General features: G+C 72.5%; 90 protein-coding genes, 3 pseudogenes and 1 riboswitch (1 of these 94 running past the window's edge). Of the genes and pseudogenes, 55 read left to right on the top strand and 38 right to left on the bottom strand.

Going from position 1 to position 115343, the window contains the following annotated elements:
• A protein-coding gene (gene pta / locus ACIPRD_RS01510) for a phosphate acetyltransferase (RefSeq protein ID WP_356411705.1) crosses the window boundary here: on the bottom strand, positions 1–1227 show its 5' portion. 882 nt of this gene lie to the left of the window's left edge; the window shows 1227 of its 2109 coding nt (coding positions 1–1227); it begins with the start codon at positions 1225–1227; its stop codon lies off the left edge, out of view.
• Positions 1228–1509: 282 nt separating this feature from the next.
• On the opposite strand from pta, the gene ACIPRD_RS01505 reads away from it, so the two are divergent.
• A complete protein-coding gene (locus ACIPRD_RS01505) occupies positions 1510–2535 on the top strand; it encodes an ATP-dependent 6-phosphofructokinase (protein WP_356411708.1) in 1026 nt (341 codons plus the stop codon).
• Between the two features lie 378 nt (positions 2536–2913).
• On the top strand, positions 2914–5037 hold the full coding sequence (locus ACIPRD_RS01500) for an ATP-binding protein (protein WP_401559003.1): 2124 nt from the start codon (positions 2914–2916) through the stop codon (positions 5035–5037).
• Between the two features lie 87 nt (positions 5038–5124).
• Here the strand turns inward: ACIPRD_RS01500 and ACIPRD_RS01495 are convergent, their stop codons facing one another.
• Entirely contained in the window at positions 5125–5994 is an 870-nt protein-coding gene (locus tag ACIPRD_RS01495; protein ID WP_401559000.1) for a 5'-methylthioadenosine/S-adenosylhomocysteine nucleosidase, read from the bottom strand.
• A gap of 64 nt (positions 5995–6058) precedes the next feature.
• Here ACIPRD_RS01495 and ACIPRD_RS01490 point away from each other — a divergent pair, with 64 nt between their 5' ends.
• Positions 6059–6619, top strand: a complete 561-nt coding sequence (locus ACIPRD_RS01490; RefSeq protein ID WP_401558997.1) for a hypothetical protein — start codon at positions 6059–6061, stop codon at positions 6617–6619.
• A 60-nt stretch (positions 6620–6679) separates the two neighbouring features.
• Here the strand turns inward: ACIPRD_RS01490 and ACIPRD_RS01485 are convergent, their stop codons facing one another.
• The 5 genes from ACIPRD_RS01485 to ACIPRD_RS01465 all read right to left on the bottom strand — a co-directional run bounded on the left by ACIPRD_RS01485 (position 6680) and on the right by ACIPRD_RS01465 (position 12356).
• Complete coding sequence (locus tag ACIPRD_RS01485; RefSeq protein ID WP_356411742.1) at positions 6680–7507, bottom strand: carbohydrate ABC transporter permease; 828 nt, start codon at positions 7505–7507, stop codon at positions 6680–6682.
• A 5-nt stretch (positions 7508–7512) separates the two neighbouring features.
• Positions 7513–8409, bottom strand: a complete 897-nt coding sequence (locus ACIPRD_RS01480; protein ID WP_356411745.1) for a sugar ABC transporter permease — start codon at positions 8407–8409, stop codon at positions 7513–7515.
• A 38-nt stretch (positions 8410–8447) separates the two neighbouring features.
• Entirely contained in the window at positions 8448–9821 is a 1374-nt protein-coding gene (locus ACIPRD_RS01475; protein WP_401558994.1) for an extracellular solute-binding protein, read from the bottom strand.
• A gap of 211 nt (positions 9822–10032) precedes the next feature.
• Complete coding sequence (locus ACIPRD_RS01470; protein WP_356411717.1) at positions 10033–10722, bottom strand: response regulator; 690 nt, start codon at positions 10720–10722, stop codon at positions 10033–10035.
• Positions 10719–12356, bottom strand: a complete 1638-nt coding sequence (locus ACIPRD_RS01465) for an ATP-binding protein (protein ID WP_401558990.1) — start codon at positions 12354–12356, stop codon at positions 10719–10721. The genes ACIPRD_RS01470 and ACIPRD_RS01465 overlap by 4 nt, the downstream gene beginning before the upstream one ends.
• Before the next feature lie 261 nt (positions 12357–12617).
• Here ACIPRD_RS01465 and ACIPRD_RS01460 point away from each other — a divergent pair, with 261 nt between their 5' ends.
• Positions 12618–14009 carry a cation:dicarboxylate symporter family transporter gene (locus tag ACIPRD_RS01460; protein ID WP_401560000.1) on the top strand — a complete coding sequence of 464 codons (1392 nt, stop codon included), beginning with the start codon at positions 12618–12620 and terminating at the stop codon, positions 14007–14009.
• A gap of 115 nt (positions 14010–14124) precedes the next feature.
• Here ACIPRD_RS01460 and ACIPRD_RS01455 read toward each other — a convergent pair whose 3' ends face one another.
• A complete protein-coding gene (locus ACIPRD_RS01455; RefSeq protein WP_401558988.1) occupies positions 14125–14748 on the bottom strand; it encodes a TetR/AcrR family transcriptional regulator in 624 nt (207 codons plus the stop codon).
• A gap of 128 nt (positions 14749–14876) precedes the next feature.
• Between ACIPRD_RS01455 and ACIPRD_RS01450 the strand changes: the two are divergent.
• The 6 genes and pseudogenes from ACIPRD_RS01450 to ACIPRD_RS01425 all read left to right on the top strand — a co-directional run.
• Positions 14877–16541, top strand: a pseudogene (locus ACIPRD_RS01450) (MFS transporter); the annotation flags it as partial.
• Between the two features lie 462 nt (positions 16542–17003).
• Positions 17004–17768, top strand: coding sequence for a DUF2127 domain-containing protein (locus tag ACIPRD_RS01445; RefSeq protein ID WP_356411727.1), 765 nt, complete (start codon positions 17004–17006; stop codon positions 17766–17768).
• A 37-nt stretch (positions 17769–17805) separates the two neighbouring features.
• On the top strand, positions 17806–18267 hold the full coding sequence (locus tag ACIPRD_RS01440; protein ID WP_401558986.1) for a MerR family transcriptional regulator: 462 nt from the start codon (positions 17806–17808) through the stop codon (positions 18265–18267).
• A complete protein-coding gene (locus ACIPRD_RS01435; protein ID WP_401558983.1) occupies positions 18264–18599 on the top strand; it encodes a thioredoxin family protein in 336 nt (111 codons plus the stop codon). The genes ACIPRD_RS01440 and ACIPRD_RS01435 overlap by 4 nt, the downstream gene beginning before the upstream one ends.
• Before the next feature lie 199 nt (positions 18600–18798).
• Entirely contained in the window at positions 18799–21054 is a 2256-nt protein-coding gene (locus ACIPRD_RS01430; RefSeq protein ID WP_401559997.1) for a HelD family protein, read from the top strand.
• A gap of 327 nt (positions 21055–21381) precedes the next feature.
• Positions 21382–21861 carry a CAP domain-containing protein gene (locus tag ACIPRD_RS01425; protein ID WP_356411733.1) on the top strand — a complete coding sequence of 160 codons (480 nt, stop codon included), beginning with the start codon at positions 21382–21384 and terminating at the stop codon, positions 21859–21861.
• Positions 21862–21964: 103 nt separating this feature from the next.
• Here the strand turns inward: ACIPRD_RS01425 and glgB are convergent, their stop codons facing one another.
• From glgB to ACIPRD_RS01405, 4 genes are all read right to left on the bottom strand, one after another.
• The gene (gene glgB / locus ACIPRD_RS01420; protein WP_401558980.1) at positions 21965–24475 is read right to left on the bottom strand and encodes a 1,4-alpha-glucan branching enzyme; all 2511 of its coding nucleotides are present in this window, start codon (positions 24473–24475) and stop codon (positions 21965–21967) included.
• Entirely contained in the window at positions 24472–25938 is a 1467-nt protein-coding gene (locus tag ACIPRD_RS01415) for a maltokinase (RefSeq protein ID WP_401558977.1), read from the bottom strand. Before ACIPRD_RS01415 ends, glgB begins: the two co-directional genes overlap by 4 nt.
• An 87-nt stretch (positions 25939–26025) precedes the next feature.
• The gene (treS, locus tag ACIPRD_RS01410) at positions 26026–27744 is read right to left on the bottom strand and encodes a maltose alpha-D-glucosyltransferase (RefSeq protein WP_401558974.1); all 1719 of its coding nucleotides are present in this window, start codon (positions 27742–27744) and stop codon (positions 26026–26028) included.
• The gene (locus ACIPRD_RS01405) at positions 27741–29897 is read right to left on the bottom strand and encodes a maltotransferase domain-containing protein (protein ID WP_401559995.1); all 2157 of its coding nucleotides are present in this window, start codon (positions 29895–29897) and stop codon (positions 27741–27743) included. Before ACIPRD_RS01405 ends, treS begins: the two co-directional genes overlap by 4 nt.
• 662 nt (positions 29898–30559) lie before the next feature.
• Between ACIPRD_RS01405 and ACIPRD_RS01400 the strand changes: the two genes are divergently transcribed.
• A complete protein-coding gene (locus tag ACIPRD_RS01400) occupies positions 30560–33178 on the top strand; it encodes a glycosyltransferase family 1 protein (protein WP_356403862.1) in 2619 nt (872 codons plus the stop codon).
• Between the two features lie 116 nt (positions 33179–33294).
• Here ACIPRD_RS01400 and ACIPRD_RS01395 read toward each other — a convergent pair whose 3' ends face one another.
• The 8 genes from ACIPRD_RS01395 to glgX all read right to left on the bottom strand — a co-directional run bounded on the left by ACIPRD_RS01395 (position 33295) and on the right by glgX (position 48377).
• On the bottom strand, positions 33295–33816 hold the full coding sequence (locus ACIPRD_RS01395; protein WP_356403865.1) for a DUF1990 domain-containing protein: 522 nt from the start codon (positions 33814–33816) through the stop codon (positions 33295–33297).
• 115 nt (positions 33817–33931) lie between these two features.
• A complete protein-coding gene (locus ACIPRD_RS01390; protein ID WP_401558971.1) occupies positions 33932–35581 on the bottom strand; it encodes a M4 family metallopeptidase in 1650 nt (549 codons plus the stop codon).
• 249 nt (positions 35582–35830) lie between these two features.
• A complete protein-coding gene (locus tag ACIPRD_RS01385) occupies positions 35831–37864 on the bottom strand; it encodes a M4 family metallopeptidase (RefSeq protein WP_356404348.1) in 2034 nt (677 codons plus the stop codon).
• 429 nt (positions 37865–38293) lie between these two features.
• The gene (locus tag ACIPRD_RS01380) at positions 38294–40099 is read right to left on the bottom strand and encodes an ABC transporter ATP-binding protein (RefSeq protein ID WP_401558968.1); all 1806 of its coding nucleotides are present in this window, start codon (positions 40097–40099) and stop codon (positions 38294–38296) included.
• A complete protein-coding gene (locus ACIPRD_RS01375; protein WP_401558965.1) occupies positions 40096–42042 on the bottom strand; it encodes an ABC transporter ATP-binding protein in 1947 nt (648 codons plus the stop codon). The genes ACIPRD_RS01380 and ACIPRD_RS01375 overlap by 4 nt, the downstream gene beginning before the upstream one ends.
• A gap of 115 nt (positions 42043–42157) precedes the next feature.
• Complete coding sequence (locus tag ACIPRD_RS01370; RefSeq protein WP_401558962.1) at positions 42158–44029, bottom strand: ABC transporter ATP-binding protein; 1872 nt, start codon at positions 44027–44029, stop codon at positions 42158–42160.
• Complete coding sequence (locus tag ACIPRD_RS01365; RefSeq protein ID WP_401558960.1) at positions 44026–45897, bottom strand: ABC transporter ATP-binding protein; 1872 nt, start codon at positions 45895–45897, stop codon at positions 44026–44028. The genes ACIPRD_RS01370 and ACIPRD_RS01365 overlap by 4 nt, the downstream gene beginning before the upstream one ends.
• A 233-nt stretch (positions 45898–46130) precedes the next feature.
• Positions 46131–48377, bottom strand: a complete 2247-nt coding sequence (gene glgX, locus ACIPRD_RS01360) for a glycogen debranching protein GlgX (protein ID WP_401558958.1) — start codon at positions 48375–48377, stop codon at positions 46131–46133.
• Between the two features lie 247 nt (positions 48378–48624).
• Between glgX and ACIPRD_RS01355 the strand changes: the two genes are divergently transcribed.
• Positions 48625–49857, top strand: a complete 1233-nt coding sequence (locus ACIPRD_RS01355) for an Ig-like domain-containing protein (RefSeq protein WP_401558955.1) — start codon at positions 48625–48627, stop codon at positions 49855–49857.
• Positions 49858–50026: 169 nt separating this feature from the next.
• Positions 50027–51271, top strand: coding sequence for an Ig-like domain-containing protein (locus tag ACIPRD_RS01350; protein ID WP_401558952.1), 1245 nt, complete (start codon positions 50027–50029; stop codon positions 51269–51271).
• Between the two features lie 70 nt (positions 51272–51341).
• On the opposite strand, the gene ACIPRD_RS01345 is transcribed toward ACIPRD_RS01350, so the two are convergent.
• From ACIPRD_RS01345 to ACIPRD_RS01335, 3 genes are read right to left on the bottom strand one after another with little or no spacing between them, the layout of a single operon-like run.
• A complete protein-coding gene (locus ACIPRD_RS01345; protein WP_401558949.1) occupies positions 51342–52238 on the bottom strand; it encodes a MauE/DoxX family redox-associated membrane protein in 897 nt (298 codons plus the stop codon).
• 16 nt (positions 52239–52254) lie between these two features.
• Positions 52255–52863, bottom strand: a complete 609-nt coding sequence (locus ACIPRD_RS01340; protein ID WP_356403889.1) for a cell wall protein — start codon at positions 52861–52863, stop codon at positions 52255–52257.
• An 11-nt stretch (positions 52864–52874) separates the two neighbouring features.
• On the bottom strand, positions 52875–53174 hold the full coding sequence (locus tag ACIPRD_RS01335; RefSeq protein WP_356403892.1) for an RlpA-like double-psi beta-barrel domain-containing protein: 300 nt from the start codon (positions 53172–53174) through the stop codon (positions 52875–52877).
• Positions 53175–53485: 311 nt separating this feature from the next.
• Between ACIPRD_RS01335 and ACIPRD_RS01330 the strand changes: the two genes are divergently transcribed.
• From ACIPRD_RS01330 to ACIPRD_RS01315, 4 genes are all read left to right on the top strand, one after another.
• The gene (locus ACIPRD_RS01330) at positions 53486–54253 is read left to right on the top strand and encodes an enoyl-CoA hydratase/isomerase family protein (RefSeq protein ID WP_401558945.1); all 768 of its coding nucleotides are present in this window, start codon (positions 53486–53488) and stop codon (positions 54251–54253) included.
• A gap of 267 nt (positions 54254–54520) precedes the next feature.
• Complete coding sequence (locus ACIPRD_RS01325) at positions 54521–55129, top strand: ATP-binding protein (RefSeq protein ID WP_356403898.1); 609 nt, start codon at positions 54521–54523, stop codon at positions 55127–55129.
• Between the two features lie 237 nt (positions 55130–55366).
• Positions 55367–56203 (top strand): polysaccharide deacetylase family protein, encoded by an 837-nt coding sequence (locus ACIPRD_RS01320; RefSeq protein WP_356403901.1) that lies wholly within the window; start codon positions 55367–55369, stop codon positions 56201–56203.
• Positions 56203–57405 carry a hypothetical protein gene (locus ACIPRD_RS01315; protein ID WP_401558941.1) on the top strand — a complete coding sequence of 401 codons (1203 nt, stop codon included), beginning with the start codon at positions 56203–56205 and terminating at the stop codon, positions 57403–57405. The genes ACIPRD_RS01320 and ACIPRD_RS01315 overlap by 1 nt, the downstream gene beginning before the upstream one ends.
• 4 nt (positions 57406–57409) lie before the next feature.
• Here the strand turns inward: ACIPRD_RS01315 and ACIPRD_RS01310 are convergent, their stop codons facing one another.
• Positions 57410–58153, bottom strand: a complete 744-nt coding sequence (locus ACIPRD_RS01310) for a GNAT family N-acetyltransferase (protein WP_401558938.1) — start codon at positions 58151–58153, stop codon at positions 57410–57412.
• A gap of 233 nt (positions 58154–58386) precedes the next feature.
• Here ACIPRD_RS01310 and ACIPRD_RS01305 point away from each other — a divergent pair, with 233 nt between their 5' ends.
• The gene (locus ACIPRD_RS01305; protein WP_356403910.1) at positions 58387–58599 is read left to right on the top strand and encodes an EF-hand domain-containing protein; all 213 of its coding nucleotides are present in this window, start codon (positions 58387–58389) and stop codon (positions 58597–58599) included.
• Positions 58600–58753: 154 nt separating this feature from the next.
• Positions 58754–59440: pseudogene (locus ACIPRD_RS01300) on the top strand (NADPH-dependent F420 reductase); the annotation flags it as partial.
• Between the two features lie 49 nt (positions 59441–59489).
• On the opposite strand, the gene ACIPRD_RS01295 reads toward ACIPRD_RS01300, so the two are convergent.
• Positions 59490–60047, bottom strand: coding sequence for a glycoside hydrolase family 25 protein (locus tag ACIPRD_RS01295; protein ID WP_401558934.1), 558 nt, complete (start codon positions 60045–60047; stop codon positions 59490–59492).
• A 267-nt stretch (positions 60048–60314) separates the two neighbouring features.
• Here ACIPRD_RS01295 and ACIPRD_RS01290 point away from each other — a divergent pair, with 267 nt between their 5' ends.
• Positions 60315–60542 carry a hypothetical protein gene (locus ACIPRD_RS01290; protein ID WP_356403916.1) on the top strand — a complete coding sequence of 76 codons (228 nt, stop codon included), beginning with the start codon at positions 60315–60317 and terminating at the stop codon, positions 60540–60542.
• A gap of 46 nt (positions 60543–60588) precedes the next feature.
• Here the strand turns inward: ACIPRD_RS01290 and ACIPRD_RS01285 are convergent, their stop codons facing one another.
• The 4 genes from ACIPRD_RS01285 to gcvT all read right to left on the bottom strand — a co-directional run bounded on the left by ACIPRD_RS01285 (position 60589) and on the right by gcvT (position 65074).
• Entirely contained in the window at positions 60589–61956 is a 1368-nt protein-coding gene (locus tag ACIPRD_RS01285) for an L-serine ammonia-lyase (protein ID WP_356403919.1), read from the bottom strand.
• A 127-nt stretch (positions 61957–62083) separates the two neighbouring features.
• Positions 62084–63352, bottom strand: coding sequence for a serine hydroxymethyltransferase (glyA, locus tag ACIPRD_RS01280; protein ID WP_356403922.1), 1269 nt, complete (start codon positions 63350–63352; stop codon positions 62084–62086).
• Between the two features lie 13 nt (positions 63353–63365).
• A complete protein-coding gene (gcvH, locus tag ACIPRD_RS01275) occupies positions 63366–63743 on the bottom strand; it encodes a glycine cleavage system protein GcvH (protein ID WP_356403925.1) in 378 nt (125 codons plus the stop codon).
• A 203-nt stretch (positions 63744–63946) separates the two neighbouring features.
• Positions 63947–65074, bottom strand: a complete 1128-nt coding sequence (gene gcvT, locus ACIPRD_RS01270; RefSeq protein ID WP_401558929.1) for a glycine cleavage system aminomethyltransferase GcvT — start codon at positions 65072–65074, stop codon at positions 63947–63949.
• Positions 65075–65239: 165 nt separating this feature from the next.
• Positions 65240–65340: riboswitch (glycine riboswitch) on the bottom strand.
• Between the two features lie 180 nt (positions 65341–65520).
• Between gcvT and ACIPRD_RS01265 the strand changes: the two genes are divergently transcribed.
• The 10 genes and pseudogenes from ACIPRD_RS01265 to ACIPRD_RS01220 all read left to right on the top strand — a co-directional run bounded on the left by ACIPRD_RS01265 (position 65521) and on the right by ACIPRD_RS01220 (position 77388).
• A complete protein-coding gene (locus ACIPRD_RS01265; protein ID WP_401558926.1) occupies positions 65521–66213 on the top strand; it encodes an AAA family ATPase in 693 nt (230 codons plus the stop codon).
• A 41-nt stretch (positions 66214–66254) separates the two neighbouring features.
• Positions 66255–67046: an enhanced serine sensitivity protein SseB gene (locus tag ACIPRD_RS01260; protein ID WP_401558924.1), complete on the top strand. Its 792-nt coding sequence runs from the start codon at positions 66255–66257 to the stop codon at positions 67044–67046.
• 227 nt (positions 67047–67273) lie between these two features.
• The gene (locus ACIPRD_RS01255; protein WP_401559992.1) at positions 67274–68044 is read left to right on the top strand and encodes an enhanced serine sensitivity protein SseB C-terminal domain-containing protein; all 771 of its coding nucleotides are present in this window, start codon (positions 67274–67276) and stop codon (positions 68042–68044) included.
• Between the two features lie 372 nt (positions 68045–68416).
• Complete coding sequence (locus tag ACIPRD_RS01250; RefSeq protein ID WP_356403940.1) at positions 68417–69415, top strand: ABC transporter permease; 999 nt, start codon at positions 68417–68419, stop codon at positions 69413–69415.
• A 58-nt stretch (positions 69416–69473) separates the two neighbouring features.
• Positions 69474–71225, top strand: coding sequence for an ABC transporter substrate-binding protein (locus tag ACIPRD_RS01245; protein WP_356403943.1), 1752 nt, complete (start codon positions 69474–69476; stop codon positions 71223–71225).
• Positions 71226–71297: 72 nt separating this feature from the next.
• Positions 71298–72305 carry an ABC transporter permease gene (locus ACIPRD_RS01240; protein WP_356403946.1) on the top strand — a complete coding sequence of 336 codons (1008 nt, stop codon included), beginning with the start codon at positions 71298–71300 and terminating at the stop codon, positions 72303–72305.
• The gene (locus ACIPRD_RS01235; protein ID WP_401559989.1) at positions 72302–73396 is read left to right on the top strand and encodes an ABC transporter ATP-binding protein; all 1095 of its coding nucleotides are present in this window, start codon (positions 72302–72304) and stop codon (positions 73394–73396) included. Before ACIPRD_RS01240 ends, ACIPRD_RS01235 begins: the two co-directional genes overlap by 4 nt.
• Positions 73393–74575: pseudogene (locus tag ACIPRD_RS01230) on the top strand (ABC transporter ATP-binding protein); the annotation flags it as partial. The gene ACIPRD_RS01235 and the pseudogene ACIPRD_RS01230, both read left to right, overlap by 4 nt.
• Before the next feature lie 614 nt (positions 74576–75189).
• On the top strand, positions 75190–76671 hold the full coding sequence (locus ACIPRD_RS01225) for a M1 family metallopeptidase (RefSeq protein ID WP_401558919.1): 1482 nt from the start codon (positions 75190–75192) through the stop codon (positions 76669–76671).
• Between the two features lie 57 nt (positions 76672–76728).
• Positions 76729–77388 (top strand): trimeric intracellular cation channel family protein, encoded by a 660-nt coding sequence (locus ACIPRD_RS01220; RefSeq protein WP_356403959.1) that lies wholly within the window; start codon positions 76729–76731, stop codon positions 77386–77388.
• Here the strand turns inward: ACIPRD_RS01220 and ACIPRD_RS01215 are convergent.
• The gene (locus ACIPRD_RS01215) at positions 77297–78580 is read right to left on the bottom strand and encodes an alpha/beta hydrolase (protein ID WP_401558917.1); all 1284 of its coding nucleotides are present in this window, start codon (positions 78578–78580) and stop codon (positions 77297–77299) included. The two genes, ACIPRD_RS01220 and ACIPRD_RS01215, sit on opposite strands and share 92 nt — an antisense overlap.
• Positions 78581–78729: 149 nt before the next feature.
• Between ACIPRD_RS01215 and ACIPRD_RS01210 the strand changes: the two genes are divergently transcribed.
• Positions 78730–79626: a thioesterase family protein gene (locus tag ACIPRD_RS01210; RefSeq protein WP_356403965.1), complete on the top strand. Its 897-nt coding sequence runs from the start codon at positions 78730–78732 to the stop codon at positions 79624–79626.
• 12 nt (positions 79627–79638) lie between these two features.
• Here the strand turns inward: ACIPRD_RS01210 and ACIPRD_RS01205 are convergent, their stop codons facing one another.
• On the bottom strand, positions 79639–80265 hold the full coding sequence (locus ACIPRD_RS01205) for a TetR family transcriptional regulator (RefSeq protein WP_401558914.1): 627 nt from the start codon (positions 80263–80265) through the stop codon (positions 79639–79641).
• 159 nt (positions 80266–80424) lie between these two features.
• Here ACIPRD_RS01205 and ACIPRD_RS01200 point away from each other — a divergent pair, with 159 nt between their 5' ends.
• From ACIPRD_RS01200 to ACIPRD_RS01190, 3 genes are all read left to right on the top strand, one after another.
• The gene (locus ACIPRD_RS01200) at positions 80425–80622 is read left to right on the top strand and encodes a hypothetical protein (RefSeq protein ID WP_356403971.1); all 198 of its coding nucleotides are present in this window, start codon (positions 80425–80427) and stop codon (positions 80620–80622) included.
• Between the two features lie 5 nt (positions 80623–80627).
• Positions 80628–80906 (top strand): DUF4190 domain-containing protein, encoded by a 279-nt coding sequence (locus ACIPRD_RS01195; protein ID WP_401558911.1) that lies wholly within the window; start codon positions 80628–80630, stop codon positions 80904–80906.
• Positions 80907–81264: 358 nt separating this feature from the next.
• On the top strand, positions 81265–82434 hold the full coding sequence (locus ACIPRD_RS01190; protein ID WP_401558909.1) for a cysteine desulfurase family protein: 1170 nt from the start codon (positions 81265–81267) through the stop codon (positions 82432–82434).
• A gap of 273 nt (positions 82435–82707) precedes the next feature.
• Here ACIPRD_RS01190 and ACIPRD_RS01185 read toward each other — a convergent pair whose 3' ends face one another.
• Positions 82708–83385, bottom strand: a complete 678-nt coding sequence (locus tag ACIPRD_RS01185) for an N-acetylmuramoyl-L-alanine amidase (protein ID WP_356403980.1) — start codon at positions 83383–83385, stop codon at positions 82708–82710.
• 109 nt (positions 83386–83494) lie between these two features.
• On the opposite strand from ACIPRD_RS01185, the gene mnmA reads away from it, so the two are divergent.
• Positions 83495–84619, top strand: a complete 1125-nt coding sequence (gene mnmA / locus ACIPRD_RS01180; RefSeq protein WP_356403983.1) for a tRNA 2-thiouridine(34) synthase MnmA — start codon at positions 83495–83497, stop codon at positions 84617–84619.
• Between the two features lie 22 nt (positions 84620–84641).
• On the opposite strand, the gene ACIPRD_RS01175 is transcribed toward mnmA, so the two are convergent.
• Together ACIPRD_RS01175 and ACIPRD_RS01170 are read right to left on the bottom strand one after the other, a co-directional pair.
• Positions 84642–85436: an alpha/beta hydrolase gene (locus ACIPRD_RS01175; RefSeq protein ID WP_356403986.1), complete on the bottom strand. Its 795-nt coding sequence runs from the start codon at positions 85434–85436 to the stop codon at positions 84642–84644.
• A 63-nt stretch (positions 85437–85499) separates the two neighbouring features.
• Positions 85500–85823, bottom strand: coding sequence for a DUF427 domain-containing protein (locus ACIPRD_RS01170; protein WP_401558904.1), 324 nt, complete (start codon positions 85821–85823; stop codon positions 85500–85502).
• Between the two features lie 51 nt (positions 85824–85874).
• Here ACIPRD_RS01170 and ACIPRD_RS01165 point away from each other — a divergent pair, with 51 nt between their 5' ends.
• From ACIPRD_RS01165 to ACIPRD_RS01145, 5 genes are all read left to right on the top strand, one after another.
• Positions 85875–86420 (top strand): TIGR00730 family Rossman fold protein, encoded by a 546-nt coding sequence (locus ACIPRD_RS01165; RefSeq protein WP_356403992.1) that lies wholly within the window; start codon positions 85875–85877, stop codon positions 86418–86420.
• Positions 86421–86445: 25 nt separating this feature from the next.
• Complete coding sequence (locus ACIPRD_RS01160; protein ID WP_356403995.1) at positions 86446–87144, top strand: SDR family oxidoreductase; 699 nt, start codon at positions 86446–86448, stop codon at positions 87142–87144.
• Positions 87145–87226: 82 nt separating this feature from the next.
• A complete protein-coding gene (locus tag ACIPRD_RS01155) occupies positions 87227–88234 on the top strand; it encodes a methionine synthase (protein WP_401558900.1) in 1008 nt (335 codons plus the stop codon).
• Positions 88235–88249: 15 nt separating this feature from the next.
• On the top strand, positions 88250–90451 hold the full coding sequence (gene ligA, locus ACIPRD_RS01150) for an NAD-dependent DNA ligase LigA (protein ID WP_356404001.1): 2202 nt from the start codon (positions 88250–88252) through the stop codon (positions 90449–90451).
• A gap of 259 nt (positions 90452–90710) precedes the next feature.
• On the top strand, positions 90711–92963 hold the full coding sequence (locus ACIPRD_RS01145; protein ID WP_401558897.1) for a putative bifunctional diguanylate cyclase/phosphodiesterase: 2253 nt from the start codon (positions 90711–90713) through the stop codon (positions 92961–92963).
• A 404-nt stretch (positions 92964–93367) separates the two neighbouring features.
• Here ACIPRD_RS01145 and ACIPRD_RS01140 read toward each other — a convergent pair whose 3' ends face one another.
• Positions 93368–93952, bottom strand: coding sequence for a TetR/AcrR family transcriptional regulator (locus tag ACIPRD_RS01140; protein WP_356404007.1), 585 nt, complete (start codon positions 93950–93952; stop codon positions 93368–93370).
• Between the two features lie 92 nt (positions 93953–94044).
• On the opposite strand from ACIPRD_RS01140, the gene ACIPRD_RS01135 reads away from it, so the two are divergent.
• The 6 genes from ACIPRD_RS01135 to gatB all read left to right on the top strand — a co-directional run bounded on the left by ACIPRD_RS01135 (position 94045) and on the right by gatB (position 98696).
• Positions 94045–94416 carry a DUF4267 domain-containing protein gene (locus ACIPRD_RS01135; RefSeq protein ID WP_401559986.1) on the top strand — a complete coding sequence of 124 codons (372 nt, stop codon included), beginning with the start codon at positions 94045–94047 and terminating at the stop codon, positions 94414–94416.
• Between the two features lie 67 nt (positions 94417–94483).
• On the top strand, positions 94484–94978 hold the full coding sequence (locus tag ACIPRD_RS01130) for a cupin domain-containing protein (RefSeq protein ID WP_356404009.1): 495 nt from the start codon (positions 94484–94486) through the stop codon (positions 94976–94978).
• Positions 94979–95130: 152 nt separating this feature from the next.
• Entirely contained in the window at positions 95131–95427 is a 297-nt protein-coding gene (gene gatC, locus ACIPRD_RS01125) for an Asp-tRNA(Asn)/Glu-tRNA(Gln) amidotransferase subunit GatC (RefSeq protein ID WP_018544665.1), read from the top strand.
• A gap of 6 nt (positions 95428–95433) precedes the next feature.
• On the top strand, positions 95434–96927 hold the full coding sequence (gene gatA / locus ACIPRD_RS01120) for an Asp-tRNA(Asn)/Glu-tRNA(Gln) amidotransferase subunit GatA (RefSeq protein WP_356404012.1): 1494 nt from the start codon (positions 95434–95436) through the stop codon (positions 96925–96927).
• Positions 96924–97166 (top strand): hypothetical protein, encoded by a 243-nt coding sequence (locus ACIPRD_RS01115; protein ID WP_356404014.1) that lies wholly within the window; start codon positions 96924–96926, stop codon positions 97164–97166. Before gatA ends, ACIPRD_RS01115 begins: the two co-directional genes overlap by 4 nt.
• Positions 97167–97181: 15 nt before the next feature.
• Positions 97182–98696 (top strand): Asp-tRNA(Asn)/Glu-tRNA(Gln) amidotransferase subunit GatB, encoded by a 1515-nt coding sequence (gene gatB, locus ACIPRD_RS01110; protein ID WP_356404016.1) that lies wholly within the window; start codon positions 97182–97184, stop codon positions 98694–98696.
• A gap of 36 nt (positions 98697–98732) precedes the next feature.
• Here gatB and ACIPRD_RS01105 read toward each other — a convergent pair whose 3' ends face one another.
• Complete coding sequence (locus ACIPRD_RS01105; protein WP_401558891.1) at positions 98733–99224, bottom strand: DUF3592 domain-containing protein; 492 nt, start codon at positions 99222–99224, stop codon at positions 98733–98735.
• Between the two features lie 148 nt (positions 99225–99372).
• On the opposite strand from ACIPRD_RS01105, the gene ACIPRD_RS01100 reads away from it, so the two are divergent.
• The 4 genes from ACIPRD_RS01100 (at position 99373) to ACIPRD_RS01085 (ending at position 104389) form a co-directional block, all read left to right on the top strand.
• Positions 99373–99945, top strand: a complete 573-nt coding sequence (locus ACIPRD_RS01100; protein WP_356404020.1) for a GNAT family protein — start codon at positions 99373–99375, stop codon at positions 99943–99945.
• Between the two features lie 45 nt (positions 99946–99990).
• On the top strand, positions 99991–100626 hold the full coding sequence (locus tag ACIPRD_RS01095; protein WP_401558888.1) for a hypothetical protein: 636 nt from the start codon (positions 99991–99993) through the stop codon (positions 100624–100626).
• 198 nt (positions 100627–100824) lie between these two features.
• Positions 100825–101043 (top strand): hypothetical protein, encoded by a 219-nt coding sequence (locus ACIPRD_RS01090; protein ID WP_356404024.1) that lies wholly within the window; start codon positions 100825–100827, stop codon positions 101041–101043.
• A 274-nt stretch (positions 101044–101317) separates the two neighbouring features.
• A complete protein-coding gene (locus ACIPRD_RS01085) occupies positions 101318–104389 on the top strand; it encodes an AAA family ATPase (RefSeq protein ID WP_401558885.1) in 3072 nt (1023 codons plus the stop codon).
• 100 nt (positions 104390–104489) lie between these two features.
• Here ACIPRD_RS01085 and ACIPRD_RS01080 read toward each other — a convergent pair whose 3' ends face one another.
• Both ACIPRD_RS01080 and ACIPRD_RS01075 read right to left on the bottom strand, forming a co-directional pair.
• Entirely contained in the window at positions 104490–105671 is a 1182-nt protein-coding gene (locus tag ACIPRD_RS01080) for a PQQ-dependent sugar dehydrogenase (protein ID WP_401558882.1), read from the bottom strand.
• A 101-nt stretch (positions 105672–105772) separates the two neighbouring features.
• Positions 105773–106771, bottom strand: a complete 999-nt coding sequence (locus ACIPRD_RS01075) for an aldo/keto reductase (RefSeq protein ID WP_356404028.1) — start codon at positions 106769–106771, stop codon at positions 105773–105775.
• Positions 106772–106846: 75 nt separating this feature from the next.
• Between ACIPRD_RS01075 and ACIPRD_RS01070 the strand changes: the two genes are divergently transcribed.
• The 5 genes from ACIPRD_RS01070 (at position 106847) to ilvC (ending at position 115204) form a co-directional block, all read left to right on the top strand.
• Positions 106847–107788, top strand: a complete 942-nt coding sequence (locus ACIPRD_RS01070) for a 2-hydroxyacid dehydrogenase (protein ID WP_401558879.1) — start codon at positions 106847–106849, stop codon at positions 107786–107788.
• Positions 107789–108204: 416 nt separating this feature from the next.
• On the top strand, positions 108205–111306 hold the full coding sequence (locus ACIPRD_RS01065) for an EAL domain-containing protein (protein ID WP_356404032.1): 3102 nt from the start codon (positions 108205–108207) through the stop codon (positions 111304–111306).
• A gap of 374 nt (positions 111307–111680) precedes the next feature.
• Positions 111681–113531, top strand: coding sequence for an acetolactate synthase large subunit (locus ACIPRD_RS01060; protein ID WP_356404034.1), 1851 nt, complete (start codon positions 111681–111683; stop codon positions 113529–113531).
• 30 nt (positions 113532–113561) lie between these two features.
• Positions 113562–114086: an acetolactate synthase small subunit gene (ilvN, locus tag ACIPRD_RS01055; protein ID WP_330459972.1), complete on the top strand. Its 525-nt coding sequence runs from the start codon at positions 113562–113564 to the stop codon at positions 114084–114086.
• 119 nt (positions 114087–114205) lie between these two features.
• Positions 114206–115204 (top strand): ketol-acid reductoisomerase, encoded by a 999-nt coding sequence (gene ilvC / locus ACIPRD_RS01050; protein WP_356404037.1) that lies wholly within the window; start codon positions 114206–114208, stop codon positions 115202–115204.
• Positions 115205–115343 lie beyond the last annotated feature (139 nt).

Below are 115343 nucleotides of genomic sequence, written 5' to 3'. Positions count from 1 at the left end.
CAGCGTCAGGTCGCACACGCCGCGGCGCAGCAGCACCTCGGCGGCGCGCAGCACCCGCTCCTCGGTGCCCTCCGGCAGCACGACCCGGCGCTTGTCGGCGCGGGCCCGTTCCAGCAGCTTGTGCTCGAACATCATCGGGGTGACCCGGTCGCCGCTGGAGGCGCTCACGCGGTCGGCCAGCCCGGCGGTGTCGACGTAGGTCTCGAACAGGCCGAGCGCGGTCTCCGCCTTGCGGGGCGTGGCCGCCGTCATCTTCCCCTCCAGGGAGAAGAGCTGCTCGGCGGTGGGGAAGCTGTTGCCGGAGACCGACAGCACGGGGGTGCCGGGGGCGAGGCGGGCGGCCAGCGTGAGGATCTCCTCGCGCGGGACCTCGTTCAGGGTCAGCAGCACGCCGGCGATCGGCGGGGTGCCCGCACTGTGCGCGGCCAGCGAGCCGACGACCAGGTCGGCCCGGTCGCCCGGCGTCACGACCAGGCAGCCCGGGGTCAGGGCGGCCAGGAAGTTCGGCAGCATCGCACCGCCGAAGACGAAGTCCAGCGCGTCCCGGGCGAGCCCGGACTCGTCGCCGAGCAGCACCCGGGCGTCGAGGTGCCGGGCGATCTGCGCGACCGTCGGCGCGGACAGCGCGGGCTCGTCCGGCAGCACGTAGCAGGGCTCCGGCAGCCGGCCGGCCAGCCGTACGGCGATCTCCTCGCGGTCCTCGCGGGCCACCCGGTTGGCCACCATCGCCAGCACGTCGCAGCCCAGCGCCTCGTACGCGCGGTAGGCGTTGCGGGTCTCGGCGAGCACGGACTCGGCCGACTGCCCCCGGCCGCCGACGACCGGGACGACGGACGCGCCGAACTCGTTGGCCAGCCGCGCGTTCAGCGCCAGCTCGTCCGGCAGCTGGGTGTCGGCGAAGTCGGTGCCGAGGACCAGGACGACGTCGTAGTCGCGGGCGACCCGGTGGAAGCGGTCCACCAGCGTGGAGACCAGTTCGTCGGTGCCCCGCTCGGCCTGGAGCGCGGACGCCTCGTGGTAGTCCATGCCGTAGACCGTGTCGGGGTTCTGGGACAGCCGGTAGCGCGCCCTCAGCAGTTCGAACATGCGGTCGGGCCGGTCGTGGAACAGGGGACGGAAGACGCCGACCCGGTCGACCTGCCGGGTCAGCAGTTCCATGATCCCCAGCTCGACGACCTGGCGGCCGTCGCCGCGGTCGATGCCGGTCACGTACACGCTGCGCGTCACGCGTGCTCTCCGATCGTTGTCATCGCTGTCGGTCGTCGCCGGTGCGTCACCGCACAAAAATCGCCCACCGGGGTGAGCGGACCTTCTTGACAATACCTCCGGCGGCAGATAAGGCGCCCGTCAAGCCCGGCACGGCCCCACCAGCGGGTGAACACCCCTGGCCACCGCCCTCCGGACCCGCTCGCGGGGTCGCGCGCGGGTGACCGTTCGTCGTGCCTCGGGGGAGCGTGATTGAATCGAAAGGGCTCACCGGTACCGACAGCGAGCAGGAGACACAGCACGATGCGCATCGGAGTTCTCACCGCAGGCGGCGACTGCCCCGGCCTGAACGCAGTGATCCGGTCGGTCGTGCACCGCGCGGTGGCCCAGTACGGCGACGAGGTCATCGGCTTCGAGGACGGCTACCGGGGTCTGCTCGACCGCCACTACCGCACCCTCGACCTGGACGACGTCAGCGGCATCCTGGCCAGCGGCGGCACCATCCTCGGCTCCTCCCGGCTGGAGCGCGACCGGCTGCGCGAGGCCTGCGAGCGGGCCACCGACATGGCCGAGGAGTTCGGCATCGACGCCCTCATCCCGATCGGCGGCGAGGGCACGCTCACGGCGGCCCGCATGCTCGCCGACGCGGGCCTGCCGGTCGTCGGCGTCCCCAAGACCATCGACAACGACATCTCCGGCACCGACCGCACCTTCGGCTTCGACACCGCCGTCGGCGTGGCCACCGAGGCCATGGACCGCCTGAAGACCACGGCCGAGTCCCACCAGCGGGTGATGGTCGTCGAGGTCATGGGCCGGCACGCCGGCTGGATCGCCCTGGAGTCCGGCATGGCCGCCGGTGCCCACGGCATCTGCCTGCCCGAGCGCGCCTTCGACCCCGCCGACCTGGTCAAGATGGTCGAGGAGCGGTTCGCGCGCGGCAAGAAGTTCGCCGTCATCTGCGTCGCCGAGGGCGCCCACCCCGCCGAGGGCACGATGGACTACAGCAAGGGCGCCATCGACCAGTACGGCCACGAGCGCTTCCAGGGCATCGGCACCGCGCTGGCCTACGACCTCGAGCGCCGCCTCGGCAAGGAGGCCAAGCCGGTCATCCTCGGCCACGTCCAGCGCGGTGGCGTGCCCACCGCCTACGACCGCGTCCTCGCCACCCGCTTCGGCTGGCACGCGGTGGAGGCGGCGCACCGGGGCGAGTTCGGCAAGATGACGGCTCTGCGCGGCACCGAGATCGAGATGGTGCCGCTGGCCGAGGCCGTCACCGAGCTGAAGACCGTCCCGGCGTACCGCATGGAGGAGGCGGAGTCGGTCTTCTGACCGTCCCGCCCGCACGTACGCCCGCCCCGACCGGGGGCCTGCTCCCTGGTGCGGGGCGGTCGCGCGTGCGGGTCGCTTCAGAGCAGGTGGTCGGCCTTTCCGGCGGCGGGCGGAGCTGCGAGTGCCGGCCTGCGTGGTGCGGGTGTGCGCGGGGGAGTGGGGGTTCGGGGACGCGCGGGAACCGGGGGGAGGGACGCGCATGTGGGCGGTGCTGCCGCAGGCGGGCGCCCAGGGGTACGCGGGGGCGCGGACACAGGAGGTGCGCTTCTCGGGGTGACGGCAGGTGGTGCTGTGCGTCACGGCGAACCGCGTGCCGGATGCCGGTGGGCGGCGTACGGTTGACGTCCGGGAGCGGGGACGGCGTACGGGGGCGGCGCGATGACCACGGGGTACGGCGGCGATCACATCGACTTCCGGGGCGGGACCTTCCACGCCCCCGTCACCGGCAAGGTCGTGCACCAGCACGGTCCCGCACCCACCGCCCTGAACTCCCTCCCGCCGCGCCCCGTCGAATTCACCGGCCGGACCGGGGAACTGGCCGCGCTGCTCGACGCGTTGAGGTCGGCCGCGCCCGGCGGCGCACCCCGCCCCGAGGCGGTCCTCGTCGCCGCCGTCTCCGGGCTCGGCGGGATCGGCAAGACGGCGCTCGCGGTGCGGGCCGCGTGCGAGGCGTGCGAGAAGGGCTGGTTCCCCGGCGGCACCCTCTTCATCGACCTGCACGGCTACAACGACGACCCAGTCACCGCCGGCCAGGCCCTGGACGCCTTCCTGCGCGCGCTCGGTGTGGCCCCGGAGCACATCCCGTCCGGCACGGACCAGCGCGCCGCGCTGTACCGGTCCTGTCTCGACGCCCGGGCCGAGGCCCGGGGGCCGGTTCTCGTGGTCGCCGACAACGCCTCCTCGCCCGCCCAGGTCCGGCCCCTCCTCCCCGGGGGGACCGGACACCGTCTGCTGGTCACCTCGCGCGACCGTCTCCCCCAACTGGGTGCCCGCCTGATCCCGTTGGGTGAGCTGCCACCGCAGGACGCGTACGACCTCCTCGACCGCGCGCTGACGGTCGCCGACCCCGGCGACACCCGCGCGGCCGGTGAACCGGAGGCGGCCAAGCGGCTCGCGGCCCTGTGCGGACACCTCCCGCTGGCCCTCCAGATCGTGGCGGCGCTCCTGGTCATGGACCGTGGCAAGCCCCTTGAGGAACTCGCCGCCGAACTCACGCGCTCCCATTCCCTCCTCGACGAGCTGGACGACGGTGAGCGCAGCGTCCGGGCTGCCTTCGACCTCTCCTACCGCCGTCTGGCGCCCGAACAGGCCCGCCTGCTGCGCCTGGTCGCCCTCGCCCCGGGACCCGGCATCGGCGGCGAAGCCGTCGCCGCGGTCGCCGGCACGAGCACCCCGCCCCTGCGCATGCTGGACGCGCTGGCCAGGGCGCATCTCGTGGAGCGGGGGAGCGGGCGCGACCGGTGGCGGATGCACGACCTGGTGCGGGCGTTCGGGGCGAGCGTGGTGGACGGGGATGCCGGGCTGCGGGAGGAAGGGGACGACGCACGGGAACGGCTGCTTGCGTACTACCTGCGCTTCACCACGGACGCGCATGCCCGGCTGAGCTGGCTGCCGGGGGCGCCGGAGCCGGAGTGTTTCGCGGACCGGGCAGGCGCCTTGGCGTGGCTCGACGGTGAACGGCCCGGTCTGGTGGCCGCGGTCGGGTGGGGGGAGCGGGACCGGTTCGCGAGCGCCGCGGTGTCGCTGGCCGAGCGTCTGGCGGCGTATCTGGACTGGCGGCGGTTCTTCGACGACTGGCTGGTGGTGGGGTGGGCCGCGTGCAGGGCCGCGGACCGTCTCGGGTCCCCGGTCGTCGAGGGCGCCGCGTGGGGCAATTTCGGCGTCGCCCTGCGGCAGACGGGAATGGTTCAGGAGGCGATCGACGCCCATCACCTTTCCCGTGAACTCTTCGTGGAGGCGGGGGACCGGGAGCGGGAGAGCATGGCGTGGGGCGGCCTGGGCCTCGCCCTGCAGGCCGCGGGCCGGGTCGAGGAGGCCATCGAGGCCCACACCCGAGCCTGCGACCTGCACCGGCAGGCCGGCGACCGCCGCCAGGAAGCCATGGCGTGGAACAACCTGGGCGTCACCCTGCAGGACGCGGGCCGGGTGGAGGAGGCCATCGAGGCCCACACCCGGGCCTGCGACCTGTACCGGCAGGTGGGGGACCGCCACCTGGAGGCCACGGCGTGGGGCAATCTCGGCACTGCTCTGCAGTCGACCGGACGGCTGGAGGAGCAGATCCAGGCATTCGCCCGGGCGCTCGAGGTCTTCCGGGAGTTCGAGGACTGGTACCGGTCGGGCGCCGCCCTGTACAACATGGGCGGGGCCTACGAGGCGGCCGGGCGCCCGGCCCAGGCCCACACCTGCTGGCTCCTGGCCGGCGACCTCTTCGCCCGGGCCGGCGCCACCGCCGAAGCCGCCAACGCCCGCGGCCTGGCAGCCGCCATCGGCCCGGACGACTGACCGGCTGCACCCCTACCGGCCGCCATCGGGACCGGACGACCGGCCTGCCGTGCCCCTACGGCCCCTATCGGCCCGGACGCCTGACCCCTAGGGCCGCTCCCCTTCCGACTTCCCGGTCACCGGGCCGAGGAAGACGCCGTCCCGGAAGTCGACGTGGTCCCCCGCGTACGCGGAGCCCGTCCCCGCGCCCCGCCGGCCGTCCGCCCCGGTGTCGCCCGGGGTGCCGCTCGCGCCGCGCACCTGGTGTCTGCGCAGGACCCCCATCGCCACGGCCGCCGCCCGCCGGGCCGCGCGTTCCTGGGAGCCCGAGGCGTCGGCCGCGCTCTTGGCCGTGTCGGCGAGATCGCTGATCCCCCGGATCACGAGCGCGTCGACCTGCCCGCCGAGATGCGCCGCGTGAGCCGCGCCCGACCCCTCCGTCTCGATGGCCGCCGCGTCGTTGTAGTGCGCGCGCAGATGCCGGGCGATCCCGGACCTGGCGTCGGCGAGGACGACGTCCCCCGCGGCGATCGGCTTGAAGTGGGCGCGGATCTCCGGCATGTCCCGTACCGCGGACCGTGCCGCCTGCACCAGCGCGTGCGAGCCCGGCCAGGCCTCGGGGCGCACCAGGAAGCCGTCGGGTGTCCGCTTGCCGCCCTGGACGGCGTACACCCGCGTGCCGATGACGACGTCCCCGATCCCGATGTCCTGCTTCAGGCTGCCCGCGACGCCGACGAAGAGCACCGCCCCGGGCCGCAGCCAGGACACGATCTGTGTGGTCAGCGCGGCGGCGTGCACCGCGCCCTCGCCCAGTTCGGCGAGCGCGACCGACCAGTCCGTCCCGTCGAGCCGGCCGCGCTCGACGCGGGTTCCGCCGGGGTGGACCAGTTCCTCCCGGTCCGTGATGTGCGCGCGTACGGCCGCGTACTCCAGCGCGAGGGCGGTGAGGATCACGACGGTGGATTTCGTCTCTCGCACACCTTTAAGGTACTGCCAAGTCGTCGGTTCGCGACCGGTGTTGACGTGGGGGAGAGGAGCCGCGATGGACGGGCGGGACGAGGCCGGGCTCGGGAAGCTGCTGCTGGCCGAGTACCAGAGCGTCAAGGACGAGCAGAAGGCCAGGATCGGCTTCCGGGACAACCTGCTCTATGTGACGCTCGGTGTCGTCGCGGCCGTCGTCGCCGCGGCCGCGCAGGCGAAGCAGACGTCGATGCTGCTCGCGCTGCCTCCCGTCTGTGTCGTGCTCGGATGGACCTATCTGGTCAACGACGTGAAGATCTCCACCGTCGGCCGTTATGTGCGCGAGGAGCTGACGCCCCGGCTCGCCGGGATAAGCGGCGTGGACGAGGCGGAGGTGTTCCGGTGGGAGCACTTCCACCGCACCGATCCCCGGCGTTGGTCCCGCAAGGCCGTGCAGTGCGTGATCGATCTGCTGGCCTTCTGCGTCGTACCGCTGGCGGCGCTGACCGTGTACTGGGCCGGTGGCCAGGTCTCCGCCGGGCTGCTGGTCCTCTCGGTGGCCGAGGCCGTCGTGGTGGCGGCGCTCGGGTGGTTCGTCGTCGCGTACGCGGTGCCGTTCGGACCCGGGACCACCGCGCCGTGAGGGGACTTTCGGGCCCGCCGGGGGCGAGAACCCCGGACCTCGCCCGGCGGCCGGGTCCGCTCACCCCTTGACCGCGCCGCCCAGCGCGAACCCGCCCCCCAGTTTCCGCGCGACCAGCACGTACAGCAGGATCACCGGCGTCGAGTAGATGACGGAGAACGCGGCGAGCTGCCCGTACGCCACCATGCCCCGGTTGCCGAAGAAGTCGTTGATGCTGACCGAGGCGGGCATCTGGTCCGGGGAGAGCAGCAGCATGAAGGGGACGAAGAAGTTGCCCCACATCAGCACGAACGAGAAGACGGTGACGACGGCGACCCCCGGACCCATCAGGGGCAGCACGATCCGGACGAGGGACTGCAGCGAGGAGGCCCCGTCCGTCCAGGCCGCCTCCTCCAGTTCTCTGGGCACGCCGTCCATGAAGTTCTTCATCAGCCAGATGGCGAAGGGCAGTTGCGAGGCCGCGAAGAACAGGATCGTGCCCTGGAGCGTGTCGATCAGGTCCACCCGCACGAACAGCGCGTACACCGGCACCATGATCGCGGTGATCGGCAGGCTCGTCGCGAACAGGATCGCCAGCAGGAACGGCCGGTTGAACCGGGAGCGGAACCGCGAGAGCGGATACGCGGCGAGGGCCGCGCAGACCACGGTCAGCGCGGTGGCGCCCCCGCACAGGATCAGGCTGTTGAGCAGCGGCGTGTAGGTGATGTCCGGGGTCAGGATGGCGTCGAAGTTGCCGAGCGTGAGTCCGTCGGGGACCTTCACCCGCAGATTCGCCCGCGGGTCCACCGCGGACAGCAGCACCCAGACGAGGGGCAGCGCGAACGCCGCGGCGACGGCGAGCAGCGCGGCGTCGGCGGCCAGGCGGCGGGAGGTGCGGCGGCGGGACATGGCGGTCACTGCACCTCCGTCCGCAGCAGGCGCAGATAGACGACGGAGAACAGGGAGCCGACGAGCAGCAGGAGCAGGGCGACGGCGGTGCCGTACCCGATCATGCTGTTCTGGAAGGCCTGTTCGTACATGAACAGCGGCAGCGTCTGGCTCCGGTCGCCCGGCCCGCCTCTGGTCATCACCCAGATCAGCCCGAAGACGGACAGCGTCTGGAGGGTGTTCAGCATGAGGTTGGTGCCGATGGAACGCCGGATCATGGGCAGCGTGATGTGCCACAGCCGCCGCCACCCGCCGGCGCCGTCCACCTCGGCGGCCTCCGTGATCTCGCCCGGTATCCCGTCCAGCGCGGCGGAGTAGACGAGCATCGAGAAGGCGGTGCCCCGCCACACGTTCGCGAACGACACCGCCAGGATCGGCAGCGTGAACAGCCAGTTCTGGCGCGGCAGATGGAGCCAGTCGAGGATCGCGTTCAAGGTGCCCTCGCGCCGGAAGAAGGCGTAGAGCAGGAACCCGGCGACGACCTCGGGCAGCACCCAGGCGGTGACGACGATCCCGCCGGTGAGCGTGCGGACCGGCCGGGAGGCCCGCTTCATGAGACCGGCCAGCGCCAGCCCCAGCGTGTTCTGCCCGAGGAGCGAGGACACCACGGTGAACACCAGTGTCAGCCATACGGCGTTGAGGAACGCGTCGTCGCGGAAGGCCCGGCGGAAATTGGCCAGGCCGACGAACGAGGAGTGCGCCTGGCCGGTCAGCTGGAGGTCGGTGAAGGCGATGGAGACGCAGTAGGCGATCGGGCCGGCGAGGAACAGCAGCAGCAGGACGAGGGCCGGCCCGAGGGGGAGGACCCGGGTGAGCGCGCGGGCGAGGGAGCGGGTGAGGGGCAGCGGACGGGAGCGGTCCAGGGCGCGGGGCAGGGGCCGCGCGCCCTGCGGGGGTGCCGTCACCTCCGGGTGACCTGGCCGTCGGTGACGTCCTTGAGGGTGGCGTCGTAGTCGTCCGCCGCCTTCCCGACGGACGCGTCACCGGTCGTCACGCCCTCCATGGCCTCCTGGATCGCGGTCGACACCTTCGGGTACGCCGGGTAGGCGGGCCGGTAGTGGGTGCTGGCGACCAGGTCGGTGAAGAACTTGATGCCGGGCTGGGCGGTCGCGTACGAGGGGTCGGCCGCGACGTCCTTGCGCACCGAGATGCCGGAGTTGGCGATGTACCACTTCTTGGCGTTGGCCTCGGTCTGCATCGTCCGGATGAAGTCGAAGGCGAGGTCGGGGTTGCCCGCCTTGGCCGGGACGGACCACGTCCAGCCGCCGGACATGCTCACCTTGCCCGGCGCCTGGCCGTGCTGGGTGGGCATCGCGGCGAGACCGAGCTTCTGGGACCACTCGGGCCAGGCGTGGCCGCTGCCCGCGAGCCAGGCCTGCGGGAGCCAGGAGCCGTCCAGGTCGATGCCGAGCTTGCCCTGGGGGAGCAGTTCGCCGTTGACGGCGGTCGCGAAGTTGGGGTCCAGGGCGTCGGAGACGTCGGGGCCCAGCTTCTCCTGGTAGACCGTGCGCACGAAGGAGAGCGCGTCCTTGAAGGGCTGCCCGGCGGTCACCCACTTCTTCGCCGCGCTGTCGTAGAGCGGATCGGCGCCGCCGTCGCCCGTGCCGTACAGCAGCATCTCGAAGCCCTGCATGGTGGCCCGCTCACCGGCCGGCTTGCCGGTGTACACGTTGAGCGGCGTGACGCCCGGCACCTTCTCCTTGATGGTCCGCGCGGCCGCCAGCACGTCGTCCCACGTCTTCGGCTGCCAGTCCGCCGGGAGCCCCGCCTTCCTGAACACCCCCTTGTCGAACCAGAGTCCGCGGGTGTCCGTGCCGTCGGGGACGCCGTACGTCTTGCCGTCCTGCCCCTTCGCCGCGCTCTTCGCGCTGTCGATGAACTGCTGCCAGTCCGGCCACTTGTCCAGATAGGGGTCGAGCGGCTTCAGATACCCGCTGGTGATGTCCGAGTTGATGAGGAAGGTGTCCTCGTAGACCAGGTCCGGCGCGGTCCGCGGCGAGCGGAGCATCTGCTGGAGCTTGGTGTAGTACTCCGAGTCCGGCGCCTTGATCGGCACCAGCTCCACCTTCTTGCCGGGGTACTTCTTCTCGAACTGCCGCTTGATGTCGGCGACATAGGTGTCCATCACCTTGATGGAGTTGTCCATCGACTCCTTGTAGGAGACCTTGATCGTGTCCGGGCTGCTGCCGGAACCCGAGCCGCACGCGGTGAGCGCGGTGGCGGCGAGGGCGGCGGAGAGGAGGGCGGTGAGGGCGGCGGTGGGACGCACGGGCATGACCTCCTGCGGGCGCACATGGGGATGGCGTTGCGTGGAGATGACTGCCGTGCGAACGTAAGAGGAGTGGTCTGGTCAGGTCAATGTGTCTGCAGGGATTGGGAGTTACCGCTTTCTGTCCCGGACCGCAGCGCCCGGCGGTCCCGGGTGGCACCGCCCGGCCCGTGGCTGCCCCTGCCGTCCCTGCCCCGGGCCGTCCGCCGCGGCCGGCTCACCGCGCCCGGATCCACCGGTACTGGAGCTCCGGCCGCCCCACCGTCCCGTACTGCGGGCTCCGCGCCGCCCGCCCCGAGCCGACCAGGTGCTCCAGATAGCGGCGGGCCGTGATGCGCGAGATGCCGACCGCCTCGGCGACACCGCTCGCCGTGAGGCCCTCCCCGCTGTCCCGCAGCACCCCAGTGACCCGCTCCAGCGTGGGCGCGCTCAGCCCCTTCGGCAGCGCCGCCGGCGCGGGGGCCCGGAGCACGGCCAGCGCCCGGTCCACCTCGTCCTGGCCGCTCGCCTCCCCGGCCGCCGCGTGGAACTCCGCGTACCGGACCAGCCGGTCCCTGAGGGTCGCGAAGGTGAACGGCTTCAGCACGTACTGGACCACCCCCAGCGAGACCCCCTCCCGGACCACCGCCAGGTCCCGGGCGGACGTCACCGCTATGACGTCCGCGTGATGCCCCGCCGCCCGCAGCGACCGCGCGAACTGCAGGCCGTGCACGTCCGGCAGGTGCAGATCGAGCAGGAGCAGATCCACCGCCGTGCGGTCCAGGATCCGCCGGGCCTGCGCTCCCGTGTGCGCCTTGCCGACGGTGACGAAACCCGGCACGCGCCCGACGTAGAGCACGTGCGCGTCGGCGGCCACCGGGTCGTCCTCGACCACGAGGACCCGGATGGGGCCGGTGCCGTCCGTCATGCGCCGCCTCCCGCCGCCGGGGCGGTACCGGCCGCCGTACGCAGCGGCAGCCGCGCCTCGAACACCGCTCCGCCCTCCTCGGCCTCGTCCACCGTCAGCGTTCCGCCGAGCCGGGTGACCGCCTGCCGTACCAGGGCCAGTCCCAGGCCCCGGCCGCCGGGCCGGGCCGGTTTCGTGGAGAACCCCGCCTGGAACACCAGGCCCACATGGGCGGGGTCGACCCCCGGACCGGTGTCCGACACACGCAGCACCAGTTCCGTGTCCGGGGCGCAGGCCGTCACCGTCACCCGGGCCCGCGGGCTGCCCTGTGCCGCGTCCACCGCGTTGTCGATCAGGTTGCCGAGGACGGTGACCAGGTCGCGGGCGCCGATCCCGGACGGGAGCGGGCCGTCGGACGGCCGGCTGTCCGGCGACACGATCAGTTCCACGCCCCGCTCGTTGGCCTGGGCCGTCTTGCCCAGCAGCAGCGCGGCCAGGACGGGTTCGCCCACCGCGGCCACCACCTGGTCGGTCAGCGCCTGCGCCAGCTCCAGTTCGGCCGTCGCGAACTCCACGGCCTCCCGCTCCCGGCCCAGTTCGATCAGCGAGACGACCGTGTGCAGCCGGTTCGCGGCCTCGTGCGCCTGGGAGCGCAGGGCCTGGGTGAACCCGCGCTCCGAGTCCAGCTCGCCCATCAGCGACCGCAGTTCGGTCACGTCGCGGAGCGTGACCACCGTGCCCCGGCGCTCACCGCCGGAGACCGGGGAGGTGTTGACGACCAGCACCCGGGACTCGGTCAGGTGCACCTCGTCCACGCGCGGCTCGGACGACAGCAGCGCCCCGGTCAGCGGGGCCGGCAGTCCGAGGCCGGCCACCGAGTGTCCGACCACCTCGTCCCCGCCGTCCACGCCGAGCAGTTCCCGGCCGCCGTCGTTGATCAGCGCCACCCGGTACTGCCCGTCCAGCATCAGCAGCCCCTCGCGCACCGCGTGCAGGGCCGCCTGGTGGTAGTCGTACACGCGGCTCAGCTCGGCCGCGTTCATGCCGTGGGTGTGCCGGCGCAGCCGGGCGTTGGTGACGTAGGTGCCGACCGCGCCCAGCAGCAGGGTGCCCCCGGCGAACAGCAGCAGGGTGGCGACCTGGTCCTGGACCCGCGCGCTGATCGCCTCCACCCTGATGCCGGCGCTGACCAGGCCGACGACCCGGCCGTTCTCCTTCACCGGCGTCACCGCGCGGACGGACGCGCCGAGGGTGCCGGTGTAGGTCTCGGTGAAGGTGCGTCCCCGCTGGGCGGGCGCGATACGGCCGAGGAACGGCCTGCCGATCTGCTCGCGGTCGGGGTGGGTCCAGCGGATGCCCCGCGGATCCATGATCGTGACGAAGTCGACGTCCGCGTCCCGGATGACCTGGAGCGCGTACGGCTCCAGCTCGGCGGAGGGGTCGGGAGTGCGGATCGCCGCGCGCACCGAGGGGGCGTCGGCGATCGAGCGCGCCACCGCGGTCACCTGGCGGACCGCGGCGTCCTCGGCCTGCCGCTCGTCGCTGACGTAGGTGAACAGCGCGTACCCGGCCACGACCACCGCTATGAGCACGGCCTGCATGGCGAACAGCTGCCCGGCCAGGCTGCGGGGCCGGGGGACGACGGCGAGACGCATCCCGCCAGTGTGCCCGGCCGGAGGGACGCGGACGCACCCGCCCGTCCCTGTCGGCGTCCCCGAGCGCGTCCCCGAGGGGCGCGCGCCTCGGGGACGCGGTCGGGCGCACGCGGCCCGGACCGTGCGTTTCCGGCCGCGCCGGCTGCCGGATTCCGGCCGGATCCCCGTGAACGAAATGAACGGAAGGGTGACCGCCCTCACACGGCGGGAGATAGTCACGGCATTCCCCCGCACCGCCCGGACGTGAGCCGCACGCCGGTGATGCCGACGAAGACGTCAAGGAGGGCAGCCGTGGCCGCCAGCACCCCCGATACGGCACCTGCCGCACCCGCTGTGAAGCGGGACCGCACCCATTACCTGTACATAGCCGTCATCGTGGCGGTCGCGCTCGGCATCGCCGTGGGACTCGTCTGGCCCGACGCCGGGGTCGAGCTCAAGCCGCTGGGCACCGGCTTCGTGAACCTGATCAAGATGATGATCTCGCCGATCATCTTCTGCACGATCGTGCTGGGCATCGGCTCCGTGCGCAAGGCCGCGAAGGTCGGCGCCGTCGGCGGCATGGCCCTCGGCTACTTCCTGGTGATGTCGATCGTGGCCCTGGCCATCGGTCTCGTCGTCGGCAACGTGCTGCACCCCGGCGAGGGCCTGCACCTGACCGCCGCGCTCAAGCAGACCGGGCACGCGCAGGTGTCCGCCGACGCGCTGCCGCCCGTCGACTTCGTGCTGTCGATCATCCCGGTCACCTTCGTGTCCGCCTTCACCGAGGGTCAGGTCCTGCAGACCCTGCTGATCGCCCTGCTCGCCGGATTCGCGCTGCAGGCGATGGGTTCGGCGGGACAGCCGGTGCTGCGCGGGGTCGAGCACGTCCAGCGACTGGTGTTCCGCATCCTGTCGATGGTCATGTGGGCGGCGCCCATCGGTGCCTTCGGCGCCATCGCGGCCGTCGTCGGCTCGGCCGGCCTGGACGCGCTCAAGAGCCTCGCCGTGCTGATGCTCGGGTTCTACCTGACCTGCTTCCTCTTCGTCTTCGTCGTGCTCGGCGCGCTGCTGCGGATCGTCTCCGGGGTCAACGTCCTCGCCCTGTTCAAGTACCTCGCCCGCGAGTTCCTGCTGATCCTGTCGACCTCCTCGTCCGAGTCGGCGCTGCCGCGGCTCATCGCGAAGATGGAGCACCTCGGGGTGAGCAAGGCGGTCGTCGGCATCACCGTGCCGACCGGCTACTCCTTCAACCTCGACGGCACGATGATCTACATGACCATGGCGTCGCTCTACATCGCCGACGCCCTCGGCACGCCGATGTCGGTGGGCGAGCAGATCCCGCTGCTGCTGTTCCTGCTGCTCGCCTCCAAGGGCGCGGCGGGCGTCAGCGGCGCGGGGCTCGCGACGCTGGCCGGCGGCCTCCAGTCGCACAAGCCCGCGCTGGTCGACGGCGTCGGCCTGATCGTCGGCATCGACCGCTTCATGAGCGAGGCACGCGCGCTGACGAACTTCGCGGGCAACTCCGTGGCCACGGTGCTGATCGGAACCTGGACCAAGGAGATCGACCCGGAGCGGGTGAAGCGGGTGCTCGCGGGTGAGCTGCCCTTCGACGAGACCACGCTGCCCGACGAGGAGGGCTCGGCGCCCGAGCCCAAGGAGCTCGCCACGGCGTGACGCCGCCGGGGAGCGCCGCTCCCTCTGGACCCCGTACGTCCGGACCCGCCTGAACCGGGGCCGGACGTACGGCTTTTCCCGTCTCCGGCGGGCCCGCGGTCCTTGAGCGTGCCGTCTACGGCTTCGCGCTCACCGACGCCACCAGGTCGCCGGCCTCCGCGGCCGGCATGCCCGAGGCGGTCAGCAGGGTGAGCGTGGCCGCGCGGCCCGCCTCCTCCGCCGGGATCAGACCGTCGTTGACCGCTTCCATCACACCGAACATCATCTGCTCCTGCGCGTACGCGAGGGCCGGTGCGGGCAGCGGGGAGCTGAACACGCCCTCGTCCAGGCAGCGTTGCAGCAGCCTGACCTTGTCCTCGCGCAAGGGGGCGAGCCGTTCGCGGATGCCCTGCACGGTGACCGTGCGCTGGGCGAGCGCGACCAGCAGACGGTAGCGGTCGGCGGCCGCCCACATCGCGAGCACCGAACGGGCCAGCGCCTCGGCCGCGTCCGTGACCCCCGCGCGGGCGCCCGAGTCCGCCTCCGTCAGCGCCTGCACCGCCTCGTCGGTGAGCGTGGAGATCAGCGCCTCCCGGCTCGGGAAGTGCCCGTACACCGTGCGCCGCACGACACCGGCGGCGCGGGCGATCTGGTCCATCGAGGCGTCGGGGTCGCGCAGCAGCTCGGCGAGTGCGACGTCGAGGATGCGGCGCCGGTTGGCGTCCGCGCGGCTGCTGTTACCCGTGGTCATGGCAGTCATTGTGCACGCCCCTCTCGGTCCCGTTCATTTGCACAGCGTTGTGCAGCGCCGTATATTGCACATCGTTGTGCAATTGCACGCCACTGTGCAAGTCGAGCACCGTGCACGCGAGAAGGGCGACCCCTGTCATGCGACTCGTCATGTCCGAACCGGTCGGGAGGACGGACCGGCCCTATGCCCGGCGCTGGTGGGCACTGCTCGTGCTCTGCCTGAGCCTGCTGATCATCGTGATGGCGAACACCGCCCTCACGGTCGCCGCGCCCGACATGACCCGGGACCTGGGCCTGTCCAGCGCCGACCTCCAGTGGGTGATCGACGGCTACACCGTGCCGTACGCGGCGCTGATGCTGCTGCTCGGCGCGATCGGCGACAAGTACAGCCGGCGCGGGGCGCTCGTCCTCGGTCTGCTCGTCTTCGGCGGCGGCGCCGTCTTCGGCAGCCTCGCGGACAGCTCCGCGACCGTCATCGCGGCCCGCGCCGTGATGGGCTTCGGCGCGGCGCTGATCATGCCCGCCACGCTCTCCCTGCTCGCCGCTACCTTCCCGCGCGCCGAGCGCGCCAAGGCCATCACCCTGTGGACCGCCACTGCCGGGCTCGCCATCGCCGCGGGCCCCGTCGTCGCCGGCGCGTTGCTGCGTGGCCACGGCTGGTCCTCCACCTTCCTCATCAACGTGCCCATCGCGGCCGTGGCGATCGTCGGCGCCCTGGTGCTCGTGCCGCCGTCGAAGGCCGGCCACCGTGACCGCATCGACTACGTCGGCGGGCTGCTGTCGGTGATCTGGACCGGCTCGCTGGTCTACATGATCATCGAGGGGCCGCACTTCGGCTGGGGCGCCAAGGCCGTCACCGCGGCGGTCGTCGCGGGCCTCGGGCTGATCGCCTTCGCGCTGTGGGAGCTGCGCCACCCGCACCCCATCCTGGACGTGCGCCGTTTCGCCGACCGCCGCTTCGCGGGCTCCAACCTCGCCGTCGCCCTGTTCTTCCTCGCCGTCTTCGGCGCCTTCTACTACCTCACCCAGCACCTGCAGTTCGTGCTCGGCTACGACGCGCTGGAGACCGGCGTACGGATGCTGCCGCTGGCCGGCGCGGTCTTCGTGGGCTCCGCCCTCACCGGCTGGCTCACCCCGCGCGTCGGCATGAAGTGGACGGTCACCGCGGGCATGGTCGGCGGCACCACCGCCCTCGCCCTGCTGACGCGGGTGGACGCCGCCTCGACGTACGGCGACTTCGTCGCGCCCCTGATCATCCTCGGCCTCGCGATCGGCCTCGCCCTCTCGCCCTGCACCGACGCGATCATGGGCTCCTTCCCCGAGTCCCAGCTCGGCGTCGGCGGCGCGGTCAACGACACCTCGCTGGAGCTGGGCGGCTCGCTCGGCATCGCGATCCTCGGCTCGCTGCTCGCCACGTCGTACGGCGACCACCTCACCGACGCCACCGCCGGCAGCCGGCTCCCGGCGAGCGCGCTGGACACCGCGAAGGACTCGGTCGGCGCCGGGTACGCCGTCGCGCAGGGCATCGGCGACAAGGCCCAGCAGCTGGCCGCGCGGGCGGCGCACACCGGTGACCCGCAGCAGGCCGCGCAGCTCAAGCAGCAGGCCGCCCAGCTCGCGGGCGGTGCCCGGCAGATGGCGGACGCCGTCGGCGCCTCCTTCTCCGACGCGGTCGCCCACACCAGCCTGATCGGCGCGGTGATCCTGGGCGCCGGAACCCTCCTGGTGGCCTTCCTGCTGCCCCGCCGCGAAGCGACCGCCCCGGCGGCGGAGGCCGCGGAGCCCGCGGAGCCCGTGGAAGCCGCGGAAGCCGTGGAAGCCGCGGAAGCCGCGGAAGCCGCGGAAGCCGCGGAGGTCACCGGGGCCGCTGGGGCCGCCGAGGCCCGGGAGCCCGCGCGGGCCGCGGAGGCTGCCGCCGCAGAGCCCACGGAAGCCGCCGAGGTCACGGACCCCGCTCAGGCCGCCGAGGTCACCGAGCCCACGGCAGCCACCAAGGCCACCGCGGCCGCCGGAGCCACCACGGAAGCGGTCGACGCCACGGACGCCGCCGGTGACGCGCAGGGCGTGGCGGACGCGGCGGACGCGGCGGACGCGACCGAGGGCCGGGCGAAGGAGGCCGCGGACAGCGCCGCCCGCTGATCCCCGCGCCACCGCCCGCCGCCCCCGTCGTACCGCCGTCCGCGCGGATCCACTAACGTGCCGAGCCGGAACAACCGGCACGGCACGTCGGTGCGTGTGCGAGAACGCGGTACGGAGGCACGGGGGATGAAGATCGACTGGGACCGGCGCACGTGTGCGCGCAAGGGGCATGTGACCTACGCGCCCGACGATCCCCGGCTGCGGGTGCGGCTGCGCGCCGACACCGGGCTCGGGGAGGTGTGGCGCTGCCTGCGCTGCGGTGACTTCACGCTCGGCGAGCCGCACGGCTCGGGACCGGCCGCCGAGGCGCCGCTCGTCCCGCGCGGGAAGGTGCTGCGGGACCTGTTCATCCTGCGCTTCCTCGCGGTCGAGCGCGCGGTGCGCGGTGTGTTCATCGTGCTGGTCGCCGTCGCCGTCTGGCGGTTCAGCAACAGCCAGGACGCGGTCCGCCGGCTCTTCAACGAGTACCTGGACGCCTTCCGTCCGGTGTTCGTGCACTTCCACTACGACCTCGACCACTCGCCGGTCGTCGGCTCCGTCCAGAAGGCCTTCGGTTACCGGCATTCCACGCTGCTGCTGGTCGCCGGCCTGCTGCTGGCCTACGCGCTGATCGAGCTGATCGAGGCCGTCGGCCTCTGGTACGCCAAGCGCTGGGCGGAGTACCTGACCGTCGTCGCCACCGCGGCCTTCCTGCCGCTGGAGGTCTACGAGCTCACCGAGCACGTGAGCTGGCTGAAGATCGCCACGCTCGTCCTCAACATCCTCGCGGTGATCTACATCGCCGTCGCCAAGCGCCTGTTCGGGCTGCGCGGCGGGCGCCGGGCCTTCGAGGAGGAGCGGCGGAGCGCCTCCCTGCTGGAGGTCGAGGAGTCCGCGGGAGTGGCCGGCTGACCCGCGCGGCGGATCCTGTGCCGCCGCCCGTCTTGCCTTGACGCCGACGTCAGCCCCTACGGTCGCAGGCACGCGAATCGGCGAGCCGGCCGCACGGACCGGGACCACCACCCGCACCCTGCGTTACTACGAGAGGCGCGGGCTGCTGGCCGCGCGGCGCGACGCCAGGGGGCACCGCACGTACGACGAGGACGACGTCAGGCTGCTGCGGCAGATCCGGACGCTGCGGGACTTCGGGTTCGACCTGGAGGAGACGCGGCCGTTCGTGGACTGCCTGCGGTCAGGGCATCCGCAGGGCGACTCCTGCCCCGCGTCCCTGGCCGTCTACCGGCGCAAGCCGGCGGAGCTGGACGCGCTCGTCGGGCAGCTGACCGCGGTGCGGGAGACCGTCGCGGCCCAGCTGCGGCGGGCCGAGGAGGCCCGGGACGGGCCGGCCGCCGACGCGTCGGCTCCGGGCGGTCCGGAGCCTCTGTGCGAGCTGGGAGGGCGGCGGCGATGATCAAGGCGGACGGCGTGGCGGCGGTGGGGGACGCGGACTTCGAGGCGGAGGTGCTCCGCTCGGAACTGCCGGTACTGGTGGAGTTCACCGCGGACTGGTGTCCGCCGTGCCGGCAGATGGGGCCGGTGCTCGGCGCGCTGGCGGCACAGGAGGGCGAACGGCTCGAGGTCGTCCAGGTCGACGTGGACACCGATCCGGAAACGACGAACGCCTATCGCGTGCTGTCGATGCCGACCTTCATGGTTTTCCAGGGAGGTGAACCGGTCAGGGTGATGGTGGGCGCGCGCCCCCTGCGCCGGCTGCTGGCGGAATTGGCCGACGTGCTCCACTGACCCGTACGACGGCTCCCACAGGCCCTGCGACAAGGGGCCGGGCATCAAAAAATCCCCCGTGCAATGGAGTGCGGGGGATTTTCGTGCGTATACTTGATGGTTCGCGACTTCTTTGTGAAAAGGTCGCGAAGAAGTTCACTGACCACAGTATATCCGGGCGGGAGCGGAATTGTCAAACACCGAATTTCCGGACGATGAATTGCGGCACGAGCAGGAATTCATCGACGGACTGTACGCGCGCGTGGACGCGCTGCGGGGCGACGCCGAGACCTCGGTCGCGGACGCGCTCGCGCAGGGCAACACGCCCATGCAGGCCCGGCTGGAGCGGGACATCCTGGTCGCCGAGCGCTCGGGACTGCTCGCCGCGCTGAACGCCGTCGACGGCTCGCTCTGCTTCGGGCGGATCGACCTGTCCGACGGCACGACCCACCACATCGGCCGGATCGGGCTGCGCGCGGACGACGCCGAGCACACGCCCGTCCTCATCGACTGGCGGGCCGACGTCGCCCGCCCCTTCTACGTGGCCACCGGCCACACCCCCATGGGCCTGCGCCGCCGCCGGCACATCAGCACCGACGGCCGTACCGTCACGTCCCTGCACGACGAGATCCTCGACCTCGGCGACGCCACCCGCACCGGCCACGAGGACCCCACGGGCGACGCCGTGCTGCTGTCCGCGCTGAACTCGGCGCGCACCGGCCGCATGGGCGACATCGTGCGGACCATCCAGGCCGAGCAGGACGAGATCATCCGGGCGCCGCACCGCGGCGTGCTGGTCGTGGAGGGCGGTCCGGGCACCGGCAAGACGGCGGTGGCGCTGCACCGCGCGGCGTATCTGCTCTACGAGCACCGCGAGCTGCTGGCCCGCCGTGCCGTGCTCATCGTCGGCCCGAACCCGGCCTTCCTCGGCTACATCGGCGAGGTGCTGCCCTCGCTCGGCGAGACCGGGGTGCTGCTGGCCACCGTCGGCGAGCTGTTCCCGGGCGTGAAGGCCACCGCCACGGACACCCCGGAGGCGGCCGCCGTGAAGGGCCGCGCCGGCATGGCCGACGTGCTCGCCGCCGTCGTACGCGACCGGCAGGCGCTGCCCGACCCGGTGCTCACGATCGAGCACGACCGCGAGGTCCTCATGCTCGACGAGGGCCTGGTCGGCGTCGCCCGCGAGCGCACCCGCGCCGCCGGACTGCCGCACAACGCGTCCCGCGAGTACTTCGAGGGCCACCTGCTCAACGCGCTCACCGAGCTGTACGCCGAGCGCGTGGGCACCGACCCGTACGACGGCAGCAGCCTGCTGGACGCCTCCGACATCACCCAGATCCGCGACGAGCTCGCCGAGAACCCCGAGGTCTGGGCGGCCGTCGACCGGCTGTGGCCCCGGCTCACCCCGCGGCGCCTGGTCGCCGACTTCCTCGCCGAGCCGGACGGCCACCTGCCGCCGGAGGACGCCGACGCGATCCGCCGCCCGGTGACCCGGGAGTGGACGGTCGCCGACGTGCCCCTGCTCGACGAGGCGGCCGAACTCCTCGGCGAGGACGACCGGCCGGCCAAGGCCCGCGCGGACCGCGAGCGGGAGGAGCAGATCGCCTTCGCGCAGGGCGTCCTCGACGTGTCGTACGCCTCCCGCACCTACGAGTTCGAGGACAAGGAGGAGGACGACCCGGAGGGCTCCGAGGTCCTGTCCGCGCACGACATCATCGACGCCGAGCGCTTCGCCGAACGGCACGAGGAGGGCGACCACCGCAGCGCCGCCGAGCGCGCGGCGGCCGACCGCACCTGGGCGTTCGGGCACATCATCGTCGACGAGGCCCAGGAGCTGTCGCCGATGGCCTGGCGGCTGCTGATGCGGCGCAGCCCGACCCGCTCGATGACCCTGGTCGGCGACCCCGCGCAGACGGCCGAGGCCGCGGGCGTCGGCTCCTGGCGGGGCATCCTCGAACCGTACGTCGAGGACCGCTGGGAGCACACCCGGCTCGGCGTCAACTACCGCACCCCCGCCGAGATCATGGACGTGGCGGCGGCCGTGGTGCGCGCGGACGACCCCGGCTTCGAGCCGCCGAGTTCGGTCCGCTCCACCGGCGTGCGGCCCTGGGCGCGGCACGCGGGCGACGACCTGCCCGGCGCGGTGGCCCGCGCCGCCGGCGAACTCACCCCCGAGGAGGGCAGGTTGGCGGTGATCGCCCCGCGCGGGCTGCACCCCGCGCTGGCGGCCCGGCTGGACGGGGTCACCGCCGGGGCCGAGCCCGACCTGACCCGGTCCGTCGTCCTCCTCGACCCGCGTCAGGCCAAGGGCCTGGAGTTCGACTCGGTCCTCGTCGTCGAGCCCGGCGACTACGGCACCAGCGACCTCTACGTGGCCCTGACCCGGGCCACGCAGCGGCTCGGGGTGCTGCACACCGGGGAGCTGCCGAAGGCGCTGGAGGAGGCCTTCGCCCGGCCCGCGACCGCAGGCCGGTGACCGCAGCCCCGTGACCGCGGGCCCGTGGCGTGCGCGCGGCGGCCGGACAGCCGCTCCGGCCGCCGCGCGCACGCGCCACGGCACACCGGTGCGCGCACGCCCGGAGTGCCGTGGTCCCGTTACTCCGGTCGTGGGACCACGGCACCGGGCGTACGGTGGAGTGGAGCGAGCGCAGGCGCCGGGCACATCCCTATGACCCGCCGCGGGAGACAGGGTTCAGACGGGCGCTCGCCGTACGTGTCCGTGCCCACCACGCCGACCCGTCGACATCTCTCACGGGAGTCCGGGGGACACCTCGCCGATACCGCCGATCGAAGGGGCATTCCCATGCGGATCACGTCCACACGCGTGCGCTGTCTGTGCGCCGTCGCCTGCGCCGGACCGCTGCTGTTCGCGGGAGCGGCCGGAGCGGGCGCCGCGACGGCCCTCGCACCCACCGCCTCGCCCTCCGAGATCCTCCAGCTGGTCAACGCCGAACGGGCCAAGGCCGGCTGCCCCGCACTGAACGAGAACGCGCAACTGACCAAGGCCGCACAGGTCTTCGCCGACGACGCGAGCAAGAACCACCTGACGAACCACACCGGTTCCGACGGCTCCAGCATCCAGCAGCGCATGAAGGACGCGGGCTACAACCCGTCCTCCGGCTCCGAGAACATGTCCTGGGGCACCACCGACGCCCAGAAGATCCTCGACGGCTGGAACAAGAGCGCGGCCCACCGCGGCACGATCGTCAACTGCTCCTACAAGGACACCGGCGTCGCCGTGAGCGGCGACTACGCCGTCCAGGTCTTCGCGACCCCCGGCTGACCGACCGGGCGGCCGGCCCGGGCGGCGCCCGGGCCGGACGGGGAAGGGGGCCGAGGGGCATCACCCCCGGCCCCCTTCCCGCTGCCTCAGGCTCTCCGCCGCCTCAGGCCGGGCGCAGCCACACCGTCGCCAGGGGCGGCAGGGTGAGGCGGATGCTCGCCGGCCGGCCGTGCCAGGGCTGGGCATCGGGTTTCACGGCGTCCGGGTTGGTGACGTCACCGCCGCCGTAGCGTGCCGCGTCGGTGTTGAGGACCTCCTGCCAGGCCGGGACGTCCTCGGGGACGCCGAGGCGGTAGTCGTGGCGGACCGCCGGTGACAGGTGGGAGACCGCGAGGAGCGGGTTCCCCGCCGCGTCGTACCGCAGGAACGCCAGGACGTTGTCGTCGGCCGCGTCGCCCGTCACCCAGCGGAAGCCGGCCGGGTCGGTGTCCCGCTGCCACAGCGCCGGGGCCTGCCGGTAGCGGGAGTTCAGGTCGCGGACCAGGTCGCGCACCCCCCGGTGGTCCGCCGCGGCGCCGTAGGCCGGGTCCAGCAGCCACCAGTCGGGGCCGTGCGCCTCCGCCCACTCGGCGCCCTGCGCGAACTCCTGCCCCATGAACAGCAGTTGCTTGCCGGGGTGGGCCCACATGAAGCCCAGGTAGGCGCGGTGGTTGGCGCGCTGCTGCCACCAGTCGCCGGGCATCTTCGACACCAGCGACCGTTTGCCGTGGACGACCTCGTCGTGCGAGATGGGCAGGACGTAGTTCTCGCTGTAGGCGTACACCATGGAGAACGTCATCTCCTGGTGGTGGTAGGCCCGGTGCACGGGATCGTGGCTCATGTACCCCAGCGAGTCGTGCATCCAGCCCATGTTCCACTTCAGCCCGAAGCCGAGGCCCCCGAAGCCGCTCGGGCCCTTGTGGTGCGTGGGCCGCGTGACCCCGTCCCAGGCGGTGGACTCCTCGGCGATCGTCACCACCCCGGGGCAGCGCCGGTAGACGGTGGCGTTCATCTCCTGGAGGAAGGCCACCGCGTCCAGGTTCTCCCGGCCGCCGAAGCGGTTCGGCGTCCACCGGCCCGGCTCGCGCGAGTAGTCGAGGTAGAGCATCGAGGCGACGGCGTCCACGCGCAGCCCGTCGATGTGGAACTCCTCGCACCAGTACACGGCGTTCGCCACCAGGAAGTTGCGCACCTCGCGCCGGCCGAAGTCGAACTCCAGCGTGCCCCAGTCGGGATGGGCGGCCCGCAGCGGATCGTGGTGCTCGTACAGCGGGCGTCCGTCGAACTCGGCCATCGCCCACTCGTCGCGCGGGAAGTGCGCGGGCACCCAGTCCATCAGCACCCCGATGCCCGCCTGGTGCAGCCGGTCCACCAGGTACCGGAAGTCGTCCGGGGTGCCGAGCCGGGCCGTCGGCGCGTAGAAACCGGTGACCTGGTAACCCCAGGAGCCGCCGAAGGGGTGCTCGGCGACCGGCATCAGCTCCACGTGCGTGAAGCCCAGATCGGTGACGTACGCAGGGAGCTGCTCGGCGAGCTGCCGGTAGGTGAGACCGGGACGCCAGGAGGGCAGGTGCACCTCGTACACCGAGAACGGCGCCTCGTGCACGGGGGTGTCGCCCCGGTGCGCCATCCACTCGGCGTCGCCCCACTCGTGGTGCGAGGCGTCCACGATCGAGGACGTGGCCGGCGGCACCTCCGTACGGCGGGCCAGCGGGTCGGCGCGCAGCGTGCGCGAGCCGTCCGGGCGGGTGATCTCGAACTTGTACAGCTCACCCTCACCGACGCCGGGCAGGAACAGCTCCCACACCCCGGACGAACCGAGCGAACGCATTGGGAACCCGCTCGCGTCCCAGTAGTTGAAGCCCCCCGCGACTCGGACGCCCCGCGCGTTCGGTGCCCACACCGCGAAGCGGGTGCCCGTCACCCCCTGGTGGGTCATGACCCGCGCCCCGAGCGCCTGCCACAGCTGCTCGTGCCTGCCCTCGCCGATCAGGTGCAGGTCCAGTTCGCCCAGCGTGGGCAGGAAACGGTAGGCGTCCTCGGTCTCGTGCGCGGTGCCGTCGTACGTCACGAGCAGGCGGTAGGCCGGTACACCGGCCAGCGGGAGCAGCCCGGAGAAGAAGCCGTCGCCGTCGTCGTGCAGCTCCGCCCGGAGCGTGCCGGACACGACAGTGACCGCCCGCGCGCAGGGCCGGTAGGCGCGGAACGCGACGCCGCCGGGGACCGGATGCGCGCCGAGCACGGCGTGCGGGGCGTGGTGGGTGCCGCTCAGCAGCCGCTCACGGTCGCCGGCGTCGATCGCGGGCGACACGGCGATCTCCGTCCCGGCGGCCGGCGCGCTCTCCGGGGATCCGGCGTCCGGCGCGGTCCCGAATGCCTCGGTGCCCCCGGCGTCCGGCGCGGTCCCGAGGGGTTCGGCGAGCCCGGCCTCCGCCGCGGGCTCCGTGTGCGCCGCTTCCGACGGGGCCGGGTCGGGCTCCGGGGTGCGGGCGCGCGGGACGGCGGCCGCGGCGGGCGCGGCGGAGCCGCGCGCGCCCCGGTCCGCGTTCCCGCTCCCGTTCCTCTTCCTGGCGGACTTGCTCGTGGACTTGCTCGTGGACTTGTTCTTCGAGCGGGCGGGCTTCTTGGACGTCACGGACGAGTCTCCCGGGGGGGTCGGGGCAGGTCGGGCCGGACAGGGGGAGCCGCGGCGAGGCGGTGGACCGCGGCGAGCGGGACGGCGAGCCAGTCGGGGCGGTGCCGGGCCTCGTACACGACCTCGTAGACCGCCTTGTCGGTCTCGAACGCCCGCAACAGCACCGGGTCGGTGCGGGGATCGGTCCCCGAGACCTCGGCGTACCCCGAGCAGTAGGCGGCCCGGCAGGTGTCCGCCCACGCCGGCGCGGGCGGCGCCGCGGAACGGGCCGCGTAGTCGAAGGAGCGCAGCATCCCGGCGACGTCCCGCTCCGGCGGCTGCGGCATGCGCCGTTCCGCCAGCGGCCGGGCCGGCTCCCCCTCGAAGTCGATCAGCGACCAGGTCCCGCCGCCGTCCGGCGCGTCACCGCCGTCACCGGACGGCGAGCGCAGGCACTGGCCGAGGTGGAGGTCGCCATGGACGCGCTGTGCGGTCCAGGTGTGGCCCTCCGCGGCGAGCGCGGCCAGCGCGTCGAAGGCCGACCGCAGACCGCTCTCGTACGGCACCAGCGCGGGCACCGCCGTGACCGCCGCCGCGAGCCGTTCGCGCATGCCGTCCACCAGCGGCCCGAGCTGGGCCTGTCCGAGGGTCGCGGTGGGCAGCGCGCGGGCGAGGGCGGTGTGCACCTCGGCGGTGGCCCGGCCGAGCGCCCGCGCCTCGGCCGCGAAGTCCTCGCCCTTGGCCAGCTCGCGCAGCGCCAGCTCCCAGCCGTCGGCCGCGCCGTTCACGAACGGCTGGAGGACGGCCAGGACATACGGCTCCTCACCCAGCTCGGCACGGATCCACGCCGTCGGCGCGGGCACCCGGGCGCAGCCCTCGCGGGCCAGCGCGAGAGGGAGTTCCAGATCGGGGTTGACGCCGGCCACGACCCGGCGCAGCAGCTTCAGGATGAAGGTGTCGCCGTAGACCACCGAGGAGTTGGACTGCTCCGTGGTGAGCAGCCGGGCCACGAGCCCGTCCCGGATCTCCTGGTCCGGTTCCCGCTCGAAACGCAGGACGCCCACGCGGGCCCGGGTGCGCAGGGCCTCCAGCAGCACCTGGGCCGGCCGGGGGTCGTGGAGGGCGTCGTACACCGTGCGGCCGGCGAGCGGGCCGTCCGTCACATGGCCGATCAGCGCGGGCGCGAGCCGGGGCGGCAGCGCCTCGCGCACGCCTATCAGCAGTTGGTAGCAGTCGCCGGGGTGCGGCGGGGCGCCGGGCGCGGGTGGCTGGTGCACCCGCAGGAGCAGGTGGTACAGGCCCATCCGCCCGGTGCCGGGGAGGAGTTCGGTGACGGCCACGGGGGTGAAGCCGGTGAGCGGGCGCCCCTTGCCGGCGAACCAGCGCTGCCGGGGCAGCCACTGGCGCAGCAGGGGATCGAGCGAGGAGAGAAGGTGTCCGGCAGGGCCGGTGGTGGTGTCGGAGGGGGTGACCGTTTCCGCCATGGGCGTCATGTCCTTTCCCCGGATCGTCGGGGGATGTCTGTCGCGTGCCCCGGGCGGGACGGCGGAAACCGGCCCGCCCGGGGGCCGCTACACCGTGTCGCGGCGCAGCCGGAACCAGTAGAAGCCGTGTCCCGCGAGGGTGAGCAGGTACGGCAGTTCACCGATCGCGGGGAAGCGCACCCCGCCGATCAGTTCGACGGGGTGCCGCCCGTCGTAGGCCCGCAGATCGAGTTCGGTCGGCTGCGGGAACCGGGAGAAGTTGTGCACGCACAGCACGAGGTCGTCTCCTCCCTCCTTCGACAAGGGGGCCTCCCGTAGGAAGGCGATCACCGCCGGGTTCGTCGACGGCAGCTCGGTGTAGGACCCCAGTCCGAAGGCAGGATTCTGCTTACGGATCTCGATCATGCGGCGGGTCCAGTGCAGCAGGCTGGACGGCGAGGACATGGCGGCCTCGACGTTGGTGACCTGGTAGCCGTGGACGGGGTCCATGATCGTGGGCAGGAACAGCCGGCCGGGGTCGCAGGAGGAGAATCCCGCGTTGCGGTCGGGGGTCCACTGCATCGGGGTGCGTACCGCGTCGCGGTCGCCGAGCCAGATGTTGTCGCCCATGCCGATCTCGTCGCCGTAGTAGAGGATCGGCGAGCCGGGCAGGGAGAGCAGCAGCGCGGTGAACAGCTCGATCTGGTTGCGGTCGTTGTCGAGCAGGGGCGCGAGACGGCGGCGGATGCCGATGTTGGCCCGCATCCGCGGGTCCTTGGCGTACTCCGCCCACATGTAGTCGCGTTCCTCGTCGGTGACCATCTCCAGGGTCAGCTCGTCGTGGTTGCGCAGGAAGATGCCCCACTGGCAGTTCGACGGAATGGCGGGGGTCTTGGCCAGGATCTCCGAGACGGGATGACGGGACTCCCTGCGCACCGCCATGAAGATGCGCGGCATCACGGGGAAGTGGAAGGCCATGTGGCACTCGTCGCCGCCGGAGGCGTAGTCGCCGAAGTAGTCGACCACGTCCTCGGGCCACTGGTTGGCCTCCGCCAGCAGCACCTTGTCGGGGTACTGGTCGTCGATCTCCTTGCGGACCCGCTTCAGGAACTCGTGGGTCTCCGGCAGGTTCTCGCAGTTGCTGCCCTCCCGCTGGTACAGGTACGGCACGGCATCGAGACGGAGCCCGTCGATGCCGAGGTCCAGCCAGAACTTCAGCGCGGAGATGATCTCCTCCTGCACCACCGGGTTCTCGTAGTTCAGATCCGGCTGGTGCGAGAAGAAGCGGTGCCAGTAGTACTGCTTGCGTACGGGGTCGTACGTCCAGTTGGAGGCCTCGGTGTCGACGAAGATGATCCGGGCGTCCTGGTACTGCTTGTCGTCGTCGGCCCAGACGTAGTAGTCCCCGTACGGACCGTCCGGATCGCGCCTGGACTCCTGGAACCACGGGTGCTGGTCGCTGGTGTGGTTCATGACGAAGTCGATGATGACGCGCATGCCGCGCTGGTGGGCGGCGTCGACGAACTCCACGAAGTCGGCGAGGTCGCCGAACTCGGGGAGCACGGAGGTGTAGTCCGAGACGTCGTAACCGCCGTCACGGAGCGGCGACTTGAAGAAGGGCGGCAGCCACAGGCAGTCGACTCCGAGCCATTGCAGGTAGTCGAGCCGGGCCGTCAGGCCCTTGAGGTCGCCGACACCATCACCATTGCTGTCCTGGAAGGAGCGGACCAGCACCTCGTAGAAGACGGCGCGCTTGAACCACTCCGGGTCCCGGTCCTTGGCGGGAGTGTCCTCGAATGTGTCCGGGACGGGCTCGTTGACGATCATATGGCGGGTGACCCCCCGATCTGCGGGTTGGACGGTCGCAGAACCGAGAAGACATGCGCGGGTCGACGACCCGGTTCGAGTCGCACATAGTTGGCCCTGCCCCAGTGAAAGGATTCGCCGGTGAGCAGGTCGCGCACCGGTACCGACTCGTGCCATTCCAGGCCGAGTTGCGGCATGTCCAACGACACCGTGGCCTCCTGGGTGACGTGGGGGTCGAGGTTGACGACCACCAGAAGCGTGTTCGAACCGCTGCGTTTCGAGTAGACGATCACCTCGTCCTTGTCGGCGTGATGGAAGTGCAGGTCGCGCAGCCGGCGCAGGGCCGGGTTCTCCCGCCGGATGGTGTTGAGGCGGGTGATGAGGGGGGCGATGGTGCGGCCCTCGCGTGCGGCGGCTTCCCAGTCGCGGTGGACGAGCTGGTACTTCTCCGAATCGAGGTAGTCCTCGCCGCCTTCCCGCAGCGCGGTGTTCTCGCACAGTTCGTAGCCGCTGTAGACGCCCCAGGACGGGGACAGCGTGGCGGCGAGGACGGCGCGGATCTCGAACGCGGGGCGGCCGCCGTGCTGGAGGTAGGCGTGCAGGATGTCGGGGGTGTTGGCGAAGAAGTTCGGCCGCATGTACGAGGCGGCCTCGCCCGACAGCTCGGTCAGGTACTCGGTGAGCTCCTGCTTGGTGTTGCGCCAGGTGAAGTACGTGTACGACTGCTGGAAACCGACCTGCGCGAGGGTGTGCATCATCGCGGGGCGGGTGAACGCCTCGGCCAGGAAGATGACGTCCGGGTCGGCGCCGTTGATCTCGCCGATGACCCGTTCCCAGAACACGACCGGCTTGGTGTGCGGGTTGTCGACGCGGAAGATCCGCACCCCGTGCTCCATCCAGTGCCGCAGCACCCGCACGGTCTCCGCGACCAGCCCGTCCATGTCCGCGTCGAACGCGACCGGGTAGATGTCCTGGTACTTCTTCGGCGGATTCTCCGCGTACGCGATCGTGCCGTCGGGACGGTGGTGGAACCACTCCGGGTACTTCTGCACCCAGGGATGGTCGGGAGAACACTGCAACGCGAAGTCCAGAGCGATCTCCAGCCCCAACTCCCGTGCCCGGCCGACGAAGTGGTCGAAGTCGTCGAGCGTGCCCAGATCGGGGTGGATCGCGTCGTGACCGCCCTCGGGGGAGCCGATCGCCCACGGCACACCGACATCGTCCGGCGTGGCGTCCAGGGTGTTGTTGCGGCCCTTGCGGAACGTGGTGCCGATCGGGTGCACCGGCGGGAGGTAGACGACGTCGAAGCCCATGTCGGCGATCGCCTTCAGCCGCCGGGCCGCCGTCCGGAACGTGCCGTGCGGCTGCTCCGCCGTCCCCTCCGAGCGCGGGAAGAACTCGTACCACGACCCGTACAGGGCACGCTCCCGCTCCACGAGCAGCGGCATCACGTCCGAGGCCGTGACCAGCTCCCGCAGCGGGAACCGGGTCAGCACCTCCGCCACCTCGGGCGTCAGCGCCGCCGCGAGGCGCCAGGCGGCGGGACGGCCGTCGTCGCGCAGGGCAGCCGCCGCGTCCCGGACGACACCCCGCTGCGGCTCGGGGACCCCCCTGGCCGCACGCTCGTGGAGCCGCGCGCCCTCCTCCAGCACCGAACCGGTGTCGATGCCCGCCGGAATCTTGATCCGCGCGGTGTGCCGCCAGGTCCCGATCGGGTCCGACCAGGCCTCCACCGTGTAGGTCCAGCGACCGGGCTCGTCCGCGCTGACCGTGGCACCCCAGCGGTCCGTGCCCGGGGCGAGCTCCCGCATCGGGACCCGTGAGGCCTCCCGTCCGTCGGGGCCGCGCAGGACGGCATGGGCGGCGACGGCGTCGTGCCCCTCCCGGAACACGGTGGCCGACACCTCGAACGGCTCATCGGGCACCGCCTTCGCGGGCCGGCGTCCCTGCCGTACGGCGGGGCGGACGTCGAGGACGGGAATACGGCCGAGAACCGTGCCCCCGGCGGCCGGCGCGGGAGTCGCACCCGGCCCGCCCGTCCCGTGCGCCACCCGTTCCGCCCGTGTCGCCGCGGGGAGTGGCCCGACCGCTTCCGCCGGCGGCACCGGTGCGGCCGGTTCGGTCCGCGTCCCCCGTGTCACCGGCGTGTCCGGCGTCACCGGACCGCCCGGCATCCCCTGGGTCACGGGCCCGGAGCGCTTCTCCCGGCGGGGGGAACGGCCCTGGGGCGGCTCGTGGGCGGGGGCCGCGCGGTCACGGGCCGGGGCCGGTCGCTCCGGTGACGGTGGTGCGCCTGCGGTGTCGCCGGTGTCCGGCTCCACCGGTTTCCCGCTGGCCTTCCTGCTGGTGGTCGGGCGTGCTGACGAGTGGTGCGTGGCGGGCATGACCGCTCCTGTCCGCGTCAACGTGGGTGTGGGCGGATGGATGGGCGACGTGGGTCCTGCGGCTGTGCGGGACTGCGCCTTCGGGGTCGTACCGGAGGAGCCTTCCCAAGTGTTTCGGGTGGGCAATCCGGCACTTTGTTAACTACTCGCGCGTATGTCTACGTACAAGACCGGCCCCTTTTTCCGGTTTCCCACCCACAAGGCATCAACTCCCCTCCGTCTGCCCGGGGATGGGCGGGGAGGGGCGGATACCGGACAGCGGCGGGGGGCGCGGTCGCGGGGGCGGAGGGGCCGGCTCCGCTGAGGGTGCCGTTCCGTTCCGATCCGTCCCGTCCCGACCGCTTCACCCGGATGCCTCCCCACCGACGCCCCGGTAACCACTACCGTCGAAACTGACGACGAGACGTACAGCGCCGTGCGTCTCACCCGCGACACGCGTCCTAGGTGGAAGAGTGAAGGCGATCCGTCGGTTCACCGTCCGTCCCGTTCTCCCCGAACCCCTCCGGCCGCTCAGCGACCTGGCGCGCAATCTGCGCTGGTCCTGGCACGCGGAGACGCGCGATCTGTTCCAGTCCGTCGACCCCGAGCACTGGGCCGCCGCCGAGGGCGACCCGGTCCGGCTGCTGGGCCGGGTGGGTCCCGCGCGGCTCGCCGAGCTGGCCGAGGACCGGCGGTTCCTGCGCCGGCTGACCGCGGCCGCCGACGACCTGCACGACTACGTGACCGGCGACCGCTGGTACCAGCGCCAGGGCGACGGCCTGCCCGCGGCCGTCGCCTACTTCTCGCCCGAGTTCGGCGTCACCGCCGCCCTGCCCCAGTACTCCGGCGGCCTCGGCATCCTCGCCGGCGACCACCTGAAGGCGGCCGGTGACCTCGGCGTGCCGCTGATCGGGGTCGGACTGCTCTACCGGCACGGCTACTTCCGCCAGACCCTGTCCCGGGACGGCTGGCAGCAGGAGCACTACCCGGTGCTCGACCCCAACGAGCTGCCGGTCACCCAGCTGAAGGAGGCCGACGGCACCCCCGCGGGCGTGTCCCTCGCGCTGCCCGGCGGCCGGGCGCTGCACGCCCGGATCTGGGTGGCCCAGGTGGGCCGGGTGCCGCTGCTGATGCTCGACTCCGACGTGGAGGAGAACGACCTCGGCGAGCGCGGTGTGACCGACCGGCTCTACGGCGGCGGCAGCGAACACCGGCTGCTCCAGGAGATGCTCCTCGGCATAGGAGGTGTGCGGGCCGTACGGACCTACTGCCGGCTCACCGGGCACGCGGAGCCCGAGGTGTTCCACACCAACGAGGGGCACGCCGGCTTCCTCGGCCTGGAGCGGATCGCCGAGCTGTGCGCGGGCGGCCTCGGCTTCGACCCCGCGCTGGAGGCCGTACGCGCCGGGACCGTGTTCACCACGCACACCCCCGTGCCCGCCGGCATCGACCGGTTCGACCGGGATCTGGTGGCCCGGCACTTCGGGCCCGACGCCGAGCTGCCGGGCATCGACGTGGCGCGCATCCTGGCGCTCGGCATGGAGACGTACCCGGGCGGCGAGGCCGGCCTGTTCAACATGGCCGTGATGGGCCTGCGGCTCGCCCAGCGGGCCAACGGGGTGTCGCTGCTGCACGGCCAGGTCAGCCGGGAGATGTTCGCCGGACTGTGGCCGGGATTCGACGCCGAGGACGTGCCGATCACCTCGGTCACCAACGGGGTGCACGCCCCGACCTGGGTCGCGCCCGAGGTGCTGCGCCTGGGCGCCCGGCAGATCGGCGCGCACCGGGCCGAGGACGCGCTGACCGTCGGCGGCTCCGAACGCTGGGACCTGGTCGCGGACATCCCCGACCAGGAGATCTGGGAGCTGCGCCGCACGCTGCGCGAACAGCTGGTCATGGAGGTGCGCGACCGGCTGCGCGTCTCCTGGCGGCAGCGGGGCGCGGGCAACGCGGAGCTGGGCTGGATCGACGGCGTGCTCGACCCCGACGTGCTGACCATCGGCTTCGCCCGGCGCGTGCCGTCGTACAAGCGGCTGACGCTGATGCTGCGGGACCGGGACCGGCTGACGCGGCTGCTGCTGGACCCGGAGCGGCCGGTGCAGATCGTCGTCGCGGGCAAGGCGCACCCGGCGGACGACGGCGGCAAGCGGCTGGTGCAGGAACTCGTGCGGTTCGCGGACGAGGCGCGGGTCCGGCACCGGATCGTCTTCCTGCCCGACTACGGCATGGCGATGGCGCAGAAGCTCTACCCGGGCTGCGACATCTGGCTGAACAACCCGCTGCGCCCGCTGGAGGCCTGCGGCACCTCGGGGATGAAGGCCGCCCTCAACGGCTGTCTCAACCTCTCGGTGCTGGACGGCTGGTGGGACGAGTGGTTCCAGCCGGACTTCGGCTGGGCGATCCCGACCGCGGACGGCTCGGCCATGGACACCGACCGGCGGGACGACATCGAGGCGGCCGCCCTGTACGACCTGCTGGAACAGCGGATCACCCCGCGCTTCTACGAACGGGGACGCGCGGGACTGCCCGACCGCTGGATCGAGATGGTCCGCCAGACCCTGACCCTGCTCGGTCCGAAGGTGCTGGCCGGCCGGATGGTCCGCGAGTACGTCGACCGCCTCTACACCCCCGCCGCCCAGGCCCACCGCGCGCTGACCCCGGACACGGCGCGTGAGCTGGCCGCCTGGAAGGGCAGGGTGCGGGCCGCGTGGCCCGGGGTGAGCGTCGACCACGTGGAGGCCACGGCGACGACGGCCACCGCGGAGCTCGGCACCAGCGTGGGTCTCCGGGTGCGGGTGGCGCTCGGCGACCTGACCCCGGACGACGTCGAGGTGCAGGCCGTCTCCGGCCGGGTCGACTCCGCCGACCGGATCACCGACGCCGGCAGCGTGCCGCTGAAACCGGTCGGCAACCCCGACCTGGAGGGCCGCTGGCTCTACGAGGGCCCGCTCTTCCTGGACCGCACCGGCCCGTACGGCTACACGGTGCGCATCCTCCCCTCCCACCGGCTGCTGGCCTCAGGCGCCGAACTGGGCCTGGTGGCGGCGCCGTCGGGAGAGGCGGCGGAAGGAGCGGGCGTGCTGATGCGGTGACCCGGCGTCGCGAGGGCCGAGCGGCGCGGTGACCGGGTGGCGGGCTGAGCCGGTGACGTGGTGACGCCCGCGGACGCGGCGCCGTGCGGACGCGGCGCCGTGCCCGGACCTGCCGCTCAGTCCTCCCGCAGATGCGCGGTCAGCCGCTTCAGCACGGTGCCGCAGCGGCGGGCGTACGCGTGCTGCAGACCACGGGTCGCCGCGCCGCCCGCCCGGGCGTACCACCGGTGGGCGCGGCTGAAGGCCGCCACCGTCAGCCAGACCGTGCCGTCGCCGGTGCGGTCGACCACGAAGGCCTCCTCGCCGGACTCGGGGTGGCCGGCGAGGGTGCCGTAGGCCCAGCCCGCGCGGCGGTCCTCCTCGACGGTCCAGACGACACGGCAGGGGGCCCGGACGATGCCGGCCAGCGTGACGGTGACGTCGACGTCGGGGGCGGCGCGGTCGGCGGAGCTGTCGATGCCGACGCCCAGCGCGCGGTGCATCTCCCAGGTGAGGACCGCGTCCGCGGCCCGCCGGAAGAGTTCCTGGCCCTCGCCGAGGCGGGTGCGGACGAACAGGGGACGGAAGCCGGGCGGGCAGAACGTCAGGTCACCGTGGGTCGCGCCGACCGGCTCGTAGGTGAAGGGCGCCGAGGACATGGTTCACAAGAGTAGGGCGGTACCCGGAACCTGCTCCTCCCGGGTACCGCCCCACCGCAGCTACTCGGCCACTGCCAGGACCTCACGCGGCCACGGCTCGGCCCTCACGCGGCCGCTACGAGACGTTGACCGCCGACCAGGCCGCCGCCACCGCGTTGTACTCGGCGCTGCCGGAGCCGTACAGCGCGGCCGCCGCGGACAGGGTGCCGGTGCGGGCCGACTTGTAGTTGGTGGTCGACGTGAAGTACGTCGTCAGCGCCTTGTACCAGATCTGCAGCGCCTTGGCGCGGCCGATGCCGGTGACGGTGGAGCCGTTGGACGTCGGGGAGTTGTAGCTGACGCCGTTGATGGTCTTGGCGCCGCTGCCCTCGCTCAGCAGGTAGAAGAAGTGGTTGGCGACGCCGGACGAGTAGTGCACGTCGAGGTTGCCGACGCCGGAGGACCAGCTGTCGGCGGAGCCGCCGTCCTTGCTGGGCTTGTCCATGTAGCGCAGCGGGGTGCCGTCGCCGTTGATGTTGATCTTCTCGCCGATGAGGTAGTCACCGACGTCGGAGGAGTTGGCGGCGTAGAACTCGACGCCGGTGCCGAAGATGTCGGAGGTGGCCTCGTTCAGACCGCCGGACTCACCGCTGTAGTTGAGGCCGGCGGTGTTGGAGGTGACACCGTGGCTCATCTCGTGGCCCGCCACGTCCAGCGAGGTCAGCGGGTGGTTGTTGCCGCTGCCGTCGCCGTAGGTCATGCAGAAGCAGCTGTCGTCCCAGAACGCGTTCACGTACTGGTTGCCGTAGTGGACGCGGGAGTAGGCGCCGACACCGTTGTTCTTGATGCCGCTGCGGCCGAAGGTGTTCTTGTAGAAGTCCCAGGTCTCCTGGGCGCCGTAGGCGGCGTCGGCCGCGGCCGTCTGGTCCGTGGTCGAGCTGGAGGCGGTACCGGTGCCCCAGACGTCGTCCGCGTCGGTGAACAGGGTGCCGGCGCTGGAGGTCGTGGTGTGCGACTTGTTGTACGTCTTGTGCCCGCCGCGCGTGCCGTCGGTCAGCTGGTACGTCGAGCCCGACAGCGTGGTGTTGAGGCTGACGGTGCCCGAGTACAGCGTCTTGCCGGTGCCGGTCTCGATGCCCTGGTACTCGAAGAGCTTCTTGCCGGTCGCGGCGTCGGTGATGACGTGCAGCTGGTTCGGGGTGCCGTCGTCCTGGAGGCCGCCGACGATCGTCTCGTAGGCGAGGACGGGCTTGCCGGAGCCGGCCCAGATCACCTTGCGCGCGCCGTCCGAGGCGGACTTGGCGGAGCCCAGAGTTCTGGCGGCGCTCAGCGCCTGCTTCTCCGCCTTGGCGGCGGTGATCTGCGGCTTGAGCGAGGCCACCTTGATCGCCGACTTGGCGGCCTTGGTGACGCCCTCCGTACGGCCCGACTTGGCGGTGTGGACGACCAGGTCGCCGCCGAGCACCGGGAGTCCGGCGTAGGTGCGCTCGTAGCGGGTGTGGACGGTGCCGTCGACGTCCTTGACGACGTCCTTGACGACCAGCTTCTCCTTGGCGCCGAGGCCTATGGAGCGGGCGGTCTCGGACGCGCCGGACTGCGCCTGCTGGATCAGCGTGGTGCGGGCCGAGGCCGACAGCGCGGTGGGGGCGGCCGAGAGGGGCTTGGCCGCGGCGGTGGGCTGGGCGGTGGCGCTGGTGGACAGGCCGGTGGAGAGCAGGGCACCTGCGGCGACCGCGGTGGCGATGGCGAGAGTGGTGCGGTTGCGACGCGCGTAGAGGGGGCTCACAGAAGCTCCTTCATGTGGGGGAGAGCCGGTCGGTGTGGGGTTACTGGCCGGCGATCTGGGTGGTGAAGTTGCTGTGCTGCTGCGGCGGGTGGAGAGAGAGTGACACCAGGGACGCGTACATGTCATGACCCTGCTGTGATGTTGGCCGAAAGTGAACTGCCGGTGAATGTTGCGGGGCTGTGAACGGGTGCCGCCCGGGGAATCGCACCTCCCGGACGGCACCCTGGCTCCGCCCCCGCGGCCCGTGGGCTACGGGAAGGTGATGGTCCAGCCGTTGATGGTGCCGACGTCCTGCGAGGCCACGTCCTGAACCTTGAGTTTCCAGGTCCCGTTGGCCGGCTCGGCCGAGGCGTTCACCGTGTAGGTGTCGGTGACGTCGTCCGCCGAGTCGCCGGAGCTCGAGTTCTTCAGCCGGTACGAGGTGCCCGACGGGCCGACCAGGTCGACCACCAGGTCGCCGCGCCACGTGTGGCTGATATTCGGCGTCACCAGAAGGTTGGACGGCGCGTTCCCGGTCCGGCCGGAGACCGTGATCGACGAGGTGACCGCGGGCCCGTTGTCCGGGATCGAGACCGGAGTGGTGGTCGAGTACGACGTCCCGGTGCTGCCGCCCGAGCGGGTGCCGACCGCGACGGCCGCCCAGGCGTCCTGCACGGCCTTGTACTCGGCGCTCGTGGTGCCGTACAGCTCACCGGCCGCCGCGAGGGTGCCGGTGCGGGCGCCCGCGTAGTTGGTGGTGGACGTGAACTTCGTGGTCAGCGCCCGGTACCAGATCTGCAGCGCCTTGTCCCGGCCGATGCCGGTGACCGGAAGCCCGTCCTTCGTGGGCGAGTTGTAGCTGACGCCGTTGATCACCTTGGCGCCGCTGCCCTCGCTCAGCAGGTAGAAGAAGTGGTTGGCGACGCCGGACGAGTAGTGCACGTCCAGGCCGCCGACGCTGGAGGACCAGTAGTCGGCGGAGCCGCCGTCCTTGCTGGGCTTGTCCATGTAGCGCAGCGGGGTGCCGTCGCCGTTGATGTTGATCTTCTCGCCGATGAGGTAGTCGCCGACGTCGGAGGAGTTGGCGGCGTAGAACTCGACGCCGGTGCCGAAGATGTCGGAGGTGGCCTCGTTCAGGCCGCCGGACTCACCGCTGTAGTTGAGGCCCGCGGTGTTGGACGTGACGCCGTGGCTCATCTCATGGCCCGCCACGTCCAGCGAGGTCAGCGGGTCGGCGTTGCCCGAGCCGTCGCCGTAGGTCATGCAGAAGCAGCTGTCGTCCCAGAACGCGTTCACGTACGAATTGCCGTAGTGCACGCGGGAGTAGGCGCCGACACCGTTGTTCTTGATGCCGCTGCGGCCGAAGGTGTTCTTGTAGAAGTCCCACGTCACGGCGGCGCCGTAGTGCGCGTCGGCGCCCGCGGTGGCGGCGTTGGACGTGGTGCCGTTGCCCCAGGTGTCGCTGGTCTGCGAGAACAGCGTGCCGGTGCCGGACGTGCCGTGGTTCAGGTTGTACGTCTTGTGGCCGCCGCGCGCCCCGTCGGTGAGCGTGAAGTTCGACCCCGACTGGGTCGTCGTCAGCGTCACCTGGCCGCTGTACTCGGTGTTGCCGATGCCGGTCTGGATGCCCTGGTACTCGAAGAGCTTCTTGCCGGTCGCGGCGTCGGTGATGACGTGCAGCTGGTTCGGGGTGCCGTCGTCCTGGAGGCCGCCGACGACCGTCTCGTAGGCGAGGACGGGCTTGCCGGAGCCGGCCCAGATGACCTTGCGGACGCTGTCCGCGGCGGACTTGGTCCCGCCGAGGGTCTTCGCCGCCTGCACGGCCTGCTTCTCGGCCGCGCCCTTCGCCACGGCCGGGGTCAGGCCGGCCACCTTCAGCGTGGCGCCGTTGGCCTTGACGACCTTCTTCGTCGCGCCCGACTTGGCGGTGTCGACGATCAGGTCGCCGCCGAGGACCGGCAGTCCGGCGTAGGTGCGCTCGTAGCGGGTGTGCAGGGTGCCGTCGGCGTCCTTGACGACGTCCTTGACCGCCAGCTTCTCCTTCGCGCCGAGACCGATCGACCGGGCCGTCGTCGCCTTGGCCGCGTCGGCGTCGCGTATCAGCTCCGCGCGCTGCGAGGCGGTGAGCCTGACGGCCGTGTGGGCCGTGTCGATCTTGCCGGTACGGGGCTGCGCGGGGGCGGCGCTCGCGGCGCCGGACTGCACGGCGACGGCGACCAGCGCGGCCACGCCGGCCAGGGCGACGGCAGCGGTACGACGGTGCGAGGTGTGGGAGGTGCGTCTGCGAGAACTGCTGTTCAACACTGACTCCTTCTGCATGACCGCGCCCGGCGCGGCCAGGGGAGACCGGGCGGTGGGTTGGGCCGTCCGGGCAGAACAGGGAGGTGCGGGAACTCGCGTACGGAAAGCCGGCCCGGCCCACACGTGAACGTGGTGTGGGGTTGCTGTGAGCCGGCCGTGGGAAGAGTGGCAGGTGATCACTGCTCCTGTCAGGAGCGCGTCATGAACTTGGCCGGAAATCGTTCGTTGATCGGATATTCATGTTCGATATGCGAAATGTTTGTAAAACGGGGCACGATTGCGACGAACGGTGCCTCATGGGGCGGCCCGTGGGCCGGACGTGCCGCCAGGACACGGGTGCGGCTGGACGTACTTGAGGGGACGCGCGCGGTGACGCGCCGGCGGTGGGAGCGGAAGGCGTCACCCCGCCGCGCGCCGGTCCGCCGGACCCGCTCAGCCGCTGCGGTCCGGCGTGCCGTCCCCGTGCCAGGTCCGCCACAGCGCGGCGTACGCCCCGCCGGCCGCCACCAGGTCGTCGTGCGTGCCCAGTTCGGTGACCAGGCCGTCCTCCATGACCGCCACCCGGTCCGCGTCGTGGGCCGTGTGCAGGCGGTGGGCGATGGCGATGACCGTACGGCCCTGAAGGACCGCGGCGAGCGCGCGCTCGGCGTGGCGGGCGGTCGCGGGGTCGAGCAGCGCGGTCGCCTCGTCGAGGACGAGGGTGTGCGGGTCGGCCAGCACCACGCGGGCCAGCGCCAGTTGCTGGGCCCGCGAGCCGTCGGCGGGGGAGGCCGTGACCGCCCGCGCCGGACCCGGACCGCCGGGCGGCGCGCCCGGGCCGAGGCGGGTGCCGAGCCCGTCCGGCAGCCCGCGTACCCAGTCGTCGGCGCCCACGACGGCCAGCGCCCGCCACAACTCCTCGTCCGTGGCCTCCGGTTCGGCGATCAGCAGATTGTCCCGGACCGTACCCAGGAACACATGGTGCTCCTGGGTGACCAGCACCACCTGGCGGCGCAGCCGCTCCGGTGTCAGCGCGGTCACCGGCACGCCGCCCACCGTCACCGCGCCCGCGCCGGGACGGTCGATCCCCGCGATCAGCCGGCTGAGGGTCGTCTTGCCCGCGCCGGACGGACCGACCACGGCGAGCCGTTCGCCGGGCCGGACGCTCAGACCGACACCCCGCAGCACCTCCCGGCCGTCCCCGTAGCCGTAGCGGACGCCGGTGACGTCGACGCGGTCGCCGTCCGGCACCGCCTCCCCGGCCGGCGGCACCGCCCGCGGGGCACCGGCCAGACCCTCCACCCGGGCGAAGGAGGCACCGCTGGACTGGAGTTGCTCCACCCGTACCAGGACCGCGTCCAGCGGCTCGCTGAACTGCCGCAGATACAGGCCCGCCGCCACCACCGCGCCGAGACTCACCGTGCCCCGCGCGTGCAGCGCCCCGCCGATCAGCAGCACCCCGGCCACCGGCAGCAGATACGACACCTCGACCGCGGGGAAGAAGACGGTACGCAGGTACAGCGTGTGCAGACGGGTGCGCAGCGACGTCTCCAGCGCCTCGCCGCCGGCGGCGACCCGCCGGTCCGCCAGCCGGAACGCCTCGACCGTCCGCGCGCCGGACGCCGTCGCCGCGAGGGTCTCGGCGACGTCCGAGGTGGCCGCGCCCTCGGCGAGGTACGCCGTCCGCGCCCGCCGCAGGTACCAGCGCACCGCGACCGAGACCGGGACCAGGCCCACCGTCCCGACGGCACCGAGCAGCGGGTCGATGAGGAACACCGCGCCGAGCAGGAACAGCGCCTGTACCCCCTGGACCAGGATCTCCGGGCCCGCGTCGCGCAGCGTGGTGCCGACGGCCGTCACATCGGCGGTGCCCCGCGCGGTCAGGTCGCCGGTGCCCGCCCGCTCGACCACCGACGCGGGCAGCGCCAGCGCCCGGTCGACGAACTCCTCGCGCACCCGGGCCAGCGTCCGTTCCCCGAAGCGGTGCCCGGTGTACCGCGCCCAGCGCGCCAGCAGCAACTGCGCGGCCGAGCACAGCAGAATGGCCGGAGCCAGCCGGTCCACCGCCGCGACCCCGCTCCCGGAGCGCACCGCGTCCACGATCCGCCCGACCAGCCACGGGCCCGCCAGCCCCGCCCCCGCCGCCGCGGCGTTCAGCGCCAGGACGGCCGCGAAGGCCCCGCGGTCGGCGCGCAGCAGCCGCAGGGAGGCCCGCCGTACGTCCGCGGCCCCGGCGACCGGAAGCCTTCCGTCCGTCATGCCGCTCCCTCCGCGCCGGCGACCGGGGCGCCGCCCGCCGCGGCGACCGTGCCGCTGTCCGCTGCGACGACCGTGCCGCCGCTTGTGCCGCGTTCCGGCGGGCTGTCCACGCCGCCGCCCGTGCCGCGGTCAGGCCCGCTGTCCGGCCGACGGTGCTGTCCGTCTTCCTGCCCGTCGGCCTGCCCGTCTTCCTGTTCGTGGGCCTGTCCGTCGGCCTGCTCGGCCTGCTCGGCCTGCTCGGCCTCCTGGGCCGCTTCCCGGGCGACCAGTGCCCGGTAGCCCGGTTCCCCGGCGAGCAGTTCACGGTGGCTCCCGGTCGCCGCGACCTTGCCGTCCACCAGGTAGTGCACGGTGTCCGCGTGGCCGAGGACGAGCGGGGAGGTGCTCGTCACCACGGTCGTACGGCCCGCGCGCGCTTCGCGCAGCCGCCCTGCGACCAGGGCCTCGGTGTGCGCGTCGAGCGCGGACGTCGGCTCGACGGCGAGCAGCACCTCCGGAGCGGCCAGCAACGCCCGCACCAGCCGCACGCGTTGCCGCTGGCCGCCCGACAGGCTGCGGCCCTGGGCCGCCACCCGGGTGCCGAGGCCGTCCGGCAGCCCCCGCACGATCTCGTCGGCCCCGGCCGCGCGCAGGGCATGCGCCAGGTCCGCCTCGTCCGGCTCCCCGCGCCCGCCGACGACCTCCCGCAGCGGCCCCGCGAACAGGTCGGCCTCGGGGTCGGCCACCAGGATCCGTTCCCTCACCCGTGGCAGCGGGACGTCCCCCAGACGGACCTCGCCCCAGGTCACCTCCGAGGGCGCGTACCGGCCGAGCCGGTCCACCACCGCCGCCGCGTCCGCGGGCCGCGCCCCGGCCAGCGCGGTCAGCCCGCCGGGCGGCACCCGCACACCCGACTCGGGATCGTGCAGCACCGACGGCTCGGCCGGGGGGTCGGCGGTGCCGGCCTCCGGCGCGGGCTCGATCCGCAGCAGCCGTACGACGCGCTCCGCGGCCACCACGCCCCGGCTGATGTAGTAGGCGCCGTCGATCAGCATGGCCACCGGCCACCCGGCGAGCACGGCGACATAGCCGTACACCGAGACCAGTTCGCCCACGGTGATCTCCCCGCGGGCCGCCATCCGCGCCGCGAGCCAGGTCACCAGAGCCAGGAACAGGGCCGGCAGTCCGGCGCCCAGCGCCTGGACCCAGCTCGTCACCGCGCCGACCCGGTACCCCTGCGCGCGCAGCCGCCCCGAGTCCCGGCGGAAGGAGTCCCCGACCAGGCCCTTGCCGCCGAGGCCGCCCAGGACGCGCAGACCGCCCGCGAGGTCCCCGATCCGCGCGGTCAGCACCCCCTGGCGCTCGCGGTACTCGGTCTCCGCCCGGCGCAGCCGCTTCATCAGCGGTGCGAGGAGCAGGCCCATCAGCGGCACCCCGGCGAGCACCACCACGGCCAGCCGCGTCGAGACCGACAGCAGCAGCCCCGCGACCACGAAACAGGACAGCAGCGCCCCGATGCCGGGTCCGACCACCCTCAGCGCGCCGGCGATCGTCTGCACGTCGCCGACACCGATGGTGACCACCTCCCCGGCCCCCGTCCGCAGCGGCAGCACGGCCCCCAGCCGTACCGCGTGCCGCACGACGACCTTCACCGTCCGGAAGTTGGCGTCCAGCCGCACCCGGGTCATCGTGCGGTGCCGCATGATGCTCAGCCACGCGTTGAGCGAGCCGACCGCGAACAGCGCAGCCGTCCACCGCACCAACGCCTCCGTGTCGCCCGGCTCCAGCCCCTCGTCGACCGCCTTCGCCATCAGGTACGGCGTCGCCGCCAGCAGCGTCATCCACGCGCTGCTCAGCACCGCCCCGGCCACGGCCCGGCCCGGCTGCCGGGTCACCAGCCACCACAGGTACCGCCGGCCGTCCCGGCGGTCGGGCGTGCCGGGATCCTCGTACGCGTCGATCATCACGCTCCGTCTTTCCCCGTAGGTTCTCCCCGGCTGTCGGCGCCGGCAGCCGGGGCCGGGTGCCGAGGCGGGGCGGCCGGGGCCGGGTGCCGGGCCGTCGGCGGGCCCGGTGCCGTCAGGCCAGGCTGTCCCGCCAGGCCTTGTGCAGATCGGCGAACCGGCCCGTGCCGGCGATCAGTTCGCCCGGAGTGCCGTCCTCGACGATCCGGCCGTGCTCCATCACCAGGACCCGGTCCGCGATCTCCACCGTGGACAGCCGGTGCGCGATCACGACGGCGGTACGACCGCGCAGCACCGTCGACATCGCGCGCTGCACGGCCCGTTCGCCCGGGATGTCCAGCGAGCTGGTGGCCTCGTCCAGGATCAGCACGGCGGGATCGGCGAGCAGTGCCCGTGCGAAGGCGACCAGTTGGCGCTGTCCGGCGGAGATGCGACCACCGCGCTTGCGCACGTCGGTGTCGTAGCCGTCGGGAAGCCCGCCGATGAAGTCGTGCGCGCCGATCGCCTTGGCCGCGCCCTCGATCTCGGCGCGGGTCGCCTCCGGCCGCCCGATCGCGATGTTGTCCGCGACCGTGCCGGAGAAGAGGAACGACTCCTGCGTGACCATCACCACCCCGCGCCGCAGCTCGGGCACCGCCAGCTCGCGCAGGTCCACCCCGTCCAGCAGCACACGCCCCTCGGTGGGGTCGTAGAAGCGGGCGAGCAGCTTGGCCAGCGTCGACTTGCCCGCGCCCGTGGAACCCACCAGCGCGACGGTCTGCCCCGCGGGCACGGTGAGGGCGAAGCGGGGGAGGACCTCGCCGCCGGTGCGGTAGGCGAAGCGGACCTGGTCGAAGACCACCTCGCGGCCGGGCAGCTCCCCCGCCCGCGCGGGCAGTTCGCGCGGGTCCGGGGGCTCGGGCACGGACGGGATCTGTGCCAGCAGCCCGGCGATCTTCTCCAGCGAGGCGGCCGCCGACTGGTAGGAGTTGAGGAACATGCCGAGCCGGTCGATCGGGTCGTACAGCCGGCGCAGGTACAGCACCGCGGCCGCCAGCACACCCAGCGCCAGCGAACCCGTCGCCACCCGGTAGGCGCCCCACAGCACCATCCCCGCGACCGCCGTGTTCGCCACCAGCCGGGAGCCGACCACGTACCGGGCCATCTCCAGCAGGCCGTCGCCGTTGACCCGCGCGTGCCGCTCGTTCAGCACCCCGAACTCGCCGTCGTTGACGGCCTCCCGCCGGAACGCGCGCACCGGGCGGATGCCGTTCATCGTCTCCACGAACTTCACGATCACCGCGGCGATCGCCGTCGACCGTGCCCGGAACACCCGCCCCGCACGCCGCCGGTAGAGCCGCACGAGCAGGTACAGCGGCACGAAGGAGGCCACCGCGACGGCGCCGATGCCGAGGTCGAGCCAGAGCAGCGTCGCCGCGATGAAGACGAAGGACAGCACGACGGTCACCAGCTCCTGGAGCCCCTCGTTGAGGAGTTCGCGCAGCGACTCGACGTCCGTCGTGGAGCGGGAGATCAGCCGCCCCGAGGTGTACCGCTCGTGGAAGTCGACGCTGAGCGCCTGCGCGTGCCGGAAGATCCGCCCGCGCAGGTCCAGCAGCACATTCTGGCTGACCCGCGCCGAGGTCTCGATGAACGCGATCTGCAGCCCGCCGGAGGTCAGCGCGCACAGCAGGTAGCCGGCGGCGACCGCGATCAGCGGCCCGCGGTCGTGGCCGCGCAGCGCCGGTACGGCGTCGTCGATGGCGTACGCCACCAGCAGCGGGCCCGCTTGCACCGCCGCCTGCTGCAACAGCAGCAGCACGGTGGTGAACACGACCCGGCCCCGCATCGGGGCGAGCAGCGAGCGCAGCAGGGTGCCTGTGGCGCCGGGCGGGGTGGGCAGGACGTCCTGGTCGAAGGGATCGCCCTGGGCGCCGCGGGCCGGGTCCCCGGGACCGGACGGACCGTCCTCGTCGGCGTCGGGACCGGTGCTGGTCGTCGTGGTCATCGGTGGTCCCCCTCGTCGCCGTCACCGGACATCAGATGCGCGTACTCGGCGTTGGTGCGGAGCAGTTCGTGGTGCGTGCCCACGGCGGTGATCCGGCCGTCCGACAGCAGGGCCACCCGGTCGGCGAGCAGCACCGTGGACGGACGGTGGGCGACGATCAGCGCCGTCGTGTCCGCCAGCACCTGCCGCAGCGCGGCCTCCACGGCCGCCTCCGTGTGCACGTCCAGGGCGGACAGCGGATCGTCCAGCACCAGGAACTCCGGGCGGCCGACGACCGCGCGGGCCAGCGCGAGGCGCTGGCGCTGGCCGCCGGACAGGCTCAGGCCCTGTTCGCCGACCTGGGTGCCGGAGCCCTGCGGGAGTGCGTGCGCGAACTCGGCCTGTGCCACCGCCAGGGCCCGGTCCAGCTCGGCCGTACCGGCGTCCTCACCCGCTCCCATCAGCACGTTCTCGCCGACGCTCGCGGAGAACAGGGTGGGCTCCTCGAAGGCCACGGCGACCCGGGCGCGCAGCTCCTGCCGGGACATCGCCGTGATGTCGGTGCCGTTCAGGGTGATACGGCCGGACGTGACGTCGTGCAGACGCGGGATCAGCGCGGTGAGGGTGGTCTTGCCGGTCCCGGTCGCCCCGACCAGGGCCATGGACTCGCCGGGGCGGATGTGGAGGTCGACGTGGTGGAGGAGGGGCGGGGAGTGCGGCGGGGCGTCGGGGTAGCGGAAGGAGACGTTCTCGAAGCGCAGGCCCTTCTCGGGCGGGGGAGCGAGGGCGGACGCGGGCGCGCCCCGCTCCGGGGCCCCGTCCTCCGGGCACCCGTCCTCCGGACCCTCGTTCTCCGGGCGCCCGTCCTTCGGGGGCCGGACCTGCGCCGTCTCGTCCTCCGCCGCCTCGTCCATCACCTCGAAGTACCGCTCGGTGGCCGTGGCCGCCTCCTGGCTCATCGCGAGGAGGAAGCCGATCGAGTCCACCGGCCAGCGCAGCGCGAGCGCCGTGCTCAGGAACGCCACCAGGGTGCCCGCCGACAGCTCCCCGTCCGCCACCTGGAGGACGCCCAGCACCAGCGCCGCCCCGATCGCCACCTCGGGCAGCGCTACGATGACGCCCCAGATGACGGCCAGCAGCCGGGCCTTGCGCAGTTCCGTGCCGCGCAGGGTGCCCGCCAGCGCGCGGAACGCCCGCGCCTGGGTGCGGTGCCGGCCGAATCCCTTGATGACGCGGATGCCGAGCACGCTCTCCTCGACCAGGGTCGTCACGTCACCGACCTGGTCCTGCGCCTTCCGCGCGACCTCGGCGTACCGGCGCTCGAAGACCACGCAGGTCCACAGCACCGGCACGGCGGGTCCGAGGACGACGAGCCCGAGCGACCAGTCCTGCACCAGCATCACGGTGACGCCGACGAGGATCGTCACCCCGTTGACCAGCAGGAAGGTCAGCGGGAAGGCGAGGAACATGCGCAGCAGCATCAGGTCGGTGGTGGCCCGCGACAGCAGCTGGCCGGACGCCCAGCGGTCGTGGAAGGCCACCGGGAGCCGCTGGAGGTGCCGGTACAGCCCCGCCCGCATCTCCGCCTCGACCCGGGTCAGCGGCCGGGCCACCAGCCAGCGCCGTATCCCGAACAGCACCGCCTCGGCGATGCCGAGCAGCAGCAGGTACAGCGCGCCGAGCCGCACCCCGGCCGGATCCCGGTCGGCCACGGGGCCGTCGACCATCCACTTCAGCACGAGCGGGATCACCAGTCCGGTGCAGGAGGCGACCACCGCCACGCACGCGGCGGTGAACAGCCGGACGCGGACGGGTCGGACGTACGGCCACAGCCTCAGCAGCGTGCGGACGGCGGAACGGTCCTTGGCGGTTGCACGTTTCGTGGGCATCATCGCGAGCCTACGGACCGGCGCGGACTACGCCCACCGAGTTTTTTGGCCGCGTCACGGACCGCCGCCGCACCCGCCACCAGCGCGTTCACGGGCGCCGGAGCGCGCGCTCCGGCGCGGGAACCGCGCGGGCCGGAGCGCACCGGGCGGGCCGCGCACCGGGCGCCGCCCCACGGCCGTTCCACAGGCGCCCCCTGCTTCCCCCGGTCGCGCCCAGCCGCCCCCGCCTCCCCTCAGCCGACGCGCAGCAGCAGGACCGACCGGGCCGGCACCGTGATCTCCGTGCCCGCCGGGTGGACCGTCCCCGGTGCCCCGGTCTGTTCCTCGCGGGAGGTGTCGACCACGACCTCATAGGTCTCCGCCCACGGCGCCCCCGGCAGGACGAAGCCCGTCGGCCGGTCGCCCGCGTGGAGCACGGCGAGGAAACTGTCGTCCAGGACCGGCGCGCCCCGCTCGTCCCGGCCCGGGATGTCCCGCCCGGACAGATACATGCCGAGCGTGGCGGCGGGGGCGTACCAGTCGCCCTCGGTCATCTCCGCGCCCCGGGCGGTGAACCAGGCCAGGTCGCGCAGTCCGTCCGCCGAGTGCGCGCGGCCGGAGAAGAAGGCCCGGCGGCGCAGTACCGGGTGCCGGTGGCGCAGGGCGATCAGCCGCGAGGTGAGGTCGAACAGCGGCCGCCACTCCGGGTCGTCCAGCAGGGACCAGTCCAGCCAGCTGATCCCGTTGTCCTGGCAGTAGGCGTTGTTGTTGCCGCCCTGGGTGCGGCCGAGCTCGTCGCCCGCGACCAGCATCGGCACCCCGGTCGACAGCAGCAGGGTCGTCAGCAGGTTCCGCAACTGCCGCCGCCGCAGGGCCCGTACGCCCTCGTCGGCCGTCTCGCCCTCCGCCCCGCAGTTCCAGGAGCGGTTGTCGTTCGTGCCGTCCCGGTTGCTCTCCCCGTTGTCCCGGTTGTGCTTGTCCTGGTACGACACCAGGTCGCGCAGGGTGAAACCGTCGTGCGCGGTGACGAAGTTGACCGAGGCGTAGGGGCGGCGCCCGCCCCAGGCGTAGAGGTCGGACGAGCCGGACAGGCGGTAGCCCATCTCCCGTACGTCGGGCAGCGCGTGGCGCCAGAAGTCGCGGACCGTGTCGCGGTAGCGGTCGTTCCACTCGGTCCACAGCGGCGGGAACGCCCCCACCTGGTAGCCGCCCGAGCCGATGTCCCAGGGCTCGGCGATGAGCTTGACCCGGCGCAGCACCGGGTCCTGGGCGATGACCGCGAGAAAGGGGGACAGCATGTCGACGTCGTGCATCGAACGGGCCAGCGCGGCCGCCAGGTCGAAGCGGAAGCCGTCCACGCCCATCTCGGTCACCCAGTACCGCAGCGAGTCCGTGATCAGGCGCAGCACCTGCGGCTGGACCACGTGCAGGGTGTTGCCGCAGCCGGTGTAGTCGGCGTACCGGCGGGCGTCGTCCTGGAGCCGGTAGTAGCCGCGGTTGTCGATGCCCTTCAGGGAGAGCGTGGGCCCCAGTTCGCCCGCCTCGGCGGTGTGGTTGTAGACCACGTCGAGGATCACCTCGATACCGGCCGCGTGCAGCGCGCGGACCATCCGCTTGAACTCGCCGACCTGCTGTCCGGTCGTGCCCGAGGCCGCGTAGGCCGCGTGCGGGGCGAAGTAGCCGATGGAGTTGTAGCCCCAGTAGTTGGCGAGGCCGCGGCGCAGCAGGTGGTCCTCGTGGGCGAACTGGTGGACGGGGAGCAGCTCCACCGCCGTCACGCCGAGGCGCACGAGGTGCTCGACCGCGGCCGGGTGGGCGAGCCCCGCGTAGGTGCCGCGCAGCTCCTCGGGGATGTCCGGGTGGAGTCTGGTGAAGCCCTTGACGTGCAGCTCGTAGATGACGGAGTCCGCCCACGGCGTCTTGGGGCGGCGGTCGTCGGACCAGTCGTCGTCGTCGTGCACGACGACGCCCTTGGGCACGTGCGGCGCCGAGTCCCGCTCGTCGCGCACGGTGTCGGCGACGTACTGCTCCGGCCAGTCCCGCACATGCCCGTACACCTCGGGCGGCAGCGTGAAGTCCCCGTCCACCGCCCGCGCGTACGGGTCCAGCAGCAGCTTGGCCGGGTTCCAGCGGGCGCCGGTCCAGGGGTCCCAGCGGCCGTCCACCCGGTAGCCGTAGCGCTGCCCCGGCATCACACCGGGCACGAAGCCGTGCCAGATCTCGTGCGTCAGTTCGGTCAGCGGGATCCGCGTCTCGCGTCCCCCCTCGTCGAACAGGCACAGCCGGACCGCCTCCGCGCCGGCCGCCCACAGGGCGAAGTTGGTGCCCGCGACCCCGTCGGGACCCACCCGGAACCGGGCGCCCAGCGGCGTCGGCGTCCCCGGCCACGCGGGCGGCACCGGTGGCACGGCGCGGCGGGCGCCGTTCACCGCGGCGGCCGGATGCCCGCTCTCCGCGGCCGGCATCCCGACCCGTGTACGCCGCTCGGCTGCGCTCGTCACCCGTCGCCCCTCTTCTTCGTGGCTCGGCCACGGGGGCGCGGCCGGCCGTGCCGAAAGGCCGGGTGTGCGGGCTCTCGGCCCAGCGGCACACCCGGCCGGCCGGTACGGCTGCGCGCCCGCGACGGCTCCGCGCGGGCCCGGGGCCTCCCCGTGGGGAGCTCCCCTTCACGTCGTCCTTCCACAGTTCTGCCCAGTGCGGGCGTCGCACTCACGTTTCCCCGGGGCGGGCCCGGTCGTTGAACCCCGCGTGAGGCACGTACAAGGACGCGCGCGGCGCGTGACGGTCGCGCTGGCCGCGGCAGTGACATGGGCGGGACTGCTGGCGGGGGCCGCCGGCTGCACCCGGGACGGCTCCGGCCCGCCGGGGGGAGGGGGGCCCGCGGCCGAGGCCCCGGCCCCCGAGGACACCATCCGGGTCACCCCGGGCGACGGCAGCAAGGGCGTCCGCCCGGCGCAGCGGCTGCGGGTACGGGTGCCCGGGGGCCGCCTGGAGAAGGTGACCGTCGTCCGCTCCCAGGACGCGCGGGACACCCCGGTCCCGGGGCACGTCAGCGCCGACGGGCTGAGCTGGGAGCCCGACGACGCACGGCTGGCGACGGCCGCCCGGTACACCGTCGACGCGGTGGCGCTGGACGCCCGCGGCCGCCGCGCGGCCCGGCACTCCAGTTTCACGACGTACGTGCCCGACCAGCGGTTCATCGCCTACGCCACCCCCGAGAACCGTTCCGTCGTCGGCACCGGGATGATCGTCTCCCTCACCTTCAGCCACGACATCACCGACCGCGCCGCCGTCCAGCGCGCGGTGCGGGTCACGGCGAAGCCGCCGGTGCGGATCGAGCCGCACTGGTTCGGGAAGAACCGGCTGGACTTCCGCCCCGAGCACTACTGGAAGCCCGGCACCGAGGTCACCGTCGACCTCGGGCTCCAGGACGTCGAGGGCGCGCCCGGTGTCTACGGGCTCCAGCGCAAGAAGGCCGGGTTCACCGTCGGGCGCAGCCAGGTCTCCCTGGTCGACGCGGCCAAGCACACCATGGAGGTGCGCCGGGACGGCGAGCTGCTCGCCACCGTCCCGATCACCGCCGGCGCCCCCGACCATCCCACCTACAACGGGAAGATGGTGGTGATGGACATGCTGGAGGTCACCCGCATGAACAGCCAGACGGTCGGCTTCGGCGGCGAGTACGACATCCCCGACGTGCCGCACGCCATGAAGCTCACCGACTCCGGCACCTTCCTGCACGGCAACTACTGGGCGCCCGGCGCCCCGGGCGTGGTCAACGTGAGCCATGGGTGCGTGGGACTCAAGGACGTCAAGGGGGGCGGTTCGGACACCCCGGCGGGCTGGTTCTTCGACCGGAGCCTGGTCGGGGACGTCGTCGAGGTCGTGAACAGCAAGGACAAAACCGTCTCACCCGACAACGGGCTCGGAGGATGGAACATGGCGTGGAAGGCGTGGAAAGCGGGCAGCGTGCTCAAGTGACCTGCTGAATCGCGGGCGTTCACGGCTGAGGGGGGCCGGCCGAAGTTGCGACGGAACGGTGACATTCGGCGGGCTTCCCGCTCCGAACCCGGCGGTTAACATGCCTCGGTGCGCGCACGTGACGCGCCGGGGCGCGGGCCTGTGACCAGGCCTTGGAGGGGAGAGCAACGTGAACGTGCGGCCGATATCGGGGGCTCCGGCGGGGGACCGGCGGAGAGGTCGTCGGGGGCTGGGGCTGGGGCTCGTGGCGGGCGCCCTGGTGCTGTCCCTCGCCGCGTGCGGCGGTGGCGGGAATTCCGCCTCCGGCGCGGGCGACGGCAAGGGCAAGTCCTCGGACAAGCAGCGCAGCGAGCAGTCGGTGGCGGCCGTCAGCATCGCGCCGAAGTCCGGGGCCACGGGCGTCGACACCAGCGGTGCCCTGAAGATCGGTGTCGCCAAGGGCAAGCTGACCGAGGTCACCGTCAAGGACGCCAAGGGGACCGAGGTCGCGGGCTCCATCGCCGCATCGGGCGCGGCGTGGACGCCGTCGACCCACCTGGCCGGGGCCACCAAGTACACGGTGCACGCGGTCGCGAAGGACTCCGCCGGCCGGGAGGCCGCCGAGGACTCCACGTTCACCACCCTCACCCCGAAGAACACCTTCGTCGGCAACTTCACGCCGGAGGACGGCTCCACGGTCGGTGTCGGCATGCCGTTCTCCGTCCGCTTCACCCGGGGCATCACCCACCCCGAGGCCGTCGAGAAGGCCATCAGCATCAAGACCGAGCCGGCCGTCGACGTCGAGGGCCACTGGTTCGGCAACGACCGCCTCGACTTCCGCCCGGAGAAGTACTGGAAGTCCGGCACCAAGGTCACGGTCGACCTCGACCTCGACGGTGTCGAGGGCCGCTCCGGCGTCTACGGCAAGCAGCACAAGAAGCTGACGTTCACCATCGGCCGCGACCAGGTGTCCTACGTGGACGCCAAGAAGCACACGATGAGGGTCACCCAGGACGGCAGGACGGTCAAGACCCTCCCGGTCACCACCGGCAAGCCCGGCTACGACACCTGGAACGGCCAGATGGTCATGACCGAGAAGCTCGCCGTGACCCGCATGAACGGCGAGACCGTCGGCTACGGCGGCGAGTACGACATCAAGGACGTCCCGCACGCCATCCGCCTGACCGACTCCGGCACCTTCATCCACGGCAACTACTGGGGCGGCGGCGCCTTCGGTAACTACAACGCCAGCCACGGCTGCGTCGGTCTGCGCGACGTGCGCGGCGGCTACTCCAAGAGCGTCCCGGCGGCGTGGTTCTTCAACCACTCCATGGTCGGCGACGTGGTGGTCGTACGGCACTCCCACGACCGCACGGTCGACCCGGCCAACGGCCTCAACGGCTGGAACATGTCCTGGGCCGAGTGGACCAAGTAGACACCGGTGAGCGAGGGGGGCGGGGCGTCCGGCGGACGCCCCGCCCCCTTTTCCGTACCCCGCCTCCCGCTCAGGCCAGGGGCAGCGACGGGCGCCCCGGGAGGCCGTCGAGCAGGTCCACGGGCACGGGCTCGTCGGTCCGGTCGTCGATCAGGGTGACGCGGACCGCGGGACTCGCGGTGGTGTCCCGGGTCGCGCGCGCGTCCACCGCGAACAGCACGGTGACCGGGCGCGCCGCGCCCCCGGGTCCGTGGACCCCGGCGTAGCGCAGGAAGCGCCAGCCGTCGGCGTCCCAGTGGTCGATCAGTCCCGAGCGCACGACGGGCGCCGCGGCCACCCACGCCAGGGAGCGCTCCAGCAGTTCCACGGAGGCCGCGACCGGCACCTCCACGTCCCGGTCGCCGCCGAGCGGATGGCCGAGCACCCTCAGCCGCGTCCTGCGCAGCGGCACCAGCCACAGCTCGTCCAGGTCCTTCGAGACCGCGGCCAGTGCGGCCGCGACCACGGCCAGGCACACCGCCGACGCCACCGGGCGCCCGGCGGCCTGCTGCCACCAGGACGTCCGTGCCCCGGCGGCCGCGGCCCCGCCCGCCACGACCAGGCCCGCGCGGACGAACGCCCGCCAGGTGACGGGCCCTTCGTCCCGTGCGGTACAGCCGCAGGACGACTCCGGGGCGGTGACGCGCGCGTACCCGAGGTATCCCAGGAACGCGAGCCCGAGAGCGGCCGCCGCGAGTCCCGGGACCGTGGTGCCCGGTGCCGCGAGCAGCCCGGCGGCGACGACGAGTTCGGCGGCGCCGGTGGCCCGCAGCGCGGCCGTGGCCCGGCGGCCGTCGTTCAGGACCCGGACCAGCACGGTGCCGGCCGCCTGCCGCGCCGCCTGCCGGCCGAACGCCTTGCCCGCCCCGGTGAGCGCGAGCAGGACACCGAGCGGCAGCGGCGCGAGGTTCACAGCGAGCGAGACCATCAGTTGCCCCTCCGGCTCAGTGCCCGACGCTGATACGGGCGATGTCCACGCTGTCGTCGGCGGGCCGCCAGGCGCCGAGCACCTGGGCGTGGTGCCCGATCCGCAGCGCCGAGAGGTCGGAGGTGAGGGCGCCGCCGCGGAAGGAGGCGGCGGTCCTCTTCGCCACGATGTTGCCGGTCAGGGCGTTCCGGCCGTGGCTCAGCCGGAGCCGGGACCGCTCGATGCCGCGGACGGTGACGTAGAGGTTGACGATGTTCACCCACACCGCGTCGGCGGCCACACTGCCGTCGGGCATCTCGACGCCCCGCGCGTACAGGCCGTCGCCGGGCTCGATGTCCCCGGCGGTGGCCGTCTCCAGCTTCCACACGCTGGTGGCGTTGGTGAGCTGGATCAGACGGTGGCCGCCGCCCGACTCGACGACGTCGAGGACGCTGCCCTTGATCTGCCGGACGCGGCCGTCGATGAACGACGACTTCGGGACCGCGGGGTCCAGGGAGGGCATCGGGGCGGCGAACGCGGCGTCCGCGTCCAGTCCGCCGAGTGCGGAGGCGCCCACGATGGTGGCGCCGCCGAGCGCCGCGGCCGTCAGCAGCCGGCGCCGGTCCAGGCCTTCGCGCTGGGTCATGGTGGTCCTCCTCACTCGTAGATGTAGACGGGGAGCAGCCCGGAACTGAGGCTGCCGATGGCGGAGTACGCGGCGGGGGTGAGGTCGATCACCCGGTTGGTGCGGCACGTGCCGTTGCAGCAGGTCTTCTCGCCGCACCACATCTGGGTGTTGGGTCCGCAGTCGGCGAGCGTGACGCAGACGGTGGCGCCGGAGCACTGGTGCTTGACGTTGATCACCGAACCGCAGCCGCGTCTGGGCATGTTCTCGCCGCAGGCGGCGGGGTTCGTGACGTTCCAGCAGGCGGCCGTCAGGTTGGGCCAGGCCGCCATGTTCCGGCTCGACTGACACGTGCCACAGGCGCCGGTTCCGGTACTGCCGCAGGGGCCCCAGGAGCTGCCGCAGCAGAACCAGGAGGTCTCACCCGCCCAGAGCGAGGTGGATCCGCAGGCCATTGCTTGTCCCTTCGTCGATGGGGGAGTTCAGTGCACCGTTCGGACGTGGGGTTGAGCAGTGCATGACAATTTGCGACGAGACAGCTGTGCGGGATGGTGCGTCGGCCACGCCATGATGCTCGCTTCTACGCGCGTTGGCCAGAGGGTGTGTCTCCCGTGCCGCGTGAACGCCCGCTAACCTGCGGGGCATGACCGTGAATCTCGAAGTCGCCGACGGTGTGGGAACGCTGCGCCTGGACCGCCCGCCGATGAACGCGCTGGACGTGGCCACGCAGGACCGGCTGAAGGAGCTCGCCGAGGAGGCCACGCGCCGCGAGGACGTGCGCGCCGTGGTGATCTACGGTGGCGAGCGGGTGTTCGCGGCGGGGGCGGACATCAAGGAGATGCAGAACATGGACCACACCGCGATGGTCCTGCGCTCCCGCGGCCTCCAGGACGCCTTCACCGCCGTGGCCCGCATCCCCAAGCCCGTCGTCGCCGCCGTCACCGGGTACGCGCTCGGCGGCGGCTGCGAACTGGCCCTGTGCGCCGACTACCGCATCGCCGCCGACAACGCCAAGCTCGGCCAGCCCGAGATCCTGCTCGGCCTGATTCCCGGCGCCGGCGGCACCCAGCGGCTGCCCCGCCTGGTCGGCCCCTCGAAGGCGAAGGACCTGATCTTCACGGGCCGCATGGTGAAGGCCGACGAGGCCCTCGCCATCGGGCTGGTGGACCGTGTCGTCCCGGCCGCCGAGGTGTACGAGCAGGCGCACGCCTGGGCCGCCGCGCTCGCCAAGGGCCCCGCCCTCGCCCTGCGCGCGGCGAAGGAGGCCGTCGACACCGGCCTGGAGGCCGACATCGACACCGGTCTCACCGTCGAACGGAACTGGTTCGCGGGCCTGTTCGCCACCGAGGACCGGGAGCGCGGCATGCGCAGCTTCGTGGAAGAGGGGCCGGGCAAGGCGAAGTTCCTCTGAGGTCCCCGGCGTGCCGCCCGCGCGGACGCCCGGCGGCCCTGCGCGCGGACAAGCGCACCCGCACCCCGGCAGGCAAGCGGAGGATGAACTTCTGCCGTAACTCTCCCGGGAAAGCTTGCAATTGACGCGTCGTCTCGTTCCGCTCCCTCGGCATGGCGGTTTATGGCAGCCTTAACTCACCCTTAAGCCTGCCTCGTCGAGGGAGCCTGACGATTGCCCGGAAGTGAGCCGTCGCCGCAGCTCAGCCCGGCCCCACCGGACGATTGCATGCCTTTGGCATATGCCGATCCCGCACCGGACGACGGGGGCGTGCGGGGGGCGCATTCCTCCGGAACGCCCCCGGAGGCCGCCCCGGACGGCCATCATGGGGGCATGGCGGGGCTGGAGGGCATCGAACAGCCGCGGGGACACAGCCGTGCGGCCGCGGCGCGCTGGTCGCCCGCGGTCGAGGACGAACAGGCGCTCAAGGCGCTCGAACTCTTCGGCAATCCCGCGGACGCGGAGGTACCGCTCCCGTCCCGCCCCGAGTCCGCGGCCACCGCGCGCCGGCTCGCCCAGGTCGTCGTCCTGCGCCACTGGGGACTGAGCCCCAAGATGACCGAGGACGTGGTCCTGCTCGTCTCCGAACTCGTCGGCAACGCCGTACGGCACACCGGCGCCCGGGTCTTCGGCCTCCGCATGCGCCGCCGCCGCGGCTGGATCCGTGTCGAGGTCCGCGACCCCTCGCGCGGACTGCCCTGCCTGATGCCGGTCCAGGAGATGGACGTCAGCGGCCGCGGCCTGTTCCTCGTCGACAAGCTCTCCGACCGCTGGGGCGTGGACCTCTTACCCCGGGGCAAGACGACCTGGTTCGAGATGCGCGTCGCCGACCGCTGACCCGCCGCAGCCCCGCTCACCGCCCGGCCCCGGCTCCGCCCCCTGGCAGTCCGGTACCCCGCACGGCACTCCGGGCGCCCCCGTGGCACCGCCTCGCCCCGCGCCCCGCCGTCCCGCGCCGCCCCGTCGTCCCGCACCGCCCTGGCCGGCGAGAGTGCCCCGACGGGCCACGACACCGCGACCCGAGGAACCGACTGTTCGGGCCAATGGGCCCTTTTCTTACCGTTCGCCCCTTAAATGGTGCGCGTGACCACGACCAACCGACGCGGGGTGCTGCGCGCGGGCGCCGGCCTCGTCGCCGGCGGCGCGCTCGCCGCCGGATGCGGAGAAGCTGCCACACCGGGCACGGCCGGCCGGCCCGCACCGGCCACCCCGACCACGGCCGCAGCCACCGCGGGCGCGACCCCCGCCCGCTCGGCCGGCCGCTCACCGGCCGTTCCCGCTACGGCTCCCGGCCCCCGCGCCTACCCCGGTCTGCCCGCCCAGATCACCCACGGTCCCCGCACCCGGCCGCGGGTCGCCCTCACCTTCCACGGCCAGGGCGATCCGGCCCTCGCCACCTCCCTGCTCACCGCCGCCGAACAGCGCGGCGCCCGGCTCACCGTGCTCGCCGTCGGCACCTGGCTGGACGAACACCCCGGCCTCGCCCGCCGGATCCTCGACGGGGGCCACGACCTCGGCAACCACACCCAGCGGCACATCGCCGTCAACGAACTGCCGGACGGCGAGGCCCGCGCCGAGATCACCGGCTGCGCGGACCGGCTGAAGCGGCTCACCGGATCCATCGGCACCTGGTTCCGGCCCTCCCGCTCCCCGGCGGCCTCGGAGCGCGTCGTCCGGCTGGCCGCCGCCGCGGGATACCCGCACGTGCTGTCGTACGACGTCGACTCGCTCGACTACACGCGTCCCGGCGCCGCTGCCGTCACCCGCAAGGTGCTCGCCGAGGTGCGCGCCGGCTCGGTGGTGAGCCTGCACTTCGGATACCCGGACACGGTCGCCGCCCTCCCCGCCGTACTCCACGAACTCGACCGCCGCGGACTGCGCGCGGTCACCACCACGGAGCTGCTGAGCTGATGCGAACCACGAACGCCGCCCGCCTCCTGGCCGCCGGAGCCGCCCTCACCGCCCTGACCCTGCTGGCCGGCTGCGGCGGCGGCGACGGCGGCGGCGGCGCGCACCGCGCGGACGAGCCCGCTGTCAGCAAGGCCGCCGTGCCGCCCCCGCCGGTGAAACCGCAGCAGGCGAGGACGCTCCCCGGGATGCCCCCGGTGCTGGACCCGGCCGACCTCTACGCGGCCGACCGCCCCGGCCGGCTGTCCCCTGTCGTCAAGGACTTCCCGTCCCTGGTGTACGTCCCCAACACCAACTCCGACACCGTCTCCGTCATCGACCCCCGGACCTACCGGATCGTCAGGACCCTGAAGGTCGGGCGCCAGCCGCAGCACGTCGTCCCGTCCTGGGACCTGAAGACCCTGTGGGTCAACAACGACCGCGGCAACAGCCTCACCCCGATCGACCCGAGGACCGGCGAGGCGGGCAAGCCGGTCGCCGTCCACGACCCGTACAACCTGTACTTCACGCCCGACGGGAAGTACGCCGTCGTCATGGCCTCGATGGACCGGCAGCTCGTCTTCCGGGACGCGCACACCATGAAGACCGTCAAGGCGGTCCCGGTCACCTGCTTCGGCGTCAACCACGCCGACTTCTCCGCCGACGGCCGCTACTTCGTCGTCTCCTGCGAGTTCAGCGGGGAACTGCTCAAGGTCGACACCGCGGCGATGAAGGTCGTCGCCCACCAGAAGCTGCCCCTGCGCGGTGCCATGCCGCAGGACGTCAAGATCTCCCCGGACGGCAAGCTGTTCTACATCGCCGACATGGCGGCGAACGGCATGTGGATCCTGAACGGCGACACCTTCGCCAAGCCCACGTTCCTCGCCACCGGCAAGGGCGCCCACGGGCTGTACGTCAGCCGGGACTCCCGCGTGATGTACATCTCCAACCGCGGCGAAGGCACCATCTCGCTCTACGACTTCGCCCGGCACCGGCTCACCGGGAAGTGGAGCCTGCCCGGCGGCGGCAGCCCCGACATGGGCGGCGTCTCGGCCGACGGCAAGGTCCTGTGGCTGTCCGGCCGCTACAACTCCGAGGTGTACGCGCTCGACACCGGCACCGGCAGGCTGCTCGCCCGGATCAAGGTCGGCAGCGGCCCGCACGGCCTCGCCGTCTATCCGCAGCCCGGCCGCTACTCCCTCGGCCACACCGGAATCTTCCGCTGAGCGCTCACACCCCGCCCGCGGACCCGCCCCCGGTGGCGCGCAGGAGCAGCGCCTCCGCGCCCACCTGCCGGTAACCGGCCGCCTGGAACGCCCGCGCGCTGCGGGCGTTCCCCGGCGCGATCTGCGCCCACAGCGGCTCCGTGACGAGCTGCCGGGCCGCCGTCACGAGCGCGCGCCCGAGCCCGGGGCGCCCCGGGCCGCCGCCCGCCCGGCCTCGTTCGTGTCCCGCGTGCTCTTCTTGTCCCGCGTGTTCTTCGCGCCCCCCGCGCCCCTCGGGTTCCTCGTCGAGCTCCACCGACACCTCCAGCCGGCCGCCGACCCCGCGCCCGGTCACCAGCACCCCGCCGTCCGCCGTCCACACCCGCACCTCCTCGCGGCGCCGGCGGGCGTACGCGACGCGCGGGTGCCCGGTGTCCTCGATCTCCCGCAGCGTGAGCGCGGGCCGGCCCGGCAGGGGAGCGGCGACCAGCAGCCCGTCCACGGTCTCGGTGCGGCGCCCGGTGCGGTCCAGGAACGCGGTGAGGAAGCGGGGGTGCAGCGGCGCGGCGAGCGGATCGCAGTCCAGCGCGCCCAGGGTGTCGTACACCCAGCGCGGGTCCTCGTCCGTGAAGACGACCGAGTGCCCGGTGAACGCGATCACTCCCGCGTCCCGGTCGCAGGCCTGGCCGACGACGGTCGTACGGCCGTCGGCCGGGGGGAACGCGCCGCGCGCCACCGCGTCGAGAACGTCCCGCAGGGTCTCCGCCACGTGCTCCTCCTCGGACACCGCGCGGGCCGTCGCCCGCCGGAGGTCCCACACTTCCAGACGCGACCGGCGGCGGCACCGGACTTCCCGTCACCGGAGCGTTCGGCACGGGCCGCCGGGCCGCGGGGAGGGGCCGTGGAGGTGGTCGCCGCACGGGGGGTTCACCCGGGCCGTTAATCTGACCAGCGTCAGTACGCCTGCAGGGCATGAGAAAAACGAGTAAAAGGGGCGGATCGGTGGCGGACATCGAGGAAGCACGCAAGCAGTTCCAGCGGATCGACGCGGACGGTGACGGGTTCATCACCGCGGCGGAGTTCAAGTCCGCCCTGGCCCAGGAAGGTGACTGGAACGTCACCGAGACGGTGGCCGCGGCCATCATCAGGACCCGCGACCTCAACGGCGACAAGGTCCTGTCGTTCGACGAGTTCTGGGCCTACCTGAACAAGTGACCCGCGCGGAAGGGGGGTGCCGGCCGGTCCGGCGCCCCCCTTCGCCGTACCCGGCGCCGATGCGCCCCGCCGGTCACGTGCCTCTCACCCGTCCGCCGCACGGGCGGAATAGGCGCGGCGCGGCCGCGGTTGTCCCCGACGACAGAAGCATGCGTATGCATCGACCTGGAGATCTGCCATGAAGATCGGCATCATCGGCGCGGGCAACATCGGCGGCAACCTCACCCGGCGGCTCACCGCCCTCGGCCACGACGTGTCCGTCGCCAACTCGCGCGGCCCGGAGACGCTGAGGGAACTGGCCGAGGAGACCGGCGCGAAGCCCGTGCGCGCGGAGGAGGCCGCGAAGGGCGCCGACATCGTCGTCGTCACCGTCCCCCTCAAGGCGGTTCCCGGCCTGCCCGCCGGACTGCTCGACGGCGCGGCCGCGGACGCCGTGGTGATCGACACCAACAACTACTACCCGCGGGAGCGCGACGGCCGGATCGCGGCCATCGAGGACGAGGGGCTGACCGAGAGCCGCTGGATCGAACGGCAGCTCGGCCACCCGGTCGTCAAGGCGTTCAACGGCACCTACGCCCAGGACATCCTGGACCGCCACCGCCCGGCCGGCGACTCCGGCCGCCTGGCTCTGCCGGTCGCCGGCGACGACGCCGCCGCGAAGGCGAAGGTCCGCGACCTCATCGGCGAACTGGGCTTCGACACCGTCGACTCCGGCGGCATCGACGACTCCTGGCGCCAGCAGCCCGGCACCCCCGTCTACGGCCTGCGGGAGGGCGTGGACGCGGTCCGCGACGCGCTCGCGAAGGCCTCGCCGGAGCGCCCGGCGGACTTCAGGGGATAGCGGGACGCGGCGGCGGCCCCGGTGGACGGTGGCCGCCGCCCGTGGTCCGTCACGCGTCCGCGGCCCACTCGCGCAGCGCGGCCTTGCTGGAGAAGTCGGCCACGTCCCGGTCGAGCGGATCGGACGTGTACTGGTGGAAGCGCCACTTGGCCTGGATCCGCGGCTTGCCCGCGCTCACGTAGTCGGCGATCCAGAGCCCGTCGCCGGCGTACGAGGTGGTGTCGATGTTCAGCCAGTAGTCCCGGTTCGTGTACAGGATGACCCGGTTGTCCGGCCGCAGTTGCTTCACCTTCCGGATGAAGGCGTCCTTCTCCGCGTTGCTCGCGTGGGTGCCGTCGCCGGTCGTCTCCCAGTCGACGGCCAGGACGTCCCCCGGCCGGTCCGGGGCGTGCTGGACGAAGTACTCGGCCTGGGCGGTCAGGTTGCCCGGCCACAGGAAGTGGTAGAAGCCGACGACGAGCCCGGCGTCGCGGGCGGTCTTCGTCTGGGCCGTGAGCTTGGAGTTGACGTAGGAACGGCCCTCCGTCGCCTTTATGAAGACGAAGGACAGACCGTCCGTGTCGAACGAGGACGTCTGGAACGCGCTTACGTCGATGCCGTGCAGCATGGGGGTCTTGTGCCCGCTGCGCTCCCCGTCGGAACATGATGCTCCGTATTAATGGCTCCGGTGCGTCACCGAACCGCCGCCGCGCGCCCCGGCCCCGCCCGTCCCGGCGGCCCGCCACCAGGCCGCCACCGGGCCGCCATCAGGCAGGCGCGAGGCGGGCACCACTCAGGCATCGGGCGGGCATCAGGCGCCCACCGGGCGTGCGCCGATGGGGAGTTCACCCCCGGCCGGCGCCCCGCCAGGGCCCAGCCCCTAGACTCACCGACCGTGACCAACACCTTCCGGTGCTCCCAGTGCGACACCGTCGGCCTCGATCCCGGCTTCGTCGAGGACTCCGGCCAGAACGCCCGCGGCTTCTCCCGCTGGATCGCCGGCCCGCTCGAACGCGGCCCCCTCGGCGGGGCGAAGCGCTGGGGCCGGCCCGCCTGGCAGATCGACGCCTACCGCTGCCCCAACTGCTCCCACCTGGAACTCTTCGCCGGCATCCGCGACTGACCGCGCGGCGGACCGACCGGGTCCGGGCGCCCCGAGGAGGGAGCGCTCAGCACTCGATGATGTTCACCGCGAGCCCGCCGCGGGCCGTCTCCTTGTACTTGACGCTCATGTCCGCACCGGTCTCCTTCATGGTCTTGATGACCTTGTCGAGGGAGACCATGTGGGAGCCGTCTCCGCGCATCGACATCTTGGCGGCGGTCACGGCCTTGACCGCGGCCATGCCGTTGCGCTCGATGCAGGGGATCTGGACGAGGCCGCCCACGGGGTCGCAGGTGAGGCCCAGGTTGTGCTCCATGCCGATCTCGGCGGCGTTCTCGACCTGCTCCGGGGAGCCGCCGAGGACCTCGGCCAGCGCGCCCGCGGCCATGGAGCAGGCGGAGCCGACCTCGCCCTGGCAGCCGACCTCGGCGCCGGAGATGGAGGCGTTCTCCTTGAAGAGCATGCCGATGGCGCCGGCGGCGAGGAGGAAGCGGACCACGCCGTCCTCGTCGGCGCCGGGCACGAAGTTCATGTAGTAGTGCAGGACCGCCGGGATGATGCCGGCCGCGCCGTTGGTCGGGGCGGTGACCACGCGGCCGCCCGCGGCGTTCTCCTCGTTCACCGCCATCGCGTAGAGCGTGATCCACTCCATCGCGTGGGCCAGCGGGTTGCCCTCGGCGCGCAGCTGGCGCGCGGAGACGGCGGCGCGGCGGCGCACCTTCAGGCCGCCGGGCAGGATGCCCTCGCGGGACATGCCCCGCTGGACGCACTCGCGCATGACCCGCCAGATCTCCAGCAGGCCCGCCCGGATCTCCTCCTCGGTGCGCCAGGCCCGCTCGTTCTCCAGCATCAGCGAGGAGATCGACAGGCCCGTCTCCTTGGTCAGGCGCAGCAGCTCGTCGCCCGTGCGGAAGGGGTACTTCAGGACCGTGTCGTCCAGCACGATCCGGTCCGCGCCCACCGCCTCCTCGTCCACGACGAAGCCGCCGCCGACCGAGTAGTAGGTCTTGGTGAGCAGCTCCGCGCCCGAGGCGTCGTACGCCCACAGGGTCATGCCGTTGGCGTGGTACGGCAGGGCCTTGCGGCGGTGCAGGACCAGGTCGTCGTCGAAGGAGAACGGGATCTCGTGCGTGCCGAGCAGGTTCAGCCGGCCCGCCTCCTTGATCTCCCGCACCCGCTCGTCGGCGCCCTCCACGTCGACGGTGCGCGGGGAGGCGCCCTCCAGGCCGAGCATCACCGCCTTCGGGGTGCCGTGGCCGTGGCCGGTCGCGCCGAGCGAGCCGTACAGCTCGCAGCGCACGGAGGCCACCGAGCCGAGCACGTCCTCGCCCCGCAGGCGGCGGGCGAACATGCGCGCCGCGCGCATCGGGCCGACCGTGTGGGAGCTGGACGGGCCGATGCCGATCGAGAACAGGTCGAAGACCGAGACGGCCACGGGTGACTCCTCAAGACGGGTGGTGCGGGGGTGGTGCAAGGGGGCGTGTGTGCCGCGCGGGCGCGCGGAACGGCATCGCGCACGCCGTCCACTGTGTCCAGTGTGCGCGATGCCGGATGAAACGGACCTACCGGCCGAGGCCGGGGTACAGCGGGTGCTTGTCGGCCAGGGCGGTGACCCGGGCCTTCAGCGCCGCCGCGTTCGCTTCGTACGACGGCTTCAGCGTCTCGGCGATCACGTCGGCGACCTCGGCGAAGTCCTCGGCGGTGAAGCCGCGGGTGGCCAGGGCCGGGGTGCCGACGCGCAGGCCGGAGGTGACCATCGGCGGGCGCGGGTCGTTCGGGACCGCGTTGCGGTTGACCGTGATGCCGACCTCGTGGAGGCGGTCCTCGGCCTGCTGCCCGTCCAGCTCGGACTCGCGCAGGTCGACCAGGAGCAGGTGCACGTCCGTCCCGCCGGACAGGACGTTCACCCCGGCCTCGCGGGCGTCGGGCGCGGTCAGCCGCTCGGCGAGGATCTTCGCGCCCTCGACCGTGCGGCGCTGGCGCTCCTTGAACTCCTCGCCCGCGGCCACCTTGAAGGAGACCGCCTTGGCCGCGATCACGTGCTCCAGGGGGCCGCCCTGGAAGCCCGGGAAGACGGAGGAGTTCAGCTTCTTCGCGAACTCCTTCTTCGCCAGGATGATGCCGCCGCGCGGGCCGCCGAGGGTCTTGTGGGTCGTGGAGGTGACCACGTCCGCGTACGGCACCGGGTTCGGGTGCAGACCGGCGGCGACCAGGCCCGCGAAGTGCGCCATGTCGACCCACAGGAACGCGCCGACCTCGTCGGCGATCCGGCGGAACTCGGCGAAGTCCAGCTGACGCGGGTACGCCGACCAGCCGGCGATGATCACCTTCGGGCGGTGCTCCTTGGCGAGCCGCTCGACCTCGGCCATGTCGACCAGGCCGGCCTCGTCGACGTGGTACGCGACCACGTCGAACTGCTTGCCGGAGAAGTTCAGCCGCATGCCGTGGGTCAGGTGGCCGCCGTGCGCCAGGTCCAGGCCGAGGATGGTGTCCCCGGGCTGGGCCAGCGCGAACAGGGCCGCCTGGTTGGCGGAGGCGCCGGAGTGGGGCTGCACGTTGGCGTACTCGGCGCCGAACAGCTCCTTGACCCGGTCGATCGCGATCTGCTCGGCGACGTCGACGTGCTCGCAGCCGCCGTAGTAGCGGCGCCCCGGGTAGCCCTCGGCGTACTTGTTGGTGAGGACCGACCCCTGGGCCTCCATCACCGCGAGCGGCGCGAAGTTCTCGGAGGCGATCATCTCCAGCGTGGACTGCTGGCGCAGCAGCTCGGCGTCGACCGCGGCGGCGATCTCCGGGTCCAGCTCGTGCAGGGACGTGTTCAGGACAGTCATGCCTGTGACTCCTCTAGCCCGCGGTCTCGGCGGTGTACTCGTCGGCGGAGAGCAGGTCGCCCGGCTCCGCCGTGACGCGCACCTTGAACAGCCAGCCGCCGGCGAAGGGGTCGGAGTTCACCAGGGACGGGTCGTCGACGACGTCCTGGTTGGCCTCGGTGATCACACCGGTGACCGGCGAGTACAGGTCGGACACGGACTTGGTCGACTCCAGCTCGCCGCAGGTCTCACCCGCGGTCACCTCGGAGCCGACCTCGGGGAGCTGGACGAAGACGACATCGCCGAGCGCGTTGGCCGCGTGCTCGGTGATGCCGACCGTCGAGACGCCGTCCTCGGCGTCCGACAGCCACTCGTGCTCCTTGCTGTAGCGCAGCTGCTGCGGGTTGCTCATGGTCTGAATTCTCCTGTACGCGGGGAGGTGCTGGTCGATGGGAGCGTGCTGAAAGCGCTGGTGGGCGGGGGAATGTGCGCAGCGTCACGTGCGGCGGACGGCGTGGTCGCGCGACCACGCCACGCGTCCGCCCGCTCGCGCGGCGCCCGCGCCGCCCGCACACCGGGGCGGTCCGGGCCGGTCGGGCCCGGGCCGAGGAGGGGCTACTTCTGCCGCTTGTAGAACGGCAGCGCCACGACCTCGTACGGTTCGTGGCTGCCCCGGATGTCCACGCCGACACCCGCGGTTCCGGGCGCCGCGTGCGCCGCGTCGACGTACGCGATGGCGACGGGCTTGCCCAGGGTGGGGGAGGGGGCACCGGAGGTGACCTCGCCGATCACCTCGCCGCCGGCGACGACGGCGTACCCGGCGCGCGGCACCCGGCGGCCCTCGGCGATCAGCCCGACCAGGACGCGCGGCGGGTTCTGCCCGGCCCGCTCGGCGGCCGCGGCCAGCGCCTCGCGGCCCACGAAGTCGCCGTCCTTCTCGAACTTCACGACCCGGCCGAGACCGGCGTCGAACGGCGTCAGGGACGTGGACAGCTCGTGCCCGTACAGCGGCATGCCCGCCTCCAGGCGCAGCGTGTCGCGGCAGGACAGGCCGCACGGCACCAGGCCGGCGTCCTTGCCGGCGCCGGTGAGCGCCTGCCACAGCTCCACGGCGTGCTCCGGCTTCACGAACAGCTCGAAGCCGTCCTCGCCGGTGTAGCCGGTGCGGGCGATCAGCGCGGGGACACCCGCGACGGTGCCGGGCAGACCCGCGTAGTACTTCAGGCCGTCCAGGTCGGCGTCGGTGAGCGACTTCAGGATGCCGGGGGCCTCGGGGCCCTGGACGGCGATCAGCGCGTAGGCGTCACGGTCGTCGCGGACCTCGGCGTCGAAGCCGGCGGCGCGCTCGGTCAGCGCGTCGAGCACGACCCGGGCGTTGGAGGCGTTGGCGACCACCATGTACTCGGTCTCGGCGAGCCGGTAGACGATCAGGTCGTCCAGGATGCCGCCGTCGGCGCGGCAGATCATGGTGTAGCGGGCCCGGCCGACACCGACCGAGGCGATGTTGCCCACGAGGGCGAAGTTCAGCAGGGCGGCCGCGCCGGGGCCGGTGACCGTGATCTCGCCCATGTGCGAGAGGTCGAAGAGGCCCGCCTTCGTGCGCACCGCGATGTGCTCGTCGCGCTCGGAGCCGTACCGCAGGGGCATGTCCCAGCCGGCGAAGTCGGTCATGGTGGCGCCCAGTTCGCGATGCAGGGCGTCGAGCGCGGTGTGGCGGAGCTGACGTGATTCGGTGCTGCTCATCGGTCGTTCGTCTCCCAGGGGCATGACGGGCGAGGAAGGTCCTCCCCATCTGTCATCGGAACCTGAGAGGTTCGCCATGACCATCGTCGGCTCGCAAGGAGCCGTACGTCATGGCTTGCACCTTGGGTGGGGCCGCTGTGACGGCGGCCCGCTTTTCAGATGTGCCTCGCCCGCGCGGTAACGGGGCCTGAGAGATTCAAGGGAGGGACTTGCTCCTTCGGCGCCCTGGCGAGACTTGCTGCCGGGGACTCTCCCGCGCGGATTCAAACGGCCGGTATGCAGTTGGCGGGCACATCATTGCACGCCCCGGCCTCCCCCTCCAGAGCACGTCAGTTGTGACCGTTCTGTGGCAGTACGCGCACCGAACCGCCGGGCCCCGGGCATTACCTTCTCTTTACATTCGGGGGGCAGGGAACCCCCCGAGCCCACAGGGGAGGACGATCACGGTGAACAGGACTCCGGCGTACGCCGCCACCACCGGCACCGCGGTGCCGCAGCAGCCCTCCGCCCCCGCCCGCGAGCGCCTGGCCGGACCCGCGGCCCCGGCCGTCCGTGACCTGCGCGGCCACGCCGGCGGCAGCCCGCACACGCTGCGCTTCGGCCCCCGCGACCTGGTGGTGATCACCGGGCTGCCCGGCAGCGGCAAGTCCACCCTGATGCGGCGCACGGTCCCGGGCCCCCGCGTCGACTCCCAGGACGCCCGCGACCGCTGGGACGCCCGCGCCCCCCGCCTCCTGCCCTACGCCCTCTACCGCCCCCTCGTCCGCCTCGCCCACTACACGGGGCTGAACCGCGCCCTGCGCGCCGGCGAGGGAGTGGTCGTGCACGACTGCGGCACCCAGGCCTGGGTCCGCGGCTGGCTGGCCCGCGAGGCCCGCCGCCGCGGCGGCACCCTGCACCTGCTGCTCCTGGACGTCCCCGCGGGCACCGCCCGGGAGGGCCAGCGCGAGCGCGGCCGCGAGGTGTCCCGGTACGCCTTCCGCCGCCACCGCCGCACGGCCGCCCGGCTGCTGCGCAAGGTGGAACGGGGGACTCCGCCCGCCGGCTGCGGCTCGGCGGTGCTGCTGGACCGGGACGCGGCGGACGTCCTGCGACGGATCGTGTTCACCGGGATGGGCTCCGTCACCGGTACCGGCTAGCCTTTTGAGCCACAGCACGGATCCCAGCAGGCGGTAGGCACATGGACTTCCCGGCGGACTTTCCCGCGGACTTCCCGGCACAGGCGCACCCCCACCCGCACAGCGGGTGGCCCGGCAACGAACTGGAGGAGGTGCTCTCGGCATCGCTCGGCGTCCCCTCGGCGGGCGGCCGGATCGTCGAAGTACTCGGCCGCGGCTTCCTGTGGATCCCGCTGCCCAACGGCGGCAGTCCGGACAGCGGTTCGCTGGATCTGCCCACCATCGACATCGAAGGCCAGGTGTACATACCGGTCTTCAGCTCCGAGGAGCAGTTCCGGCAGGCGGTGGGCGCCCACATGTCGTACACCGTCGCCCCCGCCCCCGAGTTCGCCCGCGGCCTGCCGCCGCAGGTGGGCATCCTGATCAACCCCGACGGTGTGGTCGGCATGCCGCTGCCCCCGGAGGCGGTCGCCGAGCTGTGCCGTTCGGGCCGCGGCCCGCTGGACGGCCCCGACAGCGGAGGCCGGGTCCGGCTGTTCGAGCCCGACTGGCAGGAGGACCCGGTCGACTTCCTCGCCGCCGCCTCCGCCGAGTTCGCCGCCACCGGTGTGGTCCGCTCCGCCCGCCGCTGCCTCGCCGCCATCGAGACGGCCGACCCCGTCATGTTCGTCGGCGTCGAACTCTCCTCGTGGGACGGCGACATGCGCGCCCTCCCGCTGGAGGCCCTCGGCAAGGCCCTCGGCGCGGTCCCGGTCCCGTGGCCGGTGAACCTGATCCTCCTGGACGTGACCGAGGACCCGGTGGCCGAATGGCTCCGGGCCAGTGTGCGCCCCTTCTACCAGTCCGGTCACTGACACGCCTTTCCTCCGGATTCCTCCCGGGGGACGTCACCCCGGTCCGCCGGGACCGCGGTGACGTCCCCCGGGGGGAACCGCGCGACAGGTGACCGTCACACCCGCGGTCCCGCACGAACCCGTGGCCCCGGCCCGATTGGCGCTTAAGCTGTCCCTCAAGCGAGGGGCAATTCCAGAAAGGGCCGGTACAACAGGTGAGCGCGAGCCACAGCGGCAGCGTCGAGCACATGCTGCGCCAGGTCACCCCCGGGCGTTACGACGCCTACGAGGCACTGCTCCGCGCCCTCGCCGCCCCCGCCTCCGGCCAGATCTGGATGTTCCTGTGGCACGGCCAGGCCGGGTCCCCGGACGCGCAGTACGGGAACATGGAGGTCGACGGCTTCGGCTACGCCCCCTGTGTGACCTCCGCGCAGGAACTCTCGGCCAGCGGCTGGAACCGTTCCTACGAGGTGGTCGACGGCCTCGACGTGGCCCGCACCCTCTACCCCGAGCGCCACGGCCTCTGGCTCAACCCGCACGCACCCGGCGGCGGCGTCGGCGTCCCCTGGACCGATCTGCGCCGCATCGCCACGGGCCTGGACCGCCAGCCGGCCGGCCCGCTCCGCCTGTCCGAACCCGCCATCGAGGTGCCGCAGTTCTACGCCCTGCTGGCGCAGAACGCCCACCGCACCCCGGCCCTGCGCACGCTGCGCCGGGCCTGGGTCCAGCCCGCGCTCGGGGCGCCGTACCTCGCCATCGGCCTGGACGTGTACGAGACCTCGCCGGCCGCCGTGGACTCCGTGCGGGCGATGATGCAGAGCTCCGTGGGTGCGGTCCCGGAGGGGCTGCCCGTCTCCACCGTCGTGATGACCGACGACTACGACCCGGTCGTGCTGTGGATGCGCGCCAACTCCCGGCCGTTCTACGACCGTGAGGCGCACGCCGCGCCCCAGTCCCCGGTCCAGACCCAGGCGCCGGCCCCCGGTTACGGCTACCCGCCGGTGCGCGGCGGGTACTGAGCGTCACGCCGTTCGCGCGGACGGATGTGGAAGACGGGCACACCGGACACACTCATCGTCCACACATCTCCGCGTCTCTGCACGCGGGGGAGAACGGCCGGTGCGTCCCAATCGCACCGAATTGCCACTGTGTCCCAACTGGCCCTTGTTCGTTACCCGTTACCCAGTGATCGGATAACGAAAACCCCAGCGCCGCATCACGGTTGCGCATACTTTCACCGCCAGCTCTGGCGGCTGATCGCAACCGCACTGAAGACTCCCGAGTCATGAACACGAAAGTTGTGATGACCTCGTGTTCGAGTGCAAGTCGACAAAGCCGCAATCTGCGGCGAGCACAGGCCGGTCACCACCGGCGAGAGGGGTCGGGTCACTGTGACCGCACCGATCGAGACCACCGGTACGGCAGCCGAGACACAGCCGGAAGCTGTCCTCGACGGTGCCGGTAAGGGGCAGATCGAGGGTCGTTCCCTTGGACAGATCGCCTGGACCCGGTTCAAGAAGGACAGAGCCGCCGTCGCCGGCGCCGTCATCGTCGTCCTCCTGGTCGTCCTCGCGGTTCTCTCGCGTCCGCTGCAGGCCGCGTTCGGGCTCGACCCCAACGCCTTCCACCAGGACCTGATCGACGCCAACACGTCGCTGCCCAAGGGTGAGTGGGGCGGCATGAGCCTCTCCCACCCCTTCGGTCTGGACCCCAAGTTCGGCCGTGACATCGCCACCCGCGTCCTCGAGGGTTCCTGGGTCTCGCTGGTGGTCGCGTTCGGCGCCACGATCCTGTCGAACGTGATCGGCGCGATCATGGGCGTCGTCGCGGGCTACTACGGCGGCCGGGTCGACTCCGTGATCAGCCGGCTGATGGACACCTTCCTGGCGTTCCCGCTGCTGCTGTTCGCGATCGCCATCTCCGCCACCCTCCAGGGCGGCGCGTTCGGCCTGAACGGTCTGCCGCTCCACCTCAGCGTGCTGATCTTCGTCATCGGCTTCTTCAACTGGCCCTACCTGGGCCGGATCGTGCGCGGCCAGACCCTGGCCCTGCGGGAGCGCGAGTTCGTCGACGCCTCCCGCGGCATGGGCGCCCGCGGTCCGTACATCCTGTTCCGTGAGCTGATGCCCAACCTGGTCGGCCCGATCATCGTCTACTCGACGCTGCTGATCCCGACCAACATCCTCTTCGAGGCCTCGCTGAGCTTCCTCGGTGTCGGTATCCAGCCGCCGCAGGCCTCGTGGGGCGGCATGCTCCGCGAAGCGGTGACCTACTACCAGGTCGACCCCGAGTACATGATCGTGCCCGGTCTCGCCATCTTCGTGACTGTCCTGGCGTTCAACCTGCTCGGTGACGGTCTCCGCGACGCCCTCGACCCGCGCAGCCGCTGACGCCTGACGCCTCCGAGAGCCCAAAAAGTTTCCGACAATCAAGGGGATAACGCCCATCATGCGAAGGTCAGCGCTGGCCGCGATCGCGGCCATCGGCACCGCCAGCCTGTTTCTTGCGGGTTGCAGCAAGGCCGATGACAACAAGAACGAGAACGGCACCAAGTCGGCCGGCGCCAACGCCGCGACGCAGGGCGTCGTGAACGCCTCCGACAAGAAGGGCGGCACGCTCACCTACGAGCTGTCCGACGTGCCGGACTCGTTCGACCCCGGCAACATGTACTACGCGTACATGTACAACCTCAGCCGTCTGTGGGCCCGCCCGCTCATGACGTTCCAGCCCGGCGCCGGCGACAAGGGCAACACCCTGGTCCCCGACCTCGCCGCGGGCAAGGGTGTTCCGTCCGACGGCGGCAAGACCTGGACCTACAAGCTGCGTTCCGGCGTCAAGTTCGACGACGGCTCCGCGGTCACCTCGAAGGACGTCAAGTACGCCGTCGAGCGCTCCAACTTCGCGCGTGACGTGCTCTCCCTCGGCCCGAACTACTTCCAGCAGTTCATGGCCGGCGGCGACAAGTACAAGGGCCCCTACAAGGACAAGAGCGCCAAGGGCCTGTCCTCGATCGAGACGCCGGACGACACCACCATCGTCTTCCACCTGAAGCAGGCCTTCCAGGAGTTCGACTACCTGGTCGCCGCCCCGCAGACGGCTCCGGTGCCGCAGGCCAAGGACACCGGCGTCGACTACGTCAAGCACATCGTCTCCTCGGGCTCGTACAAGTTCCAGAGCTACGACGACGGCAAGCAGGCCGTTCTCGTCCGCAACGAGAACTGGGACGCGAAGACCGACCCGCTGCGCAAGCAGCTGCCGGACAAGATCGTCGTCAAGCTGAAGGTCAACCCGGAGACGATCGACCAGGACGTCCTCGCGGGCAACGCGATCGACCTGGGCGGTACGGGTGTCCAGGCCTCCACGCAGGCCAAGGTGCTCACCGACGCCAGCCAGAAGGCCAACACCGACAACGCCTACGGCGGTCGCCTGGTCTACATGGGCATCAACACCAAGGTGAAGCCGTTCGACAAGGTCGAGTGCCGCAAGGCCGTCCAGTACGCGATCGACAAGGTCTCGGTGCAGACCGCCGAGGGTGGCCCGATCCGCGGTGACGTGGCCTCCACGGTCCTGCCTCCGGACATCCCGGGCTACTCGAAGGCCGACGTCTACGCGAGCGCCGGCAACAAGGGCGACGCCGCCAAGGCCAAGGAGCAGCTGAAGGCCTGCGGCAAGACCTCGATCAGCACCAACATCTCGGCGCGCAGCGACCGTCCGCAGGAGATCGACGCCGCCACGGCGATCATCAACTCGCTGAAGGCCGTCGGCATCACCGCCACGCTGAAGCAGTACCCGTCGGGCAAGTACTTCACCGACTACGCGGGTGTGCCGAAGTTCGCCACGAAGCAGAACATCGGCCTGGAGATGATGCAGTGGGGTGCCGACTGGCCCTCCGGCTACGGCTTCCTGCAGCAGATCCTGAACGGCAAGGCGATCAGCCAGTCCGGTAACACCAACCTGTCGCAGTACGACAACAAGGACGTCAACGACCTCCTCGCCAAGGCGATCGGTACGCAGGACGACGCCGCGCGCAACGCCCTGTACACCCAGATCGACAAGAAGGCCATGGACGACGCCGTCCTGGTCCCGCTGACCTACTTCAAGGTCCTGCTGGCCCGCCCGCAGAACTACACCAACCTGGTGTCCACCGCGGCGTTCAGCGGTGAGTACGACTACCTCAACATCGGCGTCGCGTCGAAGTAGCAGCCCCGGAAGGCAGGTGAAGGCATTGGTGCCCGCGGGCTCAGCAGCCCGCGGGCACCAGCGCCGATCCCCGTGATCTCGTACATTCTCCGCCGGACGTTCGCGGCACTCATGCTGCTGCTGGTCGTCTCCGCGGTCACCTTCGCCATCTTCTTCCTGCTGCCACGGCTCGTGGGGCAGACAGCGGATCAGCTGGCGCAGCAGTACATCGGCAAGAGCCCGTCGAAGGCGGACATCGCCGCTGTCAAGCACAACCTCGGTCTGGACCAGCCCGTCTACGTCCAGTACTGGCACTTCATCAAGGGGATCGTGGGCGGCGCCACCTATGACCTCGGCCCCACCACGGTGCACTGTGACGCACCCTGCTTCGGTTACTCCTTCAAGAACCACCAGGCAGTGTGGCCGGAGCTCGTCTCCCGTCTTCCGATCACCCTCTCGCTCGCCGTGGGTGCCGCCGTACTGTGGCTGCTCTCGGGCGTCGTGGCCGGCGTCATCTCGGCGCTGAAGCCGCGCTCGGTCTACGACCGGACCTTCATGGGCATCGCCCTCACCGGCGTGTCGCTGCCCATGTTCTTCACGGGCAACCTGGCGCTCCTGCTCTTCCACTTCAAGTGGCCGATCTTCGGTAACGAGTACGTCCCGCTGACGGAGAACCCGTCGCAGTGGGCCAACACCCTGTTCCCGGCGTGGTGCTCACTCGCGCTGCTGTACTCCGCCATCTACGCGCGGCTCACCCGCTCGGGCATGCTGGAGACGATGAACGAGGACTTCATCCGCACGGCCCGCGCCAAGGGTCTGCGTGAGCGCAACGTCGTGGTCCGGCACGGACTGCGCGCCGCTCTCACTCCGATCATCACCGTGTTCGGCATGGACATCGGCCTGCTGCTCGGTGGTGCCGTGATCACGGAGTCGGTGTTCTCGCTCCAGGGCATCGGCCAGTACGCCGTCCAGGGCATCACCGACAACGACCTGCCGAAGATCCTCGGTGTGACGCTGCTCGCCGCCTTCTTCGTCGTCATCGCAAATCTCCTGGTGGACGTGCTCTACGCCGCCGCCGACCCGCGGGTGAGGCTCTCGTGACCGAACTCTCCAAGTCCGACGCCGCGGTGGGCGAGCCCACCGCCGGCAGCCGGACGCCCGAAGCCTTCCTCGAGGTCCGCGACCTCAAGGTGCACTTCCCCACCGACGACGGCCTGGTCAAGTCCGTCGACGGGCTCAGCTTCTCGCTGGAGAAGGGCCGGACCCTCGCCGTCGTCGGCGAGTCCGGCTCCGGCAAGTCGGTCACCTCGCAGGCCATCATGGGCCTGCACCGGCTCGGCACCCGCGGCAAGAACGTGCGGATGTCCGGCGAGATCTGGCTGGGCGGCAAGGAACTGGTCTCCGCCACCCCGGACGAGGTGCGCAAGCTCCGCGGCCGCGAGATGGCGATGATCTTCCAGGACCCGCTGTCCGCGATGCACCCGTACTACAAGATCGGCGACCAGATCGTCGAGGCGTACCGGGTCCACCACGACGTCAGCAAGAAGGTGGCCCGCACGCGTGCCATCGAGATGCTGGACCGCGTGGGCATCCCCGAGCCGGCCAAGCGTGTCGACGGCTACCCGCACGAGTTCTCCGGCGGTATGCGCCAGCGCGCCATGATCGCCATGGCGCTGGTGAACAACCCCGAGCTGCTCATCGCGGACGAGCCGACCACCGCGCTCGACGTGACCGTCCAGGCGCAGATCCTCGACCTGATCAGGGACCTGCAGAAGGAGTTCGGCTCCGCGGTCATGATGATCACCCACGACCTCGGCGTGGTCGCCGAGATCGCGGACGACGTCCTGGTGATGTACGGCGGCCGGTGCGTCGAGCGCGGCCAGGCCGACGAGGTCTTCGAGAAGCCGCAGCACCCCTACACCTGGGGTCTGCTCGGCTCGATGCCCCGGATCGACCGTGAGACCTCCGAGCGGCTCATCCCCGTCAAGGGCCAGCCGCCGAGCCTCATCAACGTCCCCTCCGGCTGCGCCTTCCACCCGCGCTGCCCGTACGCGGACGTCCCCAAGGGCAACGTCAGCCGCACGGTGCGTCCCGAGCTGGAGCTGGTGAGCACCGGGCACTGGTCCGCCTGCCACCTCCCGGCCGAGGACCGTGAGCGGATCTGGACCGAAGAGATTGCGCCGAAGCTGTGAGTGAGACCAAGAAGACGGACACCGTCACCGAGGCCGCGGTCCCGCACCAGGCGTCGTCCGTGGAAGATTCCGACGTGCTGCTCCGCGTCGAGGGCCTGACCAAGCACTTCCCGATCAAGAAGGGCATCCTTCAGCGCCAGGTCGGCGCCGTGAAGGCGGTCGACGGCATCGACTTCGAGGTGCGCAAGGGCGAGACCCTGGGCGTGGTCGGCGAGTCGGGCTGCGGCAAGTCGACCATGGGACGGGTCATCACCCGGCTCCAGGACCCGACCGGTGGAAAGATCACCTTCGAGGGCCAGGACATCACGCGCCTGAGCGCCGGGAAGATGCGGCCGATGCGCCGCGACATCCAGATGATCTTCCAGGACCCGTACGGCTCCCTGAACCCCCGCCACACCATCGGCTCGATCGTCTCGGCGCCCTTCCGGCTCCAGGGCGTGGAGCCCGAGGGCGGCGTGAAGAAGGAGGTCCAGCGGCTGCTGGAGCTGGTGGGCCTGAGCCCCGAGCACTACAACCGCTACCCGCACGAGTTCTCCGGCGGCCAGCGCCAGCGCATCGGCATCGCCCGCGCGCTCGCCCTGAAGCCGAAGCTGGTCGTGGCCGACGAGCCGGTCTCCGCGCTGGACGTGTCGATCCAGGCCCAGGTCGTCAACCTCATGGACGACCTCCAGCAGGAACTGGGTCTGACGTACGTGATCATCGCGCACGACCTCTCGGTCGTCCGGCACGTCTCGGACCGCATCGCGGTGATGTACCTCGGCAAGATCGTCGAGCTCGCGGACCGCACCTCGCTGTACGAGTCGCCGATGCACCCGTACACCAAGGCGCTGATGTCGGCCGTGCCGATCCCCGACCCGAAGCGGCGGGGCGGCAAGAGCGAGCGCATCCTGCTGCGCGGTGACGTCCCGTCGCCGATCGCGCCGCCCTCCGGATGCCGGTTCCACACCCGGTGCTGGAAGGCCACGCAGATCTGCAAGACGACCGAGCCGGCGTTCCTGGAGCTGAGGCCGGGCCAGCGGGTCGCCTGCCACCACCCGGAGAACTTCGCCGACCAGGCCCCGCAGGACGTCGTCCTGCTCTCGGCCGCGAAGGCGGCCTCCGAGCTGGTTCCGGACGCGGTGCTGGAGGAGTCGGCGGAGACGTCGGCCGCGGTGGCGGCGGAGGTCGCGGAGGCCGCGGCCGAGTCCGAGGACAAGGCGCCGGCCGCGAAGCCGGAAGCGGCTGCCGAGCCGGAGGCGGAGGCCGAGTCCGAGGACAAGGCGGAGGCCAAGTCCGAGGTCGAGCCCGAGGCCAAGCCGGAGCCCGCGGCTGAGGCCGAGGTCAAGGACGAGGCCAAGCCCGAGGCGGAGGCCAAGCCCGAGGTCAAGGCGGAGGCCGAGCCCGAGGCGGAGTCCAAGCCGGAGCCCGCGGCTGAGGCTGAGGTCAAGGACGAGGCCAAGCCCGAGGCGGAGGCCAAGTCCGAGGCCGAGGAGGCTCCGGAGGCCGAGGCGTCCACCGATGCGTCCGGGTCCGGGGCGACGGAGTCCGCCGAGGAGTCCGCGGCGGAGGCTTCCGCCGAGGAGCCCGCGTCGGACGAGGAGCCGGAGGCCGCGGAGGCCACCGGTGCCGAGGACGTCGCCGCCGCCGATGCCGAAGAGGCCGCTGAGGCTCCTGAGGCGGACGGTGCGAAGTCCGGGGAGTCCACCGGAAAGTAGCCCGTGACAACCGGGTAAAGGCATGTACATGCCTGAGCGGGAGAGTGCAGAGTCGTCCGTGTCCGTTGACCGACCGGAACACGCTCGAGGGGACGACTCATGGCACTCTCCCGTTCGGCACGCCCGGCACGCCCGGCACGTTCTGCAGATCCGCAGGCCCCGGCGCGTGCGACGCCCCCGGCCCGCGCCTTACGCCGCCGCTCGCTGCGCGCGGGGGCCGCCGCGACCGCCGCGGCGGCCTCCTTCCTCGTCGTCGCCGCCTCGCCCGCACCCGTCGCCGGCGCCCCCGGCATCGGCGACACCTACTTCCCGCGGCTGGGCAACGGCGGCTTCGACGCCCTCCACTACGACCTGGGCGTCTCCTACGCGCCCGGCACCGGCCGCCTCGACGGCCGTACGACGCTCACCGCCCGCGCCACCCAGAACCTCTCCTCCTTCGACCTGGACCTCCAGAAGCTGGAGGTCTCCCGGATCGAGGTGAACGGCGCGAAGGCCCGGTTCACGCGGGACGGCGACGACATCACCGTCACCCCGCGCGGCACCCTGCGCAAGGGCAAGGTCTTCAAGGTCACCGTGACCTACGGCGGGGTGCCCGAGCCGCTCAGCGGCCCCATCGTCTTCGGCTCCGAGTACGGCTGGATGAAGACCGCCGACGGCGTCTTCGTGGCCTGTGAGCCCAACGCGGCCTCCACCTGGTTCCCGTCCAGCGACCACCCCTCCGACAAGGCCACCTACGACATCCGGATCAAGGCGCCGAAGGGCCTGACCGGTGTCTCCAACGGCCGGCTCGTGTCGTCGTACGACCGCGGCGGCTCCTCGTACGCCCACTGGCGCGAGAACCGGCCCATGGCGACCTACCTGGCCACCGCCACCATCGGGAAGTTCGACGTGCGCACCGGCCGCACGCCCGGCGGCATCCCGGTCTACGTCGCCGTCGACCCGGTGCTGAAGAACGGCAACAGCGTCGACGTGTACGCCGTCACCTCCGCCGCCACCGACTACTGGTCCAAGGTCTTCGGGCCGTACCCGTTCGAGGAGACGGGGGCGATCGTCGACGACATGCCGGAGGCCGGGTTCTCGCTGGAGGTGCAGAGCAAGCCCGCCTACTCGGCCGTGCGCAGCGAGTCGACCATCGTGCACGAGCTGGCCCACCAGTGGTTCGGCGACTCGGTGAGCGTGGCCCGGTGGAAGGACATCTGGCTGAACGAGGGCTTCGCCACCTACGCCCAGTGGCTGTGGGCGGAGCACCAGGGCACCCGCTCGGCCCACGACTCCTTCCGCGCCGCCTACGACGCCCGCCCCGCCGACTCCGACTTCTGGCGGACCGAGGTCGGCGACCCGCAGCGCGACACGATGTTCGCCTCCGCCGTCTACCAGCGGGGCGCGATGACGCTCCAGATGCTCCGGGAGCGGATCGGCGACACCAAGTTCTTCGAGCTGCTGCCGGCCTGGACCCGCCGGCACCGCTACGGCAACGCCTCCACCGCCGACTTCGTCCGGCTCGCCGAGCGGATCAGCGGGCAGCAGCTCGACGACCTCTTCTCCACCTGGCTGTTCACGACAGGCAAGCCCGCCCTCTAGACGACCTTGACCCTGGGTTTGTAAGGCTCACCGGCCTCGGCGGGTGAGAATGTCAGGGTGCAGCTCCAGCAAATCTTCAGTCCCTCCGTCCAGCACACGCTCGATGTGATCGGCATCTTCGTGTTCGCGATCTCCGGTGCGCTGCTGGCCGTCCGGAAGAACTTCGACCTGTTCGGCATCGCCGTGCTGGCCGAGGTGACCGCGCTGGGCGGAGGACTGTTCCGGGACCTGATCATCGGGGCCGTGCCGCCGGCCGCCTTCACCGACCTCGGCTACTTCCTCACCCCGCTGATCACGGCCGTCGTCGTCTTCTTCCTGCATCCGCACGTGGAGCGGATCCAGTCGGCGGTTCTCGTCTTCGACGCGGCGGGCCTCGGCCTGTTCTGCGTCACCGGCACGACCAAGGCGTACAGCTTCGGCCTCGGGCTGACCGCGTCGGCGACCCTGGGGCTCGCCACCGCCGTCGGCGGCGGTGTGCTGCGCGACGTGCTGGCGAACGAGGTCCCCTCGCTGCTGCGCTGGGACCGCGACCTGTACGCGGTCCCGGCGATCGTCGGCTCCACCATGGTGGTGCTCTGCATCCGCTACGACGTGCTGACCCCGGTCACCAGCGGCGTGGCCGCCGTCACGGCTTTCGTGCTGCGCCTGCTGGCGATGAAGTACCACTGGCGAGCGCCGCGTGCGTGGAACCGGCGTTCGACGGTGACCGAGGAGTAGGCACCCGGGAGTGGGTGGCCCGGGTGGACTCCGCGGTCCCGGCGAGGGAGCGGTCCTCGCCGCCGGCCCGGTTCTGGCCCATCTGGAGGGTCAGCCAGCGGAACACCGCCGGGACCTGCGGCCGCCACAGCGCCAGGGTGTGGCCGCCCGCGCTGCGCGGCAGGAAGACCACGTGCACGGTGGTCGGCGCCTTGGCCACGGACTCCAGCGCCATGCCGGCCTGGTAGCCGTCGCCGGACTCGCCGGAGAGGTACAGCGCGATCCGGGGCGGCTCCGCCCGCTTCCGCAGGAGCAGGTAGGGATTGTTCGCGGCGCGCAGCGCGGGGCTCTGCGCGGCCAGGGAGTTGCGCTCGCCGATCGGGTCGTTGTAGCCGGACATGCTCACCGCGGCCCGGAACCGGTCGGGGTGGGCGACGGCCAGCTTGACCGCGCAGTGGGCGCCCGCCGAGTACCCGGCGACGGCCCAGCCCCGCGGCGCCGGCTGGACGCGGAAGTTGTCCGCGACCATCCTCGGCACGTCGATGCTCAGCCAGCTGTCGGCGTTGACCTGGCCGGGCACGTTGGCGCAGCCGGTGTCCACGCCGGCGAGCAGGTTGGTGCGCGGGGCGACCAGGATGAACGGCGCCACCCGGCCGTCCTTCATCAGGGGCAGCAGCTGCTGGTGCGTCCCGAGCGCCCCGAACCAGGCCTTCGCCGAGCCCGGATAGCCCGGGAGCAGTTCCACCACCGGGAACTTCGTGTGCCGGTAGGCCGGCTCGTCGTACTGGGGCGGGAGCCAGACGTAGACCTCGGCGTTCACCCCCGAGACCCGGCCCCTGAGCTGGGTGACGCGGACCCCGCCGGCCGCGCGCATCCCGGGTCCGTCGGCCGGCCTGAAGTCCTGTCTGACCCGGGGCAGGGTCTTCAGCGCGATGCCGCCCGTGCCGTCCCGGCCGAGGTCGGTGGCCTGCTGGACATGGTTGCCGGTGCCGACCAGGTCGGCCCAGTTGTCGTACAGGTTGTTCTGGTTGTTGACCAGCACGAAGACCAGCGTGACGGCGGTGCCCTGGGCGAACAGCAGCATCAGTACACGGGCCGCGGTGCGCAGCGGCCGGGGGCCGCGCATCCGCGACCAGAGGGCGAGCGGCAGTATCAGGGCGACGACCGCCAGCACGATCGTCGTGTAGAGGAACGGAGTCCCGGTGAGGCTCATGTCCTCATAGAGGGCGATCGGGGGTCCGAGGTTGTGGACGTGTCCGGACACTTACCTAGAAATTGCCGGATTCTCACCCTGGAGTGTGGCGCGGGCCGCCGAACAGCGAAAAGCTACCGCTTAGTAATGCCTTGTTGTACCGTTCAGCCATGCCAGAAGCTGCTTCCGCACCCTCCCACGCTCTCGGCCGCGCCCGGGCGGGGGGATCCCCCTCGCGGGCCCTGATCGGCGACAGCGAGTTCGACCGGGACACCGCGCTCACCCGGCGCGAGCCCGGCGTCTACGACATCGACCTCTCGGCCGGCTGGACCATCATCAGCGCCGTCAACGGCGGCTATCTGCTGGCCGTGCTCGGGCGGGCCCTCGCGGACACCCTCCCGCACCCGGACCCTTTCACCGTCTCCGCGCACTACCTCACGGCCTCCCGGCCCGGCCCCGCGGTCGTGCGCACGCAGACCGTCCGCACCGGTCGCACCCTCTCCACCGGCCAGGCCTCCCTCTTCCAGTACGACGACGAGGGCAACGAGGTGGAACGGATCCGCGTCCTCGCCTCCTACGGTGATCTCGCCGCCCTCCCCGACGACGTCCGCACCACCGCCACCCCGCCGGTGATGCCCCCGCCGGAGCAGTGCTTCGGCTCCGGGGACGGACCCGCCCCGGTGGAGGGAAGCTCGGCCATCACCGACCGGCTGATGCTGCGACTGGACCCCGCGACCCTCGGCTGGGCGCTCGGCGCGCCCTCCGGCAAGGGGGAGATGCGTGCCTGGTTCGGGCTCGCGGACGGCCGTGACGCCGACCCGCTGTCCCTGCTGCTCGCGGTGGACGCCCTGCCTCCCACCGCCTTCGAGATCGGCCTGAAGGGCTGGGTGCCCACGGTCGAGCTCACCGTGCACGTCCGCCACCGCCCGGCTCCGGGGCCGCTGCGGGTGTCGATCACCACCCGCAATCTGGCCGGCGGCTTCCTCGAGGAGGACGCCGAGGTCTGGGACAGCGAGGACCGGCTGGTCGCCCAGTCCCGCCAGCTCGCCCGCGTCCGGCTCGGCTGAGCCGCGGCGCGGTCAGTCCAGCCAGTGGTGGCGGCCGACGCTGATGAGCCGCAGCTGACGGGTGGCGAGCCGTACGACGCGCTCGCGCTCCTCCCCGGGCGCGTCCAGCGCCTCCAGGAACAGTGAGGCCGTGCTGAGCATCTGGTCGACGTAGAGGTGCGCCAGCATCAGCAGGTCGTCGTCGTTCCACCCCTCGGCCTGCGGGTCGTTGGCCAGTTCGGCCCGCACCTCCTCGGCGAACCGCGCCAGTTGGGCCTGGATGGCCTCGCGCACCGGCTGCACCCCGCCGTGCCGTTCCCGCGCGATGAAGCGGACGTGCGCGGGGTGGGTGTCCACATGACGGGCGATCAACTCGATGGCGCGGCGGATGCGTTCGTCGTTGTCGTCGGTCGTCGACACCGTCGTGCGCACCATGGGGTGCAGGCTGCCCAGCGCCTCGTCGACCAGGGCCACCCCGAGATCCGCCGTGGAGCGGAAGTGCCGGTAGAAGGCGGTCGGTGCCACGCCGACGGCCCGGGTCACCTCGCGCAGTCCCAGGCTGCTCAGGCTCTGCTCCTCCAGCAGCACGAGCGCCGCGTCCAGAAACGCCTGACGGGTCTTCTGCTTCTGGGCCTGCCGGATGCCGAGCGTGTGACTCATGTCATCCAGTTAACAACTGTTCTCCGGAATTGGAAAGCCGCGGCGCGGGTTAGACTCGGAGTCAGTGAACAAGTGTTACTACAACTGTTCACCAGAACTTCAGGGCGGCGCCCCCTCGGAGGCGCCGCGCGAGGCATCCCGGAGGGGGGACCCGACCTCATGCTGTTCCTCGTCGCCGCACTCATGCTGCTCGGTGTCGTGCTCGGCACCGTCGCCCACGTACCGATCGCCGTCTCCGCCGCGCTGGCAGCCGTCATCGCCGTGTGGCTCGTCGTCTTCGCGGTCCGCGAGCGGCACACCGCCCGCCGTCGCCGCACCCCGGCCGTCCGGCCGTCCGCAACCACCTCCAGGAGCTGAGCCCCATGCGTCTCACCGCACCTGCCGCGGGCCGCGCTGTCACCGGGCCGCGTACCCGGGACGCCGACGGCATGGCCGTGGCCTCCTTCATCCTCGGCCTGCTCGGCCTGCTCGTCCTCAATCTCTTCCTCGGCCCCGTCGCCGTCGCGCTGGCCGCCGCCGCCCTCTGGCGCGGCACCGCCCGCCGCGGCCGCGCCTGGCTCGGCATGGCCCTGGGCGTGGCCGACCTGGTGGTCCTCGCGGCCACCATGCAGCTGTCCGACACGGTGTCCTGGAACCTGTGACGGCGGGCCGGCGAGCCGATGCCTTGACGGCCTTGCGGCCTTGCGGCGCTGTAGCCCTGCGGTCCGGGTAGCCCTGCGGTCCGGTGGCCCTGAGGGCCGGTGGCCCTGTGGCCTTGCGGTCCGGTGGCCTTGCGGTCCGGTGGCCCTGCGGTCCGGTGGCCCTGAGGGCCGTTTGGTCGGCGTGCCGGGCGGCGCGGTCCGGCCCCGGTCGGCGGGGTCAGGTGCGGGCGGCGGGGTCCGGTGCGGGCGGCGGGGCCGGTGGTGCGGGGCTGCCGCGGGCGGCCGTTCCGGGTGATCCGTCCCGTCCGTACGGCCGGAGCGGGCCGCGCGGACGGTGCCCCGTAGAATCGGCCGCACCATGGCTTACCTCGACCACGCCGCCACGACCCCGATGCTCCCCGAGGCGGCGGAGGCGCTGACCGCCCAGCTGAGCATCACCGGCAACGCGTCCTCCCTGCACGCCTCCGGCCGCCGGGCGCGCCGCACGGTCGAGGAGTCCCGCGAGAGCCTCGCGGACGCGCTGGGCGCCCGCCCCAGCGAGGTCGTCTTCACCTCGGGCGGCACCGAGGCCGACAACCTCGCGGTGAAGGGGCTGTTCTGGGCCCGCCGCGCCGCGGACCCGGCCCGCGTGCGGGTCCTGTCCAGTCCGGTCGAGCACCACGCCGTCCTCGACGCCGTGCACTGGCTGGCCGAACAGGAGGGCGCCGTCGTGGAGTACCTCCCCGTGGACGCCCATGGCCGGGTGCACCCGGAGGCGCTGCGCGAGGCCATCGCCCGCAATCCCGACGACGTCGCCCTGGCCACCGTGATGTGGGCCAACAACGAGATCGGCACGATCATGCCGGTCCGTGAACTCGCCGACGTCGCCGCCGAGTTCGACGTCCCGCTGCACGCCGACGCGGTGCAGGCCTTCGGGCAGGTCCCGGTCGGCTTCGCCGACTCCGGGCTCGCCGCCATGACCGTCTCGGGCCACAAGATCGGCGGCCCCTACGGCATCGGCGCGCTGCTGCTCGGCCGCGAGTACACCCCGGTGCCCGTGCTGCACGGCGGCGGCCAGGAGCGGCACGTGCGCTCCGGCACCCTCGACGTCCCCGCCATCGCCTCCTTCGCGGTGGCCGGCCGGCACGCCGCCGACGGCCAGGAACGCTTCGCCCGCGAGATCGGCGCCCTGCGCGACCGGCTGGCCGACGCCGTGCTCACCGCCGTCCCGGACGCCCTCCTCGGCGGCGACCCGGCGCCCGGCGGGCGGCTCCCGGCCAACGCCCACTTCACCTTCCCCGGCTGCGAGGGCGACTCCCTGCTCCTGCTGCTGGACGCCCAGGGCATCGAGTGCTCCACCGGCTCCGCCTGCACGGCGGGCGTGGCGCAGCCCAGCCATGTGCTGCTCGCGACGGGCGTCGACCCCGACCTCGCCCGCGGCACCCTGCGCTTCTCGCTGGGCCACACCTCCACGGAGGCGGACATCGAGGCGGTCGCCGGGGCGATCGGCCCCGCGGTGGAACGTGCCCGCGCGGCGGGCCTCACCTGAGGCGCCGGCGGGCACGGAAACGACCTACGAAACGGGTTCCCTTCGCCGGTATGGTCCGGATCAGGTGACTAGGGGTCGCCGTCGGGCCTCGCTACTGCCTTCCGGCCTCTCAGTTGCGACCGTAGATGTCGGCACCAGCGGAAACTGAACTTCTCGCTTCGCGCTGAAGTCGGCTACTACGCTCGAACTCCCTCACTCGCCTCGTAGGCCTGAATTCAGCATAGAACTCCCGGAAGCGGACAAAAAGGGTTTCGTGCTTGATTTTTTTGCGGACTACGGCCGGGCGGTACGCGCCTGCCGCACCAGCTTCATGTACCGCTCCCAGTCCCAGTGCGGGCCCGGATCGGTGTGGTCCGTCCCCGGCACCTGGACGTGCCCGATCACATGCTCACGGTCGGCGGCCATGCCGTACCGCCCGCATATCGCGGCCGTCAGCCGGGCCGACGCGGCGTACATCGCGTCGGTGAAGGAGGAGGCGTCCTCCACGAAACCCTCGTGCTCTATGCCGACACTGCGCTCGTTGAACTCCCGGTTGCCCGCGTGGAAGGCCACGTCCAGCTCCCGGACCAGCTGGGTGATCCGCCCGTCCCGGCGCACGATGTAGTGCGCCGCCGCCTCGTGCGCGGGGTCCTGGAAGACCTTCACCGCCGACGCGTAACCGCCCTGCGTCACATGGACGACCACCCGGTCCACCGCGTAGTCGTCCGGCCGGTCCGCCTCCCGGTAGTTGCCGGGCGAGGCCGGCACCCAGCGCGCGCCCCGGAAGTCCACCGCGCCCGGCACCCGGGAGCGCCGTACACCCGGCAGCCGCCAGTACAGATGCGACAGCTCCTCGCGCGCCAGCACCGCCGTGCCCACCGCGGCCGCTGCCCCGCCGACCAGCAGCGCCCGCCGCCCGATCCGCCGGTCCCCGTCGCCCGCGCTCCCGCCCTTCGCGCCCGCCTCGGCCACGCCCCCACCCCCGCCTGCGCCCCACGCCCTCTTCCGAACGCGTCCCCGTGTGATCGTCAACGGATACGCGGCGGCCACGGTTCCCGGCGCCCCGTACCCTGGAAGGGTTATGACTGAGACCCCGCAGCGCCCCCTCCGCGTCCTGGCCGCCATGTCCGGTGGCGTCGACTCCGCCGTCGCCGCCGCGCGCGCCGCGGAAGCGGGCCACGACGTGACAGGCGTCCACCTCGCGCTCTCCGCCAACCCGCAGTCCTTCCGCACGGGCGCGCGCGGCTGCTGCACCATCGAGGACTCTCGCGACGCCCGCCGCGCCGCCGACGTCATCGGCATCCCGTTCTACGTCTGGGACCTCGCCGACCGGTTCCGCGAGGACGTCGTCGAGGACTTCGTCGCCGAGTACGAGGCCGGCCGCACCCCGAACCCGTGCCTGCGCTGCAACGAGAAGATCAAGTTCGCCGCGCTCCTGGACAAGGCCCTCGCCCTCGGCTTCGACGCCGTCTGCACCGGCCACTACGCCCAGGTGATCACCGGCGAGGACGGCTCCCGCGAGCTGCACCGCGCCTCCGACATGGCCAAGGACCAGTCGTACGTCCTCGGCGTCCTCGACGACCGCCAGCTCGCCCACGCCATGTTCCCGCTCGGCGACACGGTCACCACCAAGGAGGAGATCCGCGCCGAGGCGGAGGCCCGCGGTCTGGCCGTCGCCAAGAAGCCCGACTCGCACGACATCTGCTTCATCGCCGACGGCGACACCCAGGGCTTCCTCGCCCGGCGGCTCGGCAAGGCCGAGGGCGACATCGTCGACGAGGACGGCAACCGGGTCGGCACCCACGAGGGCGCGTACGGCTTCACCATCGGCCAGCGCAAGGGTCTGCGCATCGGCACCCCGGCCGCCGACGGCAAGCCGCGCTACGTCCTCGACATCTCCCCGGTGGACAACACGGTCACCGTCGGCCCCGCCGCCGCCCTCGACGTCACCGCCCTCACCGCGATCAAGCCCCGCTGGTGCGGCACCGCGCCCTCGGGCCCCGGCACCTACACGGCCCAGCTGCGCGCCCACGGCGGCGAGACCGAGGTCACCGCGGAGGCCGTCGACGGCGAACTCCGCGTCACCTTCGCCGAGCCGGTCCGCGGCGTCGCCCCCGGCCAGGCGATCGTCCTCTACGACGGCACGCGCGTCGTCGGCTCGGCCACCATCGCGACGACCACGCGCAGGGCGGCGACGGCCGTCTGAGGCCGCCGCCGGGCCCGCCCGCTCAGCCGGTGGGGGAGCCGGTGAAGAACTCCGCCAGCAGCGGCGCCAGGGCGGGCGGCTCGACCGCGTGGGTCTGCTTGTCCAGCTCGGCGTACATCCCGTCGGGCGCCGTCGCGGCCACCGCGCGGGCCGCCTCCCGGATCCACTCCGGGCTCGCCCCGCCCGCCACGGACAGGACGGGCACCCCGACGGACGCCAGCAGGTCGAGCGGCATCCGGCCGTCGTCCATCACCGCGGCGTCGTGGCCGAGGCTGGGTGCGACGACCTCGAGACCGGCCCACAGGGGGGAGTGGCGGGCGCGCTCGATCATCTGCTCGGCCAGGGCGGTCAGACGCAGGAACAGCGCCACCGCGTCCCCGCGCCGGCCGTCCGCGAGCGCCCTGTCCAGGTCCTTCCGGTACGCGGCCCACTGTGCCGCGCCTCCCGTCACGAAGTCCATGAACGGCACCTCGTACACGGCCGCCTGACGCACCGGCAGGCCGTCCGCCGCCGCGCGGAGCACCAGCGCGCCGCCCGAGGACATCCCGAACAGGGCCGCGTCCCCGCCCACCGCGCCGATCAGCGCGGAGAGGTCCTCGATCTCGCGCTCCACGGCGTAGGGCGCCGTGTCGCCGCTCGCGCCGCGCCCCCTGCGGTCGTAGACGACGACGGTGCAGGTGTCCGCGAGCAGCTCCGCCAGGGGCGCGAGCGTGCCGCCGGTGGACAGCGCGCCGCTCACCAGGACCACCGCGGGGCCCTGGCCGGTCACCTGGTACGCGAGGGACGTGCCGTCACGGGAAGTCGTCTTCTGCTCCATGCCGGTGCAGACTGCCGTACGGCACCCGGCTCCCCGGTCACGACACGACGACACCGGGCAAGGTCACGAGACTTCCGGCGCGTAGAAACACAGGTGGTCCTTGATCTCCGCCACCTCCGGCTTCGGGTCCGGGTACGCCCACACGAGGTCGGGCGCGTCCGGCAGCGACCAGTAGGACGCCGTGCCCTTGAAGGGGCAGACCGTGTGCGTGCCGGACGGGGTCAGCAGATCGAGGCGCACGTCCTCGGCGGGGATGTAGTACCGCACGGGGCTGCCCGTCTCGCGCAGCACCAGCGGACGGTCGGTCTCCGCGAGCACCTGGCCTCCGTGCACCACGCGCACGTGCCGGTCGCCCTGCTCGATGGTGATGGTGTGTCCTCGGCTCATACCGGGGAAGCGCCGGGGAGCCCCCGATTCTTCCCGCGTACGGTGGTGGCCATGAACATCTGCGTCTTCCTCTCCGCCGCCGACCTCGCCGAGCGCTACACCGGGCCCGCCCGCGAGTTCGCGGAGCTGATCGGCAAGGGCGGTCACACCCTGGTGTGGGGCGGCTCCGACACGGGCCTGATGAAGGTCGTCGCCGACGGGGTGCAGGAGACGGGCGGCCGGCTGCTCGGGGTGTCCGTGGAGTTCCTCGCGCTCAAGGCGCGGCCCGGCGCCGACGAGATGATCGTGGCCGCCGACCTCGCCGAGCGCAAGAGGATCCTGATGGAGAAGGCCGACGCCGTGGTGATCATGGTGGGCGGCACCGGCACGCTCGACGAGGCCACCGAGATCCTGGAGCTGAAGAAGCACGGCCGCACCGACAAGCCGGTGGTGCTGCTCAACACGGCCGGCTTCTACGACGGCCTGGAGCAGCAGTTCCGCCGCATGGAGGCCGAGGGGTTCCTGCCCCGCCCGCTGGCCGAGCTGGTCTTCTTCGCCGCCGAGCCGGCCGGGGCCATGGCCCACCTGGAGGCCGCGGCACGGGCGGCCACCGCGTAGGGACTCGTCCCGCGGTGATGCGAGCATGGCGGGCATGGCTACTCATGTGATCACCGGCGCCGGCTCCGGCATCGGCGCCGCCGTCGCCCGCCGGCTGCACGAGCGCGGGGACGAGATCGTCCTGCACGCGCGCGACGCGGGCCGCGCCAAGGAACTGGCCGCGCGGTTCCCCGGCGCGCGCACCCTGGTCGGCGACCTCTCCGACCCCGACAAGCTCTCCTGGGCGTTCTCCCACCAGACCCTGCCGGACCGGGTCGACTCGCTGCTGCACATCGCCGGCGTGGTGGACCTCGGCGACATCGGCGACCTCACCCCGAAGTCCTGGCGTCACCAGCTCAACGTCAACCTGATCGCCCCCGCCGAACTGACCCGGCACTTCCTGCCGCAGCTCCGCGCCTCCCGCGGTCAAGTGATCTTCGTCAACTCCGGGGCCGGTCTGAACGCCCACGCCGGCTGGTCGGCGTACGCCGCCTCCAAGCACGGCCTGAAGGCCCTCGCCGACTCGCTGCGCCACGAGGAGCACGGCAACGGCGTCCGCGTCACCTCCGTCTACCCCGGCCGCACCGCAAGCCCCATGCAGGCCAAGGTGCACCAGCAGGAGGGCAAGGAGTACGACCCCGCGCAGTGGATCGACCCCGAGTCCGTCGCCACGGCCATCCTCACGGCCCTCGACCTGCCCCGGGACGCGGAGATCAACGACCTGACGGTGCGCCCGGGCCGCTGACCGGTACTTCCCGCCCGGCCGAGCCGGGCGGGGCCACCGGCGGGGGAACCGGCCGGGCCGCCGGACCGCATAGTCTGCCGGGGTGAGTGAGAACAGCGAGTTCAGGTTCGCGGGAGCGACCGGCATCGGGTCCATGCCCGGCACGGACGCGCGGGAGGCCGCCAAGACCGTCACCGGCAGTCTGGAGGACTTCCCGTTCCTCGCCGAGCTGCCCGCCCGTGGCCCCGGTGCCGACATGATCGGCCGGACCGCCGGCATGCTCGTCGAGCTGTACGCGCGCGTGGAGCCCAGCGGTTGGCGCCTGTCGGACCACCCCGGCCGCGACACCCGGCGCGCCCGGTCCTGGCTGCGCGAGGACCTCGACGCCCTGGAGGAGTTCACCCAGGGCTACGAGGGCGACCTCAAGGTGCAGGCGGTCGGCCCCTGGACGCTGGCCGCCGCCCTGGAGCTCAGGAACGGCGAGGCCGTGCTGTCCGATGCCGGTGCCTGCCGCGACCTCGCCGCCTCGCTGGAGGAGGGCCTGCGCCTGCACCTCGCCGAGGTGCGCCGCCGGATCCCGGGTGCCCGGGTGGTGCTCCAGCTCGACGAGCCCTCCCTCACCGCCGTACTGCGCGGACAGGTGCGCAGCGCCAGCGGCTACCGCACCCACCGCGCCGTGGACCGCCAGGTCGTCGAGGCCACGCTGCGGCAGGTGTCCGGGGCGGCGGGCGGCGGCCCGGTCGTCGCCCACTCCTGCGCGCCCGACGTGCCCTTCGCCCTGCTGCGCCGGGCGGGTGTCGCCGCCCTCTCCTTCGACTTCGCTCTTCTCACCGAGCGTGACGACGACGCCCTCGGCGAGGCCGTCGAGGCCGGTACCGGACTGTTCGCCGGTGTCGTGCCGGGCACCGACGGCCCGTTGTCGGACCCTGCCGGTAGCGTCATGGGTGTCAGGACGCTGTGGCGCAAGCTGGGTCTGCACCCCGGGCTGCTCGCGGAAGCGGTCACGGTCACCCCGGCGTGCGGTCTCGCGGGCGCTTCGCCCGCCTACGCGCGCCAGGTGCTCGCGCACTGCGTCCGGGCGGCGAGATCCCTCGCGGACAACCCTGAGTAACGGGAGGACCACACGGTGGCCGGCGACAAGCAGCAGGCGGAGACGACGGTGCCGGCGGAGGCACGGGAGAAGCACGCACAGCTCGCGGAACAGGTCGAGGAGCACCGCTTCCGGTACTACGTGAAGGACGCCCCGGTCGTCAGCGACGCCGAGTTCGACCGGCTGCTCAGAGACCTGGAGGCGCTGGAGGGCGAGTACCCGGAGCTGCGCACCCCCGACTCGCCGACCCAGAAGGTCGCGGGGGCGTACGCCACGGAGTTCACCGCCGTCGAGCACCGCGAGCGCATGCTCTCGCTGGACAACGCCTTCGACGACGAGGAGCTGGCGGCCTGGGCCGACCGCGTCGCCCGGGACCTGGGCGACCAGGTGTACCACTTCCTGTGCGAGCTGAAGGTCGACGGCCTCGCGGTCAACCTCACCTACGAGCACGGCCGTCTCACCCGCGCGGCCACCCGCGGCGACGGCCGCACCGGCGAGGACATCACGCCCAACGTCCGCACGATCGCGGAGATCCCCGACCGCCTCCACGGCGACGACGTCCCCGCCCTCGTGGAGATCCGCGGCGAGGTCTACTTCCCGATGGAGAAGTTCCTCGACCTGAACGAGCGTCTGGTCGCCGCCGGTGACAAGCCCTTCGCCAACCCCCGCAACGCCGCGGCCGGTTCGCTGCGCCAGAAGGACCCGCGTGTCACCGCCACCCGCCCGCTGCACATGGTCGTCCACGGCATCGGCGCCCTGGAGGGCTACTCGGGCACGGGCATGAGCCGGCTGTCCGAGGCGTACGACCTGCTGAAGACCTGGGGCCTGCCCACCTCCCGGCACAACCGCGTGGTCGACGGCCTCGACGGAGTACGCCGCTTCATCGCCCACTACGGCGAGAACCGCCACTCCGTGGAGCACGAGATCGACGGCGTGGTCGTCAAGCTCGACGAGATCCGCCTTCAGGGCCGCCTCGGCTCCACCGCGCGCGCCCCGCGCTGGGCGATCGCCTACAAGTACGCGCCGGAGGAGGTCAACACCAAGCTCATCGACATCAAGGTGGGCGTCGGCCGCACCGGCCGCGTCACGCCGTACGCCCAGGTCGAGCCGGTCACGGTGGCCGGCAGCGAGGTCGAGTTCGCCACCCTGCACAACCAGGACGTCGTCAAGGCCAAGGGCGTGCTCATCGGCGACACCGTGGTGATCCGCAAGGCCGGTGACGTCATCCCGGAGATCCTCGGACCGGTGGCCGACCTGCGCGACGGCAGCGAGCGGGAGTTCGTGATGCCGGCCGAGTGCCCCGAGTGCGGGACGCCGCTGCGGCCCATGAAGGAGGGCGACATCGACCTCCGCTGCCCCAACGCGCGCACCTGCCCGGCCCAGTTGCGCGAGCGCGTCTCCTACCTCGCGGGCCGCGAGTGCCTGGACATCGAGCACTTCGGCGGGGTGGCCGCCGCCGCGCTCACCCGGCCCCTGGAGCCGGCCGACCCGCCGCTGGTGGACGAGGGCGACCTGTTCGACCTGACGGTGGACAAGCTGCTGCCCATCAAGGCCTACGTCCTCGACCCGGACAGCGGTCTGCCCAAGCGCGACCCGAAGACGGGCAAGGAGAAGGTCGTCACGGTCTTCGCCAACCAGAAGGGCGAGCCGAAGAAGAACACCCTCGCGCTGCTGGAGAAGATCGAGGAGGCCAAGTCCCGCCCCCTCGCCCGGTTCCTCAACGGCCTGTCCATCCGGCACGTCGGCCCCGTCGCGGCGCAGGCGCTCGCCCGCGAGTTCCGCTCGGCCGACCGCATCGAGGCGGCCACCGAGGAGGAGTTGGCGGCCGTCGACGGCGTGGGTCCCATCATCGCCGCCGCGCTCAAGGAATGGTTCGCCGAGGACTGGCACCGCGAGATCGTCCGCAAGTGGAAGGCGGCCGGAGTCCCGCTGGAGGACGAGGGGACCGGCGAGGAGGAGGGACCGCGCCCGCTGGAAGGGCTCACCGTCGTCGTCACCGGCACCCTGGAGCACCACACGCGGGACGGCGCCAAGGACGCGCTGCAGAGCCGGGGCGCGAAGGTGACCGGATCCGTGTCGAAGAAGACCTCGTTCGTCGTCGTCGGCGACAGCCCCGGCTCCAAGTACGACAAGGCCATGCAGTTGAAGGTGCCGGTCCTGAACGAGGACGGTTTCGCCGTCCTGTTGGAGCAGGGACCCGAGGCGGCGGCGGAAGTCGCGCTTCCGACCGGGGAGTAGCGGTTGAAGGCCACCCGATCGGCGCATATCAGATGCATACGGGTGGCCCGGGCGCATTCGGGCAACCGTCGACGACCGCTGCCCGAGGAAGCCTTCCGCGGCCTACTGTTGAGGTGTGCGCCGCCGTGCCCAGCTACGGCTGGGGCATCCCCGTGCCCGCAGGACGGCACGGGGAGGGGCTTTCCAGCGCGGAGCCGCTGATGGTTGCCGGGCATCGGGCCGCGTGGTGCGGGCACCGCCGGCTGTGAGAGGGACGGGAATGGAACCGACCGAGAGCGCCGCCCCGGACCCATGGCAGCGCCTGCGCCGCCGTGCGGCCGCGTGGCGGACGAGCCGGTGGAGCGGGCGCGGCGCCGGGCGCGCCGGCGCACGGGGCACCGCGACCGAAGCGCACCTCCCGCCGTCCCTCACTCCCACGCCGGGTCTGCCCGGCCTGCCTGGACTCGCGGGCCTTCCGGGGAGCCCCGGCTCCGCCGCCGGACGCCGCCTGCCCCGCCCCTCGCTCCCCGCGGTCGTCGTGGCCGCCGCGTCGATCGTCCTGGCGGCCGGCTTCTGCCGGGCCTTCACCGGGAGCCACGCGCTCTTCCCGCCCGGCTCGGTCGGCTGGTCGATGGCCCTGCTGACGGGTGTCATCGTCGGCCACCTCGTGATGCTCGGCCGCGCCCGCTGGTGGGGCGGCACCGGCTCCGGCGCTGCCCTCACCATCGCCGTATTGCTGCTGTACGGCTGGGTGCCGGCCGGCATGGTCAGCCTGACCGTCGTCGTCCTGGTCGGCGTCGCCAGACGCCAGCGCGGCCGCCAGGGCGTGCTGCACGGGGCAGCGGACATCCTCGGTATCGGTGCCGGAGCCCTGGTGCTCGGCGCCTTCGGCCGTTTCCCGAGCGTCGAGTCGCCCTGGCGGCCCGACAGCTGGGGCGTCGGCGCCGCGCCCGCGGTGGTGCTCGCGGCCGCCGCCTATCTCGCCGTCGGCCGGGGTCTGCTCTGGTACCTGCACGCCCCGCGCGACGGCGCGCTGCCCAAGGTCGCCCGCACGGCCCTGCTCAGACAGGGGCTCATCGCGGCCGCCCTGACCGGTATCGCGCCGCTGGTGTGCGTGGTCGCCGTCGCGCGGCCCGTGCTGCTCCCGCTGTTCGCCGTCCCGCTGATCGCGCTCGACTCCGCCCTGTGGATGGCCCGGGCGCGCGCCGAGGAGCAACTGCGCGACCCGCTGACCGGACTGCCCAACCGGCAGTGGCTGCTGGAGCGGATCTGGACCGCCCTCGACGACGCGGAGCGCATCGGCGCGCGTTCCGCACTCATGCTGATCGACCTCGACCGTTTCCGGTCGGTGAACGACACCCTCGGTCATCTCGCGGGGGACAGGCTGCTGTTGCAGATCGCGGACCGGCTCCGGCTCGCCCTGCCGCGCGGGGCGGAGGCCGCGCGGCTCGGTGGCGACGAGTTCGCCGTGCTGCTGCCGGTCGCCGACTCCACGACGTCCGCGACCCGCGTCGCCCGCGCGCTCGTCACGGAGCTCAGCTCCCCGCTCGACCTGGACGGCCTCACCCTCGTCCTGGAGGCCAGCGCGGGCGTCGCCGTCTTCCCCGACCACGCGCTGGACGCCGAGGGGATGCTGCGGCGGGCGGACGTGGCGATGTACCAGGCGAAGCGCGACCGCACGGGGGTGGAGGTCTACGAGTCCAAGCGGGACTCCAACACCCCCGACCGGCTCGGCCTGCTGGGCGATCTGCGCCGGGCGCTCGACGCGCACGAGGTGCAGCTGCACTACCAGCCGAAGGTCCGCTTCGACGGGCAGGTGGCCGGCCTGGAGGCGCTGGTGCGCTGGGTCGATCCCGAGCGAGGGAAGGTTCCTCCTGACGAGTTCATAGCGATAGCCGAGTCCTCGGGGCTGATGCCCCATCTGACGGAGTACGTGCTGGAGACCGCGCTCGCGCAGGTGGCCCGCTGGCGGGCGCAGGGCCTGCGGGTGCCGGTGGCTGTCAACGTCTCCCCGCGTGACGTCCATTCGCCCGGTTTCGCGGGCTCGGTCGCGGCCCGGCTGGCGCGGCACGGGGTGCCCGCGGGGGCGCTCCAGCTGGAGATCACCGAACATGTCCTGCTGGAGGACCCGCAGCGCGCCGCCGACACGCTCAACGGGCTGACCGGACACGGCGTCAAGATGTCCCTCGACGACTTCGGCACCGGCTACTCCTCGCTGGTGCATCTGCGCCGGCTGCCCGTCAGCGAGCTGAAGATCGACCGCTCCTTCGTGGCGCGCCTCGCGGTGGACAACGAGGACGCGGAGATCGTGCGCTGCACGGTCGACCTCGCGCATTCGCTGGGGCTGGTGGTCGTCGCCGAGGGCGTCGAGGACGACGAGACCTGGGAGCGGCTGCGTGACCTCGGCTGCGACGCGGTCCAGGGCTGGCTGGTCGCCGCCGCGATGCCGCCCGAGGAGACCACGGCGTGGCTGCGCGCGCGGGGCTCCCGCGGCTGGCAGCGCCCGCGCGCGGCCCTTCCGGCGGCGGAGTAGCCCCCGAAGCCCGCTGTCCGGAGCGCGCCGTCCGGGGGCTGTCCTCGGGAGCCCGCTGTCCGGGGGCTGTCTTCGGGAGCCTGCCGTCCGGAGCCTGCCCCCGGGAGCCCGCTGTCTGGAGCCCGCCCCCGGGAGCCCGCTGTCCGGAGCCCGCCCTCTGGAGCCTGCCCTCGGGAGCCCGCCGCAGGGTCCTGCCCTCTGGAGCCGGGCTTCCGTAGTGCGCAGCCCGCAGCCCGCAGCCCGCAGCGCGCCGTCCGTCGCCTGCCGCTCGCGGTCCGCCGCCGGGGTCGTCCGGCGCCCCGCCCGCGCCTGCCGGCGCCCCGCCCGCGCCTGCCGGCGGCCGCCCGCGCCTGCCGGTCCGGGGGAGCGGCCCCGGTGCCGCCCGGCGTGCCGCCCCCGTCCGCTCAGGCGGCGCCGGCCGTGAAATGGTCCGTCAGGAGCGCGAGGCGGGCCGCGTGGGCCTCCTCGGGCAGGCGGCCGCTGCGCATCAGCGTGACCAGCCCGTGCAGGCTCGCCCAGTAGGTCTCCGTGAGCAGGCCCACGTCGTCCCCCTCCGCCGCGATCGGTTCGACCGCGGCGCGCAGCTCGCCGAACGCCTCGTGCAGCGGCGCCGGGGCCTCGGGCGTGGCGAACGGCAGATCCACCCCGTGGGTGAACATCGCGTCGTACAGGGCGGGCCTGAGCCGGGCGAAGGCCGTGTAGGTCTCACCGACCGCCGCCAGTTCCTCCCGCGCGCCCCGTGCTCCCGCGCGTGCCCGCCGCAGCTCCGCCGCCAGCTCGGCGCAGCCCTCGACCGCGACGGCGGCCATGATCGCGACCTTGCCCTTGAAGTGGCTGTAGAGGACCGGCTGGCTGTACTCGATCTCGGCGGCCAGCCGGCGCGTGGTCACCGCGTCCCAGCCCTCCGTCTCGGCCAGCTCCCGCGCGGCCGTGACGATCAGCCGCTCGCGTTCCGCTCGTTCGCGCTCCCGGCGCGTCTGGATCGACATGAAAATGATTCTAGCACCGCTAGTGTTTCTTTCCATGCTCTGCTAGCTTCGCTTCAGTGCCTAGCATTGCTAGCGAATGGGGAGAGAAGATCATGACCGTCACCGCCATCACCCTCGCCGTCGTGCTCGATCTGTTCTGCGTGTTCCTCGGCTACCGCTTCCTGTTCCAGCCCGTGCCCGCCGCCGCCGGATACGGCGTCCCGGCCCGCGCGGACGGTGACGCCGGGGCCTACCTCACCGTCAAGGGCCTGCGGGACGGCACCCTCGGAGTGGTCGGTCTGGCCCTGCTCGCCTTCGCCGGAACGGGCGCCGAGGCCTGGTTCATGCTCTGCGTGGCCCTTGTCCCGCTGGGGGACACGCTGATAGTCCTGCGCCACGGCGGCGCGAAGGCCGTCGCCTTCGGGATCCACTTCGCCACCGCGCTCGTCGTCCTGATCAGTGCCGGACTGCTCTTCGCCGTCTGAGCGGACCGGGGCCGCCCGCGCCGGCGGCCGTCCACACCAGCACGTCGTCACACCAGGGGGTAGGAAGATGTCGCTGTTCGTGCCGAAGTTCGATGACACCGTGCTCGTCCGGGACGCCGAGGCCGAGGTGATCGGCGCAGCGCCCACCACCGTCCGGCTGCTCGCCGACAGCAGCGCCAGCGGCGGCGCCCTGTCCACCGTGCGGGTCACCCTCGCGGAGGGCGCCGACGGCGCCCACCCGCACGTGCACCACCACTCCGCCGAGATGTTCTACCTGCTCGACGGCGCCGCGGAGGTCCTCTCCGGCGACGAGGTCGTCACCGCCGAGCGCGGCGACCTGATCATCGTCCCGCCGGACCGGCCGCACGCGTTCGCCGCCGCCCCCGGCGCCCCGGCCGACCTGCTGATCGTCATCGCCCCGGGCGTCGAGCGCTTCGAGTACTTCCGCCATCTGCAGCGCATCCGCCTGGGCGAGCTCACCCCGGAGAGCCTGCTGGAGGTCCAGGAGCGGTACGACAACCACTTCCTCGGCAGCAAGGCCTGGGAGAACCGCCGGGGGTGACGGCAGGGGCCGTGTCCCGGTCCGGGCGCGGGCCGCGTCCCGGGGCCGTACCCCTCTCGGGGCGGCCCCGGGATAAACCGTTGCACGGTCACCGCGCCCCGCCCCATAGGATTGGCCCCAAACCACACACACTCACCCCAGAGGATCGCTGCATGCCTGGCATCACGCGCGAGGAGGTCGCCCACCTCGCCCGGCTGGCGCGTCTGGAGCTCAAGCCCGAAGAACTCGACCACTTCGCCGGCCAGCTCGACGACATCATCGGCGCGGTCGCCCGCGTCAGTGAGGTCGCTGACCAAGACGTACCGCCGACCTCTCACCCGCTCCCGCTGACGAACGTCATGCGGGCGGACGAGGTCCGTCCCTCGCTCACCCCCGCGCAGGCGCTCTCCGGCGCCCCCGCCCAGGAGCAGCAGCGTTTCAAGGTGCCGCAGATCCTGGGGGAGGACTAAGAAGTCATGACCGACATCATCAAGCTCACGGCCGCCGAGATCGCCGACAGGATCGCCTCCGGCGAGCTGACGGCCGTCGAGGTCACCGAGGCCCACCTCGCCCGGATCGACGCCGTGGACGAGAAGGTGCACGCCTTCCTGCACGTCGACCGTGAGGGCGCCCTCGCCCAGGCCCGCGCCGTGGACGAGAAGCGCGCGCGGGGCGAGAAGCTCGGCCCGCTGGCCGGCGTCCCGCTCGCGCTCAAGGACATCTTCACCACCGAGGGCATCCCGACCACGGTCGGCTCCAAGATCCTCGAAGGCTGGATCCCGCCGTACGACGCGACGCTCACCAAGCGTCTGAAGGACGCCGACGTCGTCATCCTCGGCAAGACCAACATGGACGAGTTCGCCATGGGGTCCTCCACCGAGAACAGCGCCTACGGCCCGACCGGCAACCCCTGGGACCTCACCAAGATCCCCGGCGGCTCCGGCGGCGGCTCCTCCGCCGCGCTCGCCTCCTTCGAGGCCCCGCTCGCCATCGGCACCGACACCGGCGGCTCCATCCGCCAGCCGGCCGCCGTCACCGGCACGGTCGGCGTCAAGCCGACCTACGGCTCGGTCTCGCGCTACGGCATGGTGGCCTTCTCGTCCTCCCTGGACCAGGGCGGCCCCTGCGCCCGCACGGTCCTGGACGCGGCCCTGCTGCACGAGGTCATCGCCGGGCACGACCCGATGGACTCCACCTCCATCGACGCCCCCGTCCCGCCGGTCGTCGAGGCCGCCCGCAACGGCAGCGTCGCCGGCATGCGCGTCGGTGTCGTCAAGCAGTTCCGCGGCGAGGGCTACCAGGCCGGCGTCATCCAGCGCTTCGACGAGTCCGTCGAGCTGCTGAAGGAGCTGGGCGCGGAGATCGTCGAGCTGGACTGCCCGTCCTTCGACCTGGCCCTGTCGGCGTACTACCTGATCGCGCCGTCCGAGTGCTCCTCCAACCTCGCCCGCTTCGACGGCCTGCGCTACGGCCTGCGGACCGGCGACGACGGCACGCACTCGGCCGAAGAGGTCACCTCCCTCACCCGTGAGGCGGGATTCGGCGACGAGGTCAAGCGCCGCATCATGCTCGGCACGTACGCCCTCTCCAGCGGCTACTACGACGCCTACTACGGCTCCGCGCAGAAGGTCCGCACGCTCATCACGCGGGACTTCGAGAAGGCCTTCGAGCAGGTCGACGTGATCGTCTCCCCGACGACCCCGACCACCGCCTTCGCGATCGGCGAGCGCGCCGACGACCCGATGGCGATGTACCTCGCCGACCTGTGCACCATCCCGACCAACCTGGCGGGCAACGCGGCCATGTCCCTGCCCTGCGGCCTCGCCCCGGAGGACAACCTCCCGGTGGGCCTGCAGATCATCGCTCCGGCGATGCAGGACGACCGGCTGTACAAGGTCGGTGCCGCCGTCGAGGCCGCCTTCGTGGAAAAGTGGGGGCACCCGCTGCTGGAGGAGGCTCCGTCGCTGTGAGTAGTGCACTGTCGAAGGCCAAGGGCTTCAAGAAGTCCAAGTCCGGTACGTACCTGTCCATGGCCACCACCGCGTTCGGCGCGATCGGTGTCGCCAAGCAGATCAAGAAGGCCCGTGCCGAGCAGGACAACCTGCGCCTGTTCGACGCCGCCGTGTCCGCCGTCGCCGTCGCCACCGGCCTCGCGATCCTCTATCGCGAGCTGAAGCGGCTCGGCGACGACGACGTCCTGCTGGGCTGAGAGGGAAGTTTCACCGTGACCACCACGACCGACCTGGTGTCGTACGAGGACGCGCTGGCGTCGTACGACCCCGTCATGGGCCTTGAGGTCCATGTCGAACTCGGCACCAAGACCAAGATGTTCTGCGGCTGCTCGACGTCGCTCGGCGCCGACGCCAACTCGCAGACCTGCCCGGTCTGCCTCGGCATGCCCGGCGCGCTCCCGGTCGTCAACGCGACCGGCGTCGAGTCCGCGATCAAGATCGGCCTCGCGCTGAACTGCGAGATCGCCGAATGGTGCCGCTTCGCCCGGAAGAACTACTTCTATCCGGACATGCCGAAGAACTTCCAGACCTCCCAGTACGACGAGCCGATCGCCTTCGACGGCTACCTCGACGTACAGCTGGAGGACGGGGAGACCTTCCGCGTCGAGATCGAGCGCGCCCACATGGAGGAGGACACCGGCAAGTCGACGCACGTCGGCGGCGCCACCGGCCGTATCCACGGCGCGTCCCACTCCCTGCTGGACTACAACCGCGCCGGCATCCCGCTCATCGAGATCGTCACCAAGCCCATCGAGGGCGCCGGCGAGCGAGCCCCCGAGGTCGCGCGCGCCTACGTCCGTGAGCTGCGTGAGGTCATCCGTGCCCTCGGCGTGTCCGAGGCCCGCATGGAGATGGGCCAGATGCGCTGCGACGTGAACCTGTCGCTGCGCCCGCACGGCCGCGAGAAGTTCGGCACGCGCTCCGAGACGAAGAACGTGAACTCGCTGCGCTCGGTGGAGCGTGCGGCCCGCTTCGAGATCATGCGCCACGCCGCGGTGCTGAACTCGGGCGGCACGATTATCCAGGAGACCCGCCACTTCCACGAGGACACGGGGTCCACGACCTCGGGCCGCGTGAAGGAGGAGGCCGAGGACTACCGGTACTTCCCGGAGCCCGACCTCGTCCCCGTGGCGCCGTCGCGCGAGTGGGTCGAGGAGATCCGCGCCGCGCTGCCGGAGATGCCGCTGGCCCGCCGCACCCGCCTGCTGGCGGACTGGGGCATCTCGGCCACCGACATGCAGTCGATCCTCAACGCCGGCGCGCTGGACCTGATCGTCGCCACGATCGACGCTGGCGCCGACGCGGCCTCCGCCCGCAAGTGGTGGATGGGCGAGCTGGCGCGCAGCGCCAACGAGTCCGGCACGTCCCTGGACGAGCTGGCCATCACGCCCCAGCAGGTCGCCCGGGTCACCGAGCTCGTCGTGAAGGGCGACCTCAACGACAAGCTGGCCCGCCAGGTCATCGAGGGCGTCCTCGCGGGCGAAGGCACCCCGGACGAGGTCGTCGACAAGCGCGGGCTCAAGGTCGTCTCCGACGACTCCGCGCTCGGCACGGCCGTCGACGAGGCCATCGCCGGCAACCCGGGCATCGCGGACAAGATCCGCAGTGGCAAGGTGGCCGCGGCCGGTGCCCTGGTCGGCGCGGTCATGAAGGCCACCCGCGGTCAGGCCGACGCGGCCCGCGTCAAGGAACTGATCCTGGAGAAGCTGGGCGTCAGCGAGGGCTGATCCCTCCGCGCGTCCGGTCCCGCGTGATGTCGGTCCTCAAGACCCCGTGGTGGTCTTGAGGACCGACGTCTTGGCGGGCGCGGAGATCCCCGCGCCGGCCCGCTGCCGGCGCATCACCACCGCGACGGCCGTACCGACGCCGGTGATCACCAGCCCGATCCCGCCGAAGACCAGCGGCAGCAGCCACAGCGACACGAAGCTGTCGATCCGCGCGTCCTCGGGGGAGCCGGGGCGGTAGAGCACCTCGACCCGCTCGCCCTCGTCGTAGGCCGGCGGCTTGGAACCCACGGAACCGGTGAACGTCCGCCGGACCCCGTCCGCCGCCGTGAACGCGACCACCGGGTGCGCCGTCGGGCCGCTGTGCGTCCGTCGCCCGACACCGTGCTGACCGCTGCTGCCGCTCCGCCAGTCCATCCCGACCACCGTGCCCGGTGCGCGCTTCGCCTCCGACAGGAACGAGACGCTGCCGCCCGCCAGGGCCAGGCCGATGGCGAGGAACAGCGCGCCGAACACGATCACCCCGGACACGACCCACCGACCGGTACCGCGCCCACGTATCTGAACCCGCACGACATCCCTCTCGCTCGCCCGCCCACCTGTCCGGAGCAGGAAAGACGCTATCGGAGAGGGGGGCCCGGACGGACGGGCGGGAAACCGAGGAAGGAACAACACGACGATGTACGCGACATCCCTGGGAGACGGCGCCGAACTGCGGCCCCTGGAGGTCTGGCACGCCGAGGAACTCCTCGCCAACATCGACCGGGGACGTGAGTTCATCGGCCGGCACGTCGCACTGCCCGACGTGGTGTCCGATCTGGACGCCGCCCGCGCCTATCTGAAGTCGTACGCCGACAAGCGCGCCACCGACACCGGCAGCCTGCACGGGATCCGGCTGGACGGGAAGCTCGTCGGCGGACTGCTCTTCCGGGTGTGGGACAGTGCGAGCGGGGTGTGCGAGGCCGGCTGCTGGCTGGAGCCGGCCGCCGCCGGGCGCGGACTCGTCACGCGCGGCCTGGTCACGCTGCTGGACTGGGCCTTCGAGGAGCGCGGCATGCACCGGGTGGAATGGCATGTGTCGTCCGCCAACGAACCCAGCATCAACGTGGCCCGGCGTCTGGGGATGACCCGGGAAGGCGTGCTCCGGGAGAACTACCCCCACCGCGGTGTGCGCACCTCCACGGAGATCTGGGCCGTGCTCGCCCCGGAGTGGCGGGAGGCACGCGCGCGTGCCGCCGAGGACGCCGGCTGACGATCATTAAGAAACTTCTCAGACAGCGTCCGTACGGTGCCGGGCATGGCTACGAAGACAGACGACGTCATCCCGACCGACGACGAGGGGACGCAGCAGACGGAGGAGAAGCGGGACGCGGAGCGCGCGCCGCTGAAGGCGGAGACGCCTGAGGAGCCCCGCGAGGCCGCCGAGCCCGCCGGGACCCCGGCGGCCGGCGGGTCCGAGGCCGCCGAGAACGCCCCGGACGCCGATGTCGACGCCGACGCCGACCTCGACGAGGAGGCCGCCGAGCCCGGTGAGAAGGCTTCCGGGGCCGGCCTGGGCGCGGCTGCCGTCGTCTCGGCCGCGCTCGGTCTGGTCTCGCTCAGCGGCGGCTGGGTCGGCACGATCGCCGGCGCCCGCCAGCAGCTCGTCGGCCAGCTGCGCACCTCCTCCGCCGCGGGCGTCGCCGAGCAGATCAAGGCGGTCTACGGCGACTCCTGGCAGGCCACCGCGCTGTGGGCGGGCCTGTTCGCGCTGGCCGCGCTGATCACCGGCGTGGTCGTGCTCGTCCGGCCCGCGTTCGGCGCCCCCGGCCGCCCCCAGGCCGCCTGGATCCGTTCGGTCGCCTGGGCGGGCGTCTCGCTCGGTGTCATCGGCCTGCTCCTGGCCGTCCTGAAGTACACCGGCGTGCTTTTCGCCCTCCCGTCCGCGGGCTGAGGAGACACTCACCGCACAGGGGCCTTAGGGAGTCCGCGACCGTGTCGCGGGCCTCCTGAGGCCCCTTACGCGTGCCCCCGCGCACGGCGGCGGCCCCGGAATACGGAACTCTCCCGATGTGGGCGGACCCCCTCGGCGACGAGAGTGAAGGCATCGCGGAAAGCGACGCACGACTCCCTCTCTCCCGAAGGACACACCATGCACGAGTTCGAGCTCCAGCGATTCCACACCGCCGAACTGCGCCGCGCCGCCCAGCAGGAGCGCCTCGCCCGCGAGGTCGTCCGCGCCGGCCGCGCCACCCGCCGCGCGGAGGCCGCGGCCCGGCGGGGCGGCCCGGAGGCCGGCCCGGAAGCAGGCCGCGACGCCGGCCCGCATACCGGGCGCGCGGTCCGGAGCCGGCCGGCGCGCAGCGCGTGAACGCCGGCCCGGCGTGCCCCGCGGTCCCCGGGCCGGCCCACCGGCCGCCCCGGGGACCCGCCGGGCCCCCGCAGCCGCGCCCGCCCGCGGCCCCCACCGGCGCGCGTCCCGGCTCCGCGCGCACGGTGCCGGCGCCCAGCCGGACGGCTCTCGCCCGCACCGGCGTATCCCCGGCGGGACTCCCGTCCCGGCCGGTCCGGCTCACGCGGGCATCGGTATGACCATCGCACCGGACCTGTGGAAAACAGGTGCCCTGCCGTCCCGGCCTCGTGCGATGCTCTGGCCCGTGGAGACCAGGTCCGTCAGTCCCGTGTTCGTCGGCCGCGCCGACGAGTTGTCCGTCCTGAACGACGCGCTCGCCCGCGCCGCCGGCGAGGGCACCTCCCGGGCTCCCGGCACCGCCGGAGAACCGCAGGCGCTGCTGCTCGGCGGCGAGGCGGGGGTCGGCAAGACCCGCCTCGTGGAGGAGTTCGGCGCGGCCGCCGCCCGTCGGGGCGCCGTCGTCGCCGTGGGCGGCTGCGTGGAGATCGGCGCCGACGGACTGCCCTTCGCCCCCTTCTCCGGCGCGCTGCGCGCCCTGCGCGACGCGCTGCCCGAGCCGTTCGCCGCCGCCGCGGCCGGACAGGAGGACGAACTGGCCCGGCTGCTGCCCGAGCTGGGCGAGGCCCGCAGCAGCCGCCACGACGAACAGGGCACGGCCCGTCTCTTCGAACTCACCGCCCGGCTGCTGGAGCGGACCGCGTCCGAGCACACGGTCGTCCTCGTCCTGGAGGACCTGCACTGGGCCGACGCCTCCACCCGCCACCTCCTCGCCCACCTCTTCCGCACCCTGCGCTCGGGCCGCCTCGTCGTCCTCGCCACCTACCGGTCCGACGACATCCACCGCCGCCATCCGCTGCGCCCGCTGCTCGCCGAACTCGACCGGATGCGCACCGTCCGGCGTGTCGAACTCGCCCGTTTCACCCGCGAGGAGGTCGGCCGCCAGGTCGCCGGCATCCTCGCCGCCGAACCCGACCCCGCCCAGATCGACGAGTTCTTCGCCCGCTCCGACGGCAACGCCTTCTTCGTGGAGGAACTCGCCGTCGCCGCCGGCGAGGGCTGCCGCACCGGACTGACCGACTCCCTGCGCGATCTGCTCCTGGTCCGGGTCGAGGCGCTGCCCGAGAGCGCCCAGCAGGTCGCCCGGATCGTCGCCGAGGGCGGCTCGACGGTGGAGCACCCGCTGATCGCCGCCGTCGCCCGGCTCCCCGAGGACGACCTCATCGAGGCGCTCCGCGCCGCCGTCGGCGCCAACCTCCTCACCGCGACCCCCGACGGCGGCGGCTACCGCTTCCGCCACTCCCTGGTCCGCGAGGCCGTCGCCGACGACCTGCTGCCCGGCGAACGCTCCCGGCTCAACCGCCGCTACGCCGAGGCCGTCGAGGCCGACCCCGCGCTCGTCGCCGCCGACGCCCGCGTGATGCGCCTGGCCAGCTACTGGTACCACGCCCACGACCCGGCCAAGGCGCTGCCCGCCGTCCTGGACGCCGCCGTCGTGGCCCGCCGCCGGCACGCCTACACCGAGCAGCTCCGGCTGCTGGAGCGGGCGATGGAGCTGTGGGACGGCGCGCCCGAGGACGTCCGCTCCGCCCTGCGCCCGGTCGACCACGCCGAGGTCTATCCGCCGTGCGGCTGCGATCCGGCCACCACCCCGCTGCGCTACCTGGACCTGATGGCGGAGGCCGCGGTCGCGGGCCGCTTCGGCGGGGAGCGCGAACGCGCACTGAAGATCATCAAGCGGGCGCTGCGGCTCCTGGAGGACGACCCCGACCCTCTGCGCGCCGCCTGGTTCTGGGTGCAGCGCTCACGGGTGGTGCAGGCGCAGGCCCGCGGCGACGGATGGAGCGAACTGGCCACCGCCCAGGAACTGGTGCGCGGCCTGCCGCCGAGCGAGGTGCACGCCGAGGTGCTGGCGATCTCCGCCAACTGGTCCATGCTGCACCGCCCCGGCCCCGGGGCCCTCGCCGACGCGGAGCGGGCCGTGGAGTACGCCCGCATGGTCGGCGCCCGCCCGATCGAACTGCACGCCCGGCTCACCCTGGGCTGCCTCATGGTCGACTCGGGGGACGTCGAGGCCGGGCTCGCGGAGCTGCGGCGGGTCACGGCGGACGCCCTGGCGGAGGGCGTCACCCAGGTCACCGGGCGCGCCTATGTGAACCTCCCCTCCGAGCTCCAGTCCGTGGGCCGTGACCGGGAGGCCGAGCCCGTGCTGCGCGAAGGGCTCGCCTTCACCCGCCGCTTCGGGCTCCTCGAACCCGAGGCATGGGTGTGGGGCAATCTCGCCGAGGTGCTGTACGCGCTCGGCCGCTGGACGGACGCCGCCGAGGCCGCGACGCGTGCGACCGGTACCGGCCACAGCGCCCGGACCCGGGGCTCCGGCGCACTGCGCCTGGCCCACATCGCCCTGGGCCGCGGCGACCTCGCGGAGTCGGCCCGCCGGCTGGAGGCCGCCCACGCCGGCTACGGCACCCACGACCCGATGCCCCAGCAATCGCTGCCCCTGGCCCGGGTGGCCCTCGGCCTCGCCGCCGAGGAGGGCCGCATCCTCGACGTCCGCACCGAACTGGCCGCCGCCCTGGACGCGGGATTCCCGGCCGGCACCCACCGCTACGCCTGGCCGCTGCTGCGGGCCGCCGCCACCGCCGAGGCCGACGCCCGCACGCTGCCCGCCGCCGGGCCCGGTCGCGCCGCGGCCCTCGCCCGCCTCTCCGAGGCCGTCCGCACCCTCACCACCGGTGTCCCCCTCTGGCGGGCCCACGAAGAGTGGGCCCGCGCCGAACTGCTGCGGGCCGAGGGCCGTGACACCGCCGCCACCTGGTCGTCCGTGACCGGCGCCTTCGAATGCCTGGAGCGCCCCTACGACCTCGCACGTGTGCGGTACCGCCTCGCCGCCGCGCTGCTGGCCGAGGGCGCCGGCGAGGACGAGCGCGACCGGGCCGCGGAACTCCTGGGACTGGCCGGCGCGGTCGCCGGCCACCTCGGCGCCCGCCCGCTCGCCGACGCCGTCACCGGCCTGGCCCAGCGCGGCCGCCTGACCCGCGCCCCGCGGCAGGAGCTCGCCCCGGCCGGTCCGGCGGGGTCCCTCGGGCTCACCAGCCGCGAGCGGGACGTGCTGCGTCTGGTCTCGGCCGGCCGCACCAACCGCCAGATAGCCGAGGAGCTGTTCATCTCGCCGAAGACGGCGAGCGTCCACGTCTCCAACATCCTCGCGAAACTCGGTGTGTCGGGAAGGGGGGAGGCGGCCGCCGTCGCACACCGGCTCGGGCTCTTCCCGCCCGGCGGCCCGGACCGCCTGGCAGCGGGCTGACACCCGCCGCCGGACCCCGCGGGCGCCGCCATCACCTCACCGCCCCCGAACTGCCCCCCGCCGGACGCGGGAGCGGCGCCGTACCGAGGAGCGGGGCCGCTCACCGCACCCGCAGTTCCAGCACCCTGTCGTCGCCCTTCGCCGGATCGCCCCGGCCGTCCGTGTTGCTCGTCACCAGCCACAGCCTGTCGCCGCCCGCGGGCAGGACGGTGCGCAGACGGCCGTACCGTCCGGCGAGGAAGGACTCGGGGGCAGCGGCGGCGGCCGTTCCCTTCAGCGGGACGCGCCACAGCCGCTCGCCCTTGAGGCCGGCCATCCAGATCACGCCGTTCACATAGGCGATGCCGCTGGGCGAGGCGTCGTCGGTGTGCCACTGGGCCAGCGGATCGCGGAAGCGGGAGCCCGGGGAGGTCCCCTCGGCGGTCGGCCACCCGTAGTCGCCGCCCGGCACGATCGCGTTCAGCTCGTCCCAGGTGTCCTGGCCGAACTCCGAGGCGAACAGGCGCTGCCGGGAGTCCCAGGCCAGGCCCTGCACATTGCGGTGGCCGTACGAGTACACCGGCGAGCCGGGGAACGGGTCGCCCGGAGCGGGCTCGCCCTCCGGGGTCAGCCTGAGGATCTTGCCGCCGAGCGACCTGCGGTCCTGGGCGAGGCCGCGCTGCCCGCTCTCGCCGGTGCCCGCGTACAGCATCCCGTCCGGGCCGAACGCGATCCGGCCGCCGTTGTGGATGAAGCCCTTGGGGATGCCCTTGAACACCGTGTCGGGGGCGCCCAGTTGCTCACCGGCCGGTTTCCGCTCGTCGTAGCGCATACGCACGATGCGGTTGTCCGAGGCCGAGGTGAAGTAGGCGTACACCAGGTGGTCCGAGGCGTAGTCGGGGGACAGGGCGATGCCCAGCAGGCCGCCCTCGCCCGCCGGGGAGACCCCGGAGACCGCGCCCAGCACCGTCTTCCCGCCGGTCCTCGTGTCGATCCGGGTGATCGTGCCGTCGTCGCGCGAGGAGACGAGCAGGTCACCGCCCGGCAGCCGGGCCAGCCCCCACGGGGTCCTGAGTCCCTCGGCCACGGTGCGCAGCACGGTCGCCGAGCCCCTGGCCGCCGCGGCCGTCTCCGCGGGGGACGCGCCGGGGGAGGAGCCCGCGGCCGTCCCGCCCGGTGTCGTCCGCCCGACGGCGGGCGGGAACCCCCCGCCGCCTCCGCCCCCGCCGGAGGAGCAGCCCGCCAGCAGGAGCGCGGTGGCGGTGGCCAGCACGGCCCGTACGGTTCGGCCTCGCACGATCACGGTCCCTTCGCAGCGGCGGTACCCGAAGACGGCTTCCCCTTCTCATACACCGCTCACGCCGCCCGGGTTCCCGATCCGCGCCGACCTCATGCGGAATCGTTTCAGTCCCAGGAGTCGCGCGCGGCCGGCAGCCGGGACACCTCCGCCAGATCCTCCGCCGTCAGCCGCAGCGCGGCCGCCCCCGCGTTCTCCTCGGCCCAGCGCGCCCGCTTCGTCCCCGGCAGCGCGACCACCCCACGGCCCTGGGCCAGCACCCACGCCAGCGCCACCTGCGCCGGGGTGACACGCTCCCCGTGCCGGCGGGCGACGCGGCGCAGCCCGGCGACGATCGGCTGGTTCGCCGCCATCGTCTCGGCCGTGAACCGCGGATGGCGGGCCCGCACGTCGTCCGGCTCGAAACCGCTCCCCGGCGTCAGCGTCCCGGTCAGGAAGCCGCTGCCCAGCGGCATCGCCGCCAGGAATCCCACGCCTCGCGCCTCGCACCACGGCAGCAACTGCCCGAGCGCCTCCGGCGACCACACCGACAGCTCCGCCTGCACCGCGCTCACCGGGAAGACCTGCTGCACCCGCCGGAGCTGACGCAAGGTCAGGTCGTGGGTCCCGGCCCCGGAGCGGCGTGCGGCGCGCGCGCCCACCGCGCACAGGCCCAGCGCCCGTACCTTCCCGGCCCGCACCAGGTCGGCCATCGCGCCCCACGTCTCCTCGACGGGGACCTCGGGGTCGGCGCGGTGCAGCTGGTAGAGATCGATCACGTCGGTCTGCAGGCGCCGCAGCGAGGCGTCGCAGGCCCGTTTCACATAGCCGGGGCGGCCGTTGGCCACGACGTGCTGCTCACCCACCAGCAGCCCCGCCTTCGTCGACACGAAGGCGTCCGCGCGCCGCTCCCTCAACACCCGCCCGAGCAGCAGCTCGTTGGTGAACGGGCCGTACATGTCCGCCGTGTCCAGCAGGTCCGAACCGAGGTCCAGCGCCCGGTGCACCGCTCTGAGCGAGTCGTCCCCCCGCTGCCGCGAGGTGCTGTACGCCCAGCTCATGGGCATGCACCCGAGTCCGACGGCCCCCACCGCGAGCGCCCCCGCGCCGATCGTCCTGCGCTCCACGTGCTCGTGAACCTCCCTCTCCGGGCCCCCAACCTAACCTCTGTGCTCAGCCGCCCCTGACATAGCCTCCCTGCCATGACTGCTGACGTATGGCTTCCCCTTCCGCCGGAGGAGATCGAGGGACTTCCCGACGGGCTCCGGTACCTGTTCTGGGACGGCGCCGAGGAGTTCCCCGGCGACCCGGCGGACTGCGTCATGTACGTGGTGCCGTACATGAAGCGGTGGCCCGTCAAGGTGCGCCCCCTGGAGCTGCTGACCCGCCTCCAGGTGATCCAGACGCTCACGGCCGGCGTGGACGACATCACCGCCGCCCTCTCCTCCATCGTGCCCGGCGTACGGCTGTGCAACGCGCGCGGTGTGCACGAGGCGAGCACGGCCGAGCTGGCGCTCGCCCTGACCCTCGCCTCCCTGCGCGGCATCCCGCAGTTCGTCCGGAACCAGCAGGAGGAGCGCTGGCGGAGCGGGTTCCGGCCCGCGCTCGCCGACCGGTCCGTGCTCATCGTCGGCTACGGCGCCATCGGCGCCGCCATCGAGGACCGGCTCGCCCCCTTCGAGCTCGCGCGGGTGGCGCGCGTGGCGCGCTCCGCGCGCACCACGGTGCGCGGGCCCGTGCACCCGTTCACCGATCTGCCCGCACTGCTCCCCGACGCCGACGTCGTGATCCTCTCCACGCCCCTCACCGACGAGACCCGGGGCCTGGCCGACGCCGGGTTCCTCGGCCGCATGAAGGACGGGGCGCTGCTCGTCAACGTCGCCCGCGGCGCGGTGGTCGACACGAAGGCGCTGCTCACCGAGCTGGAGAGCGGCCGCATCACCGCCGCCCTGGACGTGGTGGACCCCGAGCCGCTGCCGCCCGGGCACCCGCTTTGGCACGCGCCCGGCGTGCTCCTCACCCCGCATGTGGGCGGCCCCACTTCGGCCTTCCTGCCGCGCGCCGAGCGGTTGCTCGTGGACCAGTTGCACCGGTTCGTGAACCAGGAGCCCCTGCGGAACGTGATCCTCACCACGGGGGCGTGACGCACCCCCGCCGCCGGCTCGGCCGGGGCGGGGAACTCCCGTACGGCACACTCCGCGATCCTCCGGATGCGGGGGGTTTCCGCATCCCCGCTGGTCGTCACGGAGCGTAGAGAAGCTATGTCCCTGAGTGACGATACTGGTGTATCGTCCCGACAGGGGCTGCGCCGCCGACCGTTCGGCGCCGGGGATGGACAGTCAGATTGGTGAGGGGGGCGACGGGCGATGCACGGCCTATGGACGAACGATCCGACGCGGCGGAGCCGCCGGCGGCGACCCTGGCGGACGGTCGCGCGCAGACGCGGCCGCCATGCCACCCAGCACAGTCAGCAGAGTCATCACCGCAGGCCGGGCGAGCGCAGGAGGCGCACGCACCAGGACCAGCGGGACCCGGGGACGGCGCGGACCGGGAGGCCCCGGTGAACGCCCCGCCGTCGCTGACGACGACCCTCGACGGACCCTCGCGCGCGCCGCACCCGCAGGGTGACCCGCCGCCCCGCCCGCGCGGCGGCGGTGACGCCTCGCGTCTGGTCCAGCAGCTCGCCATCGCCGTGCTCTGCGCGGCCTACGGCATCGGATCCGCGCTCGACTGGGGATCGCCCCAAGTCGCGCTGTTCATGGGTGACTTCGGCCTGAGCGCCGCCGCCGGCACCGCCGCCGTCTCCTGCTTCCTCTACGCCCGCAGCGCCCGCGTCCGGTTCCGCCCGGCCTGGCTGCTGTTCGCGCTGTCCTCGGCGATGGCGGCCCTCGGCAACGCGGTCTGGGGATGGTACGAGGTCGTGCTGGGCCGCGACGTGCCCAGCCCCAGCTACGCGGACCTGTTCTTCCTGTGCTTCGCGCCGCCCGCCATCGTGGGCCTGCTGGTCCTCGCCAAACGGCCCGCGAACCGCGCCGGATGGATCTGTCTCGCCCTGGACGCCTGGCTGATCGGCGGCTCGCTGCTCACCCTGTCCTGGAGCCTCGCGCTCGCCCAGGCGGCCCGCTTCGACGGGCCGAGCGTGGCGCACACCGCGCTGTCGCTGGCGTACCCGCTGCTCGACATCGCGCTCGTCAGCATGGTGCTCGCGCTGCACTTCCGGCGCAGCCCGGGCAACCGCACCGCGGTGAACACCGCGATCGGCGCGCTCGCCCTCACCGTGATGTGCGACGCGCTGTTCACCTCGCCGCTGCTGCACAGCAGTTACCGCTCCGGACAGCTGCTGGACGCGGGCTGGTTCGCCGGTTCGCTGCTGCTTGCGTACGCCCCGTGGGCCGCCCCGCGCCGCCACGGCGCACGGGACGGCGGGCGGCAGGCACCGGACGGGCACACGCGCGTGGTCCACGAGCACGTGCCGGGACAGCGCGGCACACCCCTCGCGCCGGGCTCCACGTCCGCGCAAGCACCCGGGGCCGCGCAAGGCACCGCGTCCGTGCCGGGCGGCGACCACGGGCGGTACCCGGCCGGGCGGCCGCTGACCGGCTCCCTCGCGGCGCTCACCCCGTACCTCGCCGCGGCCGTGTGCACCCTGGGCATCCTGTACAACGTCCTCAACGGCCGGCGGCCCGACCACGTGGTGCTGATCACCGCGGGCGCGGTGGTCCTGGCGCTCGTCATCCGGCAGGGGATCATGCTGCTGGACAACATCACCCTCACCCAGGAACTGGCACAGAAGGAGAACCACTTCCGCTCGCTGGTGCAGGGCTCCAGCGACGTCATCATGATCGCCGCGCCCAACGGCATCCTCCGGTACGTCTCCCCGGCCGCGGCCGGGGTCTACGGACGGGCCGCCGAGGAACTGGTCGGCACCGAACTGGCCCATCTGATCCATCCGGAGGACCTGGGCTGCGTGGTGCACGAGGTGCGGCGCTTCCTCGCCGCCAGCCCGCCCGAGGAACCCACCACCCGCATCGAGTGCCGCTTCCGCTCCGGGGCGGGCGGCTGGCTCAACGTCGAGTCCACCGTCAACCGGCATCACGGCGGCCTCATCTTCAACAGCCGGGACGTGACCGAGCGGGTGCGTCTCCAGGCCCAGCTGCAGCACAACGCCGAACACGACGTGCTCACCGACCTGCCCAACCGGGGGCTGTTCACCCGGCGCGTCCAGCAGGCATTGTCCGGGCGCCGCGCGGGAGACCGGGGAGCCGCCCTGCGCGGCACCGCCGTGCTCTTCATCGACCTGGACGGCTTCAAGGCCGTCAACGACACCATCGGCCACCAGGCCGGCGACGAACTCCTGATCCAGGCCGCCCGCAGGCTCCAGGACGCGGTCCGGCAGGGGGACACCGCCTCCCGGCTGGGCGGCGACGAGTTCGCGGCCCTGATCGCCGGGGACGGCACCCGGGACCGTGCCGCCCGGGAGCGGAACATCCTGGAGCTGGCCGACCGCCTCAGGCTGACCCTCTCCCAGCCCTACGCCATCGGCGGCAACGATGTCCGGGTCAACGCCTCCATCGGGGTCGCCTTCGCCGAGGCCGGTCTCGGCGCGGGCGAACTCCTGCGCAACGCCGACCTCGCCATGTACCGGGCGAAGGCCGGCGGCAAGGGACGCGTCGAGCTGTACCGGCCGCAGATGCAGCAGGACGTCGTACGCAAGGCCGAGCTGGCCACCCGGCTGCGGGCCGCGCTGCACGACGGCGAGTTCGCACTGCTCCACCAGCCGGTGGTGTGCCTGGAGGACGGCCGGATCACCTCGGTCTCCGCGCACGCGCGCTGGCGCTCCTCCCAGGGCGTGCTGTTCACCCCGGCCGAGTTCCTGCGGGTCGCGGAGGACGGGGACAAGACCGCGGAACTGGAGCGCTGGATCCTCCAGGAAGCCGTGGAACAGGCCGCCGAGCGTGCCGCGAGCGGACTCCTCGTCCCGGTGTCCGTGCGGATGAGCGCCCGGCGGCTGCTGGACCGTTCCCTGCCGCTCGGCTCGGTCGAGGCGCTGCTGAACCGGCACGGGCTGCCGGCGGGGGCGCTCGTCGTGGAGCTGACCGACACCGACCCGCGGATCTCCCTGGACGAGCTGGAGCGCAGGCTTACCGCGCTCAGCGGGCTCGGGGTGCGGATCGCGCTCGACGGCTTCGGCAGTGGCTACGCGGCCATCACGGCCCTGCGGCGGCTGCCCGTGGACATCCTCAGGCTCGACCGCAGCCTGGTCGAGGGAGTCGTGGAGTCGCCGCGGCTGCACAAGATCACCAGCGGGCTGCTGCGCATCGCCGGCGACCTCGGCCTCCAGTCGGTCGCGGAGGGCGTGGACCTGCCGGAGCAGGTCGTCGCGCTGCGCGAGATGGGCTGCACCCACGGACAGGGCATGGCGTTCGCGGGCCCGGTGGACGAGTACCGGCTGCGCCGCGCGCTCGCCACCGGCCACTGCCCGCTGCCGCACGCACCGGCCGAACCGGCCTTCGCGGGCGGCGGTCGGGCGGCGCAGGGGCGTGCCGCCGAAGGCGCGTGGGCGGCCGTGCGCTCCGGGGACACCGAGGGAGGCGGAGGGCGCCGGCCCGAGGGCGTGGGCACGATCGTGGCCACGACACCGCCCGTGGCGCCCCGGAGGTGAAGGCCGCATGAACACGGGTGCGAGGGTGTGCGCGAAGGACGTGTCCACCGTCTTCTGAGGTGGACGCGTTCCTCGCTCACATGATGAGACTCCCGTCCCACCCACTTGACACGTGGTGTGTGCCGGGAGGAGGGTCAGTTCCATGCGCACCCGAATTCTCGTACTTGGACAGCGCGTCGGCTGAACTGGGGCCCACCGGGCGACGATCCGGAAACCCCAGCGACCTCACCGACGCGCTCCCCTCGCTTGCCTTGCGGCACGAGGGGTTTTTTGTTGCATGAGCACCCCTCCCGGGGAGTTCGGCACCCGCTCAGATTTTGTTACATCACCGTCCAGACCTCGCAAAAACCCTCAGCATCGAGAAGAGAATGCCGATGACCGAGCAGGCCACCGGGGCCCACCATCCGCAGCCGCGGCCCCGACCCGGAGGACAGCAGTCCGCGTCCGTCGAGCACGTGACGGGTGCGCAGTCCCTGATCCGCTCCCTCGAGGAGGTCGGCGCTGAGACGGTATTCGGCATCCCCGGCGGCGCGATCCTCCCGGCGTACGACCCGCTGATGGACTCCACCCGGGTGCGTCACGTGCTGGTCCGCCACGAGCAGGGAGCCGGTCACGCGGCCACCGGCTACGCGCAGGCCACCGGCAAGGTCGGCGTCTGCATGGCCACCTCGGGACCGGGCGCGACCAACCTGGTCACGCCGATCGCCGACGCGCACATGGACTCGGTGCCGCTGGTCGCGATCACCGGTCAGGTCGCCTCCAAGGCGATCGGCACCGACGCCTTCCAGGAGGCCGACATCGTGGGCATCACGATGCCGGTCACCAAGCACAACTTCCTCGTCACCAAGGCCGAGGACATCCCCCGGGTCATCGCGGAGGCCTTCCACATCGCCTCCACCGGCCGCCCCGGCCCGGTGCTGGTCGACATCGCCAAGGACGCCCTCCAGGCGCGGACCACCTTCTCCTGGCCGCCGGTCATGGACCTGCCCGGCTACCGCCCGGTGACCAAGCCGCACGCCAAGCAGATCCGCGAGGCCGCCAAGCTGATCACCGCCGCCAAGCGGCCCGTCCTCTACGTCGGCGGCGGCGTCCTCAAGGCCGGCGCCACCGCCGAGCTGAAGGTGCTCGCCGAGCTGACCGGGGCGCCCGTCACCACCACCCTGATGGCGCTCGGCGCGTTCCCCGACAGCCACCCGCAGCACGTGGGCATGCCCGGCATGCACGGCGCGGTCACCGCCGTCACCGCGCTGCAGAAGGCCGACCTGATCGTCGCCCTCGGCGCCCGCTTCGACGACCGCGTCACCGGCCGGCTGGACAGCTTCGCCCCGTACGCCAAGATCGTCCACGCCGACATCGACCCGGCCGAGATCGGCAAGAACCGCGAGGCCGACGTGCCGATCGTCGGGGACGCCCGTGAGGTCATCGCCGACCTGGTCCAGGCCGTGCAGAAGGAGCACAGCGAGGGCTCCAAGGGTGACTACACCGCCTGGTGGAGCGACCTGAACCGCTGGCGCGACACCTACCCGCTCGGCTACGACCAGCCCGGAAACGGCTCGCTCGCCCCGCAAGCGGTCATCGAGCGCATCGGACAGCTCGCCCCCGAGGGCACGGTCTTCGCGGCGGGCGTCGGCCAGCACCAGATGTGGGCCGCGCACTTCATCCAGTACGACAGGCCCGCGACCTGGCTGAACTCCGGCGGCGCCGGGACCATGGGCTACGCGGTGCCCGCCGCGATGGGCGCCAAGGCCGGCCGGCCGGACCGCACGGTGTGGGCGATCGACGGCGACGGCTGCTTCCAGATGACCAATCAGGAGCTCACCACCTGCGCCCTGAACAACATCCCGATCAAGGTCGCCATCATCAACAACGGCGCCCTCGGGATGGTCCGCCAGTGGCAGACCCTGTTCTACAACCAGCGCTACTCCAACACCGTGCTGCACTCCGGCCCGGACGAGGCCAACCCGGAGGCCAGGGGCACGCGCGTGCCGGACTTCGTGAAGCTGTCCGAGGCGATGGGCTGCGTCGGCCTGCGCTGCGAGCGCCCGGAGGACCTGGACAAGGTCATCGAGGAGGCGAACTCCATCAACGACCGTCCCGTCGTCGTGGACTTCATCGTCCACGAGGACGCGATGGTGTGGCCGATGGTCGCCGCCGGCACCTCCAACGACGAGATCATGGCCGCCCGGGACGTCCGCCCCGACTTCGGCGACAACGAAGACGACTGACCCCGACAGGCAAGGAAGAGCACCCCGATCATGTCCAAGCACACGCTCTCCGTCCTGGTGGAGAACACCCCGGGCATCCTCGCCCGCATCGCCGCCCTGTTCTCCCGCCGCGGCTTCAACATCGACTCGCTCGCGGTCGGCGTCACCGAACACCCCGACATCTCCCGCATCACCATCGTGGTCGGCGTCGAGGACCTGCCGCTGGAGCAGGTGACCAAGCAGCTCAACAAGCTCGTCAACGTGCTGAAGATCGTCGAACTGGAACCGGGTCAGGCCGTTCAGCGCGAACTCGTTCTGGTGAAGGTGCGCGCCGACAACGAGACCCGCTCCCAGATCGTGGAGATCGTCAAGCTGTTCCGCGCGAAGACCGTGGACGTCTCCCCGGAGGCGGTCACCATCGAGGCCACCGGATCCGGCGACAAGCTGTCCGCCATGCTCAAGATGCTCGAACCCTTCGGCATCAAGGAGCTCGTCCAGTCCGGCACGATCGCCATCGGACGCGGCGCCCGCTCGATCACCGACCGTTCGCTGCGCGCGCTCGACCGGTCCGCATGAGCGGCGTCCGGCCGGCCGGGTCAGCACCCGCCGGCCGGATGCCGAGACCCCAGGACTTCCCCTCCCCCCACCGCAATACGGTGGGACGCAACATCTGCACACCAAGGAGAGAACCCAAAGTGGCCGAGCTGTTCTACGACGCCGACGCAGACCTGTCCATCATCCAGGGCCGCAAGGTCGCGGTCATCGGCTACGGCAGCCAGGGCCACGCCCACGCCCTGTCGCTGCGGGACTCGGGTGCCGACGTCCGCGTCGGTCTGCCCGAGGGCTCCAAGTCCAAGGCGAAGGCCGAGGAGCAGGGCCTGCGTGTGGTCACTCCGGCCGAGGCCGCCGCCGAGGCCGACGTCATCATGATCCTCACCCCGGACCCGGTCCAGGCGAAGGTCTACGAGGAGTCGATCGCCCCGAACCTGAAGGACGGCGACGCGCTGTTCTTCGGCCACGGTTTCAACATCCGCTTCGGCTTCATCAAGCCCCCGGCCGGCGTGGACGTCTGCATGGTCGCGCCCAAGGGCCCGGGCCACCTGGTGCGCCGCCAGTACGAGGAGGGCCGCGGCGTCCCCTGCATCGCGGCCGTCGAGCAGGACGCCTCGGGCAAGGCCTTCGCGCTGGCCCTGTCGTACGCCAAGGCCATCGGCGGCACCCGTGCCGGTGTCATCAAGACGACCTTCACCGAGGAGACCGAGACCGACCTGTTCGGTGAGCAGGCCGTCCTGTGCGGTGGCACCGCGGCTCTGGTCAAGGCGGGCTTCGAGACCCTGACCGAGGCCGGCTACCAGCCGGAGATCGCCTACTTCGAGTGCCTGCACGAGCTGAAGCTGATCGTCGACCTCATGTACGAGGGCGGCCTGGAGAAGATGCGCTGGTCCATCTCCGAGACCGCCGAGTGGGGCGACTACGTCACCGGCCCGCGGATCATCACCGACGCCACCAAGGCCGAGATGAAGAAGGTCCTCGCCGAGATCCAGGACGGCACCTTCGCCCAGAACTGGATGGACGAGTACCACGGCGGTCTGAAGAAGTACAACGAGTACAAGGACCAGGACTCCGAGCACCTGCTGGAGACCACCGGCAAGCAGCTGCGCAAGCTGATGTCGTGGGTGAACGACGAGGCGTGACCGCCGCGCCCGTGGGGGGGGGGGGGCCCCCCGGGGGGGGGCCCCCCCCCCCCCCCCCCGCGCCCCCCCCCCCCCACCAAAATTTTAGTGGGGGGGTGGGGTGGGCCGGGGGGGCGCACCAGAACCAGAGCCCCCCAAA

The sequence above is a fragment of the Streptomyces sp. NPDC090108 genome (genome assembly GCF_044747185.1).
Lineage (GTDB): Bacteria > Actinomycetota > Actinomycetes > Streptomycetales > Streptomycetaceae > Streptomyces.
Note: the sequence above shows the minus strand (reverse complement) of the source record. Positions and strands in the feature narration are given on the sequence as shown.

Excerpts from the sequence above, each read along its gene's own strand:
- gatC (WP_018544665.1), top strand. The coding sequence starts at position 95,131 with ATGCCTGGCATCACGCGCGAGGAGGTCGCCCACCTCGCCCGGCTGGCG.
- gatA (WP_356404012.1), top strand. The coding sequence starts at position 95,434 with ATGACCGACATCATCAAGCTCACGGCCGCCGAGATCGCCGACAGGATC.
- ACIPRD_RS01470 (WP_356411717.1), bottom strand. The coding sequence starts at position 10,722 with ATGACGGACGGCACCGGCCCCATCCGGGTCCTCGTGGTCGAGGACGAC.
- ACIPRD_RS01195 (WP_401558911.1), top strand. The coding sequence starts at position 80,628 with ATGCGTCTCACCGCACCTGCCGCGGGCCGCGCTGTCACCGGGCCGCGT.
- ACIPRD_RS01210 (WP_356403965.1), top strand. The coding sequence starts at position 78,730 with ATGCCAGAAGCTGCTTCCGCACCCTCCCACGCTCTCGGCCGCGCCCGG.
- ACIPRD_RS01205 (WP_401558914.1), bottom strand. The coding sequence starts at position 80,265 with ATGAGTCACACGCTCGGCATCCGGCAGGCCCAGAAGCAGAAGACCCGT.
- ACIPRD_RS01190 (WP_401558909.1), top strand. The coding sequence starts at position 81,265 with ATGGCTTACCTCGACCACGCCGCCACGACCCCGATGCTCCCCGAGGCG.
- ACIPRD_RS01090 (WP_356404024.1), top strand. The coding sequence starts at position 100,825 with ATGCACGAGTTCGAGCTCCAGCGATTCCACACCGCCGAACTGCGCCGC.
- ACIPRD_RS01375 (WP_401558965.1), bottom strand. The coding sequence starts at position 42,042 with ATGATCGACGCGTACGAGGATCCCGGCACGCCCGACCGCCGGGACGGC.
- ACIPRD_RS01370 (WP_401558962.1), bottom strand. The coding sequence starts at position 44,029 with ATGACCACGACGACCAGCACCGGTCCCGACGCCGACGAGGACGGTCCG.
- ACIPRD_RS01505 (WP_356411708.1), top strand. The coding sequence starts at position 1,510 with ATGCGCATCGGAGTTCTCACCGCAGGCGGCGACTGCCCCGGCCTGAAC.
- ACIPRD_RS01485 (WP_356411742.1), bottom strand. The coding sequence starts at position 7,507 with ATGTCCCGCCGCCGCACCTCCCGCCGCCTGGCCGCCGACGCCGCGCTG.
- ACIPRD_RS01170 (WP_401558904.1), bottom strand. The coding sequence starts at position 85,823 with ATGAGCCGAGGACACACCATCACCATCGAGCAGGGCGACCGGCACGTG.
- ACIPRD_RS01165 (WP_356403992.1), top strand. The coding sequence starts at position 85,875 with ATGAACATCTGCGTCTTCCTCTCCGCCGCCGACCTCGCCGAGCGCTAC.
- ACIPRD_RS01415 (WP_401558977.1), bottom strand. The coding sequence starts at position 25,938 with ATGGCGGAAACGGTCACCCCCTCCGACACCACCACCGGCCCTGCCGGA.
- ACIPRD_RS01070 (WP_401558879.1), top strand. The coding sequence starts at position 106,847 with ATGACTGCTGACGTATGGCTTCCCCTTCCGCCGGAGGAGATCGAGGGA.
- ilvN (WP_330459972.1), top strand. The coding sequence starts at position 113,562 with ATGTCCAAGCACACGCTCTCCGTCCTGGTGGAGAACACCCCGGGCATC.
- ACIPRD_RS01140 (WP_356404007.1), bottom strand. The coding sequence starts at position 93,952 with ATGTCGATCCAGACGCGCCGGGAGCGCGAACGAGCGGAACGCGAGCGG.
- ACIPRD_RS01095 (WP_401558888.1), top strand. The coding sequence starts at position 99,991 with ATGGCTACGAAGACAGACGACGTCATCCCGACCGACGACGAGGGGACG.
- ACIPRD_RS01160 (WP_356403995.1), top strand. The coding sequence starts at position 86,446 with ATGGCGGGCATGGCTACTCATGTGATCACCGGCGCCGGCTCCGGCATC.
- ACIPRD_RS01330 (WP_401558945.1), top strand. The coding sequence starts at position 53,486 with ATGACCGTGAATCTCGAAGTCGCCGACGGTGTGGGAACGCTGCGCCTG.
- treS (WP_401558974.1), bottom strand. The coding sequence starts at position 27,744 with ATGATCGTCAACGAGCCCGTCCCGGACACATTCGAGGACACTCCCGCC.
- ACIPRD_RS01200 (WP_356403971.1), top strand. The coding sequence starts at position 80,425 with ATGCTGTTCCTCGTCGCCGCACTCATGCTGCTCGGTGTCGTGCTCGGC.
- glyA (WP_356403922.1), bottom strand. The coding sequence starts at position 63,352 with ATGACTGTCCTGAACACGTCCCTGCACGAGCTGGACCCGGAGATCGCC.
- ACIPRD_RS01135 (WP_401559986.1), top strand. The coding sequence starts at position 94,045 with ATGACCGTCACCGCCATCACCCTCGCCGTCGTGCTCGATCTGTTCTGC.
- ACIPRD_RS01215 (WP_401558917.1), bottom strand. The coding sequence starts at position 78,580 with ATGAGCCTCACCGGGACTCCGTTCCTCTACACGACGATCGTGCTGGCG.
- ACIPRD_RS01100 (WP_356404020.1), top strand. The coding sequence starts at position 99,373 with ATGTACGCGACATCCCTGGGAGACGGCGCCGAACTGCGGCCCCTGGAG.
- ACIPRD_RS01175 (WP_356403986.1), bottom strand. The coding sequence starts at position 85,436 with ATGGAGCAGAAGACGACTTCCCGTGACGGCACGTCCCTCGCGTACCAG.
- ACIPRD_RS01425 (WP_356411733.1), top strand. The coding sequence starts at position 21,382 with ATGCGGATCACGTCCACACGCGTGCGCTGTCTGTGCGCCGTCGCCTGC.
- ACIPRD_RS01380 (WP_401558968.1), bottom strand. The coding sequence starts at position 40,099 with ATGACGGACGGAAGGCTTCCGGTCGCCGGGGCCGCGGACGTACGGCGG.
- ACIPRD_RS01130 (WP_356404009.1), top strand. The coding sequence starts at position 94,484 with ATGTCGCTGTTCGTGCCGAAGTTCGATGACACCGTGCTCGTCCGGGAC.
- ACIPRD_RS01325 (WP_356403898.1), top strand. The coding sequence starts at position 54,521 with ATGCCTTTGGCATATGCCGATCCCGCACCGGACGACGGGGGCGTGCGG.
- ACIPRD_RS01255 (WP_401559992.1), top strand. The coding sequence starts at position 67,274 with ATGCTGCGCCAGGTCACCCCCGGGCGTTACGACGCCTACGAGGCACTG.
- ACIPRD_RS01315 (WP_401558941.1), top strand. The coding sequence starts at position 56,203 with ATGCGAACCACGAACGCCGCCCGCCTCCTGGCCGCCGGAGCCGCCCTC.
- mnmA (WP_356403983.1), top strand. The coding sequence starts at position 83,495 with ATGACTGAGACCCCGCAGCGCCCCCTCCGCGTCCTGGCCGCCATGTCC.
- ACIPRD_RS01340 (WP_356403889.1), bottom strand. The coding sequence starts at position 52,863 with ATGACCCAGCGCGAAGGCCTGGACCGGCGCCGGCTGCTGACGGCCGCG.
- ACIPRD_RS01475 (WP_401558994.1), bottom strand. The coding sequence starts at position 9,821 with ATGCCCGTGCGTCCCACCGCCGCCCTCACCGCCCTCCTCTCCGCCGCC.
- gcvT (WP_401558929.1), bottom strand. The coding sequence starts at position 65,074 with ATGAGCAGCACCGAATCACGTCAGCTCCGCCACACCGCGCTCGACGCC.
- ACIPRD_RS01500 (WP_401559003.1), top strand. The coding sequence starts at position 2,914 with ATGACCACGGGGTACGGCGGCGATCACATCGACTTCCGGGGCGGGACC.
- ACIPRD_RS01335 (WP_356403892.1), bottom strand. The coding sequence starts at position 53,174 with ATGGCGGCCTGGCCCAACCTGACGGCCGCCTGCTGGAACGTCACGAAC.
- ACIPRD_RS01145 (WP_401558897.1), top strand. The coding sequence starts at position 90,711 with ATGGAACCGACCGAGAGCGCCGCCCCGGACCCATGGCAGCGCCTGCGC.
- ACIPRD_RS01320 (WP_356403901.1), top strand. The coding sequence starts at position 55,367 with ATGGTGCGCGTGACCACGACCAACCGACGCGGGGTGCTGCGCGCGGGC.
- gcvH (WP_356403925.1), bottom strand. The coding sequence starts at position 63,743 with ATGAGCAACCCGCAGCAGCTGCGCTACAGCAAGGAGCACGAGTGGCTG.
- ACIPRD_RS01260 (WP_401558924.1), top strand. The coding sequence starts at position 66,255 with ATGGACTTCCCGGCGGACTTTCCCGCGGACTTCCCGGCACAGGCGCAC.
- ACIPRD_RS01465 (WP_401558990.1), bottom strand. The coding sequence starts at position 12,356 with ATGCGTCTCGCCGTCGTCCCCCGGCCCCGCAGCCTGGCCGGGCAGCTG.
- ACIPRD_RS01365 (WP_401558960.1), bottom strand. The coding sequence starts at position 45,897 with ATGCCCACGAAACGTGCAACCGCCAAGGACCGTTCCGCCGTCCGCACG.
- ACIPRD_RS01245 (WP_356403943.1), top strand. The coding sequence starts at position 69,474 with ATGCGAAGGTCAGCGCTGGCCGCGATCGCGGCCATCGGCACCGCCAGC.
- ACIPRD_RS01490 (WP_401558997.1), top strand. The coding sequence starts at position 6,059 with ATGGACGGGCGGGACGAGGCCGGGCTCGGGAAGCTGCTGCTGGCCGAG.
- ACIPRD_RS01455 (WP_401558988.1), bottom strand. The coding sequence starts at position 14,748 with ATGACTGCCATGACCACGGGTAACAGCAGCCGCGCGGACGCCAACCGG.
- ACIPRD_RS01345 (WP_401558949.1), bottom strand. The coding sequence starts at position 52,238 with ATGGTCTCGCTCGCTGTGAACCTCGCGCCGCTGCCGCTCGGTGTCCTG.
- ACIPRD_RS01295 (WP_401558934.1), bottom strand. The coding sequence starts at position 60,047 with ATGCTGCACGGCATCGACGTAAGCGCGTTCCAGACGTCCTCGTTCGAC.
- ACIPRD_RS01405 (WP_401559995.1), bottom strand. The coding sequence starts at position 29,897 with ATGCCGGGCGGTCCGGTGACGCCGGACACGCCGGTGACACGGGGGACG.
- ACIPRD_RS01225 (WP_401558919.1), top strand. The coding sequence starts at position 75,190 with ATGGCACTCTCCCGTTCGGCACGCCCGGCACGCCCGGCACGTTCTGCA.
- ACIPRD_RS01445 (WP_356411727.1), top strand. The coding sequence starts at position 17,004 with ATGAAGATCGACTGGGACCGGCGCACGTGTGCGCGCAAGGGGCATGTG.
- ACIPRD_RS01060 (WP_356404034.1), top strand. The coding sequence starts at position 111,681 with ATGACCGAGCAGGCCACCGGGGCCCACCATCCGCAGCCGCGGCCCCGA.
- ACIPRD_RS01395 (WP_356403865.1), bottom strand. The coding sequence starts at position 33,816 with ATGTCCTCGGCGCCCTTCACCTACGAGCCGGTCGGCGCGACCCACGGT.
- ACIPRD_RS01460 (WP_401560000.1), top strand. The coding sequence starts at position 12,618 with ATGCCGACGAAGACGTCAAGGAGGGCAGCCGTGGCCGCCAGCACCCCC.
- ACIPRD_RS01435 (WP_401558983.1), top strand. The coding sequence starts at position 18,264 with ATGATCAAGGCGGACGGCGTGGCGGCGGTGGGGGACGCGGACTTCGAG.
- ACIPRD_RS01085 (WP_401558885.1), top strand. The coding sequence starts at position 101,318 with ATGCTCTGGCCCGTGGAGACCAGGTCCGTCAGTCCCGTGTTCGTCGGC.